Origin of the sequence: Streptococcus oralis (assembly GCF_021497945.1) — a bacterium.
In the GTDB taxonomy this organism is placed as follows: Bacteria; Bacillota; Bacilli; order Lactobacillales; family Streptococcaceae; genus Streptococcus; species Streptococcus oralis_BR.
The window spans coordinates 1,387,918-1,503,260 of the sequence record NZ_CP046524.1; the positions used below are offsets into that span (position 1 = coordinate 1,387,918).

Below are 115,343 nucleotides of genomic sequence, written 5' to 3' on the forward strand. Positions count from 1 at the left end.
ATGCTCTAGCCTTCATTCTGACATCGAAAAAGAGAGCCATAGCTCTCTTTCTATTTATCTTCTTTTGCTCTTTTTTACTGGCATGAGCGTAATGTCTCTCAAGCTAAAGTAGGCTAGAGCCAGCATGGCGATTGTGACAAAGAATTCTGTCGGTAATTGGAAGATTTGCAAGATGGACAACATCAGCAAAATCAAGAGTGCAACAACTACAAAGACCAAGATAACGATGTTGACTGTTCCTTTGATACTTTGGGGTGTCGCAAATACATAGAGTAGTAATAAGAGTATCCCTATGATTAAATAGACCATCTTTATCTCTTTCTAGCTCTTATTCAGCTGATTTTTTCTTCTTGTTAGCTTTCTCACGCTCTGCCTTGTTGAGGATTTGCTTACGCAAACGGATTGACTCAGGCGTTACTTCCATGTACTCATCGTCGTTCAAGAACTCAAGAGACTCTTCAAGGGTCAAGATACGAGGTGTCTTGATAACCGCTGTTTGGTCCTTGGTTGCAGAACGAACGTTGGTCATTTGTTTGGCCTTAGTGATGTTAACTGTCAAATCGTTTTCACGAGAGTTTTCACCGATAATCATTCCTTCGTAAACCTCAGTACCTGGGTTGACAAAGATTGTACCACGTTCTTCGATAGACATGATTGAGTATGTTGTTGCCTTACCAGCATCGATGGAAACAAGGGCACCACGGTGACGTCCACCAATTTCACCTGGAATCAATGGCAAGTATTGGTCGAAGGTATGGTTCATGATACCGTAACCACGAGTCATTGACAAGAACTCAGTTGAGTAACCGATCAAACCACGCGCTGGAACAAGGAAGACCAAACGAGTTTGACCATTACCAGTTGAAATCATATCCAACATTTCACCCTTACGTTCAGAAAGGCTTTGGATAACAGATCCTTGGTATTCTTCTGGAGTATCGATTTGAACACGTTCAAATGGTTCACATTTAACACCATCAATCTCTTTTACGATAACCTCTGGACGAGATACTTGAAGTTCATAACCCTCACGGCGCATGGTTTCGATCAGGATTGACAAGTGCAATTCTCCACGTCCTGAAACTGTCCATTTATCTGGTGAATCCGTTGGGTCAACACGAAGGGAAACGTCTGTTTGCAATTCTGCCTGCAAGCGTTCTTCCACCTTACGAGAAGTCACCCATTTACCTTCTTTACCAGCAAATGGTGAATTGTTGACCAAGAAAGTCATTTGAAGAGTTGGCTCATCGATGTGTAGGATTGGAAGTGCTTCAACTGCGTCTGTCGGAGTGATGGTTTCACCGACAAAGATGTCTTCCATACCGGAAACGGCAATCAAGTCACCAGCTTTGGCTTCTTGGATTTCACGACGTTCCAAACCAAAGAAACCGAAGAGTTTTGTAACACGGAAGTTCTTCGTTGTACCATCTAGTTTAGAAAGGGTAACTTGGTCCCCAACCTTAACAGTACCACGGAAGACACGACCGATACCGATACGTCCAACGAAGTCATTGTAGTCCAAAAGTGACACTTGGAATTGCAAAGGCTCATCTGAGTTGTCTACTGGAGCTGGGATGTGGTCGATAATGGTGTCAAAGATTGGTGCCATCGTAGCTTCTTGGTCAGCTGGATCATCTGACAATGAAGATGTTCCGTTGATAGCTGAAGCATACACCACTGGGAAATCAAGCTGGTCATCATCTGCACCAAGCTCGATGAAAAGTTCCAAGACTTCGTCCACTACTTCTGCTGGACGAGCTGATGGTTTATCGATTTTGTTGACAACCACGATTGGAACAAGGTTTTGTTCCAAGGCTTTTTTCAATACGAAACGAGTTTGTGGCATGGTTCCTTCGTAGGCATCCACGACCAAGACAACACCGTCAACCATTTTCATGATACGCTCAACTTCTCCACCGAAGTCCGCGTGTCCTGGTGTATCCATGATATTGATACGAGTTCCGTTGTAGGCAACGGCAGTGTTTTTCGCAAGGATGGTTATTCCACGCTCTTTCTCGATATCGTTTGAGTCCATAGCGCGCTCTGCCAATTCAGTACGTGCATCAAGCGTTTCTGATTGTTTCAATAATTCGTCAACGAGGGTTGTTTTACCGTGGTCAACGTGGGCGATAATCGCAATGTTACGGATATCTTCTCTTAATTTTGTCATGATTTCCTCTAATATTTTAAATTTTTATTTCTAACTGAACAATTATACCACAGTCTCATTCAAAAATCACAGTTCAGCTAAGTGTAAATGTTTTCACTCTGCTTGTCTAGTCAAGGCAACTCTTTTCAAAGTCAGAGACTTATGATAAGATAAGCTGGTATGCGTTTAGATAGATTATTAGCCCAAGAAATGATCAGTCGCAAGGCTATGAAACAGGCACTCCTGAAAAAAGAAATCCTAGTAGATGATTGTCCAGCCAACTCCCTCGCTCAAAATGTCGATACTGGATTGCAGAAACTAGTTTTTCAAGGACGGCAGATTCAAGGATACAAGCACACCTACCTCATGCTTCATAAACCAGGTGGAGTGGTGACAGCCAGTCAGGATAAGGACCTACCAACCGTCATGGACCTCCTTCCACCTGACATCCAGTCTGACCAGCTCTATGCTGTCGGCAGATTAGACCGTGACACGACGGGACTGCTCCTTCTGACAGACAATGGACCTCTTGGTTTTCAGCTCCTTCATCCCCAGTACCATGTCGATAAATCCTATCAAGTGGTGGTCAACGGACTGCTCACACCAGAACATATCCAAAAATTCAAAGATGGGATTGTCTTTTTAGATGGGACTACTTGTAAACCTGCAAAACTAGACATTCTGTCCGTAAGCCCTGCAGAGAGCCATGCCTCCATCACCATTTCAGAAGGGAAATTTCATCAGGTTAAAAAAATGTTCCTATCAGTCGGTGTTAAGGTGACCTCTCTCAAACGAGTTCAGTTCGGTGATTTCACTTTAGACCCAGAACTAGCAGAAGGGCAATACCGTCCCTTGAATCCAGAGGAATTAAAAATCATTAAAAACTATTTAGAGAAAAGTCGATAAAACAAAAAAAGCTTTATGTTTAAAGCTTTTTTGTTTTTTGCTTATCTAAAAAAGATTGCAATGGCTAGAATCCAGATAAGTACAGAAACTACAATTCCAATGATATTCAGAATTTTTTCTGTTTTATAGGGTAATTGTGACTCTTTTTGATATGAAATAGCCAAGACCAATCCTATGATACCCAAAACCATACCTACTATTGGAGATAGCAAACCAAGAACGATAGATAAGATACCTAAAACAAGTGAGGATTTTTTCTTTTGTTGTGAATTTATATTATAAAATCTCCTTAAATTTAATATAAATGATGATACCTTAAAATGCTAGCTTCATCTATCATTCGACAGTTTTTAAAAGAATGTTAGCTAGTCTTCACTTTCCCGTTCCAAGAATCCAATCCATAAGAAAGGATATAAATCTCAGAGAAACTTTGTTTTTTCAGATAAAGTGCTGCATTGGTCACTCGTTGTCCGCGTTGGTTTTCGTAGAGAAGGACAGGTTTATCCTTACGAAGAGCTGCAAGGCTTGACTTCAACTGATTTGAAGGAATATTGCGAGCTCCGAGGATATGTTTTCTGTGAAATTCTGCTGGTTCACGGACATCAATCAATTGCCCTTTCCGAATCAAGGCCTCGAATTCTGCATTGTCCACAATCTTAGCCGCACGACGAATACGAAGGTAGTTATAACCCATCCATGCCGCCATCGCCAATACGATTCCCCAAATAATCCAAATTGTCATAAGTTCTTCTCTCCATTTTTCTCTATGTAGTCTAATTCTATCTTGTGCTCTCTACGAAGAACAGCTTCCGCCTCTAGATAGTCTAGCTTGTCCATCAGACCTACATCATAGATCCGAGAGAGTTCGAGCTTCATCAGTTCAATATCATACAAGCGCTTCCCCATGTAAACAATAATGCCAAACTGTTTGAGAAATTGCTGCACATCATAGAATGTTTTCATAGCTTCCATTTTAGCAGATTCTAGACTTTTTTTCAATACTGGACTGGCCCTTTCCCCCTATTTTCTTCGTCTTCATTGCCCATTCTTCCGCAAGTGTGGTACAATAAAAACATGAGAATTCAACAACTACACTATATTATCAAAATCGTCGAAACTGGCTCCATGAATGAAGCAGCCAAGCAACTCTTTATCACCCAACCCAGTCTCTCTAATGCTGTTCGAGACTTGGAAAATGAAATGGGCATTGAAATCTTTATCCGCAATCCCAAGGGCATTACCTTGACCCGTGATGGGATGGAGTTTCTCTCCTACGCTCGTCAAGTTGTCGAGCAAACCCAACTTCTGGAGGAACGCTATAAAAATCCTGTCGCCCACCGCGAACTTTTCAGCGTTTCCTCTCAGCACTATGCCTTTGTAGTCAATGCCTTTGTCTCCCTGCTCAAGAAAAGTGATATGGAAAAATACGAGCTCTTCCTTCGTGAAACTCGGACTTGGGAGATTATCGATGACGTCAAGAACTTCCGTAGCGAGGTCGGTGTCCTCTTTTTAAACAGCTACAACCGTGACGTTTTAACGAAAATGCTGGATGACAACCACCTCTTGGCCCACCATCTCTTTACAGCTCAGCCCCATATCTTTATCAGCAAGACCAACCCTCTGGCAAAGAAAGAAAAGGTTAAACTAGAAGATTTGGAAAACTTCCCTTACCTCAGCTATGACCAGGGGACGCACAACTCTTTCTACTTTTCAGAGGAGATTCTTTCACAAGAGCACCACAAGAAATCCATTGTAGTCAGTGACCGTGCCACCCTCTTTAACCTTTTGATTGGTTTGGATGGTTACACCATTGCAACAGGGATTTTGAACAGTAACCTCAACGGAGACAATATCGTTTCCATTCCACTGGACATTGACGACCCGATTGAACTAGTCTATATCCAGCATGAAAAAACCAGCCTATCTAAGATGGGCGAACGCTTTATCGAATACTTACTAGAGGAAGTTCAATTCGATAATTAATAGGAAAAATGAAAAAGAGAAAAAGAAAAAGTTAGGAAATAGAAAGTGAAAAAGATACTACTGACCAGTGCTTTAATCCTTTCAATCGCAGGATTAGCACCCGTATCTGTCTTAGGAGAAGAAAACACAACTCAATCCACATCTGCTGTCAAGGAATCAATTGCCAAAGAAGAAAAGAAAGAATCAAGTGTTGAGGAAAACTCTAAATCAGAAGTTCTTCCGAAAGTAGATGTGCAAGAAGACAAGCCCAAAAAAGAAGGATGGCACCAAGAAAATCACCACTGGCGTTTTTACCAAGATGATAAACCTGCTTTGAACTGGAAACAAATCCAAGGCAAATGGTACTACTTCGATCAAGATGGTAATCGTCTTCATTCTACTATCTACAAAGGCTATGCCTTTGACCAAGATGGTGTCATGATAGAAAATAGCTGGACCAAACTGGACAATCAATGGTACTATGCTGATCCTTCTGGACGACTAGCTCAGAACAGTTGGAAAAAAATTAACGGCTCTTGGTACTATTTTGACCAAACTGGAAGCATGCTCAGCAACACCTCCGTTGACGGCTATCTTCTCACAAAAAGCGGAGCTATGGCGGAAAAGGGTTGGATTAAATTAGACCAAAATTGGTATTATGTCACACCATCTAGCAGAATCTCGCAAGACAAGTGGGAGAAAATCAACGGTTCTTGGTATTATTTTGATAAAAACGGCGTGATGCTCAGCCAGACAACCCTTGGTGCCTACCTGCTAGGCGATAGCGGTGCCATGGCTGAAAACTCTTGGGTGAAAATCAATGAAAATTGGTATTACGCTAATGCATATGGGAAATATAGCCAAGACAAATGGGAGAAAATAAATGGTTCTTGGTATGCTTTTGAACAAAATGGAGTCATGCTTTCCAATAAATGGAAAGAAAGCTACTACCTCAAAGCCAGCGGGGCCATGGCGGAAAAAGAGTGGATCTTTGATAAAGCCTACAAGAGCTGGTTCTATCTAAAAGCGGATGGCCGTTATGCAAATCAGGAGTGGATTGGGGCATACTACCTCAAGTCTGGCGGTTATATGGCCAAGAATGAGTGGATTTACGACGACTATTACAAGGCTCGTTACTATCTGGACGATAGTGGACATTATGTTTCAGGAACTTACAAGATAGACGGCAAGGAACACTTGTTCCAAAAATACGGCCAATGGATTTCTGAAGTTTCAACTGAAGGTGGATTTACAAAAGGCCTATACAGCAATACCATCTTCCTAGATCCTGGACATGGTGGTCAAGATTCTGGTGCCTTTTACTACAATGTCGCTGAAAAAGATCTCAACATGCAGATTTACCGCAAACTTCGCGCTAAGTTAGAAGAACTGGGCTACAAGGTCCTCACCTCTCGTGATAGTGATATTGACGTTGACTTTGTTACCGAACGTTCTCGTATGGTTAATAAGACCAACTCGGATATTTTTATCAGTATTCACTTCAACGCTACTGGTAATACCTACTCAAAAGCAAGCGGTATTCAAACCTACTCCTATAGAGATGAACCTGACTATCCAAGTAAGATTAATAAATACTGGCACAACCATCCTGATCGTATGAGCGAAAGCAAGCGCCTCGCTGCTGCTATCCACTCCTCTCTCCTAGCAGAAACAGGAGCCAAGGATGCTGGCTTATTGGAAAGTAGCTTTGCCGTACTACGCGAAACAGCCAAACCAGCCGTACTCCTAGAGCTTGGTTATATGGATAATTTCACTGAGAATCAACGTATTCGTGATGATCGATACCAAGATAGACTAGTCGCAGGTATCGTGAAAGGCATCCAAAAATATTACGCTGGTAAATAATAACAAAGTCTCGAGAAATCTCGAGACTTTTTATTTGCCTTCTTTTTTATCTTTATCAGGAAAGAGGTAGCCAAGTCCTACACAAGCTAGCACACCGGCTCCAATCACCAAACCACTTGAAATTGGCAAGAGATCCAAAATGGCATTTGCAATGATAAAGGCAATAATCAAGCACATCAGACTAGCCTTGTAGTCTTTTTTCAAAAAGTTTTCTAGAGTGAAATAGAGGAACAAACCTACTGGAATCAATGACCAGAGGTTGACATCCAAACTTGGCCATCCAACAGAACCAAAATACAATACTAGCGCCGCAGCTACTAAGAATACAAGTCCCAATAATTTTTTCATTTTTTATCTCCATTTTCTTTTTTAGGTTCTTGAGTTGTCTGACATTGACGCTCACGTCCCTTACAAAAAACATTATAGCAGAGGATTTTTTCAAGAACAAGCCCTTTTGCCTATCTGGTCTGTATCTTGGTCTAAGTGGTTGAAAATTCGTAATAAAAGAAAAAGAAGCCCTAATGAGCTTCTTGATTCTGCCGATTGCAGGGCTTGAACCTGTGACCTACGCGTTACGAGTGCGTTGCTCTACCAACTGAGCTAAATCGGCGATTACCCTTTTAGTATAGCACTCTGAGAATAGATGTCAAGAAATTTTCATCTTAATTAGAAAAAGCCTGTCCTGAGACGAGGCTTTGAGATTCTTCCTTTTACGAACCCGCACTTTCGTAGGCATCTAAGCCCTTGTCCCATAGCTTCAAAGAAATGACAAAGAAGACAAGGGAAATCAACATCAAACCACCGATATTAAAGAAGACATCCTTGTCCTGCAAGAAATAGCTGGCAGGATAGTAGGCCGTAAAGGCGAAAGGGATGATAAAGCTAATCAGCCAACGAAGAAGCGAATTGTAGATGGAAATCGGGTACTTGGCAAAGTCATTAAACATATAGAAAATGTAAATCATAGCGCCTGACTGCTTGGTCCAAAAAGCGATACTGGCTGTCGCGATTTTCAAAGAAGTATAAATCAAGGTCGCAAAGGGTATACAGACTAGGAAAATCAGGAATTTTGGAAGAGTCCAAGCAATGCTAGTCATCGTAGTCCCTAGTAAAATGCCACCGACCAAGAGCTCGCCCAAGGCATCAATCTGAAAGGTCTCAACGAGGATATGGAAGAGAGGATTGATAGGACGAGTCAGATACTTATCAAACTCTCCTTTTCGCACCAAGCGTTGCCCCAGTGCCCAGAGATTGTCAAAAAAGAGATGGTCCAATCCCTTGGGAATTAAGGAAAAACCATAGATAAAGGCAATCTCTTGAAAGGTCCAACCCTCTAGCGAGGGGATATGTTGAAAGAGTACATTGAGAAACAAGAGGTTCAAGCCTTGAGTCAGGAATACACCTAAAACACCAACCACAAAATCGACCTTGTATTCCATGATTTGCTTGATGTATTGTCTGATAAAAATCAGATGCATGCGTTGATATTTTTTCATACTAACCTCCCTGAATGGTGATAAATGACTGGACCCGTTTCCAAATCAACTGAGACAAGCCCACCATCACTAAGAGCCAGAAAAACTGTAGCAAAAGCGCCTGAAGAATCTGACTGGCATCGTATTTCCCAACGATAATCATAACTGGAGTATAAATCAAAGATGAAAAAGGCAAGAAGGACAGAATATCTGAAACAACCTTAGGAAAGAAAGCCAAGGGAATCAAACTTCCAGACATAAAAGCCACTATGGAAGTCTTGAGTAGATTGGAACCCCATAAATTTTTAAACACAAAGGCTGAAAATCCAAAGCAGATATTAAAGAAAAAATTAATCAGGTAGGCTAGCGTTAAGCTAAAGAGGTAAAGGATTGTTAATCCCAGCACTTCTACAATGCCTTGCCCAGAAATGATTTTCGTCAAGACAATCACACTTAAAAATGGCACTCCAACAGAGATAAAAATCAACCACTTGGAGCCAAGCTCGGTGAAGAGATAAGAGGCCGCAAAATGCACTGGTCGCAGCAAGCGCATGATAATGGAGCCATCCTTGACCTCCTCCCCAATCATAAAAGAAGAATCCGACCTAGTCAGAAGATTAGTCACAAAACTCATGATGATATAAAGGGTGATATCTGCCATACTGAATCCCTGAATCAAGGACTCCTGCGAGGAATCAAAGACAGCCTTCCAGAGATAAAACGCAACAAAGGCCCCCATGACATCGCCAATCCGATAGAGAATAAAATTGACTCGATAAGTAATCAACTCCTGAATTCCTGCATTGATAAAGGGTTTATAACGTCTCCACAATTTGACCATCTTAGAGCTCCTTTCGATAGAAGCGACGGATAATATCCTCAATATCCGTATCCAGCATCTTCAAATCGCGAATTTCAAAATCAGACAGGGTTTGCTTGATAATCTCAGCCGACTGGTAGCGGGAACTATCGAATTCAATATTGAGACTGTTTCCTTGTCTATCAATGGTCATATCAGGCAATCCTGCATAGTGAGAGACAAGATGACTTTGCCCTGATAGCAGTTCAAAGGAAAGAGTCTTCATCTTGCCAAAGGTTTCCTTGAGTTGGTTCACCGTTCCATCAAAAATCTCCTGCCCCTTGTCAATCATAAAAATCCGATCACAGAGTTGCTCAATATCACTCAAGTCATGAGTGGTCAAGAGGATGGTTGTTTCTTCTTCCTGATTGATCTGAGTAATGGCGCGACGAATGTTATCCTTGACGGAAACATCCAACCCAATGGTCGGTTCATCTAAAAAGAGAACTTTAGGATTGTGGAGCAAGGAAGCCGCAATATCCGCCCGCATCCGTTGACCCAGTGAAAGAGTCCGCACGGGATCCTTGATAAATTCCTTCAAATCCAAGACTTCATTTAAAAAGTCCATGCGCTTATGAAAGAGCGAGTCCGGCACATCGTAAATCTCTTTCAAGACCGTGTAGGTCTCTTGCAGAGCCAAATCCCACCATAGCTGGGTTCGTTGTCCAAAGACTACCCCAATATCCTTGACATAATCCTGACGATTATCCTGGGGAATCTTGCCATTGATTCGACAATAGCCCGATGTCGGCTTTAAAATCCCTGTCAGCATTTTGATGGTTGTCGACTTCCCAGCACCATTGGCCCCGATAAAGCCTAGAATCTGCCCCTTGGGCACCTCAAAGGTCAAATCCTTGACCGCTTCAAAGGCCTGCCTTTCAGGATGAATAAAGGAGCGTAAAGCCCCCTTCAACCCCGGTTCCTTTACTGTCTTCACAAAATTTTTCTGAAGATGTTCCACTTCTATCATTGCCATATCTATCTCCCCTTAGTAAAAAATCAACAAACCGTGTCCTCTAAATACAAAAAGCCAATTTCTCATCTCCTAAAATCTGCCTTCTTTATCACATTAGAAGGCCTCAGTAACACTCTATTATAAAGTAATTAAGAAGGGAAAACAAGTGTTTTTTGTGGGATAGGAAAGAAAGCATAGAATATCCCAGTGATCGAATATCTTGAAAACGACTAGATTCACTCTCCGCTGCTTCATCGGAACTTTTTTACATTTCCAAAATGTGATACAACAATGGTATCCAATTGATCCCCTATTTCTTTAAAGGGAAGATTTAAGTCCAAAGTCCGAACACTGATTTGGTTGCCGTGCATTTGATAAACATTGTCTGGTTGAAGCACTTCATCTGTCTTTGCGTACAGCAACATGCCCGATACTTTGCTACCATTTTTTTGACTTTGATATTCTCTATTTTTGACATAGGTAAAAATCTGATACAGATTATTTGAGTGAAGAGAATACTTTCTAAAATTCATCTGTGTTGTACTTTTATAATATTTCGCATCAATAATCAAGATAGCACTCTCTTTTTGAAGCTGAATATCACTTTGCATGACCGGAAGCATCTCACCGCTACCATCGTCTAGCGCCCACGGTATCTGTGCTGCATTCGCATTCAATTCTGGGTAATGTTTTTTATAATACTCAAGGATAAATTTTTCGTACAATCGGTTCATTCGTCGCTCATCTAAGAAACTCATCATCTTCATGTTACCATCTGATGTTGTTTGCAATAAACCTTTTACCACTAAATAGCAAATGGCAATCATCATTCTATAAGATTGATTATTTTTGTTGTATTGCAGATTCCAGTTAACAGTTTCCAAATCAATCGGTTCAACATCACGGAAATAAACCATCAATTTCCGCAATTCTTTCTTCCTATCCTTGGAAATATCTGCTTTCAACAGAAGATTGACCGTTGATTTTATAATACGGTTCATCCTATTATTTACTGAAAACTCTTCATAAGTACAAAATATTTTCTTCCCAAGGGTACTTTGACTTTTGATTGACTCTGTAAGCTCAATTTTCCCCCTTAGTGTAGAGAGTTCTTCCATTTTGGAAAGGTATTCCTTTCCCAAGCCCCTCTTAAGCTGTATAGCAATTCCTTTAGCCAAGATAGCACTCATCAAATCAGCCGTATGACAGAATTCCTCTGTGGCAAGTTTCTGATACCCCTGTCCCCTAAGAACCTTAAAAGCATAAGTCAGCATGTAATAAACATTCTTTATCGGTATCACTTAATCGCACTCCTTAGATTGCTACTCCATTCTCTAACTAAGCTGGGCTCATCAAACCAATACTCCTTTAAAAGAGGTATCAGCTCATACTCTACAATACTCGAAAGAACTTGTTGGTCGATACTATTCGGTGTTAGATTACAAAAATAACTATGGCCTATGCAAAAACCCTCTCCTAAACTTTCATCAGAAGCGATGATTTCATTTAGATTCTTCACAGTATTTAGTAATGTATCAAATTGATCATTCTGCAAGTTTGATTGATAGTCTTTAAAACCATCCGAATCAAATCCTGGTTTCAGCTCAAGAAATGCAAATCTTCGTCTCAAGGCAAAATCTAGCATGGCTAAGCTACGATCGGCAGTATTCATCATACCAATAATGTATAAGTTCTCCGGAATTGAAAACTGTTCATCCGAATAAAGAAGCTGTAGATCTCTTCCTCGCTTATCCATTTCGATAAGCATGAACAATTCACCAAATATTTTGCTCAAATTTCCTCGATTAATTTCGTCAATGATAAAGAAATAATCATTGCTTTCATCGCCCTCGGCTTGTTTACAAAATTGATAGAAGGGACCTTTTCTTAGTTCAAAACCACTGGCAGAAGGTCTAAATCCCATAATAAAGTCTTCGTAAGAGTAACTTTGGTGAAACTGAACCATCTTTACCCTATCGATCGCTTTTTCACCCATCAGTGAGTAGGCTAATCGATCAGCAGTAAATGTTTTTCCAACACCCGGAGCCCCCTCCAATATGATGTTCTTCTTAAGACGAAGAATCGTTGCCAATCTATCATAATCATCTGCTGACACAAAAACTTCTTTTAGAAAATCTTCCCTAGTATAGCTAGTATCCACTTTTTCTGATTCTTTAGTGTCTTCCGATGCTAGATTGTATGTAGGTGCTGAACTCTCACTAACTTCCTTTTTTGCTTGTTTTTCTTTTTTCACTTGTTTAGACTTCCACGCTGCAAAAGACAATTCATTGAAGTTTTTCAATTCAGACTGTGGACTATCTAAATAGTTTTTAAGTGATTCAACAATAGAAAAATAGTCTGATGCAGAAATTTTCGAATGGATTCTTGGGAGTTTATGGACTAATTCCAGAGGTAATTTCCCGGATTCGTAAATATACTCCTTGTTTGGTCTATCTATATTTAAAAACGAATTGGAGGCAATCCAATATAAGCCCATCGTAACTTTAGCATTGCCATTGTTTTTTCTATTGATGACTTTATCAAAATAACGTGAGAAATAATCCTTATTTTCAGATGTTGAATTTTCAGAATAGGCCAATGTAGCTACAAAAAGCTCCCACAAATCATCAATATCACTATCCCCTCTATCTGTATAAAAAAGGTAGTAGATCGCATTCTGTTTATTGAGAACGGGAATACTGTCGAATGAAGTCGGAATGTCATGGGATAATTCGAATAATTCTGCAATAGCAGTCAAAATTTTAATCCGATTTTCATTTTTCAGCCCTTTATTGAATAGACCAAAAATTGTAAAAGGGTCAATATCCATGATATTATTGTCCTTGTCCAAGGTTGGCATTGAAATACCCGTCATTTGATAAATTGCCTTAACCTTTTGGATAAGCTCTGCCCTTTTCTCTTTATAGCTCACAAGTTTAAACGCAAATTCCTTATAAAAATCTACCCAATCAAATTGTCCTGCTTGTTCCATTTTAAACCTCATATTCTACCTCCCTTGTTATGTTTGATGCACTAACTTATATTATTAACTAATATTATAGCACGAAAGCCTTCCCAATGCGATGCAACCTTGCTACAAATGTACGAATAAAGATTTCACTATCTTGAATAAACTTTTACAGCACACAAAAAGGCGACCTTTGTCGCCTCAAATGATTCCTTCTGATACTTTGAAATTCAATAATGAATCTATTCGATTCACTTTTTTTCTTCATTATGAAGTTTCATTTCAATCTCCTTTGTAGATATGTCGTGAGGAAGAGGAAATATATTCGTGTAGCCCTCATCACAAAAGAGAACCTTCTGATCTGATGGAAACCATTCCCGAAGCCAGAGGATATAGGCGGCATAATCTTGTAACCGATTTTTTGAATCAAAGTAGTTTATAACGAAGACATCATTTTTTCGATTCAAAGCACCCTCAACTGAGACCTCGGGACTTTGGTAATCCCATAAAAGACGATAGGCTTTTTCATGATCGTTTTCTTCCCTTATAATCACACCTGAATACCTATCTCTCAGCGAAGCACAAAATGCTTGGATATCAAATTCTGCATTTTCATAACCATCTAAAAAGATAAAATCTGCTGAACTCATGACTCTCCTCCTCTCTTTGAAAGCCTGATATTATTTTATCATAAATTAAAAAATTTCTTAGAATCAAATTAAATTCCACCTCCTAAACTTGAAAAATAATTTATTTCCACCACACAAAAAACCCACCCTCATGGGCAGGTTTCTGATTTATATTGTTCAGCTAGATTAAGCTTTACCTTCTGAACCGAATACGTCGATACGTTCTTCAACTGATGCTTGGATAGCTTTTACACCGTCAGCCAAGAATTTACGTGGGTCGAAGAGTTTTTTCTTGTCGTATTCTGCTTCGTTAGCTTCGTAGTCACGAGCAAATTTACGAGTTGCGTTAGCGAATGCGATTTGGCATTCAGTGTTAACGTTAACTTTTGCAACACCAAGTTTGATAGCTGCTTGGATTTGGTCATCAGGGATACCTGAACCACCGTGCAATACGATTGGGAATCCTGGTACAGCTTCAGTCAATTTTTGCAAGTGGTCAAGGTGAAGACCTTTCCAGTTTGCAGGGTATGGACCGTGGATGTTACCGATACCAGCTGCCAAGAAGTCGATACCAGTTGCAACCATTGCTTTAGCATCTTCGATTGGAGCCAATTCACCATCACCGATGATTCCGTCTTCTTCACCACCGATAGTTCCAACTTCAGCTTCTACTGATACACCATTTGCGTGAGCAAATTCTACAACTTTACGAGCTTTTTCAAGGTTTTCTTCAACTGGAAGGTGTGAACCGTCAAACATAACTGAAGTATAACCAACTTGAATACACTCAAGTGCATCTTCGTAGTGACCGTGGTCAAGGTGGATAGCTACTGGTACAGTGATACCCATTGATTCAACGAGGTTAGCGATCAAGTTGCGAGCAACTTTGTAACCACCCATGTATTTAGCAGCACCCATTGAAGTTTGGATCAAAACTGGAGCTTTTTTAGCTTCTGCTGCACGCAAGATAGCTTGAGTCCACTCAAGGTTGTTTGTGTTAAATCCACCAACTGCATAACCGTTGTCACGAGCTGCTTGGACAAATTTTTCTGCTGAAACGATTGCCATTTGTCAGGCCTCCTATATATTTTTTGGGACATCCCATTTACATTGTTCATTTTATCACTTTTTGACAAAAAAAGCTAGTTTTTCCCATACTTTAGATTGAATTTCTTCCAATCTAATCAATGTAAACCCTTTCTTCTCCTTAGCTCTGAGTGACTTTGGGATAACGTATAAAGAAGGTCAAGCGATCGCCCTGCATCTCAAAATGATAAGGTAATTTCTCATGTTCTAATAAACTTTTGACCACAAAGAGTCCCATCCCTGAACCCTTGGCCTTGCGACTAGCATTTTCAGAAAAAGACTGGACCAGCTTTTCTTGTTCTTCAGGACTACAGCTATTCTCAATAAAGAGTTCCCCTTCTCTCTCCCCTATGCGAACCAAGCCACCTGGAGTGGAGTGCTTGATAGCATTGCTGATGAGATTCGATAGGATTAGTTTCATGACAGATGGGTTTATGTAAGACTGCTGATGGGTTAGGCTAATGTCTACATGAAGTTCTCTCTCCTTGGCTAGCAAGGCATAATCCTTAACCAGGCTTTGCGTCATCTGAAGGAGATCAACCTCTTCTTTCTCCTCTCGAATTTCCTGCACAGAAGAGAGAGAAAGTATCTGGAGAACGTGGTGACTGAGGTCGTCCACAATCCCCAAGGCTACTCCCAGATAGTGGTCTCTATCCTTGTAACGACCGATATTTTCTTTCATATTTTCGATTAGGATCTTCAAACTAGCCAGAGGTGTTTTCAATTCATGAGAGGCCCCTCGTAGGAATTCGACCTTCATCTTTTCAAGCTGGAGAATAGCTTCATTCTTGTCATGCAAGTCCGCAATAACTGTCAAAAGGTGCTGGTAGAGGCTATTGATTTGTTCCTTGAGATCACCAATTTCATCCTTAGAATCCACGCGCAATCGCACTTGGGCATCCAAATCCATCATCCGACGGGTCACCCGCTTGATTTCCAAAATCGGGGCAACAATGGTCCGAGCATAGATGTAAGCAACCAAGAGGGAAATCAGAAAGGATGCCAGTAAGGTATAGGGGAGAAACTGAAGACTAATCTGCTCTGCTTCCTTTTGCAAATCCATAGAAGCTAGAAACTGGAGAGTCATAGTGCTACCGTCTTGCGTTTTCACCTCGCGTTCTTCAATGAAGAGTGAAGTTGTCTGGCGAGCTGTATCTAGTGGAAAATTATCCTTAACCTCTAACTTGTCCTCAGTCATCTCACCCTTAACAGACCCTTTGATATCACTGGTCTGGGAATACAAGTCTAACACTTGCTCGATACTTTGCTTATCCTTTCCTTCTAGGGACTGGGAAATGGCTGTCGCTTTCTGACCAATGGTTTCCTGACGATGACTCAGATAAGTTGAGGGAAAGAGAAAATAAATGGCTAAATGAAGACAGACGACCAGAACACTAAAAATCGAGAAAGTATAGATAAATATCTTTGTAAATAAACCTGTTCGTTTCATTTTCTCTCCAATTTATAACCAACATTGCGCACAGTGAGGATACAATCCAAGTCTAACTTTTTCCGCAGTTCCTTGATATAAACATCAATGACACGGTCAAAGGGAACCTCATCTGTCACCTTCCAGACGGCATCGATTATCTGAGAACGAGTCAAGGCCCGTCCTTCATTTTTTACAAGATAGTCCAAAATTTCCAACTCTTTAGCATTGATAGCCACTTCTTCTCCTGATAGGGTTGCACTATAGCTCTCAAAGTCCACCTTGGCATCCTTATAGGAGAAGACTCGTCCCGTATCGTAGTAGCGCTTGAAAATCGCGTCCACCCTTACCTTTAAGAGAGACAGGGAGAAGGGTTTTTCCAGATAGCCGTCTGCCAGAGAGGCAAAAGCACTCATTTTGTATTCTTCATCCTGAAAGGCGGTTAACATCAGGACAGGAACCTGACTAGTCTTACGAATCTCAGCTAGGACTTCTAGGCCATTAAGCTTTGGCATCTGGATATCTAGCAACACTAGAGCAACTTCATAGCTGGAAAATTGCTCCAATGCTTCCTGACCGTCTGCAGCCTCAATGGTTTCATAACCACAATCCGTCAAATAGTCACTGATCCCCTCACGGATCATCTCCTCATCTTCTACAATTAAAATTTTCATAGAAAAACGTTTCACATTCCTTTAAGTTTCTTGTAAATCTCTCTATTTCATCTTGATAGTATAAAGCCTTATCAAGATGAAATAGATAAAAATGCTACCTATATTATACCCCATTTAGGGGAGAATAGGTAGCAAGTTTTTTATTCGCTATCGAGCAAGAGCTCTTTTGGTTGTTTTCTGAGGAGATTGCTTGAGGCAAGCGCCATAACGAGAACCACTAGAACCAAAGCAAGGACAAAGACAATGATAAAGTCTGATGTCTGAATGGAAATGTCTAGGCTCGACAAGGTCTTGCTAAAGCCATCTACTTCTGCACCACCACCAAGGTTAGAAGCTTGAGCAGCCTTGCTGGCTTGCTTGGCAACACCTGAAGTGACATTGGCAAGAACAGTATTTCCGATGGCACGAGCTGTGTAGTTGGCTAGGAAGTAAGCAGAAACGAGAGCAGGAATGGCAATCAAGATCGATTCGGTGATGAATTGCCCCAAGATACTTGCCTGCTTGAGACCGATAGAGAGGAGGATTCCCACTTCCTTGCGACGAGCGTTGATCCAAAGACTAAGCAAGAGTGCAAGGAGAAGGACTGAGAAGCTCAAGCTACCCCAGAAGAGGAGGTTGGCCATCTTGTACATTCCAGAGATGGATTGCTCAAGAGCTGGGTAGTTAGAGGAGCTCTTCACAAGTGTGTAGCTCTTCCAGTTGATACCGCTGATACCATTCAACTCTTTCATAACATCATCCAAGTTCTTGTCCGCTGTTACAAAGAAGGTTGCGTCCCCATAAATAGCTGTGTCTTCTGTGTATCCATAAAGTTTTGCAGCAGTGTGAATGTCTGTGATAGCTGTATTTTCATAGAGTTCTTGTGAGTAGGTTACTGCTGACTTATTGTGACCATCAAAGAGCCCCTTGATTGTCACTTCGACTGTTTCCTTGGCTCCTTTTTCATTGTCTGCATCATAGACATTAGAGTCCAATTTGACCTTATCTCCAACTTTCCAGCCGTGTTTGGCTGCCAAGTCCTTGTGCATGAGAATCTTGTCTTTGTCGTCGTTGGTTAGGTGCTCACCTTCAACCAGCTTATATGAGCCAGAGACAAACTTATCTTCTTTAGAGGAGTCATTGACACCTGTAATCATCAAGCTGCTTCCAAACCGTTTGGCACGGTCAGCAGTGAGATTTTTCTTGGTTTCTGGCGTTTCGATGAGTTCATATCCAGTCAAATCTCCGATGGCGTTGATGCGTTTAACATAAGATTCGATGGCCTTATTTTCGGTGATTTTTTTGATATCCTCACCCTTGATATTCCCAGAACCACGTGGCGTTCCTTGATTGACGCGACGATTGATTTGCATGGAGAAGCTATTGGTGATATTTTTAAATGTCTCCTGAGAAGCCTTGGCAGTAGCTCCCTTGATCGACAAGCCGACCAAACTCAAGCTCGCCATGAGGAGAATAATCAGGAAGATAACAATCGATTTGAAAAACTTCCTTGTAACATAGGCAAATGCGTTGTGTAACATAGGTTCCCTTTCTAGATTTGATTCGTTTTTATCATTCTATCAAAACAAGCTCATCTTATTTTGTAGTATTGCGAGTTTCAGTCAGTTTCTTGTCCTTCAATTCAAGTGTAATATCTGACGCTTGTGCCACTTCTTTACTGTGCGTAACAACGATGACACATTTACCTGTTTTCTCGGCAAGTGATTTGAGCAGTTCGATAATATCTCCAGCAGTTTTAGGGTCCAGATTTCCTGTTGGCTCATCAGCTAGAATAACTGGAGCTTCTGATACCAAACTGCGAGCGATGGCAACACGTTGTTGTTGACCACCTGATAACTGGAGAACATTCCGCTTGATCTGACTTTCATCCAAACCAAGCTCAAGAAGTGTATCCTTGCTTGCCTTTTTGTTGACCAAGCGGATATTTTCCAGTGGAGAAAGGTAATCAATCAAATTATAATTTTGAAAGACCAGAGAAATATGGTGCATGCGATGGTAAGAATAGCCTTTTTCGCGAATATCATTTCCTTCAAAGAGGATTGATCCTTCGACAGGACTATCTAGACCAGCAAGCAGGGACAAGAGAGTGGATTTTCCTGCTCCTGACTCACCAATGATACTATAAAATTTCCCGGGTTCAAAATTATAATTGATCTGATATAAAACTGCTTCGGCAGTGTTCTTATAACGGTAGGTAACATCTTGCAATTGTAATAAAGTCATGATTTCTCCTTCTTAACTAATAGATGATAAAATTTCTTTCGGTGATTTTCTAAATAAGAATAGGAAACAAAGGGCTACAGACAAGCAACTAATCAGTAGCAGAAAAACATAGGATTCTGCAAAGGATAGGAGACTAGTTGATAGACCGCTTGCTTTGGCCAGCGTGTCCTGTAAGGTTGCCTGATCTCCACTGGCTAGTACAGTTTGGAGTAGATAGGATGTGATGGCATTTCCCGCAACAAATGATGGAAGCAAAGCTCCAAAAGATACCAACACCACCTCTAAACAGAACTGTAGGAAGATTGAGCTCTTGCCTTTTCCAAGTGCCAGTAAAATCCCTACTTCGTAGACCCTTTCTCTCAACCAGAGAGACAAGACCAAAATTAAGGCTCCAGCTCCAGCTATCAACATCCCATAAAGGAAGATGGTTAGGAAGGTTTGGAAGGTTGCAACTGAGTCTTTGATCTGTTCAAAGGCCTTGTTTTCCTTTTCGACTTGATAGCCTTGATTTTCCAAGGCCAAGTTTTCCACCTGCTTCATGAGACCGTCCATTTCCTTAGGATTTTCTACATAGAAGCGCGCTGCACTGACTTGAGGTTCACTATTTCCCAAAAGGGTTTGGCTACTTTCATAGTCTGTAAAGACTTGGTTTTCACTGAAGTCAGAAGACAAGCCTGTAAATTTCTCTTGTTTTTTACCAGAAAAGATGCCGACAATTTCAAACTCAACTGTCTGTCCTTTTCCAGATTCTGACTGTCCAGCATCCAAGCGAATCTTGTCATGAAGTGAAAGACCGTTCTTCTTGGCCAACTCTTCGTGGATCAGGATTTTCTTAGAGTCCCCTTTTTGAAGGTGACGCCCTTCTTTTAGATTGAAAGCTGAACTGGTAAAGGTAACATCCTTGGATGAATCCTCAAGAGCCGTTAAGCTAACCAAGTTCTTGTCCGCAGCTGACAAATCATCACGTTCTACGCTCTGCTCACCACTCACTGCTTCCTTGTCTTTCAGTTTTGCGACCGTCTCAAGTTCAGGAGAGACATTTTCCAGTCCCTTAATCTTGCTCACGGATGATAGGTCTGACAACTTGAAAGTCTGACCATTCTCTATCTTTTTGATAGAAAAAGATGTATTGAGTGATTTGTAAAGATTCGTTTCTACGGTTTTGTTGGACTTCATCAGAGTCAAACAGGCTGAAATTCCGGCCAAAAGGACCAATAAAATCAGAAATAAAATAAAACTTCTCAGTCGTTTTCTGCTGACATAAGCCCAAGCTCTTTGGATTGGATTCATTTGTCACCTCCATATTTGTAAGACTATTATAAAATCCAAATATGAAATGTTTATGAAATCAAAAAATTTTTTTGATTTATTTTTTGAAAAAAACAAAAAAGCTAGCAAGCGCTAACTTTCTTCATATAGAACGCGTTTTACCAATCAAAAACCGACTCCATTCTATAAATGATAGTTCTTGATGCCCAATACCTTCCGATATCCAAAATGCCTCCTCTAGCCTTCTTTGGAAAACAAAAAGAGCTAGCCAAAGCTAACTCTTATCCTATGCGGAGAGAGGGACTTGAACCCTCACGACCTAAAGCGGTCACAGGATCCTTAGTCCTGCGCGTCTGCCAATTCCGCCATCCCCGCGTCGATTACTTTACTAGTATATCAACTTTCAAAATCTTTGTCAACACTTTTTTCAGATTTTTTTTCATTTTTCCAAGGGAATCATTCTTTAATTTCATCAAGATTTTCATCCAACAATTTGGCTCCCAAAGTGTTCTTAAAATGTCCAAGAGCAAACTGATGATTTTCTGGCCAGATAGAGGCAACCGCAGGCTTGACAATCTCGATTTGATAACCTAGATTATAAGCATCAATAGCCGTATGAAGAACACAAATATCAGTCAGGACTCCAGTTAGGATGACTGTATCAACCCGACGTTCTCGCAAACGGATATCTAGGTCCGTTCCTGAAAATGCTGAATAGTGACGCTTGTCCATCCAAAAGACACGGCTATCCCCCTCATGTTCAGCATAAAAGTCAGCTAGGGGACCATAGAGATTACGACCACTAGTTCCGATGATGTTATGCGGTGGAAAGAGCTTGCTTTCTGGGTGGAATGTATCCTTCTCTTCATGAGCATCAATGGTGAAAAAGATATAGTCCCCACGTTCAAAAGCCAATCTGGTCACTCGATTGATTACCTCTGATATGGCTTGAGCAGGTGCCCCTGCAGTCAATTTCCCCTGATCTGCTACGAAATCCTCTGTATAGTCAATTGAGATTAAAGCCTTTGCCATTAGTAGTCCCTCTTTTTCACTTCCTCAAAGATATCTGAAATCAATACTTTTAGATAGGTTCCCTTCATTCCTAGTGAACGGCTTTCAATAATTCCTGCCGACTCTAGCTTACGGAGAGCATTGACAATCACTGAGCGCGTGATTCCAATACGATCTGCTATAACAGACGCAGTCAGCTGCCCTTCATTTCCATCCAGCTCAGCTAAAATAGCTGAAACAGCACGAAGTTCTGAGTAAGAAAGGGTATTGACCGCCATAGTAACAGCAGTACGGCGGCGGATATTTTTCTCATCTTCTTCACGTTGGAAGTTCAAGAGTTGAATCCCTACCACTGTGCTCGCAATCTCAACAAGAATCAAATCCTCATCTTCAAATTTCTTATCATTGCGCCAAATAATCAACGAACCTAGACGAATCCCTGATACATGAATCGGAGCGATGGTTGTCAAACCATCTGGAAAGTCCGCACGACTCTCTACAGGGAAAATGGTCAAATCATGTTCAATAGGAAGATTGGCCTCCGTATCGTAGATCATGTTTGCCCCTTGTACATAGTCATCTGGGAACGTCTTGGTTTGGAAAAACTGCTCTACACGGTCTGTATTGGTTTTATAGCGCATAAAGTAGCCCAAAAGACGGCCCTTGCTATTGACAATGCAGGCATTGCAATCAATAATGTCTGCTAGTTGACGTGTAATGGCATTGTATGGAAGTTCATCCTGCATTTGCTCTTCTGAGCGTTTTAAAATTGATGTAATTTTTCTTGTTTTTTCTAATAAATGTGCCATTTTTTACCTCGCATATAATCGCTTCTATTATAACATAGAAAAGTCTTTATTTCAATAATTATCTGAAAATTGCTTATTGAATTGCAATTTTTAAAAGCAAAAATATTTTATAAAAATAGCAATTTTTTATTGACATTCTGTTTGGGTTTTTATATAATATTATTATAAGAAGATGGATTAAAGTTCCCCTTCCCATCTCACCTTTCCTTTACTTTTATACATCTTCTTTTACTATCGGTCTCCTTATATAAAAAAGCGATTCATTTTGAATCGCTTTTTCTTATTTATCGCCCTTGTTACGAATAACAAATCCTGTTTTCTTTTCACTTGAAGTGTTGCGAGGTTTTTTATTGTCTTTATTACGATAGCGTCTGTCTTTATCAAAACGATCGTTTCCGCGGTTGCCTTTCTTGAAGTCATCACGGCGACCATTGCCACGGCGATCACGATCTCGACGGTCGTCTCCACGACGGCCTCCACGACCTCCCTTACCTTTGCCACCAAAGCCATTACCTGATGGTTTAAATGGCAGTGGTTTTTCACGCGCAATCTCCACTTCAGGAAGACTATCTGGATCTTGGACTGTCAGACTCAAGATATACATAGCCAATTCTTCTGGACTAAATTCGGCAGCTAACTTACGAGCATCTTTAGCAAATTTCTCAAAGTTCCCACGAATGGCTTCGTCTGCGAAATCTCGTTCGATTTTCTTGAGAGCCACTTGTTTCTTAGCTTGGAAGGCTTCGTCTGCACTAGCAGGTTTGAGACCTTTCATGCGTTTTTTAGTCAAGTTTTCGATGATTTGGAGATAGCCCATTTCGTTTGGTGATACAAAAGTAATAGACTGACCTGACTTACCAGCACGACCTGTACGACCGATACGGTGAACGTAACTTTCAGGATCTTGTGGAATATCGTAGTTGTAGACATGGGTCACACCTGAGATATCCAAACCACGTGCTGCCACGTCTGTCGCAACCAAAACATCAAGGTTCCCATTTTTAAAATCACGAAGGACACGAAGACGTTTGTTTTGGTCTAGGTCACCATGAATTCCTTCAGCACGGAAGCCACGGATTTTCAGTCCACGAGTTAATTCATCTACACGACGTTTGGTACGACCAAATACGATAGCAAGTTCTGGTTGTTCCACATCCATAAGACGTGTCATGGTATCAAATTTCTCTTGTTCCTTGACACGGATATAGTACTGATCAACCAGCTCTGTTGTCAATTCCTTGGCAGCAATCTTGACATGCTCAGGGTCCTTCATAAACTGAACACCGATACGTTTGATAGCATCTGGCATGGTTGCTGAAAAGAGCAAGGTTTGACGATTTTCAGGGACACGGGAAATGATGGCTTCGATGTCTTCAAGGAAGCCCATGTTGAGCATTTCATCCGCTTCGTCAAGGATAAGCGTTTCAATGTCTTGTAATTTCAAGGCCTTGCGTTTAATCAAGTCCAAGAGACGACCTGGTGTTCCTACCACGATGTGAGCACCAGATTTAAGAGCCTTGATTTGTTTTTCAATGCTGGAACCACCGTAAACTGAGCGAACTTTCACTCCTTTGCTACGGCCAAAGCGGAAGAGTTCCTCTTGGCTTTGGACAGCGAGCTCACGAGTTGGAGCGATGACCAAGGCTTGGATGGTCGCTTCTTCTGTACGGATTTTTTCAAGGGTTGGCAAGCCAAAGGCTGCCGTTTTTCCTGTACCAGTCTGAGCTTGACCGATAACGTCTTTTCCTTCGAGAGCCAAGGGAATAGTCTGTTCTTGGATGGGACTTGCTTCTACAAATCCAGCTTTTTCAATCTCTGCTAGCAAATCAGCAGACAAGTTAAATTCATTAAATTTCACGTTTTTCTTCTTTCTAAAGATGGTGCGAAGCCATCCTATAGCGCGTAGTGTATACTTTTCTTTTCATGACGTATCTTCTACAAAAACGAGATACCGTGTTGCTTCTTTTCCACGAAAGAAAAGTACGAGTTTCTTTGCAACTTATCTAGTATAACACAAGAGCGGGGCAAAAGATAGCAGAATTCGTTTCTAAACTTATGTAAACGATTTCCCATAAATATGAATACACCCTTACATAGCTCATTTCTCCCGTAGCAGATTTGTGCAAAAAGTGTTTTCTTGTGCTAGAATGAAAATCAAATAGGAGGACTATGAATGTTAACATATGATTTAATCGTTATTGGATTTGGTAAAGCTGGTAAAACACTAGCTGGTAAATTAGCTTCAGCTGGAAAAAAAGTAGCTCTTATCGAACGTAGCAAAACTATGTACGGTGGAACTTGTATCAACATCGGTTGTATCCCAACCAAAACCTTGCTAGTCGCTGCTGAGAAAGACTTGTCTTTTGAAGAAGTCATTGCTACCAAAAATACTATCACTAGTCGCCTCAACGGTAAAAACTATGCTACTGTTGCGGGTACAGGTGTGGATATCTTTGATGCGGAAGCTCACTTCCTTTCAAACAAAGTCATCGAAATCCAAGCTGGTGATGAAAAACAAGAATTGACTGCTGAAACTATCGTTATCAACACTGGTGCTGTTTCAAACGTCTTGCCAATCCCTGGACTTGCTACAAGTAAGAACGTCTTTGACTCGACAGGTATCCAAAATTTGGATAAATTGCCTGAAAAGCTTGGAGTCCTTGGTGGCGGAAATATCGGTCTTGAATTTGCTGGTCTTTACAACAAACTCGGCAGCAAGGTAACAGTTCTAGATGCCTTAGATACTTTCCTACCTCGAGCAGAACCTTCCATCGCAGCTCTTGCAAAACAATACATGGAAGAAGACGGTATTGAATTGCTTCAAAACATCCGTACTACTGAAATCAAAAACGACGGTGACCAAGTTCTCGTCGTAACTGAAAACGAAACGTACCGTTTCGACGCCCTTCTCTATGCAACTGGACGTAAACCAAACGTAGAACCACTTCAACTTGAGAATACAGATATTGAACTAACGGAGCGTGGTGCTATCAAAGTAGACAAACATTGTCAAACAAACGTTCCTGGTGTCTTTGCAGTCGGAGACGTCAACGGTGGACCTCAATTCACCTACATTTCACTTGATGACTTCCGTGTTGTCTACAGCTACCTTGCTGGAGATGGCAGCTACACACTTGAAGACCGTCTCAATGTGCCAAATACTATGTTCATCACACCTGCACTTTCACAAGTTGGCTTGACTGAAAGCCAAGCAGCTGAGTTGAAACTTCCATACGCAGTGAAGGAAATTCCTGTTGCTGCCATGCCTCGTGGTCATGTAAATGGAGACCTTCGTGGAGCCTTCAAAGCTGTTGTCAATACTGAAACAAAAGAAATTCTTGGAGCAAGCATCTTCTCGGAAGGTTCTCAAGAAATCATCAACATCATCACTGTTGCGATGGACAACAAGATCCCTTACACTTACTTCACAAAACAAATCTTCACTCACCCAACCTTGGCTGAGAACTTGAATGACTTGTTTGCGATTTAAGATTTCAAATATTCTACACAAGACAAGTATCCATTTTGGTGCTTGTCTTTTTCTATCCAGTCCATAGTTTCCTTACAAGATTATTTGTGCTTTTAGCTGTAAAAGCTTATAATATAGGTGTAGGATGTTGTCTTCATTTTCTGTTCAAAGAGGAGGCTAATCAAATGGGAAAGCAAGTTAAATCACAAAAACACACTCCTTTTTCCTTCCTATCCAAAGAAAAAAGTACGGCTGTGAAAACACTGGTTTTCTGTGTTAGTACAGTCTTCATTTTTCTCCTACTTTGTTGGATGCTTTTTCGCTTGATTTCACCTCAAAAACAGCGATTTACAGTCAATCAGACTGTTGATTTTTACCTTGTTAATTCGAAATCAATCCAAAGTTATCAGTTGCAAAACGATCAGTTTCAGCTCACGAAGACTGAGGACATCTCCATTGCAGAAGATGTCAATTTCTGGTTTCCTCAGGGACGGTTTGACAATCGCTATCTCGTCTTCTCATCTGGAAATACTAGAGGGAAAGCATCCACTCAGAACATTGTATCCCTTGACTTTCAGACAGGGGACATCCGAAAAACTTCAACTCCCTTCTATGCTTATTCGGGAGCTGGAGTATCAGACAAGTTCTTCTACACAGGCCAAACTACAACTGAGGATGGGGTTCTCAGCATGTTTGATATCTCAGGAAAGTTGATTACTCAAAAAACATTCTCCGAATCCACTTCCTTTCCGATCCAGTTTCATGGAAGAGGGAATCGCCTCTACCTCGGCCTGGGATTTCACGATGAGTCTCGCCAACGACCCGCTTTAGTCTTCGATGGTTATTTAGTTGAATTAGACGAAAATAATCAACTAAAAGAATTGTCTCGCACACCTCTGACAAGCGAAGGCAAGATCGTTGAAATGTTAACTTCTTCTGAATTAATCGGTGACAATTATTACAGTAGTGTTGCTTATACCCGAAATACAGAAACCTTTTCTAAGGATCCAGACAATCGCATACTTGTCATGAACTTGTCTAGTAAGGAAAAGCACTTCATCACGCTACCAGAGAACAATCCAAATCTTCTTTATAAAACACCGAAAGAAGACCAATTGATTGTAAAACATGAGGCGGATGGAAATGATCGCTGTGCCTTATCTATTGTCAATCTCTCTGATGAATCCAGCTATCTGATTAATGTCAGAAAAGATTTGCCTGACTCTACAGAAGAGATAATACACATCGATGCAAGTTTGACAAACAAGGTATTGATTGTAACCAATCAACATTTGTTATTGTATTCTCTAGAAAATGGCCAACTTCTAACCAAAACAAAACTGGAACTGAAACAAAACGACTTCCCAATCGCAACTTGGTTTCAGAACTAATCACTCACAGCCCTCTTCGGGCTGTTTTTGTTTCTGCGAAATCTCAAATCTGTCTTTTCCCTCTTTTATGATATAATAGAAACATGGAATTAAAAACTACTTTGGGCCTCCTAGCTGGGCGTTCATCTCACTTCATCTTGAGCCGTCTTGGTCGTGGAAGTACGCTCCCAGGAAAGCTTGCCCTCCAATTTGATAAAGATATTTTACAAAATCTAGCTAAGAACTACGAGATTGTCGTGGTCACTGGTACCAATGGAAAAACCTTAACAACTGCCCTCACTGTCGGCATTCTAAAAGAGGTCTATGGTCAGGTTCTAACCAATCCTAGTGGTGCCAACATGATCACAGGGATTACGACAACCTTCTTGACTGCCAAATCCTCTAAAACTGGAAAAAATATTGCCGTCCTTGAAATTGACGAAGCCAGTCTATCTCGTATCTGTGACTACATCCATCCTAGTCTTTTTGTCATCACTAATATTTTCCGTGACCAGATGGACCGCTATGGTGAGATTTACACGACTTATAACATGATTTTGGATGCCATCCGTAAGGTGCCCACGGCTACAGTTCTCCTCAATGGTGACAGTCCGCTTTTCTACAAGCCATCTATTCCAAATCCAGTTCAGTATTTTGGTTTTGACTTGGAAAAAGGACCAGCCCAACTGGCTCACTACAATACCGAAGGAATCCTCTGCCCTGACTGTCAAGGCATCCTCAAATATGAGCACAATACCTATGCCAACTTGGGAGCCTATATCTGTGAAAATTGTGGTTGCAAACGACCTGACTTGGACTACCGTCTGACAGACTTGGTTGAGTTGACCAACAATCGCTCTCGCTTTGTCATTGACGGCCAAGAATACGGCATCCAAATCGGTGGACTTTACAACATCTACAATGCCCTTGCTGCAGTTGCCATCGCCCGTTTCCTCGGGGCTGATTCACAGCGAATCAAGCAAGGATTTGATAAGAGTCGCGCTGTCTTCGGTCGTCAGGAAACCTTCCATATCGGTGATAAAGAATGTACTCTCGTCTTGATTAAGAATCCAGTCGGTGCAACTCAGGCTATCGAGATGATTAAACTAGCTCCTTATCCATTCAGCCTATCTGTTCTTCTTAATGCCAACTATGCTGATGGGATTGATACTAGTTGGATTTGGGATGCTGACTTTGAACAGATCACTGACATGGACATTCCTGAAATCAACGCTGGCGGTGTTCGTCATTCTGAAATCGCTCGCCGTCTTCGTGTGACAGGCTATCCAGCTGATAAAATCACTGAGACAAGCAATCTGGAGCAAGTTCTCAAAACCATTGAGAAGCAAGACTGCAAGCATGCTTATATCCTTGCAACCTATACTGCCATGCTGGAATTCCGTGAACTGCTGGCTAGTCGTCAGATTGTTAGAAAGGAGATGAACTAATGGTTTATACTTCACTTTCCTCAAAAGCTGGCAACTACCCTTATCAGCTCAACATCGCCCACCTTTACGGAAATCTCATGAATACCTACGGGGACAACGGCAATATCCTCATGCTCAAGTATGTGGCTGAAAAACTGGGGGCTCATGTGACGGTTGACATCGTTTCTCTCCATGATGACTTTGACGAAAATCATTACGACTTTGCCTTTTTTGGTGGCGGTCAAGACTTTGAACAAAGTATCATCGCAGGAGACCTATCTGCTAAAAAAGAGAGCATTGACAACTACATTCAAAACGACGGTGTTGTTCTAGCCATCTGCGGTGGTTTTCAACTATTGGGGCAATATTATGTTGAAGCTTCAGGTAAACGCATCGAAGGGCTCGGTGTCATGGGCCACTATACGCTCAACCAGACCAATAACCGCTTTATCGGTGACATCAAGATTCATAATGACGAATTCGATGAAACCTACTATGGCTTTGAAAATCACCAGGGACGTACCTTCCTCTCAGATGACCAAAAACCGCTGGGACAGGTTGTCTATGGAAATGGAAACAATGAAGAAAAGGTCGGCGAAGGAGTTCATTATAAGAATGTCTTTGGTTCCTACTTCCACGGACCTATCCTCTCACGCAATGCCAATCTGGCTTATCGCCTAGTCACTACTGCCCTCCGAAAAAAATACGGTCAGGACATCCAACTTCCTGCCTATGAGGATATTCTCAGTCAAGAAATCGCTGAAGAATACAGCGACGTGAAAAGCAAGGCTGACTTTTCTTAAACTAAGGAAAATTAGATAAAAGAACTCCACTATCCTGTCGGAGTTCTTTTTGCCTGTTCTTTTACCCTTCTCTCTTGCATTTTCTCTCTTTTTTTGCCAAAATAGAGGGGTAGAAAGAAGGTAGCATATGTCTAAATTACAACAAATCGTAACATATCTTGAATCAGAAAAACTAGACGTCGCTGTCGTATCTGACCCCGTCACTATTAATTACCTCACTGGTTTTTACAGTGACCCTCATGAACGCCAAATGTTCCTTTTTGTCCTAGCGGACCGGGAACCTCTCCTTTTTGTCCCAGCCCTTGAAGTGGAGCGTGCAACCAGCACTGTTTCCTTCCCAGTAGTGGGCTATGTGGATTCTGAAAATCCATGGCAAAAAATCAAAAATGCCTTGCCACAGCACGACTTCAAACGTGTTGCTGTTGAGTTTGACAATCTCATCTTAACCAAATACCATGGTTTGAAAGCAGTCTTTGAAACTGCTGAGTTTGAAAACCTCACTCCTCGCATCCAACGCATGCGCCTCATCAAATCAGCTGATGAAGTGCAAAAAATGATGGTTGCAGGTCTCTATGCTGATAAAGCTGTAAAAGTTGGTTTTGACAATATCTCTCTTGATAAAACAGAGACAGATATCATCGCCCAAATCGACTTCGCCTTAAAACGTGAAGGCTATGAAATGAGTTTTGATACCATGGTCTTGACTGGTGACAATGCTGCAAATCCACACGGAATTCCTGGTGCAAACAAGGTCGAAAAAGACGCCCTTCTCCTCTTTGACCTCGGTGTTATGGTCAATGGCTACGCATCAGATATGACTCGTACAGTCGCTGTTGGCAAACCAGACCAATTCAAGAAAGATATTTACAACTTGACCCTTGAAGCCCAACAAGCTGCTCTTGACTTTATCAAACCTGGTGTGACTGCTCATGAAGTAGACCGCACTGCCCGTGAAGTCATCGAAAAAGCTGGTTACGGTGAGTACTTCAACCACCGTCTCGGTCACGGTATCGGTATGGATGTCCACGAATTCCCATCTATCATGGAAGGAAACGACATGGTCATCGAAGAAGGCATGTGCTTCTCTGTTGAACCAGGTATCTATATCCCTGGTAAAGTCGGCGTTCGTATCGAAGACTGCGGTGTTGTTACCAAGGATGGCTTTGACCTCTTTACAAGCACTAGCAAAGACTTGCTTTATTTTGATTAATATTCATCTAATACTCAATGAAAATCAAAGAGCAAACTAGGAAACTAGCCGCAGGCTGTACTTGAGTACGGCAAGGCGACGTTGACGCGGTTTGAATTTGATTTTCGAAGAGTATAAAATTTTCCCACAATAAAACGCATAGTATCAAGCTTTCAACACTTGATATTATGCGTTTTTCTGATTTTTAGAACTTTTCTCCAGCCGCTTTACTTAATTTTCTTAATACTTTGACTAAGCACAAACCCTACAACCATTCCCACGATATTTTGCAGGAAGTTTGGTAGGATTTCTGGTAGGGCTGCTGCCCATCCATTCATCAAAGTTGAACCCAAGGCGTAGCCCCCTACCATCGCAATAGTAGCTAAGATAAGGCCTAGCCATTGCCATTTTCCTTTAAATCCTGCGAAAAATCCCTGCAAGCCATGGTTGATCAAGCTAAAGAACATCCACTGGGGGTAGCCTGATAAGAGGTCAATCAAGAAACCTGCTAGACCTCCGACTACAGCCCCTTCACGACTACCAAAGTAGAAGGCCGCAAAGAAGATACCTGCATCTAAAAGAGTTAGAATACCTGTTGGCGTTGGAATTTTTAAGAAATAACCTAGAACTACAGAAAGGGCGGTTAATAGAGATACAAGGGCGATTTTAGTTGTTTTGGTTTGCTTCATATTGTCTTACTCCATATTGATCTGCTTGTGCAATAGCACGATAAACGAAAACTTTAGAACTCTCTACTGCTGGTAAAAGTTCAACCCCTTTAACCAAGTGACTGGCAATGCTTGAGGCAAAGGTACAACCTGCACCAGCATTTTGGCCTTGGATAACGGGATTTTCTAGGACAGTAAAGGTTTGTCCATCATAAAAGACATCTACAGCCTTGTCCTGACTAAGGCGATTACCTCCCTTGATAATGACTGCTGGTGCTCCTAAATCATGCAATTTCTGTGCTGCAGCTTTCATATCTTCCAAGGTTTTGATCTCTTGACCCGCCAACAATTCTGCTTCTGGGAGATTAGGCGTAATCACACTGACATGAGGGAAAAAGCGAATCAACTCTTGACAGAGTTGGCTGACTGCCACATCATGCGTTTCCTTGCAGACCAAGACGGGGTCCAATACCACCGGCACTCCAGGACGTTGCTTGATAAAGTCCAGTGCCTTCTCAGCCACACTGACAGTAGGGAGAAGACCAATCTTAATCCCTGCAAACTCGACATCACGCAAGCTATTCAACTCATGTTGAAAAATAACGTCATCTGTTGGGAAGACCTCAAAACCCTTTTCTGTCAAGGCTGTCAAACAAGTCACTGCTACAAAGCCATGTAAACCGTTCAAGGTATAGGTAGCAAGATCGGCTGATAAACCACCGCCACTAAAAATATCATTCCCAGAAAGTGCTAAAATACGATTATTCTTCATATCGAATCTCCTTTAAATACAAGCCATTTGGTGCAGCCGTTGGACCTGCAAGCTGTCTGTCTTTTTTTTCCAAGATCAAGTCAATCTGCTCAACTGGCATTCGATTATTTCCGATTTTGAGCAGCGTCCCCACCATATTGCGAATCTGCTTATACAAGAAACCATTTCCTGAAAAGGTAAAGGTCAAAAATTGTCCTGTCTCATCGACTGTTAAACTCGCTTCTGTAATGGTCCGAATCTTGTCCTCTACACTGGTTCCAGATGCTGTAAAACCTGTGAAATCGTGGGTTCCTTCTAATTTTTTGATTGCCATCTGCATGCGTTCCACATCGAGGGGATAGGGAAAATGAGTGGCATAATGACGACGCATAGGATTCTTGGGGCGCCCTCTATCCACAATAAACTCATAGGTCTTGCTATGTTTTGCATAACGGCAATGAAAATCATCGGCCACAAGCCCAGTTGAAATCACATTGATATCTTCAGGAGACTGGGTATCCAGAGCAAAACGGAGTTTTTCCTCATCCATCTGATAGGGCAAGTCAAAATGAATAACCTGTCCCAAAGCATGAACCCCACTATCCGTCCGACCAGCACCGTGAACAGTGATGGCATGCCCCTTATTGAGTCTCGTTAAGGTTTTTTCGATTTCCTCTTGAACGCTCCGCGCATGAGGCTGGCGCTGAAAACCAGCAAATGCATACCCGTCATAGGAAATGATTGCTTTATATCTTGTCATAACTTCTATTTTATCAGGAAATAAAAGTGTAAACAAGTTTAAAAAACAATAATTGTCTGGGTACAAAATTCCCAAAAAGAAAAACTTAGGAAACCAATCCTAAGCTCTTTTTTGAAGTGCGTACATAACAAAAATAGAAGTGACAATCAACCAACATCCTAAAATGGTGAAGACCAACATACCGTTTTGAGTCACCAAGCCAATCGCCCCAAGAATGAAAGGTGTCGTAAAGGCTCCAAAGCTACATCCTAGCACTGCAAAAGATGTTGCCTGATTAAGGAGCTTGGCTGGGATTCTTTCAGAAAGAAGCTGAAAGACAGTGGTCAAGGCCACACTGTAAGAAAAACCTGCCACGATACTTCCAACTACCATCACACCCAATGACGGAGACAAGGCAATCACAATCTGCCCCAATCCAAAGGTGATACCTGACCAAAGGAGCAACCTTTCTTTAAACAGAGAGATAAAGAAAGAAAAACTCACACCTGCCAAGATACCAATCAACTGCATGATACTTAAAACCAAACTCGATAACTGGGCATCCCCTAGACCTCTTTCCACCATCAGACTAGGAATACGAATGGTGATAGCTGTATTGGTGCAGACAACAACTGCTGCTTCGACAGCCAATAGAAAAATCAAGCCTTTCATCTTTCCTGTCAGACGAGTTGTTTCGGCCTCTTTTTTCTTTGTTTCTTTCTTTTCTTTCCCATAAGGGACAAAGAGCAGATAAAGGATCAATACTAAAAATCCCGCACTGTAGGCCAAGAAGGTCACTGTCCATCCCAAGGATAAGAGTTGACCTACCACTAGAGTCAAAATCGACGCCCCGACAACTTCTGCTGATCCGCGGAGACCCAGCATCTGAATCCGTGTCTTTCCATGATAGCGTTCGCTGATGATGGAAATAGCCTTGGCATTGATCATCCCCACACCCAAGCCAAATAAAATCCGCATCGCAAAGACAAAGTTGTACTCCTGATACCAGAAAGGGGCTGTTCCACCGATAGAAAGGATGATAAGTCCTAGACTAATCTGAAGTCGCTCAGGAAACAATCGCTCCAAAAAACCATTTAAAACCAGCATAATCATGATCCCAAAAGAAGGGAGACTGACCAGGAGCTCGATTTGTTCTTTGGGGTAGCCTTGATAATAGTCAAACATGGCTGGCAGAGCACTTGATATGGAAAAGGAGGTAATCAAAACGAGGGAGAGGGCCAAAATACTAGCCCGTTCTAAAAATTGTTTCATGAATTTTCTTTCTGTATATTTCTCACTGTTGATCCTTTTAAAAGGAAGATGGCAAGAAAAGAAGGAGCCCGATTGAACTAAAGACTCCGTCCTAACTTTCCTAATAGGAAGACTATTTTCGCTTGATTTGCTTGATCAGATAGAAGATAAAGCCTGCAACCATATACGCCGCAAAAATGATCAAACACCATTTGATAACCACGTCCCAACCCTTGTTCACATTTAAAAAGAAATAAGGGAAGGGATTGTCCTTGGAATTCGGAATATTGAGTTTTAAGACCAGGCCGTTAAACAAGGCAAAAATCATATAAACCAAGGGCAAGATGGTCCACAAGACTGGATCCCAGATCTTGTATTGACCCTGTTTATCAAAGAAGAGGGTATCGGCTAAAAACCAGAGTGGAACGATATAGTGACAAAGGAAATTCTCCACACGGTAAAAGTCTGTCGCAATCGGAGCAAGCATAAAATGATAAATCACACAAGTAATCATAATACTCATGGTAACGCCACCCTTGAGACGAAGCAGGGTCGGGCTTTGCCAATCTTCACCTGAACGACTCATCACACGGAGTAGATAGCCAGTGAAAATCGTTACCAAAAGATTGGACAATACTGTGTAGTAAAGGAGCATTCCAAAGCCACCGTGCTTGGTAATCTCTAAATAAACTCCTGTAAATGCCGCTAAGAACAAGAGCACACGACTATAAAAGATAAATTTGTAATTCAGTTTCATGGCTAGATTTTCTTAACAAACTCTGACTTCAATTTCATAGCTCCAAAACCATCAATCTTACAGTCGATGTTGTGGTCACCTTCTACGATACGGATATTTTTAACACGAGTTCCTTGTTTCAAATCCTTTGGCGCACCTTTTACTTTCAAGTCCTTGATTAGGGTTACAGTATCGCCGTCGGCTAATTTATTTCCGTTGGCATCGATAGCAACAACACCTTCTTCTACTTCTGCAACTTCTGCAGGGTTCCATTCATAGGCGCACTCTGGGCAGACCAAGAGACTTCCGTCCTCGTAGACATATTCTGAATTACATTTTGGGCAATTTGGTAAATTGTTCATGGGTTCTCCTTATAACATTTCACTATTTTTTGAAAATCAAAATTTCTCGAACAGCAACTATTATACCGTAAAATCCTACTTTTGACAATGTGTCCTAAGTCTAGCAGACAAAAAAGTCATGCAACTTTTTACAGTTACATGACTTTTAAAAGATGATTGGTCATGGGCACTTATCAAGCACCTCATGATAAAAGGGGTAGCAACTATATCTTACAGACCAGGAGCTTGTCCTAGTTCTGCCGCAATCATCCAAACTGTTTTCTCAAGTTCAGCCTTAGCACCAACAAAGATATCGTTTGTAACATCATCGCTTTCTTCGTCAGTCACATCCAAAGCTTTTTGGAAAAGAGTGATGAGGTAGCGATAAATAGCTAGAACACGTTCCAAGCTTTCTTCAACGTTACGGAATTCTCCTTCTTCTTCTTCGATTTCACTGTGTTGAAGGAATTCTGTCAAAGTTGAGTAAGGTTTGCCACCAAGGGTAATTAAACGTTCGCTGATTTCGTCAAGATAGCCATCAAGGCTGTCCATGTATTCATCCATTTTTGGATGCCACACGAGGAAACCACGACCACGCATATACCAGTGAACTTGGTGAAGGGCAATGTGAGCCACATACAAGTCTGCTACTGCTTGGTTCAATACTTCTTTTGTTTTTGCCAATGCTACTGGCGCTGTTTTAGATAATGTTGTTACGTCTTTTACTGCTTCTTTTTTCAATTCAACCATATTTCTTACCTCTTTTCATTTTTTTATAACTACTTCACAGTAGCTATAATACAAGTATACTACTATCAGAAAACGATAGCAAGGAAAGTGTACTATCTGAGAAAAGTTGTAATAGACTGATAATTTAAGAATAGTCTAGACCGTTTTGATTAGCTGGATTGCCCAGACTTACTTGAAAATTGGCTTTGGTACAAATCATAATAAAAGCCTTTTGCTTGGAGCAAACTTTCATGATTTCCCTGCTCAATAATCTGTCCTTCCTTAAGAACGAGAATCTTGTCTGCTTCTTGAATGGTAGAGAGACGGTGGGCGATGACAAAGCTGGTTCTTCCCTTCATCAAGCGTTTCATAGCTTTTTGAATCAAGAGTTCCAAACGGGTGTCAACAGAGGAAGTCGCTTCATCCAGAATAAGAATTTTAGGATTGGCTAGGAGAGCACGCGCGATGGTCAAGAGTTGTTTTTGTCCGAGGGAAATATTACTTGACTCTTGGTTCATCTCCATGTTGTAACCACCAGGAAGAGTTCGGATAAAGTGGTCTACATTTGCCGCTTTGGCAGCTTCTATTATTTCCTCGTCACTGGCGTTAAGATTTCCAAAACGTAGGTTTTCTTTGATCGTACCTTCATAAAGCCAAGCATCCTGCAAGACCATCCCAAACTGACGGCGATAGTCTTGACGTGACAACTGGCGAATATCCTGCCCGTCAACCAAGATTGCGCCTGCTGTGACATCGTAAAAGCGCATAAGCAGATTGATTAAGGTCGTTTTACCAGCTCCAGTAGGACCAACAATCGCCACCATCTCTCCCGGTTGAACTTCTAGATTAAAGTCTCGAATCAATGGCTTGTTTTCAACATACTGGAAGTCAACATGTTGGAAGGTCACCTGACCTGTTAAGGGTTCAAGGATTTCGAGTTCTTCTCCCTCTACTTCCTCAGTCTCATCCAAGATGTCGAAGATACGGTCTAACGAAGACTTGGCACTTTGCATTTGACCCGCAAGTTGTGTAATGTTTTGGATAGGCTGGCTAACCTGCCAGACATACTGAACAAAGGCCTGCATATTCCCCACTGTCAAACGACCCGCAATCACTTGCAAACCACCAAGAACTGCAACAATCAGATAGGTCAAGTCCGATACAGCATGGAGGGCTGGCATCATGAGTCCAGAGATAAAGCTGGCTTTAAAACCAACACGTTGGAGATCGTCTGTAATCTTAGAAAATTCTTTATGAGAAGTTTCCTCACGACTATAGAGTTTCAAGACATTAAAACCTGTAAGATTTTCCTGCACATAGCCATTCATCCGTCCTAAAATAGCCGCCTGTTCTTTAAAATAAGGCTGAGAACGTTTCAGGATACTTCTAGCACCAAAATAGGTCACTGGAATGGATAGAATCACCACTATAGCCAGTTGGAAGTTCAAGTATAAAACCATTCCCATGACAAGGACAATCGTCAGAACAGCATTGACAATTTGGAGGAAAGACTGTTGAAGAGCGTTGGACACTGTCTCAACGTCACTGGTAAAGCGTCCCAATAAATCACCAAATTGGTGTTTGTCAAAGAAAAATACAGGGATACGATTGATTTTTTCAGTCATTTCATTTCGCAGATCTTGGGTCATGGACTGGACCGCATTAGTCATGAAATAGTTGGAATAATAAGAACCAAGTTCATACAAGAGACCTCTAAAGAGGTAAATGATTAAAACCGTTCCGATGTAGCCAGTATTGATACTAGCACCTGAAAGGCCCTTAGCCATATCTAAGAGGTTTTTTGTCAACTCCGTAATGGCTAGCCCCAAAACAAAAGGTTCTAAGACACTCATGACCACACTCAAAACTTTTAGAAAGACGGCAAAGAAGACAGAAAAACGGTAGGCTTTTAAATAGCTCCACAAACGAGCCAAACTAGATTGTGTTTTCATATTTCCTCCTATTCTTCTGTTAGCGATGCATTTTTCAACTGCGACTCAGCAATTTCACGATAGATATCATTGATTTCCATCAATTCCTCATGGCGACCGCGACCCACGATTTCACCCTTATCCAGAACGATGATCTGGTCCGCATCCATGATGGTTCCGACACGTTGAGCAACAATTAAAACCGTTGCATTCTGTGTTACTTCCTTGAGACGACGGCGCAAAATGGCATCCGTACGATAATCCAAGGCTGAGAAAGAATCGTCAAAAATATAGATATCAGGATTCTTTATAACAGCTCGGGCAATTGAGAGACGTTGTTTCTGTCCTCCAGAAAGGTTGCTTCCACCTTCGGCTAGATGGGTCGCAAAGCCTTCTTCTCGGCTTTCGATAAAATCTTTGGCTTGCGCCACATCCGCTGCCTGATGTAGGTCTTTGTGACTAGCATCTTCCTTCCCATAGCGGATATTTTCAGCGATAGTTCCTGTAAAGAGTAAGGCCTTCTGCGGGATAAAACCAATCTTTTGACGAAGAGACTTGAGACGGTAATCCCTCACATCAACACCATCAACCTTTATTTTACCAAGCGTGACATCGTAAAAACGAGGAATCAATTGCACAAGAGAGGATTTTCCAGATCCGGTCGATCCGATAAAAGCAATGGTTTCACCTGGTTTAGCACTGAAAGAAATATTGTGCAAAACAGGATTTTCCGTCTCGCCAGGATAGGCAAAGGTGACATTTTCAAATTCCAAATATCCGTGGGTTGCTGTCTCTCTGACCCCTCCTTCATTGGGATCAATAGAAATCGGCATATCCATGACTTCTTTCAAGCGTTCACTCGAAACCGCTGTACGAGGATACATGGTGAAGAGATTGGATAGGAAAAGGAAGGACAAGAGGGCGTGGAAACTATATTCGATAAAGGCCACTAGGTCCCCAATTTGCAAGCTTCCTTGTTTGATAGGGTCCAGAGCAAACCAGACAATAGCTACAATCATGGCAATGATAATCTGAACAAACAAGGGTTCCGTCAAACCGGTTAGTTTAAACAGACGATTGGAATTAGCTGCATAGACTGCATTTTGTCCTGCAAAGCGTTCCTCTTGAAACTCCTCACGGGCAAAGGCACGAATGACACGGAGTCCCATTAGATTTTCCCTGGCATATTGGTTTATCTTATCTAAGGTAGCCTGCTGTTTCTCTGATAATGGTCGAGTCTTGACCGCTACATAAATGACCACCACAGCTAAGAAAGGTACTGCAAAGGCCACTATCCAGGCTAATGACGGACTGGTCAGGAAGATCATTAAGATACTAGACAGCATCATCATGGGGGTGATGACACCCAGTTTTAAGGTCTGTTCTGCAAACTGCATGAGAACAAAGGCATCACTGGTAATGCGAGTAACCAGTGAAGACACTCCAATCTTTTCATATTCATGATGAGAATACTCTTGTAATTTGGCATAGAGATCATCCCTCATATCCTTGACCATATTGGTCGTCAGCTTACTAGCAGCGTAGGCTAAGACTATACGCCCCAAGGTTCCACATAGGATAATCACCAGCATAATTGTAGCCCAAACATACAATTGCTGTTCATTCCCTTTATTCACACCTTCATCAATCATCCGAGCCAGAACAGTTGGCAGTCCAAGATTGACAATAACAAAGAAAACCGCTCCAAAGAAATCCAAGAATAACCACTTGGGATATTTTTTCAAATAAGACCAAATATAGAGCATAACTCCCCCTTTCATAACTTTTTGATATAGAAAAGAGCGCGCATCTGCACGCCTTTCTTTCCCTAAGGAACTTTCCTAGTCTAGAAAAATCCCTCTTTCACAAGAATGCTCCAAGTAAAAATAAGACAGGCAGTCAAAGTCACTTAGTACTTTTAACTGTCTGTCTGGAATAAGCTAGATTATTTTACAAAATCAAGCAATGCCAAGAAGCTTTCAGCTTCAAGTGACGCACCACCAACAAGGGCACCGTCAACGTCTGGGCAAGCCATGTATGAAGCAACGTTTTCAGGTTTAACAGAACCACCGTATTGAACACGAACTTTGTCCGCAACTTCTTGACCAAAGTCAGCTGCTACAACGTCACGAACAACTTTACACATTTTTTGTGCATCGTCTTGTGAAGCTGATTTACCAGTACCGATAGCCCAGATTGGCTCGTAAGCGATAACTGTTGAAGCAACTTGTTCAGCTGTCAAGCCAGCCAATGCAGCAGATACTTGAGCACCTACGAATTCAGCCGCTTTACCAGCTTCGTAAGTTTCAAGTGACTCACCACAACAAATGATTGGAAGCATACCGTTTGCAAAGATCGCTTTTGCTTTTTTGTTGATATCTTCGTCAGTTTCATGGAAGTAGTCACGACGTTCTGAGTGACCGATAACTACATAGTCTGTACCGATTTCTTTCAAAACTTGTGGGCTAGTTTCACCAGTGAACGCACCTGCATTTTCAAAGTAGCAGTTTTGAGCAGCAACTTTAAGGTTTGATCCTTTAGCAGCAGCAAGAACAGCTGTCAAATCAAGAGCTGGAGCTGCGATACCTGCTTCAACAAGGTCTGATGAAGGAAGTTTTGATGCAACGGCTTCAACGAATGCTTTTGCTTCTTCTGGATTTTTGTTCATTTTCCAGTTACCAGCGATAAATGGTTTACGTGACATTTCACATACCTCTTTTTTCATTTTATTTTCTATTATTCTATCATATTTATAAGGAGCTTGCAAATCTTACTCTAATTTACAAGATTTTCCGAGCGGCTACTCTTGCCACAAATTCATAGCATCGAGGAAATCAGCCGAAGCTTGCACTTGTTTGGGATTGTTAGCTTCTCGCTCTGCTCGTTTGGCCTCTACCTGAGCCACAGACTGGATACCCTCATGGCGCCAATTACGGAGGATTGCTTGAATATATTTCCAGTTTGGTTTGCCATTTAGAACAGCCTCTCGGAGAGCTTCCTTGATCAAATCCGCCTTAATTCCATCGTCTTTGACTGTCTTAGAAAGATCTTCGATTTCAAACGGCGTCAGCAAGCGTCCTAATTCCTGCTGAAAAGTCTCAACCAGATCCTTCAGTTGATTTTGCGGGTTTGGGGCAATTGCAGCTGGAGTCTGACTGTCCAACAAGTTATCCAAGCGTTCAAAAGCCAAACTAGCATCAAAAATAAGCTCAATTTCCCCATTTAGTTCAATCGTTCGATATTGTAGTAGCCCATTTTCAGTCAAGTTTGAAATGGATTGGTTGACATCTGCAAGTTCTTTTCCAATAGTTTCTGCAATTTGGCTTGGCGACAGCTCATCCAAAGCAGATGTATTTTGTAGATAAAAAAATTGCCAGACGAGAAAATCATCACTAGAAGGAAAGAGTTCCTTAAAATGCAAGAGCAGGGCACTTGGCAAAACCAAGTTCCCTGATTTGAAAGCGTCAAAATATGTCATAATTCCTCTTATAAATATCCAAATGCAGCCGCATCATCCTCTACCTTTCTCCAGTCAAAAGGGGTTTCTTGATAAACTGCATAGTTAACCCAGTTACTGAAAAAGAGAGCAGCTGAAGAAGACCAACAGAGACACGGTGTCTCATTCACATCATCATTTTTGAAGTAATTTTCTGGAATGTGAGGATTAAGTCCTGCCTCACAATCACGAAAATACTCTTTTGCTAGAGTATCACGGTCATATTCTAAATGACCAAAACTATAAATTTCACGAAGATCCCGACTGGCTAAAATAGAAACGCCGACTTGTTCTCCCTCAGAGAGGATTTCCAGATTGGTTTTTCCTAAAATTTCCTCCTTATAGATTTCTGTATGACGAGAATGGGGAGCTACATAGCTATCATCAAAACCACGAAAGAGAAGATGGCCCTCTTTCAAGGCATCCTGCGGGTAAATACCTGACAATTTCTGAGCCATCTGATGCTTTTCAACTCCATAGCGAGCATAAAGACCTGCTTGGGCACCCCAACAGATATGCAGGGTAGAAAAAACATGTGTCTTGGACCATTCGATGACCTGCTTAAACTCCTCCCAGTAGTCCACCTCCTCAAAAGGCAAGTGCTCCACCGGAGCTCCTGTGATGATCATCCCATCAAAAAAGTCATCCTTAACCTCTGGGAAGGTCTTATAGAAGGTCTCCATATGTTCGGCACGAGTCGTCTTTGAACGATGCGTCTCCATATACAAGAAATCAATATCTAACTGTAGGGGCGTATTAGCCAAATGCCGCAAGAGTTGCGTTTCTGTTACCATCTTTTGAGGCATAAGATTTAAAATCAAAATCTTCAAGGGGCGAATATCCTGATGAGCGGCCCGTTGGTCATCCATAACAAAGATATTTTCTGTCCTTAAAATCTCCACAGCTGGTAATTTTTTATCAATTCGAATCGGCATAATACCCTCCTAACAGTTCTCTATTTCGGGAATGATGTTGTCTGTTTGAAAGTAAAAACCTCCAAATACTTCTTCCCTTTATTATACTGTATGAAGATATAGTTTTCAATTATAGTTTTTCTCTAACTAGCTATAGTTAATTTATATAGCAGATGAAGAGAAAACAGCCCCAAGGACTGTTTTTCATTAATAATGCATAAGTACCTTGTAATCGTAATCTCCGATTCTTTCACGGCCTTTAAGCTCATCCAACTCAATTAAGAAAGCACAACCAGCTACAACTCCACCAAGTCTTTCAATCATCTCAATCGTTGCCTTGACAGTTCCACCTGTTGCCAAGAGATCATCTACGATGAGAACGCGTTGACCCGGTTTGATCGCATCAGCGTGCATGGTCAAGGTATCAATACCATATTCTTTCTCATAGTCAGCAGAAATCACTTCACGTGGCAACTTCCCTGGTTTACGAACAGGAGCAAATCCAATCCCCAACTCAAAAGCAACGGGACAGCCGACAATAAATCCACGAGCTTCTGGTCCCACAATCATGTCGATCTTCTTGTCCGTTGCATACTGAACGATTTCACGAACAGCATAGCTATAAGCATTGCCATCTGCCATCAATGGGCTGATATCACGGAAGGTGATGCCTTCCTTGGGATAATTTTCAATCGTTGCAATATAATCTTTTAAATTCATCTTTTTCTTTCTTTCAAAGTTTTTTACTCTCTATTATACCATATTTTCTGTGAAAGAAGAAATAGAAGATTTTTATTTGCTAATCCAAGATTTCGTCTTGCTGATTTAAGATTCAAGCTTTAATCCAACCATTGAATATAGGCTGTTTTATCTTCACTATTATAACCAGCTCTCTTATAAAAATCCTGAGTGCTTGCATTTTTAGAACCTGTCAGGAGCATCATCTTATAACAATTTCCCTCTTTAGCTATTTGTTTAGCATATTCAAGACAAGCGCTTGCATACCCTTTCCCTCTATCTTCTTCACGAGTCACCACATTTTCAATCAAAGCATAGGGTCTCACACCTCTTGTCAAATTGGGAATAATGACACAAATACAGGAGGAGGCTATTCTTCCTTCCACCTCCTTCACGATAACATGATGGCGCTGGTCAGAAATCATCTCACTCCATACTTGCTGCAAATGAAGACTATCTTCTGGAATCTCTTTCTCATGTAAGGACAGGTAGAGATTTAATAACTCAAATAAATCCTCCTGTACAGCTTCTCTCAACAATTTTATTTCCTCCATTCCTTAATTGATAAATTTGAATAAAAAAACTCTGACCGAAGCCAGAGATTCTAGTTGATTAAAGTGAGTTCACGTCAACCTTGATACCAACACCTTGAGTAGTTGTGATAGTCAAGTTTGTTACGTAAGTTCCTTTAGCTGTAGCTGGTTTTGCTTTTTGGATTGTTTCGTTGAAAGCTTTAAAGTTTTCAACCAATTTTTCAGCTTCAAATGATACTTTACCGATGATTGCTTGAACGTTACCTGCACGGTCAGCACGGTAAGTGATCTTACCACCTTTAGACTCTTCAACTGCTTTAGCAACATCCATTGTTACTGTACCAGTTTTAGGGTTTGGCATCAAGTTACGTGGTCCAAGGACACGTCCAAGACGTCCAACAAGAGCCATCATGTCAGGTGTAGCGATAACTACGTCGAAGTCCAACCAACCGTCGTTGATTTTCGCAACTAGGTCATCTTCACCAACAAAATCTGCACCAGCAGCTTTTGCTTCTTCAGCTTTTGCACCACGTGCGAAAACAAGAACGCGTGAAGTTTTACCAGTACCGTTTGGCAATACCATTGCACCACGGATTTGTTGGTCAGCTTTTTTAACGTCGATGTTCAAGTTGTAAGCAACTTCTACAGTTGCGTCAAATTTTGCAAAGTTAGTTTCTTTTGCAAGTGCTACAGCTTCTTCTACACTGTATGCTTTTGTGCTGTCGATTTTCTCAAGAGCAGCACGAAGTTGTTTGCTTTTTTTAGCCATTTTCTATTCTCCTTGTAAGTGGTTCAATCGATTTTCATCTCCCACGTCACTTCTCGAAATGATGAAGTCTTGCGGGTTATATTGGGGGTGTTATTGATTAGTCAACAACAGTGAATCCCATAGAACGAGCAGTACCTTCGATCATACGCATTGCAGACTCAATGTTTGCTGCGTTCAAATCTGGCATCTTAGTTTCTGCAATTTCTTGTACTTGTGCACGAGTAACTGTAGCAACTTTAGTTTTGTTAGGTGTACCTGATCCTTTTTCAACACCTGCAGCTTTTTTCAAAAGAACAGCAGCTGGTGGTGTTTTTGTAACGAAAGTAAATGATTTGTCTTCGTATACTGAGATAACAACTGGAATGATCATACCAGCTTGGTCAGCTGTACGAGCGTTGAACTCTTTTGTGAATCCCATGATGTTGATACCAGCTTGACCAAGAGCAGGTCCAACCGGTGGAGCTGGTGTAGCTTTACCAGCAGGGATTTGCAATTTTACAAGTTTTTCGACTTTTTTAGCCATTTTTAAATCCTCCTTTGTGGTTTTGGCGGTAATTAAAGATTTTTACCTCCCACAAGTATGCTTTACACATACCCATCTATTATACACTATTTATCTAAAAATGCAAGAGAAAAATTTCTTTTTTAATCGACGTAATCTCCGCCTTCAAAGCCATAGTATTCTTCCAAACTAAGGCCACTTGCAGCAATTTCTTTGGCTTCTTTTCCGACATAGCGAAGATGCCATTCTTCCGCCATGTAGCCAGTCTCTTTTTCCTTGCCTTTGAGATAGCGAACGACAAAGCCATAGTCAGCCGCATGATCCAAGAGCCACTGGGCCGCCTTTTCTTCAGTAACTAAATCTCCATCTGTCCCAATAAGGTCAAATGCAAGACCTGTTTGGTGTTCACTGTATCCAGGACGAGCTGAGTAGCGATCTGCCGCTTCCTTCCCGTCTTGATTCACATAGTCTTGATAAAGTTTGGTTTGAGTTTCATAACTTCTAAAACCACTGTAATGATCGCTGATTGGGTAGCCAGCTGCTTGCATTGCTGTAATAAGTTTGACCAACTCTGCCTTGGCTGTTGGATTTTCTCCTGGATTGTAGTCTTTTGACAAAGGATAGTGCTTATTAGCTACGACGATTTCATCGTATTTTCCTTGTATACTATAGTGGTCTCCCTTATTCACAACTTCTGCCTTCTTCTGACTAGGAGCTTGAGATTTGCTTCCTACAGTCCCTTCAGATTGGCTAGTTTGTTCCGTTTTTTGAGTATTTTCTTCATTTTTAAGTTTTTCTTGAGAACATGCTGCTAGAGTTACTGCTAGCAAACCGGATAAAACGATATATCTTTTTTTCATTTTTTGCTTCCTCTCTTAGACCATGTGCTTCTCTAATTCATCGGATAAGGCTTTAATCATTTGTTCCAACTCAGGGGATTTCACTTGGCAATCTTCTGCCGCCATTTCTTCCCAGGGTACCCACCAGACTGGACCACGGCCATTCAATCCATGCCCCCTCATATCACCTGATCGTCTTGGAAAGAGGTGCCAGTGGGCGTGGGCATCTCCATTTCCTAAAAGTTCGATGTTCATCTTTTCAGCTTTAAACGCTTTGGCAACAGCTTCTTGGACCAAACTCATTTCCTCTAGAAAACGAAGTTTTTTAGAAGTCTCCATCTGATGGAGTTCTGTGACATGCTCCTTTGCTAGAAATAAGGTATAGCCCTTAAAGTATTGATGGTCTCCAATGACAACATAGCCTGTTTCTAGTTCTTTTACAAAGTAGGGATTTTTCCCTGCCTTTATCCATTCAATTCTTTGACAAATCAAGCACATATTAGTCTACCAATGCACTCTTGAGATAGGCATCGACCATACGCTCAGTCGCCACGACCGAATCAATGTGTGTTCGTTCGTAAGAGTGACTGGATTCAATACCAGCTCCAAGGAGGGCATGCTTTACCTCTGCACCTGCTGACATAGCTGCGGAAGCATCCGAACCGTAAAATGGATAAATGTCAAGCTTAAATGGAATATCTTGCTCCTTTGCCAAAGCCACTAAATGTTGACGGAAGTCATAGTGATAGGGACCTGAAGCGTCCTTGACACAGATAGATACTGTATATTCGTCTGTCTGCTGGTCATCGCCCATAGCCCCCATATCCACAGCTAGATATTCCACTACCTGAGCTGGAATATTGGAGTTGGCACCGTGGCCCACCTCTTCAAAGACTGAAAAAGCAAAATGAGTTGTTACTGGCAACTCAATTCCCTCTTCCTTATAAACACGAAGAAGATTGAGCAAAATCGCTGCGCTGACTTTGTCGTCCAAATGGCGAGACTTGATGAAACCAGTCTCTGTCACAACAGTTCGTGGGTCAAAGCTGATGAAGTCACCAACCTCGATGCCTAAGGCACGGGTTTCTTTTTCATTGGTCACTTTTTCATCCAAACGCACTTCCATATTGTCCTGAGTGCGTTCAGCAGTTCCTGCATCTTTGTAGACATGGCAAGAAGTCTGGTGGATGAGGATGGTTCCAGATACCTTTTTACCTGTGCTAGAAACATGGACTGTACAGTTTTCTCCCTCAATCATGTTCCAAGGAAAACCACCGATACGGTCCAATTTGAGACGACCGTCAGGTTTGATAGCACGTACAATGGCACCAAGCGTATCCACATGGGCAGTCACATAACGTTGTTGCTCATCATTTTGACCTTTAATAGTAACATTGATACCACCCTTGGCTGTGCGAACAGGCTGGTAACCAAGTTTCTCTAAAGTATGGACTAGATAGTCTGAAATCTCACGAGTAAAACCTGTCGGAGATGCAATAGCGGTTAATTCTTTGATATAGTTTATAGTTTGATTCATTTCTTCACCTCTTTTGCTACCTATTATAGCATATTTCAGTAGAGAGGAAAAAAGAAAAATCACTCCTGTAAAGTTGACTTACAAAAGTGATTTCTATTTTTTTATTCCATCTCAAAAACATCACTCTCTTGCTTGTTTGGTAGAACCAGTGAAAGCAAGATTCCGATAATAGCTGGCACTAGCCATGGTAGAGAGGCAGCTGCAAATGGAAGAGCATTGACGAGATTTGCTAGAAACTCAATCTTAAAAGAACTTCCAAGGACGCTTGCAAGAGCAATTGCTGTGACAACTCCCATTGTTAGTTGCATACCCGGTTTTGATAGGGGTACAAACTTATTAACAATTACAATCATCACAATGGCAATAGTGATTGGATACAAGATTACCAATACTGGAATTGAGTACTTGATAATCGCATCCAAACCGAGGTTTGCAATGGCAAATCCAATCAAGGTAAAGGCAGTTGTATAAACCTTGTAGCTGATTTGTGGGAAACGTCCGTTAAAGAACTCAGCTGTAGATACGATCAAGCCAACTGTCGTTGTGAAGCAGGTTACAGTTACCATGGCAGCAAGGAAGAGTTGAGCCGTTGAACCAAAGATTTCCTGAGTAGCTTGCGACAAGATATAAACACCTGGTGTTCCACCCTTCATTGCTTCTGCTGGTACCGGGAAGTGATTTCCAAGGAATCCTAAACCGATGTAAAGAGCACTAAAAGCAAGAGCTACAACGATACCAACAACCCAAATAGTTGAAATGTACTCTTTCTTACTTGAGAATCCAAGTTGTTTCAAGGTTTGAACAGCAATCACACTAAAAGCCACTGAGGCAAGGGCATCCAAGGTGTTATAACCTTCTAGGAAACCTGTACCAAAGGCAGAAGATTGATAGGCTGCTGAAGCTGCTTGAGGACTGGTTCCACCATATTTGAAGGCACCTAGTACAACTAGGATAACGATCAACAAAGCAAAGACTGGCGTTAAAATACGTCCGATTCGATCCAAAATCTTTGAAGGATTGAGTGAAATCAGATAGGCTGCTGCAAAGTAAAGCACAGTAAAGACAATCAATCCTAGACCTTTATTTGCTTCAGACAAGAGGGGGCTAATCCCAACTTCGTAAGCTGTTGTTGCTGTACGCGGAATGGCAAAGAAGGGGCCAATCGATAGATAGAGGACTGCAAGATAAAGCGTCGCAAACCAAGGTGAGATTTTCTTAGAAATCTCATAAATGTATCCTTTAGGATTGAGCGTTCCGATGATAAGCGTTAGGACAGCAATCCCGACACCCGAAAATACAAAACCTGCAATGGCAGGAAGAAACTGTTCTCCAGATAGGGCACCTAGAGAAGGCGGAAAGATCAAGTTCCCCGCACCAAAAAATATTCCAAACAGGAGCAAACCTGTTAGGGCACCTTTTTTAGCCATAAAGAATCTCCTTCATATTTCTAAAATACTGACCTAGTATATCACGAATAAGAGTATGAAAAAAGCATCACGAAGTAAATATTGAATGTTTTCAATATTTTTAAAAATAAGAATTATCTAAAAACAAAATCCCTCACTCAGTTGGAGCCGAGCAAGGGAAGATTAGGCTTTATCGCCATATAGGTTTAAAGATTTTCAAAGGCCGTCATTCCACCTTGGACATTGATAACCTTGCATCCATGCTCCTCTAAGAACTGGCAAGCACGAGCTGATTTCATTCCAGATTTGCAAATGACATAATGCAAGAGGTCCTTATCCAATCGATCATAGATATCAGCTAATTGACTAAGTGGTAGGTTCTGAGCACCTTCTAAATGAAGAGCTTCAAATTCTTCTACTTCTCTCACATCTAATACAGAAAGGGGCTCTTTCTGGTAAAGTTGGTAAAATTTGTCAAAAACAATTTCTTTCATCATTTCTTCTTTTTGATGCCATTAAGGCAAGATTAAAACCCCATAGGTAAATCCAATCGACTCTAAAAATCGGAACAAGTCTTGGGTTTTAATAAAGATGGTCTTTTCATTAGTATTGGGATGAAAAGTCATGATATCCTCCGATACAATGTCCTTATCAAAATAAACTAGAATGTCTTTTTCATCATTATTTAACAAACCAAAAGGTGATACCGTTCCTGCTGGTAAGGTCATTTTCTCAGCCAAGGAGTCCAATGAGGCCATGCGAATCCGATCGGCTCCCACTTGAACTTTAAAGTCATCCATATCCAATCGTTTCTTGTCATCCATTATGAGCAGATAGTACTGAGTTTTCTTCCTATTGGTCAAAAACATGGACTTAGTCCGGACTCCTTCCATTCCTTCAATATAGCTATCTGCCTGCTCTGTCGTAAATACAGGTGGGTGCTCCACCACATCAAAGGTGATTCCCAACTCTTGCAACTTATTAGCTACTTGTTGATAAGCATCCATAGTTTTTCTCCTTTATTGATGAATAATCTTTTGTACCAATGTTTGCAATTCTAGCACCACTTCTGACTCAAACCAAGGATTCTTAGCCATCCAGATTTGATTTCGTGGTGAGGGGTGCACCAGAGGGAAAAATTCTGGTAGATAGTCTTTGTAATGTTTTACCCTTTCTGTTACCTTGCCACTAACTTTCTCATGTAAATAGTAGGCTTGGGCATACTGGCCAATCAAAAGGGTTAATTCAATATTGGGACATCCCTTGAGGAGTTGCGGATGCCATTTTTCTGCAAATCCTGAGCGCGGCGGTAAATCACCTGACTTGCCATGCCCTGGAAAGTAGAAATCCATGGGCAGAACTGCAAAATAACCTGAATTGTAAAAGGTTTCTTCGTCTACACCTAACCAATCTCGCAAGCGATCGCCACTCTTATCCTTCCAATAAATCCCAGCTTCTTGTGTTTTAAGTCCAGGGGCCTGACCGACAATATTGATACGAGCAGTTTTTGGCGCCGCAAAGAGAGGTTCGATTCCACGTTCTGTATAGCTGGTATTCTGTGGATCCGCCATAATGGCCTGCTTGATTCTTTCGATTTGAGACATCTGTTTTCCCTCCAAAAAGAAGTCCAAGCATACAATCTCAGACTTCTATCGTTTTATTTGATTAATTCATAGATAGCTTCTGCATAGATTGCTGCTGCTCGGAAGAGATCGTCTAAGGCGATGAATTCATTGGCTTGGTGCATGGTGTCAATTGAGTCTGGGAACATAGCTCCGTAAGCAACACCACGTTCTAGCAAGCGGCCAAAGGTACCACCACCGATGACTTGTTCGTGACCTTGAAGCCCAGTTTGTTTTTCATAAACATTCAACAAGGTTTGCACAAGTGGATCTTCCATCGGTACATAGTGAGGTGTATGACCATGTTCAGAAAGGCTAACAGAAGCAACTGGCAAGTTTTCTAGGATTGACTTGATTTGCTCTGGGCTTGTTCCTTTTGGATAACGGAAGTTAAGAGCAATCGTATTGTCAGCACTTGCTTCGTCAAAGCGGAAGACACCCGCATTCATAGAAAGGGCACCCATCTTTTCATCCACATGAGCCACCTTGAGATTTTCACCCTCATGGTCATTCAAGAGAATCTTACCCGCGATGTCGAGGTAGTCTTTGGCTGGTCCAGCAAAGTTAAATTGGCTGAGGAAGAGTGCTAGGTAAGTAGCTCCATTGACACCTGAAGCAGGCATAGCACCATGAGCTGATTTACCAATGATGGTAACCTTGTATTGACCGTTTTCTTCTTGGAGTTCTCCTCTAAGTTTGTGCTCTGCAACAAAGGCATCTAGTTTAGCTTGCAAGTCAGCCAAGTCACCTGAAACGACTGCTGTCGCTGATTCAGGTACCATATTTTCACGTAAACCACCTGTGAAGCTGTGAAGACGGGCTGCACCTGCATTTTCACCTGCAAAGTGGAGGTATTCTGTGATATTCCCTTTTTCACCATTGATGATTGGGAATTCAGCATCTGGAGAGAAGCCAAAGTCTGGTTTTGCAAGTCCTACATGTTCAAAGTAATAGTCCATGTCTGCCCAGCCTGACTCTTCGTCTGTTCCGACAATGAAACGAACTTTCTTAGAAGTTGGAAGGCCCAATTCTTTGATGATTTTCAAACCATAATAACAAGCTGTTGTAGGACCCTTGTCGTCTGAAGCTCCACGCGCATAAAGGCGACCGTCTTTGATGGTTGGTGTGTAAGGGTCTGTATCCCAACCGCTACCAGCAGGCACCACGTCCATGTGGGCAAAAATTCCAAGAACTTCTTCTCCATGACCAAACTCAAAATGTCCAGCATAGTTATCGACATTCTTAGTTGGGTAGCCATCACGGTCTGCGATTTCAAGGAATTTTTCCAATGCTTTTACTGGACCAGGTCCAAAGGGATGCTGCGCATCTGCCTTGCTATCATCACGTTCTGAGTTGATTTCCAAAAGGCTAAACAAGTCAGCCAAGAGGTCTTCTTTGCGTTTTTCTACTTCTGCTGTAAAATCAATTGCTGTCATTTTTTCTTCCTTCTATCTTTTCTCGATAATTTCATCTACTGGCAAGCGGTAGCTTGGTTCCAATTTTTCATCTGTGTAACCCACTGTGATCAAAAGTTCTGGACGGAATCGGTCTTCGATTTCTAAAACTTCGTTGGCTTTTGATTTGTCAAATCCAAGGATAATATTAGAACCGATTCCTTGGTCTGTCAAAGCGAGAACCAAGTTCATGGCAACCAAACCTGCATTGAGGGCTAGGTAGTCACTGACTTGTTGCTCACTGTAACGCGCAAACTCGGCAGGCAAATTCTTCATAAAATATTGAAGTTGCTCTTCAGAGAAGTTCTTTGCACCACCAACGCGGGCAATCTTGCGGGCACGTTTGGCAAAGTCTGTATCTGTAAATAGGGCAATGGTTACAGGCGCTGATGATACCTGCTCAAAGTTCGAACCATAAGCCAATTTTGCCAGTTCGGCATTTTTCTCACGAACAACCACAAACTTCCATGGTTGGCTGTTGTGGGCACTTGGGGCTAAAGTTGCGATTTCGATAGCCGTACGCACATCTTTGGGATCTACCGGTTTATCAGTAAAATGCTTGGTCGCATGACGTTTTTTATTTAATTCAAGAAATTTCATAATCGATTTCCTTTTCTAATTCTACTGCTTCCATTCTACCATAATTTGAAAGAGCTTGCAGAGATTTTTCATAGAGTTAGTACTTCTTTCAAACTCTCTACTACTAATTTGGAGCTATTTAAGTAGGTATCACTTTAGATTTGAAGCAATCAAAAAGCAGGTGATAATTCACCTACTTTCTCATATTATTGACCAGATGTGTATGGAGCAACTGCTTTATACGCTGACTCCAGCGCTTTCTTCATTGTGTCACGTCCAGTTTTCAACTGTTGAACAAATAGAGTACGCGTTTGTTCTGGCACTACTGTATCATCAGAACCAATACTTGAAAGGCTTTCGTTAAATGACTCTCTTACAGTCTCCATAGACTTAAGCGCTGGTTCAACTTGGGCGTTATATGCTTCTTTTCCACTCTCTGGAATTTTTTCCCCAATTTCAACTGCATGCTTTTTATAATTGTCGACTAGTTTACCAAAAACTTTCTTCACATCTCCAACAGTTTTAGCATTGTCAATTTCTTCATCGGTGATCAAAACAACCTCATTATTTTCTGTCTTTGAACTAGACGTTGTTGATGAGGTCTCTGAAGAAGTTTGCTCTACAGAACTTGAATTTTTAGTCGAAGAATCAGACGTTGTTTTCCCTGAACATGCTGCTAAAACAATAACAGATAAAAGAGCCATACTGGCTGTAATAATTTTCTTCATAATGTTCTCCTTTATATTAAGAATTAAGTCCATTCTATAACAAAATAATTTCAATGTCAAACTTTAGCTAAACCATTTTTTCTAAATAATTCGACTACAAGCCTCACTTCCAAATAAGAGCGTCCATTTTATTTCTAACTTTGCAGGAAATCAAAATAATCCTTCACATCTTCTACATACCCATGCTTTTCAATTAAACTAGCTAAGAGTTCTAGATTGTGCCCCCGATAGTTGCCTTCTCGGCGTAGTTCTTCATACATTTCGATAAAGGGGAGCCCCTTGGATTTGGCCAATTCCCACTCCGCTTCATAGTCATAAGCGACTTTACGAAAATGGATATTGACCAATTCCCCATCCTCAACTTCTATCACGGCATACTGGGCACGGTGATTTTTTAACTTTTCCCAATCAAAATAGGGCATGCCAATCGTACCTGGATTGATGATTTGTTGTCCTCGGCTTCCATAACGAAGCAACTGCTTGTGGACATGACCATAGACTGCCACGTCCGTTTCCTCATCTAGGAGTTGGTCAAATTTATCTGTATCATTGTCAACCAGCAAGTCTCCTCCATAGTTCTTATCAGGCAAATTATGAGAAAGAGAAAAGCGTAGTCCGTCAACTTCTTTCTTTTCTAGCAAAGGTAAGCTTCGTAGCCAGACAATCGTTGCAGGATCCATTCGCTCCATCAAATACTGGGTCATACGCAAGAGCTGAACTTCCTGTGGGTCTTCTAAGCCATATTGCCCATCTAAAGCCTCTAAGACACAATCATCCCAATTGCCTCGAACACTTGCAGTGATAGGAAGATCCTTTAGTAGAACAACCAGATCATTTGCACCTGGACCAGGGAGGAAAATGTCTCCCATGAGCCAATATTCACTGACTCCCTGAACTTTAGCATCTGCAATCACTGCTTCTAAGGCAGTCACATTTCCATGAATATCTGATAAAATTGCAATTTTATGGTTCATGATGGTTTCCTTCCGTTTGGTAATCTACTCTCTCTTCCGCCACTTGAGCCAACTCCACTTCTCCCTGAGGGTTCAACTTTCTTTTCACATCTTCTGCGACTGCTCTTGGCACACCCACTTCGACAATTTCATCCACACTGGCTTCCTTGATTTTAGTGAGAGATTTAAAATGCTTCATGAGATTCTGCTTGCGTTTAGGTCCCAGACCGTCAATCCCATCCAATTGAGATGAAAAAGAATTTTTGGAGCGCAGTTGGCGGTGGAAAGTGATAGCAAAGCGGTGTACCTCATCTTGGATGCGTTGGAGGAGGAAAAATTCCTGAGAATTACGAGACAACTCCACCACTTCCAGTGGATCTCCGAAGAGCAGTTCATGGGTTTGGTGCTTATCATTCTTTTGCAGACCTGCAATTGGGATATCCAAACCTAGCTCTTCTTGGATGACTTGCTTAGCTATATTGACTTGACCTTGCCCCCCATCGATGACGATCAAATCTGGCGGGGTTAAACCCTCACGCTGAACTCGTCCATAACGTCTGCGGATAACCTCACGCATACTAGCATAATCGTCTGGACCCACAACCGTTTTTATCTTGTACTTTCGGTAGTCCTTCTTACTCGGTTTGCCATTGACAAAGACTACCATAGCTGAAACAGGGCTAGTTCCCATTATATTAGAGTTATCAAAGGACTCGATACGTACTGGGGTCGGGATTTGGAGCAAGCGTCCCAGATTTTCAATAGCTCCTTGGGTCTTTTCAACAGATTTTTCTAGCAGATTGAACTTCTGCTCCAGACTAACACGAGCATTTTTTATGGCTAGATTGACCAGTTGTTTTTTCTCTCCACGCTGGGGTTTGAGAATCTTGGTATCCACCAAGGCCTTGACTGCTTCTTCATCGATATCCTGCGGAATCAGCACTTCATTGGGAACCAGGTGGGATTTTTCTTGATAAAATTGCCCCACATAGGTCAAGAAGTCCTCATCCGGATCATTGTAGTAAGGGAAGAGATTGACATCCCGCTCGATGAGTTTTCCCTGACGAACAAAGAAAACCTGGACACACATCCAACCCTTGTCCACATAGTAGCCAAAGACATCGCGATTTTGAAGATCCTTAGCCATAACCCGTTGCTTGGTCCGAAGCGTTCCAATGGCCTGAATCAGGTCACGGTATTCCGCCGCACGTTCAAACTCCATACTTTGAGCTGCCTTTGCCATCTTCCCCTTGAGGTCATCGATGATTTTGTCATCCTGTCCTTTTAGGAAATCAGAAACCTCCTGAGCCATAGACTTGAAATAAGCCTCATCCTTCTTACAGATAGTATGGGCCATACACTGGCCGATATGGTAGTAAAAACAGACTTTAGAGGGCGGGTTGGTACACTTACGAAAAGGGAAAATCCGATCTAGAAGCCGCTTGATTTCATTAGCTGCTCCCACATCTGGGTAGGGGCCAAAGTAGAGACCACCGTCCTTTTTTACCTGACGGGTGATGATCAAGCGAGGATAACGCTCATTGGTGATTTTGATAAAAGGATAGGACTTATCATCCTTGAGCATGATATTGTACTTGGGCTTGTTTTCCTTGATAAGGTTAATTTCCAGCAGAAGGGCTTCAATATTAGACTCAGTGACGATAAATTCAAAATCCACAATCTCAGATACCAGAGCTTCCGTCTTGGTATCGTGACTCCCACGAAAATAGGATCGTACGCGGTTGCGCAGATTTTTGGCCTTTCCGACATAAATAATGGTGCCATTTTTATCCTTGTGAATGTAACAACCGGGGCTGGTCGGCAAGAGCTCCAGTTTTGATTTGATCAAGTTATTCATAGTTCCATTATAGCAAAAAGGCCGTAACAGGACGAACAAAAAGCCCCACCAATCACTTGTTGGAGAAGCTTTGATTTCTTTTAAGATTGCACCGACTTCATCTAGTCGCTACTGGTATAAAGTTCTTGAACAGCTGTCACATCCTGAGGCTGAATTCCATAGTAGGAACCTGCTGGCTGCATGACAGAAGTTTCGTTGGTATGATCCAATCCGATGGCATGCCCCAACTCGTGCTCCGCCGTATGCACGATCCGTTCATAAGAATAACCATAACTTGGATTGGATAGATAATAATGATTCAGGCGAACCGTTACAGATATAAATTGATTGGTCAAGAGATTGGTTTGACTCTCGGCTTGACCAGCTACAGCTGTTGATCCATCATTCATTTCACTTGCCACAATATCTGCTTGGCTAGAATCCGCTACCACCTCAAAGGTAAAGGCTCCCGTTTGATTCCAGTTCTTTATCGCTTCTGCATAAGCAACTTGGAAAGTCTCATCCATCTGAGGGTCAATATAGATACGGGCTGAAGCTTGAGCCCACTTGCCTTGCGCGTGTTGGTGACTGTCTGTCTGAGACAAGACTTCCAGCCTTCCCGTCTCCTGCCATTGATTCCAGCCACCTTGACCAATCTGGCTCATTTTTTCAACCTGATTGACCGCAGAATGAAAATCACCTGTCAGATACCAAACCACTCCAAAGGCAATGAGCAATAGAATGACCACGGTCCAAACCAGACGCCAGAAGAAACGCCAAATTCCCAAAAGAAATCGGAAAAATAATCGAATAATCCAGAACATGACGCTCCACCTTTCATAAAAATAAGAATCTATCTTAAAATCGATGGTATCCCATAATCAAGATAGATTCTCTATTTTACTGAATAAAGCTGAAAGAAACCTAAAACTAAGATAAGCGTTCTTCCAAGGCAAAGTCAATTGGTAGAGTAGCCAAAAAACGCTCCAATTGTTTTTCCCAGTAGTACCACTCGTGCTTACCTGGACTATGACTATAGGTCACCTCAAAACCAAGGCTTTTGAGGTTTTTCACTGCGAGATTATTAGCAGAGTAGAGATAGTCTTGCTCTCCACACCAAGCCCATAGTTTGGTCTTTTTATCGGATTTTGCAGCCATGCTTTCAAGCGAATGAGGACTAGCTGTCCAGTCTTTAATCTCTCCAAAAACTCCTCTCCAGTAGGCAAGCGAGCCCAGATCCTGACTTTCAGGAGAAAATTCCTGAAAACTAAGCGCACCAGAAAAACTAGCCGCATGAGAAAAACGATTTGTCGCTAGAGCGAGTTTGAAGGAACCATAGCCACCCATGGACAGACCTGCTATGAAGGTCTTTTCTCGCTTGCTGGTCATATTGGGGAAGAAACGTTTCATAACCTGAGGCAACTCTTCTGCTAGAGCAGTAAAGTAGTTAAAACCATACTGAGTATCTGTGTACCAGCCATTGTTTGTATTGGGCATGATAACAATGAGATTGGTCCCGCGCAACAAGCGTTCGACATTGGTACGTTTGAACCAGCTATTTTGGTTTCCTGACATTCCGTGCAAAAGATAAAGGACAGGAATATCTGTGCAATCTGATTCAGTCACCCGACTAGCATCCGGATAGAGTACGGTAACGCCCCACTCCATATCCAAAACTTCTGAGTAATACTCAATATTCATAACTGCCATGGTTTTCTCCTTTTACTATTCTATAAGAAAAAGCCGAATTTCGACTTTTTCTGTAGGTATTCTGCTTATTATTTTGCTTCCATCACGACTGGCAAGATTGCTGGGCGACGCTTGGTTTGATCAAAGAGGTACTTGGTCAGATTGTCACGAACCTTGCCTTTGAGATCTGCCCAGTCAAAGTCATCACCTTGAAGATACTCTTCAACCGTTTGGTTAATCAATTCTGAACTTTCACGGAGAATGTCGCGACTCTTCTTAAGGTAGATAAATCCACGCGTATGAACACGAGCCTTAGCCACAATCTTCTTCTCACGACGGTTGACAGTGATAGCCACGATAAAGATTCCATCCTCTGACAAGACCTTACGGTCACGAAGGACGACATTCCCAACATCACCGATGGCATTTCCATCAATCAAGACATCACCAGCAGAAACTGATCCAGCTGGGACAAAGTCTCCATGTTCATAGGACATGGTCGTTCCCTTTTTAGGGATGAAAATGCGTTCTGGCAACATTCCAACTGCCATGGCAGCCTTGGCATGCGCATCCAACTCACGATATTCCCCTTGAATAGGGAAGAGGTAGTTTGGTTGCAAAAGATTGATCATCAACTGCAAATCACGCGCATTCCCGTGTCCAGACACTCGCAAGCTTTGGGTAATGAGTTTCACCACACCACCAGCTTGGTAGATCATATTTTCCACACGCGCCATAACAGCTTCTTTGGCGATAGATGGAGTCGTTACGATATAGACCAAATCCCCATCTTTGATTTCCACATAACGGTGGCGTCCAATGGACATCTTACGAAGTCCATTGATAGGCTCCCCCATACGACCAGTCTCAAGGATAATCAACTCATGGTCTTCAAATCGAGACATTTCTTTGGGTTTGATCAAGAGACTTTCGTTGGCTAGAGACAATTTCTTGAGGCGAATCGCTGTTCGGACAATATTTTCAACATCAAAACCAGTCAGAACAACTCGGCGACCTGTATCTGCAGCTGCATCAAAAACCTGCTGGATACGAGAGAGGTTGCTGGCAACTGCCGCAACGATGATACGACCTTCCCAGTCCGCAATGGTCTGCGTAATCTCGTCTCCAACTTCACTCTCGCTCGCCACCTGTATATTGCTATCCGCATTCGCAGAATCACTGAGAAGCGCCAAGACACCCTCACGACCGATTTCTGCCAAACGGGCAAAATCCGTCGCATAGGATTTACTAGCCGTCTGGTCAAACTTGAAGTCACCTGTATAAACAATGCTGCCTTTGGGAGTTTTCAAGACGACTCCCAAACTTTCTGGGATGGAGTGAGTTGTACGGAAGAAGGAAACTACAGTTCCTCCAAAGTCAATCTCCGTATTTTCATCAATGACATGGAAGTCATTGAATTTCTTAACCGTATCATTTCCTTTGACAAAGAGTTTTGCCAACTCGATGGTCAACTCAGAGCCAAATACAGGCACCTTAGCCTCTGCCAAAAGATAAGGCAGGGCACCAATGGCATCCGCATGCCCGTGGGTCAAGAAGACCCCAGCGATACGGTCGCTATTTTCAAAAAGGTAATCCATGTTTGGAATGACGACATCAACCCCCAGTTGTTCATTTTCAGGGTATTTAAGCCCCGCATCTAAAACAAAAATTGAATCGCCAATCTCAGCAATGTACATATTTTTCCCGTTTTCACGCACACCACCTAGTGTTGTTAAACTGATATTACTCATTTTCCCTCCGAAACTTAATTCATCTTGATTATAGGGTAGATTTGCCCTCTTATTCTAAAAGTTCTAAAACTTTCAGCCGAATCTTTTCCTACCATTATACCATTTTTTTGATGATTTTCAAAATGAAGATTTGTTTTCAAAAAAGAGCTGGTTGCCCAACTCCTTCCTATTCTTTAGTTTTCTTCCATTAAAAAATTATACATTTCTTGCACGGTCCCCAGTGCCATCATTTCTTGATTTTTTACAGTTTGTTTGAGATTTTGGTAAATATGACTTTCAGCAATCTCCCTTTTCGGCGCTTCTTTATTGACTGTCATGACACCATCTTTGATAGTTACAAAGCCCAGTTCTTCAAATACTTGAATCATCTTGACCAGCAAGATTTGTTGGATATTGAGATAAGCCGCCAAATCCTTCAGCTTATAGCGAATATCAAACTCTGGAAACTGGTAAATGGTCTTGTACAATTTAGTAAACTGCTCTCTGGTCCCATAACCTGTAAGATAGTAGGCCTTGTCAATGTCATTTTTGAAATAGACAGCTGAGAAATTCTGTTCCTGAAAAATAGTCTTCAGTAAGGTAATATCCTCAGGAATGGTTTTTACGACAACCGCCTCACTATTCACCAATTTTGGCACCTCTCCAGAGAAATCCAAGACTGGAACCCCTTCTGGCAATACTGCATTCTTCCCACGAATGTTAAAGAGTTGAACGCCTTCCACACGCGCATCTACCATCATCAACTGGAGGGCAGTTTGGCCATTCCATTGATTGACAGACAAGGTGACTGCCAATTCTAAGTTTTTTGTTTGAGCAAATTCTGTTGCCCATCTACCTTGACCAAAAGCCACCACTTCAAAACTCGCCTCACCCTTAGAAATTTTCAGTTTGAGGTGGGCATTACCTGCCCCCATGGTTCTAGCGCTTTCGACATGAAAATCCTTGATATAAAAGATAGGTTTCTGATTGTCCATTCCAAAAGGCGCCAAGCGTTCAAAGCTTTTGACCGTTTCTAAACTAAGAGTCTCCAAATCCAACTCCTCATCTAGATTTAACTTATTCTTGCCACTAGTATCTGCGCCTTTTTCACGGACATAGTCTTCCAAGACCTGAGATAAATCTGAAAGATTCTCAACTTCCAGCGTCATTCCTGCTGCACCAGCATGGCCTCCAAAGGCTATAAAGAGATCTCGATGGGGATCTAGAGCTTCAAAAATATCGACCGCTTCCACACTGCGAGCGCTACCCTTGGCACGACCGTCTTCTATATTCAGAACGATGACTGTCTGACCCAGTTCTTCCAGCAAGCGCCCAGCAACGATACCCAGAACGCCAGGATTCCAGCCTTCCTTGGCCAAAACCTGGACCTTCTTCTCAGGATCCACCATGGGCTTGGCTTCTTCATAGATAGACTGGACGATTTCCTTACGTTCTTCATTTTTCTGATGAATCATGAGGGCAATCTCATGCGCTTCCTCGTCGTCAAACCCAGTCAGCAAATCAATAGCTGGATTGGGGTCGTCCAAGCGGCCTAAGGCATTTAAACGCGGCGCAAGCTGAAAACCAACCGTTTCTTCTGTCACTTCATTAGCAGTAATCCCAGCCATGTCCAGCATTTCTTGTAGTCCAATGCGCTGAGTATGCCCCAACATTTCCAGACCATATTGAACCAAAATACGGTTTTCATCCGTCAAACTTACCATATCCGCAATGGTACCGATAGCGACCAAATCGAGCAACTCCACTTGCACTTCCTCTAAAAGGGCGCAAGCCAGCTTGAAAGCCACTCCGCAACCAGCCAACTGTTTGAAGGGATAGTCCGCATCTGGATGCTCGGGGTGAACAATCGCATAGGCATCTGGCAAGGTTTCAGGCATGGAATGGTGGTCGGTCACAATGACATCTACTCCCATGGACTGGGCCAGTTCAATGGCCTCGTGACCAGCAACTCCATTGTCCACTGTCACAATCAAGGAAATTCCCTCTTGCTCGATAAAGTATTTATAGACACTGGCATTGGGACCATAGCCATCAGTAAAACGATTGGGCAAATAAACACGGCACTCGGCGCCAAGCTGCTCCAAACTTTCCTTAATAATCGAAGCTGAAGTCATACCATCCGCATCGTAGTCTCCATAGATAAGAATGTTTTCCCCTTCTTCAATAGCCTGACGAATCCGTTCCACTGCCTTATCCATATCATGGAGCAGATAGGGATCATGTAAGTCCTCTAAAGAAGGTTCTAAAAACTTCTTTAGACTTTCTTCATCCTGAATCCCTCTTTCAAATAATAACCGAGCCACCTCAGGACCCAGCCCAGCCTTCTTGGCTATCTTTGTAAAATCCGCATCTTCAACCTGCGGGGCAAACTGCCATTCATAAGTAGGAGTTATCAAAAAAACATCCACTCTTTCTAAGAATTCTATCGTTTCATTATAACACGATTTAGGCATTTTCTCTATCCAGATTGCTTTTTTATAAAATTTTTGTGAATTTTTTTCAGATATGATTTGACAAGAACACTCTTTTGTTGTAAAATCATGTTATAAAATCTAACACAAAGGAGATCTCTCATGGCTTTAGTAGAATTTAAACACGTCGAAAAATATTATGGAGACTACCACGCGCTCCGCGACATCAATCTCCGTTTTGAAAAAGGACAAGTTGTTGTCCTGCTTGGACCTTCTGGTTCTGGGAAGTCCACTCTTATCCGTACCATCAATGGTTTGGAGGCTGTTGACAAAGGAAGTCTCCTAGTAAATGGACACCAAGTAGCAGGTGCTAGCCAGAAAGATTTGGTGCCTCTTCGTAAGGAAGTCGGCATGGTTTTCCAACATTTTAACCTTTATCCACACAAAAATGTGTTAGAAAACGTAACACTAGCACCCATAAAAGTTCTAGGAATTGATAAAAAAGAAGCTGAAAAAATAGCCCAAAAATATCTGGAATTTGTAAATATGTGGGACAAGAAAGATTCCTATCCAGCCATGCTATCTGGTGGACAAAAACAGCGGATCGCCATCGCTCGTGGTCTTGCCATGCATCCGGAGCTACTTCTCTTTGATGAGCCAACATCTGCCCTTGACCCTGAGACTATCGGTGATGTACTAGCAGTTATGCAAAAACTGGCTCATGACGGGATGAACATGATCATCGTTACCCACGAAATGGGCTTTGCTCGAGAGGTTGCGGATCGCATCATCTTTATGGCCGACGGAGAAGTTTTAGTGGATACGACAGATGTCGATGACTTTTTCGACAATCCAAGCGAACCTCGTGCCAAACAATTCCTCAGCAAAATTATCAACCACGAAAGTGACAAAGTCAAATAAGGAGGCGCCTATGAAAAAGAAATTCTTTTTATCAGCATTATTGATTAGCCTTTTCGGCCTTGCTGCTGCAAAACCAGTTCAGGCCGACACCAGCATCGCAGATATTCAAAAGAGAGGCGAGCTAGTTGTCGGTGTGAAACAAGACGTTCCTAATTTTGGTTACAAGGACCCCAAGACAGGGACTTATTCTGGTATCGAAACGGACTTGGCCAAGATGGTAGCCGATGAGCTTAAAGTCAAGGTTCGCTATGTGCCTGTTACAGCGCAAACTCGTGGACCACTTCTAGACAATGAACAGGTCGACATGGATATCGCAACCTTCACCATCACAGACGAGCGTAAAAAACTATACAACTTCACCAGTCCCTACTATACGGACGCTTCTGGATTTTTGGTCAATAAATCCGCCAACATCAAAAGTATTGAGGACTTAAACGGTAAAACTATTGGAGTTGCCCAAGGTTCCATCACCCAACGCTTGATTACCGAACTGGGTAAAAAGAAAGGTCTAACCTTTAAATTTGTAGAACTTGGTTCCTACCCAGAATTAATTACTTCCCTTCACGCTCACCGTATTGATGCCTTTTCTGTAGACCGTTCTATCCTATCTGGCTACATCAGCAAACGCACAGAACTACTAGATGATAGTTTCAAGCCATCTGACTACGGTATTGTTACCAAGAAATCAAATACCGAGCTAAACGACTATCTTGATACCTTGGTCACTAAATGGAGCAAGGATGGTAGTTTGCAGAAACTCTATGACCGTTACAAACTTAAACCATCTAGCCATACTGCAGATTAAGGAGGACACCCCATGACAGATTTATCATCTTGGACAGCCTATTTTCAGGATTTTGGACAATTTTTCAATGGTTTCCTCTTCACCCTTGCCCTAGCGATTGGTTCCTTTATCCTCGCCATGGTTTTGGGCATCTTCTTCGGGGCCATGTCAACTAGCAAACGCCCATTCTTGCGTGTTTTGGCTCGTATCTTTGTCGAATTTTACCAAAATACTCCCCTCTTGGTGCAGTTTGTCATCGTCTTTTATGGTTTACCTCTTATCAGTGACCATACCATCATGATTCCGATTTATTGGACAGCTGTTCTCTGCGTGGGACTCTATCACGGCGCTTATATCGCTGAGGTTATTCGTTCAGGGATTCAGTCTATTCCTAGTGGTCAGATGGAGGCCGCCTTATCGCAAGGTTTTACCTATATCAGTGCCATGCGCTTGATTATCTTGCCTCAGGCCTTCCGTATCATTCTCCCTCCTTTGACCAACCAAATCGTTAACCTTATCAAGAATACTTCAACTGTTGCTATCATCTCTGGAGTAGACTTGATGTTTGTGACCAAATCTTGGTCGGCTCTCAACGGAAACTATATCCCAGCATTTCTAGGTGCTGCTCTACTCTACTTTGCCCTATGCTTCCCTGTTGCCCAGTTTGGTCGCAAGATGGAGCAAGCCAACAAAAAAGCCTATTCACTTTAGGAGATTACTATGGAATCTATTTTAGAAGTTTTGACCCCAGATAACCTAATCTTTATCTTTAAAGGATTTGGCTTGACCCTCTACATTTCTCTGATTGCTATCGTCCTCTCGACCCTTATCGGAACAGTACTAGCCGTCATGAGAAATGGGAAAAATCCTATCTTACGGATCATCTCCAGCATTTATATCGAGTTTGTACGTAACGTTCCCAACCTCCTCTGGATTTTCACCATTTTTTTGGTGTTTAAGATGAAGTCCACACCAGCAGGTATTACTGCCTTTACCCTTTTTACCTCAGCAGCCTTGGCTGAGATTATCCGAGGTGGTCTCAATGCCGTGGACAAGGGTCAGTACGAAGCGGGAATGTCGCAAGGATTCACTTCAGCCCAAATCCTCTACTACATCATTCTCCCACAAGCTATCCGTAAAATGTTGCCAGCCATCATTTCTCAGTTTGTAACTGTGATTAAGGATACCAGTCTGCTCTACTCTGTTATCGCTCTACAAGAACTCTTTGGCGCCAGTCAAATTCTCATGGGACGTTATTTCGAACCAGAGCAGGTCTTCAGTCTTTATATCCTGATTGCCTTGATTTACTTTATCTTTAACTTTGCCATTTCTAGCCTGTCTCATATGCTAGCAAAACGTTGGCAACAAGCCGCAGAATAAAAAAAGAAATGTGAACTCAAAACAAGGGTTCACATTTTTTGCTATAAATGAAAAAGGGCAACTCAATGCTATGCAAACGTTTTACTTTTTGGTAAAATGACTTTAAAAGCATAAAGCAAGGAGAAAAACAATGATTCAAGACCTTTACAAAGAATTCTCTCAACTGGAACAAGTAGAAGCTATCGCTCTTGGTGGTTCACGTGCAGGACAAGACTACGATCAAAATTCTGACTATGATGTCTATGTCTATCTCAACTCTTCTATTGATGAGGCGACTCGCCTAAAAATTTTGAGCAAATACTGCTCCTATATGGAAATTGGAAACCAGTTTTGGGAGTTAGAGGATGACTGCGTACTAAACAACGGTATCGAAATCGAGTTGATTTATCGTTCTCTGGAGTCGTTTGAACAAGAACTAAACTCAACTGTTTTTCAGCATCAAGCTCAAAATGCTTATACAACTTGCATGTGGCACAATCTACTCCACAGCAAGATTCTATACGATCCGCATGGACGCTATGCTTCGCTCCAAAGAGCCTATCAGATTCCCTATCCACAGGAACTCAAAAAGCATATCATTGAAAGGCAACTCCTTTTGCTAGAACAATCCATGCCTGCCTTCTCTCACCAAATTGAAAAAGCTATCAAACGCCATGATCTTCTCAGTGTGAATCATCGTACGAGTGAATTTTTTGCTTCCTACTTTGACTTGCTGTTTGCGCTCAATGAGCAAACCCATCCTGGTGAAAAACGAATGTTGGAGTACGCAAAGACCAATTGTACTCTCCTCCCTAAACAATTTGAAGAAACTATTCGCAAGTATTTCCAACTACTCTATCAACCACAACAAGGAGAGCAAGCGATCGTAACCTTGCAAACTATCCTGAAGGAACTAAAAGCCATTTTGCCATAGACCAAAAAGAAAATGTGAACCTCTGTTGTTGTTCACATTTTTATTTGTCGTTGACTGTAAAATTCTAGTCTACTCATATTCAGTTGCCTATTTTTGGCTCTCTCTGAAAATCTGTAACTAGGTTAGAAATTGTTCAATTGATTGACGAGCAATCATGAAGCCGTTCCAAAAACCGCACTCACAATCACTTACCCTGCTCTTTCATTACTAGTGACACTTTTTCCCTTAGGGTTACTACAGGATTTTTTAGAGATTCTAACAAGAATTACAATATGAATTTTACATATTACCATAGAATACCTCTATAAGAGAAAATCAGAGCTAAAATCAACAAAACATAGAAAGCGATAAAAAGCCATCTCATCTTCACACATAGAGCAATATATTCTCTAATAAAGGCCGATGGAATATAGTAGGCAGCTGTACGGCAACCAAGGCCATCTCCCTTCATCCCAATACGGCGAGCATAGGTACTGGTACGAAAAACATGGTAATCATTGGTCACAAAAAGAAAACGTGGACTAGCCACCAGCTTCTCACCCATTTCTTTTGAGAAGAGAAGATTCTCATAGGTCGTCGTTGAGTCTTCCTCTAGGAGAATGGCTTCTCTCGGAACATCCGTTTCTTTCAGCAAATAATTACAAATTGCCCGAGCTTCGGAAATCTTCTCATCCCCACCTCGACCACCACTAGCGATGATTTTAACATTGGGATTGAGAGACTGGTGATAAGCCTCAACTGCCTTATCAATGCGACTCTTTAGTAAGGGAGTCACTTTTTCTCCATTCAACAAGCCTGCTCCGTGAATGATGATAAAATCATAATGTTTTTTCTTAGGAATGAAGAGATACAAGATTGAGTATAACAGAAATCCTGCAAAGGCAAAACCAAAAATCAAATACGAATAAATCAAAAAGAAAAAGATAATATTCACTAGATGATTGGTGTAGAACAAACCATTGGTATCGCTCATTCGGATTGCCATGATCACAAAAAAGAACAGAATCACACACCCTAGTCCAAGAGACAAATAATTTGCCTTGGATTTCCCTTCTTTCTTCAATAACACAAATCCGTTATAAATAAGGAAAAAGCCGCTTAGAAAAACTAAAAATGGAAGCAAGAAAAAAATCACTGCAAATAAAATCATGTGCACTTCTTCTTGCCCAGCTTCATAAAAAAGATTGGCAATAGACAGGTAAGAAAAGAGCAGAGATAAAAGCAAGAGAGCCGGATTCCAGAGACTGCGATTGTCCCTAAAAAAAGTACATAGTTTTCTCCTTTGATGACTACATTGTACCATAATTATAGCAATAGAAAAAGAGGACTCTAGCCCTCTTACTTTGTCATTTTATCCTGAGCATCTGCCACAACCTGAGCCAGACTCGTCTGACGAAGCTGGTTTTCCATCGCTAGTTGGATATCCAGCAATTTTTGATCCAAGACTTGATGGATATTGGCCCCTACTGGACAGTTGGGGTTGGGATTGTCATGGAAACTAAAGAGTTTACCAGATTTCCCTAAACATTCGACTGCCTGATACACATCAAAAAGACTGATATCTTGTAAGTCTTTGAGAATCTCGGTACCGCCGGTACCGCGCGCAACTGATATCAGTTCAGCTTTTTTGAGTTGGGACAAGGTTTTGCGAATAATAACCGGATTGACCCCAACACTGGCCGCGAGAAAATCACTGGTTACCTTGCTTTCCTGGCCCTTGATAGCAATGATAATTAGCATATGGGTCGCAATGGTAAATCGACTTGAAATTTGCATTTTATTCCCCTTTCACCTGAGATTCTCATCATCTCTCTTCTCATACTCATTATACCCCTTTTTGATGTCATGTCAATCATTACTACTATCTAACCATGCATCCAACTCAATATCATGCCCCTGTTCTTGGGCAATCTCATACAGAAGTTCCTGATTATGAGTGTGGTGAATCCCATTTACCAAACTTTCATAGTAGATCTGGAAATAGGGAAGCTTTAAATCTTTGGCCAACTGCAATTCGGCTTCTACATCATAATCCACTCGACGAAAATCAACATCAGCCAAACCTGCTTCATCAAACTCTAAGATCATATACTGGGCCCGCAGGTCCTTACGTAATCCCGCATCTAAAAAGAAGGGTTGCCCAATCGAACCTGGATTAAGAATCAACTGTCCATCACTTCCATAACGAAGCAACTGTTGATGAATATGGCCATATACTGCGATAGAGGCGTGTGGATTCGTCACCAATCTATCAAAATCTTCTTGCTTTCCCGTATGAATCAACTCTCTACCCCAGTTTTTATCAGGGAGATGGTGAGTGATTCCTACCATCAAATCACCAAACTGACGATGAACTTGCATGGGTTGATTGTGGAGGTCTTCTATTTCTTTAGGGCTAATCTCTTCTAAAATGTACTGACTTTGGCGCAGGAGATAGCGATGACTAGCTTTTGTTGGATCTAACTTGCGATGCAAACCACGCCAGAGACTATTCTCCCAATTACCCAGAACTCTTACTGTGATGGGCAAATCAGCCAAGAGGTTCAAAATCCTTCTACGTCCTGTTCCAGGCATAAGAATATCCCCCAAAAGCCAGTACTCATCCACCTTTTCCGCTTTTGCATCAGCCAGTACAGCTTCCAAGGCGCTTGTATTCCCATGTATGTCTGAAAGAACTGCTATTTTGGTCATTCTTTCTCCTTACTCTCTTACTTCTTTTGTTAGTATTATAACAAAAAAATTCAGAAAGCTTATTATTTCTGCCTATCATAACATCTTGTAAGAGCTTCCAAATCGTGCTATAATATAGGTAGAGAGTTCCCCTTCATTTAGGATCATGTGGTCTTCAACATCTCTCTATTTTTGCAGATTGGAGGACTATTGCCATGCGGAAATATCTTAAGTATATTCCATACTGCCTTGTCATTTTCTTCTTTTACTGGCCCCTCTATGAGCTATTCTCACTACTCATCACTGACCCATATACACTGAAGGGACTGTACATTTACAACATTCTCCTCTTTTCACCTTTGGCAACCTTCATCGTGTCCCTTCTTTATAGCTACCGTTTCCAATTCTCACTGTGGTGGCTGCTTGGTGTCGGATTGCTCTATTGCTTTACCATCATCACTTTTAATGAATTCATTCTCGTTTATTTCCTAGCTTATGAACTCTTTGCCCTACTTGGTATGGCTTCAGGTTCGGGTATTAAATACATGCTACAGCGAGGAAAAAATAAAAAACTTTCACAAAATCCTTGAAAAATCTCGCAATCATGCTATAATAATGCATAGAGACAAGTCACTTAGTCCCTTTCTACTAGAGAGTGCGTGGTTGCTGGAAACGCATAGAGAGCCTAAACTGATACTACTCTACTGACTTTTATGCAAACATAAAACGGTGGCTACGTTAAAGCCAATCTGAGGTGTCCCTCTTTTTTGAGGAACATAAATGAAGGTGGAACCACGTTGCGACGTCCTTTCGAGGATGTCGCTTTTTGTTTTGTCAGAAGGAGGAAGAACGATGCTTTATATGATTGGCGGATCACCTTGCAGTGGAAAGTCAACAATTGCCTCACTTCTTGCTAGACAATATCAACTACTTCATATCAAACTGGATGATTTGATAGAAGAGATGATGAGTCAAGAAAGTGCAGACTCACAGCCAGTTTGCCTTCTTAGGCAGGATAGAAATCCAGAACAAATCTGGATGAGAAATCCAGAAGAGATGGCAGATGAAGAATGGCACTTTTATGAAGAGATTTTTCCTTATGTAAAATCTTACTTGATAAAAAATCAAAACAGACCTCTCTTGGTGGAGGGAGCAGGACTTTTGCCTCACTTGGTAAAGGAGCTTGAATGTCAAGCATCATCCTATCTATGCTTGACTCCGACAGCTGATTTTCAAAAAAAGCACTATAGACAGAGAGAATGGGTTCCTTATGTCTTAGAGGGTACAACCAACCCTGAGCAAGCTTTTGAAAACTGGATGCAACGAGATATTCTTTTTGCTCAAATGGTTCGTAAGGAAGCGATGAAATTAGGCTATCCTAGTCTCGTAACAGATGGTAGTCAACCAGAAAATCAGACTGCAGAAGAAGTTGCTCGGCTCTTAAAATTGTCCAACAAAAATAGAATAAATATTTAAGGAGAAAACCATGATTAAGATTACTTTCCCAGATGGCGCTGTTCGTGAATTCGAATCTGGCGTTACAACTTTTGAAATTGCTCAATCCATCAGCAATTCCCTAGCAAAAAAAGCTCTTGCCGGTAAATTCAACGGCAAACTCATCGACACTACTCGTGCAATCACTGAAGATGGTGCCATTGAAATCGTGACGCAAGATCACGAAGATGCTCTTCCGATCTTGCGTCACTCAGCTGCTCACTTATTTGCCCAAGCAGCTCGTCGCCTTTTCCCAGATATTCACTTGGGAGTTGGTCCAGCTATCGAAGATGGTTTCTACTATGATACAGACAACCAAGCTGGGCAAATCTCTAACGAAGACCTTCCTCGTATCGAAGAAGAAATGCAAAAAATCGTTAAAGAAAACTTCCCATCTATTCGTGAAGAAGTATCGAAAGATGAGGCCCGTGAAATCTTCAAGAACGACCCTTACAAGTTGGAATTGATTGAAGAACACTCTGAAGACGAGGGTGGTTTGACTATCTACCGTCAGGGTGAATACGTGGACCTCTGTCGTGGCCCGCACGTCCCATCAACAGGCCGTATCCAAATCTTCCACCTACTCAACGTAGCTGGTGCTTACTGGCGTGGAAATAGCGACAACGCTATGATGCAACGGATCTATGGTACAGCTTGGTTTGACAAGAAAGACTTGAAGAACTACCTCCAAATGCGTGAAGAAGCTAAAGAGCGTGACCACCGTAAACTGGGTAAAGAACTAGACCTCTTCATGATTTCTCAAGAAGTTGGTCAAGGTTTGCCATTCTGGTTGCCAAACGGTGCGACTATCCGTCGTGAATTGGAGCGTTACATTGTCGACAAGGAAATCGCTGCAGGCTACCAACATGTTTACACTCCACCAATTGCCTCAGTGGAACTCTATAAAACTTCTGGTCACTGGGATCACTACCGTGAAGATATGTTCCCAACTATGGACATGGGGGACGGTGAAGAGTTTGTCCTCCGCCCAATGAACTGTCCTCACCATATCGAAGTTTATAAACACCATGTACACTCATACCGTGAATTACCAATCCGTATCGCTGAGATTGGCATGATGCACCGATATGAAAAATCTGGCGCCCTTACTGGCCTTCAACGTGTACGTGAAATGTCCCTAAATGATGGTCATACTTTTGTAGCTCCAGAACAAATTGAGGAAGAATTCAAGAAAATTCTTCAATTGATTATCGACGTGTATGAAGATTTTAATTTGACAGATTACCGTTTCCGCTTGTCTTACCGTGATCCTGAAGATAAACACAAGTACTTTGACAACGATGAGATGTGGGAAAATGCACAACGCATGTTGAAAGCAGCTATGGATGATATGGAACTGAACTACTTTGAAGCTGAAGGTGAAGCAGCCTTCTACGGACCAAAATTGGATATCCAGGTTAAAACTGCCCTCGGTAAAGAAGAAACCCTTTCTACTATCCAGCTTGACTTCTTGCTTCCAGAACGTTTCGACCTTAAATACATCGGAGCTGATGGTGAAGAGCACCGTCCAGTTATGATCCACCGTGGGGTTATCTCAACTATGGAACGCTTTACAGCTATCTTGATTGAAAACTACAAAGGTGCCTTCCCAACATGGCTTGCACCACATCAAGTGACCCTCATCCCCGTTTCTAACGAAAAACACGTGGACTACGCATGGGAAGTGGCTAAGAAACTCCGTGACCGTGGTGTCCGTGCAGACGTAGATGAGCGCAATGAAAAAATGCAGTTCAAGATCCGTGCTTCACAAACCAGCAAGATTCCTTACCAATTGATCGTTGGTGACAAGGAAATGGAAGACGGAACTGTCAACGTTCGTCGCTATGGACAAAAAGAAACACAAACTGTCTCAGTTGATGACTTTGTTCAAACTATCCTTGCTGACATCGCTAACAAATCACGCGTTGAGAAATAAGAATCTAGCACAAAAGCCTCCAATCGGAGGCTTTTTCTCATCTCTTTTTACTCAATAACGAGCTTCACTTCAGCGAATTTGATACGTACTGTTGTTCCTGCCCCAACCTCAGACTCAATACGAATCTGGTGGCCCAGTTCTTCAGAAATTTTCTTAGATAGGTAAAGACCAAGTCCAGATGACTGCTGGGTCAAGCGTCCATTGTAGCCTGAAAAGCCACGTTCAAAGACTCGGAGCACATCGCTGTTTTTAATCCCGATTCCCGTATCCTTTATACAGAGCTCCTGGCCTTCCATATAAATCTCTAGCCCACCTTCCTTGGTGTATTTGAGACTGTTTGAGAGGATTTGTTCAATGACGACCAACAGCCACTTCTTATCGGTCACGATGATTTTGTCAAGGTCATGGAGATTGAGCGCCAGTCCTTTTTGGATAAAGAAAAGAGCATACTTACGAACCACTTCCTTCACCAGATCCTCCACTTGAACCTTTTCAAATACCAAGTCATCGTGGAAGCTTTCCAAACGAAGATACTGCAACACCAGATTGGTATAGGAGTCAATCTTAAAGATTTCCTGTTCCAGTTGCTGCTTGACCTCCCGATCAGAAACTTCTGCCACTAAAAGTCGACTAGCCGCAATGGGGGTCTTGATCTGATGAACCCACAAGGTGTAGTAATCAAGCAAATCCGTCAGCTTGCTCTGAGCCTCAGACTTCTTTTGATACAATTCAGATTCACGCTCTTCGAGCTTTTCTGCTAGCGCACATTCCAGAGGAGACTTGGGGTCTCGCTCAGCATAGAGTACTTCCTGCCGGTAAACCTGAGCTTCTGCAAATATATCCCAAGCCAAAAATAAGAAGGTCAAAAAACTACTGAGCAGAAAGAAATAAAGAAAATAAGTTCCTAGACTAGCAAATAAAAACTGAAAGAGAAGGACAAGAAAGCCTAATGAAAAAATATAGGTAAAAACGCGACTGCGAGAACGCAGATAGGCTAGAAAAAATGATTTCCAATCAAGCATGTTTCAGTCCGTATCCTATCCCTTTCTTGGTTTCGATAAAGCCTGCCAAGCCTTGTTCCTCTAGCTTTTTGCGCAAACGAGCAACATTGACAGACAGGGTATTGTCATCGATGAAAAAGTCACTGTTCCAGAGTTCCCGCATCAGATCATCACGCGCCACGATATTGCCCGCATGTTCAAACAGCACTCGCAAAATTTGAAATTCATTCTTGGTCAAACTCAGAACTTCCCCCTGATAGTGCAGGTCCATAGACTTGGTATTGAGGATCACACCCGCATACTCCAGTAGACTTTCATCCCGCCCAAATTCATAGGAACGGCGCAACAAGCCTTGTACCTTGGCAAGGAGCACCTGCTGGTCAAAAGGCTTGGTCACAAAGTCATCTGCTCCCATATTGATCGCCATGACGATATCCATCGCTTGATCTCTCGAAGAAAGAAACATGATGGGCACTTTGGAAATCTTACGAATCTCCTGACACCAGTGGTAACCATTAAAAAGAGGCAGTCCAATATCCATGAGGACCAAATGAGGTTCTGACTGAACAAAAAGGCTCAATACTTCCATAAAATCTTCTACCAAAACGACCTCAAAGCCCCACTCAGAGAGTAGTTTTCCCACTTGTTGCCGAATAACCTGGTCATCTTCTACTAGTAAAATCTTGTGCATGCGCTCCTCCTTTGTTCTTATTATAACAGATTTTCCCTATGGATAAAACGCAAACCTGTATTTAAATCACCTCGCTAGTAGTATAGCAAAATCTAACAAGCCCACTAGCTAATTCTAGGTAAATGTGATAGGATAAACATAGAGAAAGGAGCTTTTATGGCCAATATTTTTGACTACCTCAATGATGTAGCATACGATTCCTTTTATGACCTCCCCGTGAATGAGTTAGATGTTCTTGCCTTGACTGAGTTGACCTATCTTGCTTTCGATGATGTAGTCACTCAAGAACCAAAGCGTCTCATAGATCTAGCACCTCAAATTCCTAGAGACACGACGATGTTGACCAATAAAAACCGTCTCCAGTTGTTGGATCAACTCTCTCAACACAAACGCTTTAAAAATTGCAAGCTCTCAGACTTTATCAACGATATCGATCCTGAATTGCAAAAACAGTTTGCGGCTATGACTTATCGTATCAGTCTCGATACCTATTTGCTTGTTTTTCGCGGGACGGATGACAGCATCATCGGTTGGAAAGAAGATTTCCATATGACCTATATGAAGGAAATCCCAGCTCAAAAACATGCTCTTCAGTATTTAGAGGACTTTTTTGCCCAACATCCTAACCAAAAGGTTATCCTAGCAGGACACTCAAAAGGGGGCAATCTAGCTGTCTATGCTGCCAGTCAACTTGATCCAAACTTGCAGAAAAACATTATCGCTATCTATACTTTTGATGCCCCTGGACTTCACAAGGAACTAACCGAAACACCTGGCTATCAAAACATGATGGAAAGAACGAAAGTATTTATCCCACAAGGGTCTATCATCGGGATGATGCTGGAAATTCCGGATAAAAAAATCGTCGTTCGAAGCACCGCCTTAGGTGGCCTTGCCCAGCACGACACCTTTAGTTGGCAGATTGAAGACAAACACTTTGTCCAACTAGACGAGACCAATAGTGATAGTCAGCAAGTCGATACAACCTTCAAGGAATGGGTTGAAACAGTTCCTGACGAAGAACTGCAGCTCTACTTTGACCTCTTTTTTGGAATCATTCTCGATGCGGGCATCTCCTCTATCAACGATCTTTCTTCCTTCAATGCCATTGAACACATTCATCAACTCTTTGTACAAGCTCAATCCCTCACTCCCGAAGAAAGAGAAACCATGGGGCGCTTAACCCAACTCTTGATTGACACCCGATACCAGGCTTGGAAAAATCGTCAAGGCACGAAAAAGACTTTCTGATACCCTAAGCATTCTCTTCTGTGTTATACTGATATCAGTACATTCTTTGAGAGAGGAAATCCTATGAAAATCCATAAAACCGTGAATCCTGTTGCCTATGAAAACACCTACTATATAGAGGGAGACCAACACCTGATTGTGGTTGACCCAGGTAGCCATTGGGAAGCCATTCGCAAGACTATCGAGAAAATCAACAAACCCGTCTGTGCGATTCTGCTGACCCACACCCATTACGACCATATTATGAGTCTGGACTTGGTGCGTGAGACTTTTGGAAATCCTCCAGTTTATGTAGCGGAAAGTGAAGCCAGCTGGCTCTATACTCCAGTTGATAATCTTTCTGGCCTCCCTCGTCACGATGATATGGCAGATGTGGTCGCAAAACCTGCAGAACACACCTTTGTCTTTCATGAGGAATACCAGCTTGAGGAATTCCGTTTTACTGCCCTACCAACCCCAGGCCACTCTATCGGTGGTGTTTCCCTCGTTTTTCCTGATGCCCATCTAGTCTTGACTGGAGATGCTCTTTTCCGCGAAACCATCGGACGGACCGACCTTCCTACAGGTAGTATGGAACAACTTCTCCATAGCATTCAAACTCAACTATTCACCCTCCCTAACTACGACGTCTATCCTGGACACGGGCCAGCTACGACCATCGCTCACGAAAAGACCTTCAATCCCTTTTTCTAGCAAGCAAAAAACCAAGGATAATTTCCTTGGTTTTTGTCTTACCAAATAATCACACGGTCCTCTGGTGAACGCCACATACCATCGCCTTCTTTGACATCATAGGTTGTAAAGAAGTCATCGAAGTTTGGCACTTGCACATTGACACGGAGTTTGGCAGGCGCGTGCACGTCGACACTGGCCATGAGTTTCATCAACTCAGGACGGCCTTTCATACGCCAGATACGAGCAAAGTTGTGGAAGAATTCTTCAGCTGAGAAGTCTGGTTCTCTCTTAGCAGCTTCAAGGGCTGCAGCAATCCCGCCCAAGTCAGCAACATTTTCTGATACAGTTAGTTTCCCGTTAATCGTTGCGCCGTAAGATTCTTGTCCATCAAACTGGTCAATGACTTTCTGCGTTTTTTCTTTAAAGGCTGCATAGTCGCTCTCCGTCCACCAATCCTTGAGGCTACCATTTTCATCAAAAGAAGCACCATTTGTGTCGAAAGCATGAGAGATTTCGTGGGCAATAACAGCACCAATCCCTCCGTAGTTGGCAGAAGACGACTGATGCAAGTCATAGAATGGAGCCTGTAAAATAGCAGCTGGGAAAACAATTAAGTTCTTCTGAGGATTGTAGTAGGCATTGACCATGTGAGCAGGCATGCCCCACTCCTTGTAATCAACCGGTTGGTTCCACTTGCTCCAGCTGTGCTTGATTTCCACACGCGCAAAGGATAGGGCATTCTCAAAGAGACTGGCAGTTTCGTCCACGACTTTGTCCTTGTAGCGTTCTGGCAATTCCTCTGGATAACCGATATAAGGCTTGATGACATTGAGTTTGACAATGGCCTTGTCACGTGTTTCAGGCGTGAGCCAGTCGTTCTTGGCCAAGCGTTCCTTATAAACGTCAATCATAGTCGCTACTTTTTTCTCTACGTCTGCCTTAGCTTCTGGGGAGAATTTTTCATGCGCATACCAGAGACCAAGAGCTTGCTTGAAAGGACCTTGGGCCAAGTGATAAGCTGCCTTGACCTTGTCCTGAGCTTCTGGAACACCTGAAAGGGCACGACCATAGGCACCTGACAGGACACGAATCTCGTCTGTGAGATAGCTTGTTGAGAGATTCACCACACCCAAAATCAAGGTTGCTTTGAGTAGAGGCCACGCTTCTTCACTATAGAATTGGTCTGCTGCTTGCCAGAAACGTTCTTCATCTACGATGACCTTGTCTGGAGTTTGTCCAAGAACTGCTTGGAAGAAATCATCCAAAGGTAGGGCAGGGGCAAATTTCTTGAAATCTTCATAAGCATATGGATGGTAGAGTTTGGCATATTCTGAACTTTCTTCGTTAGAAAGCACCACAGCTGCAATGCGACGGTCCAATTCTAATCGTTTCTCTAGTAAGTCTGCGATTTCCTCATCTGAAAAATCATAGGCTTTGAGAAGATTCGTAGTACTTTCCTTCCAAAGAGTCAAGAGCTCCTCACGCTGAGGATGGTCTTCAGCGTAGTAAGTTGTATCTGGCAAGATAGTTCCTGGTGCACTGGCCCAAAGAACATTGATTCTGGCATCCATAAAGTCTGGTGATACACCAAATGGAAGGAAGTTCGGCTTCCCTGCTAGTTCAAACTCTGCCAGTTTACTGGTAAAATCTGCAAAACTCTCCAAGTCTTGGTATTCCTTGAGCATTGGCAAAACAGGCTTGATCCCATCTGCTTCTCTCTTGTCAAAATCACGCACCATACGATGGTACTTAACAAAGTTGGCGAGGATAGCATCCTCTGGAACCTCTTCACCCGCCAACCACTTGTCCGTAGTCGCCAGCATCAACTCTTCAATTTCCTCGTCAAGGTCAATAAAACCACCTGTTCGTGATTTATCAGCTGGAATCACAGCTGTTTTTTCCCATTCGCCATTAATAGCGTCATAAAAATCATCTTGATAACGTGTCATCTTGTTCTCGCTTTCATATTTTCACTTATTCCTAGCTTAGCAAAAAAATCTAGGGAATGCAATCAAAAATAAATTTCTTATATCTTTCATTTTATTGTTATTTTATTAAATTTTTTAAAAATTAACTTGACTTAATTTTTTTTTTAATGTATATTAAATACGGGAGGGAGGAATTTGTTATGATACGTATTGAACACCTCAGCGTCTCCTACAAAGAAACGCTGGCACTAAAGGATATTTCACTAGTGCTCCACGGACCAACTATTACCGGAATTATTGGTCCAAATGGTGCTGGAAAATCAACTTTATTAAAAGGTATGTTGGGAATTATCCCACATGAAGGTCAGGCCTTTCTCGACGACAAAGAAGTCAAGAAATCTTTAAATCGAGTTGCCTATGTCGAGCAAAAAATCCATATCGACTACAATTTCCCTATCAAGGTCAAGGAATGTGTCTCTCTAGGACTCTATCCATCCATACCGCTCTTTCACACCTTAAAAGCTAGCCACTGGAAAAAAGTGGCAGATGCACTTGAAATCGTTGGACTCTCAGACTATGCTGATCGCCAAATCAGCCAGCTCTCAGGAGGACAATTCCAACGTGTTTTGATTGCCCGTTGCTTAGTGCAGGAAGCTGACTACATCTTTTTAGATGAGCCTTTTGCCGGGATTGACTCGATCAGTGAAGAGATTATCATGAATACGCTGAGAGACCTTAAAAAAGCTGGTAAAACAGTTCTCATCGTCCATCATGACCTCAGTAAAGTCCCCCATTATTTCGACCAAGTTTTGCTTCTCAATCGAGAATTAATAGACCTTGGTCCGACCGAAGAAACCTTTACCGAGGCCAATCTCAAAAAGGCCTACGGTAGCAAACTCTTTTTCAATGGAGGTGACCTATGATAGCAGAATTTATCGATGGATTGCAAAATTTCCATTTCCTACAAAACGCCTTGATCACAGCTATTGTCATCGGAGTCGTTGCTGGAGCCGTGGGATGTTTTATCATCCTACGCGGAATGTCTCTCATGGGGGATGCCATCTCTCACGCAGTTTTGCCTGGCGTAGCCCTTTCCTTTATCCTGGGAATTGATTTCTTTATTGGAGCGATCATCTTTGGTTTGATGGCTTCCATCATCATTACCTACATCAAGGGAAACTCTATCATCAAGAGTGACACTGCCATTGGTATTACCTTTTCATCTTTCTTAGCCTTAGGTGTCATCTTGATTAGTGTTGCCAAGAGTTCGACAGACCTCTTCCATATCCTTTTTGGGAATATCCTCGCTGTCCAAGATACAGACATGTGGATTACCATTGGTATGGGGGCATTGATTCTCTTGATTATCGGGATTTTCTTTAAACAACTATTGATTACATCCTTTGACGAGCTTCTGGCTAAAGCCATGGGAATGCCCGTTAATTTCTACCACTATCTGCTCATGGTGCTCTTGACCCTTGTGTCAGTCACTGCCATGCAAAGTGTTGGAACCATTCTTATCGTGGCCATGTTGATCACCCCAGCTGCGACGGCTTACCTTTATGCTAATAGCCTAAAGAGCATGATTTTTCTTTCATCAGGCCTAGGAGCTCTGGCTTCTGTTGTAGGGCTCTTTATCGGCTATAGTTTCAATCTCGCAGCAGGATCCAGCATCGTGCTCACATCCGCCAGCTTCTTTCTAATCAGTTTCTTTATCTCTCCTAAGCAACGATACTTGAAACTGAAAAACAAAAAAATCATTAAATAACGGGGAAACCCTTCTGGAGGAATCTAATGAAAAAATTAGGTACTTTGCTTGTTCTTTTTCTTTCTATCATTGGATTAGCTGCCTGTGCTAGCGGGAAAAAAGATACAGCATCTACAAACCAAAAACTAAAGGTTGTAGCGACTAACTCAATCATCGCTGATATTACCAAAAATATCGCTGGTGACAAGATTGATCTTCACAGTATCGTTCCTGTTGGTCAAGACCCACACGAATACGAACCACTTCCTGAAGACGTTAAGAAAACTTCTCAAGCTGATTTGATTTTCTATAACGGAATCAATCTTGAAACTGGTGGCAATGCTTGGTTTACCAAATTGGTCGAAAATGCCAAGAAAACTGAAAACAAAGACTACTTTGCAGTTAGCGACGGTGTAGACATCATCTACCTTGAAGGCCAAAACGAGAAAGGCAAAGAAGACCCACACGCTTGGCTCAACCTTGAAAATGGGATGATTTATGCTAAAAATATCGCTAAACAGCTAATCGCTAAGGATCCTAGCAACAAGGAATTCTACGAAAAAAATCTCAAAGACTATACTGAAAAACTAGACAAACTGGACAAGGAAGCCAAAGAGAAATTTAACAATATCCCTGCTGAGAAGAAACTTATCGTAACCAGCGAAGGATGCTTCAAATACTTCTCTAAAGCCTACGGTGTCCCAAGTGCCTACATCTGGGAAATCAACACGGAAGAAGAAGGTACGCCTGAACAAATCAAGACCTTGGTTGAAAAACTTCGCCAAACAAAAGTTCCATCTCTCTTTGTTGAGTCAAGTGTCGATGACCGTCCAATGAAGACTGTTTCACAAGACACAAATATCCCAATCTACGCACAAATCTTTACTGACTCAATCGCTGAAGAAGGTAAAGAAGGCGACAGCTACTACAACATGATGAAATACAACCTTGACAAGATTGCTGAAGGTTTGTCAAAATAATCCATTAAAAAACGTCGTTCTCACATGAACAGGCGTTTTTTTGTTTTCACTTTCCGGTCAAATCATTGGAAAAATCTGACAATTCTCGGTAAAATGAAAGAAAAAAGAATGGAGTAGTTCATGACCACTTTTCTCGGAAATCCTGTAACTTTTACAGGTAAACAACTGCAAGTCGGAGACAAGGCACTTGACTTTTCTCTTACGACAACCGATCTCTCTAAAAAAACGCTAGCTGACTTTGATGGAAAGAAAAAAGTCTTGAGTGTTGTCCCTTCTATCGATACTGGTATCTGCTCAACGCAAACACGTCGATTCAACCAAGAACTAGCTAACCTCGACAATACCGTCGTTCTTACTGTTTCTATGGACCTACCATTTGCCCAAGGACGCTGGTGCGGGGCTGAAGGCCTTGACAATGCCATCATGCTTTCAGACTACTTTGACCATTCTTTCGGGCGCGATTATGCCCTCTTGATCAACGAATGGCATCTCCTTGCACGCGCCGTCTTTGTTCTCGATGCTAACAATGTCATCCGTTATGTAGAATACGTTGACAACATCAACACGGAACCAGACTTTGAAGCTGCCATTGCTGCAGTTAAAGAACTGGACTAAAATCAAAGCCATTATGGCAGAAGGCTAGAGAAATCTAGCTTTTTTTGATATACTAGATGGAGAGAAAAGACAAGAGGAAACGAATGACGCCAAATAAAGAAGACTACCTAAAATGTATTTATGAAATCGGTACGGAAATGCAAAAAATCACCAATAAAGAAATTGCTGCCCGTATGCAGGTCTCTCCACCTGCCGTAACAGAGATGATCAAACGCATGAAAAGTGAAAATCTCATCCTCAAGGATAAGGAGAACGGCTATCTATTGACAGATATTGGCCTCAAACTGGTCTCTGAGCTCTATCGTAAACACCGTTTGATTGAAGTCTTTCTAGTTCACCATCTAGACTATACCAGCGATCAAATCCACGAAGAAGCTGAGGTCCTAGAGCACACTGTCTCTGACCTCTTTGTGGAGAGATTGGATAAACTGCTTGGCTTCCCTCAAACCTGTCCCCACGGTGGAACTATTCCTGCTAAAGGAGAACTCTTGGTTGAGATCAACAACCTACCTCTAGCAGATACTAAAGAGGCTGGAACCTATCTCCTGACTCGGGTTCATGATAGCTTTGATCTACTCAAATACTTAGAAAAGCATGACATTCATATCGGTGACCAACTCCAAGTCAAACAGTTTGATAATTTTTCCAATACTTTTACACTGGTCAACAAAGGTGAAGACCTCCAAGTTAGCATCGATATCGCCAAACAACTCTATGTCGAAAAAATCAACTAACCCCTTATTCCTGAAAGAAACTTCTTTCAGGGATTTTTTATTATTTTAGTTGTAAGTCCCATTCTTTTGGTGTAGAATAAAGTTAGAGAAAAGAGGGAGGTCATCTTATGAAAAAGCTCTTTAGAATCCATTTTGCAACCATTGCACTCAGTGATTTGCTACTATTAGCAATTTTTATCTCCAAAACCGATCCCTCTGTAGAGTGGATGCTACTCTCTGGCTTTATTTTCATCCTTGCTCAGGGACTACTGCTATTTCGCTTAGTCAACCGACTCAAACATCATTTCGTTGAGATTTATCCTCAGATTAACAAAAAAATTCGCCTCTATTATTTAGGGGTGCTCATCAGCGATTTTCTATTATTTGTCCTTTTAACCTTCGCTAGTTCTCAGCGATTTTCCTCTCTTATGCCAATCGTCACTGCTTGTCATTCTACTTTTTATTATCTGACGGCTAACTACCTAAGAGAAAACTATCCAGACTTTTACGACAAACACATTTCTTTATGCGATTGTTTCTAAACAAAAACCAAGCCAGCTGGGCTTGGTTTTCTTATCTATTTTTTGTATCAAGGATAATGGTGACTGGTCCGTCATTGACCAGCTCAACCTGCATATCCGCTCCAAAGATGCCTGTCTGAACGGGCACTTCTTGTGCTAGCTTTTGATTGAAATGCTCATAAAAGGCGACTGCCATATCTGGCTTGGCTGCACCTGTAAAGGCGGGACGATTGCCCTTCTTAGTGTCCGCAAAGAGGGTAAACTGAGAAATAGAAAGAATTGCGCCCTCAATATCCTTAACAGACAGGTTCATCTTGCCTTCCGCGTCTGAAAAAATCCGCATGTTGACGAGCTTTCTCACAGCATAGTCCAAATCTTCCTCTTGGTCCTCTGGGCCAACACCAACCAGTAATAAGAGTCCCTGATTGATTTTTCCCTGAACCTGACCTTCAATACTCACTTGAGCTTTCTTAACTCGTTGAATGATGATTTTCATAAAAATCCTTTCTAGATCTTAGCCATTGGTTCGTTTGACAGAGTAGACTTCTGGCACACTTTTAATCTTATCAACTACTGTCGTTAGAGTTGAGAGGTTTGAGATGCCAAAGGAGACATGGATATTGGCAAATTTCATATCCTTAGTTGGTTGGGCATTAACGGTTGAGATATTCTTGGTCGTGTTGGAAAGAACTTGTAGAACATCATTTAAGAGACCTGTACGGTTGAGGCCGTAGATATCGATGTGGGCAATATATTCCTTGCTTGAGTATTGATCTTCCCATTCCACATCAAGGAGACGTTGTTCGTAGTTTTCTTGGGCGCGAAGGTTCATACAGTCCACACGGTGAATGGCCACACCACGACCCTTGGTAATATAGCCAACAATGTCATCACCAGGAACGGGATTGCAACACTTAGCAATCCGTACTAGGAGACCTGAAGCACCTTCAATCACCACACCGCCCTCATGCTTGACCTTGAGCTTCTCCTTATTCTCAACCTTAACCTCACCACCCTTAACTAACTCATCAGCCTCTGCCCTAGCTTTGGCACGTTCCTCCTCACGGCGTTCCTTTTCAGTCAGACGGTTAAAGACGGTAATAGCACTGATTTCTCCAAAACCAATAGCAGCAAAGAGGGAGTCTTCTGTCTTGTAGCTGGTCTTTTGAAGGACTTGGTCCATGTGCCGCTTGTCCATATACTTATTAGCCACATAGCCATTCTCTTGGAGCTGATTAATCAGCAGTTCGCGTCCCTTATTAACAGACAATTCCTTGTCTTGGTTTTTAAAGAACTGACGAATCTTGTTGCGTGCCTTGCTGGTCTTAACCATGTTGAGCCAGTCACGACTCGGGCCAAAAGAGTTGGGGTTGGTGATAATTTCAACCTGATCCCCTGTCTTGAGCTTGGTTGTCAGAGGAACCATACGGCCATTGACCTTAGCACCAGTTGCTTTTTCACCGACTTTGGTATGGATTTCATAGGCAAAATCAATCGGGCCTGAATCTTTTGGAAGGGAGCGAACTGCACCATCTGGAGTAAAGACGTAAATCTCCTCCGCCAGATACTCTTCCTTAACAGAGTCCACAAATTCCTTGGCATCATCAGCCTGATCCTGGAGCTCCATCATCTCCTTGATCCAGTTCATCCCAATAGCAGATTCCTTGCTGTTGACCTGCCCTTTAATGCCTTTCTTATAAGCCCAGTGAGCCGCAACCCCGTACTCAGCCACTTCGTGCATTTCCTTGGTACGAATCTGGAATTCAATCGGTCCTTTTGGTCCATAGACAGTCGTATGGATAGACTGGTAACCATTGGCCTTACGGTTTGCGATATAGTCTTTGAAACGGCCTGGCATAGGTTTCCAAAGTTCATGCACATAACCCAGCATGGCGTAAACATCACTCTGGGTATCCAAGATACAGCGAATGGCAATCAGGTCATAAATCTCCTCAAAGCGTTTCTTCTTATCCTGCATCTTGCGATAGATAGAGTAGATATGCTTGGGACGGCCATAGATTTTCCCTTTTAGATTGCGTTCGGAAGTGTAGTCCTCTAACTTTGTCACGACTTCATCGACCAAAGCCTCACGCTCTCTGCGTTTTTCCTTCATCATATGAGTGATCTTGTAAAACTCAGTTGGATTGAGGTAACGGAAAGATAGATCTTCCAACTCCCACTTGACACTGGAAATCCCTAGACGATGAGCAAGTGGTGCATAAATTTCCATGGTTTCTCTGGAGATACGCTCTTGCTTGTCCTTTCGAAGGTGTTTGAGAGTCCGCATATTGTGCAAACGGTCCGATAATTTAACCAAGATAACACGGATATCCTCTGACATGGCCATAAGCATCTTGCGGTGATTTTCAGCCAATTGTTCCTCAAATGATTTGTACTCAACCTTACCAAGCTTGGTCACCCCATCAACGATAATCCGAACATCATGACCGAACTCTCTCTCTAGATCATCCAGTGTCGCATCTGTGTCTTCAACCACGTCATGCAAAAAACCACAAGCAACGGTTACGGCATCCAGCTTGAGCTTAGCCAGAATGCCTGCTACCTGAATGGGATGGATAATATAGGGCTCACCTGATTTCCGAAACTGCCCACTATGACAATCAACTGCGTAAATCAATGCTTTTTGTACAAAAGCAACGTCTTCCTTTGTTAAATATTCTTTCGTTAAAGCGACTACCTGATCGCCCGTCAAATTCACTTCTTTCGGCATCTATACTCTCCAATTCTTCCTACCATTTTATCACTTTTTTAAGGATATGAAAACTAGAAAAGCCTGTTTTTATGCCAATACCAATCATTAAAAAAACACTGCAAGATTTCTCTAGCAGTGTTTTGACATTTCATTTGCTTAGTAGACTGTTTTTTCAGTTTCTACATCGAAGAAGTGTGCTTTGTTCAAGTCAAATCCGAGTTCAACTGTTGCACCTGTTTGCAAGTAGTCACGAGCATCCACTTTGGCAACAAATTCATCTTTACCAACTTGGCAGTAAAGGTGAGATTCTGAACCAAGCAATTCTGATACTGAGATAGTTGCTTTAACAACAGATTCTGGGAATGTTTCAAGGAAAGCAGGTTCTGCATTCACATCTTCTGGACGGATACCGAAGATCAATTCTTTTCCTTCGTAGCCTTTGTCACGAAGAACTTTCAAAGCTCCTTCTGGTACTTTCAAGCGGAAACCGTCAGAAACAATTTCGCTACCAACTAGTTTCACATTGATGAAGTTCATAGCTGGGCTTCCGATGAATCCTGCTACAAATTTGTTAACTGGGTTTTTATAAACCTCTTGAGGGGTACCGATTTGTTCAACACGTCCGATAGTACCTGTACCAGCTGGGTTTTTAGTTGCTGACATGATAACGATACGGTCTGCAAGAGTCATCGCTTCTGTTTGGTCGTGGGTTACGTAGATAGTTGTAGCTCCGATACGACGGTGGATTTTCGCGATTTCAGCACGCATAGATACACGAAGTTTGGCATCCAAGTTTGACAAAGGTTCGTCCATCAAGAATACTTTTGCATCACGGACGATCGCACGACCCATGGCAACACGTTGACGTTGACCACCTGAAAGGTCAGCAGGTTTACGATCCAAGAATTCTTTCAAACCAAGAATTGCTGCCGCTTCTTGCACACGTTTGTCAATGTCTTCCTTGCTGTATTTACGCAATTTCAAACCGAAAGCCATGTTGTCATATACAGTCATGTGTGGGTAAAGAGCGTAGTTTTGGAATACCATGGCGATGTCACGGTCTTTTGGAGCTACGTCGTTGACAACCACGCCATCGATAGATGCAGTACCTTCTGTAATGTCTTCAAGACCAGCGATCATACGAAGAGTTGTTGATTTACCACATCCTGAAGGACCTACGAAAACGATAAATTCTTTGTCTTTGATGTCCAAGTTGAAGTCTTCAACTGAATAGTGTTCGCTGTTTGGATATTTTTTGTAAATATTTTTAAGATTTAATTCTACCATTGAGGTGAACTCCTTTTGTATTTTGATAGTTTCATTATATATGAAAACGCTTTACTTTTCTATGGCAAGATGACCAAAAAAATAAAAAAGTTCTGTGCAACTTGCACAAAACTTTAGAGAATATCTGGTAAAATCAACTGATAACACAAGGTAAGGTCCGTCAACTCCTTCAACTGAAGCCCTGTCAATTCTTCCCATTTATCAATCTTGTATTGGAGAGAATTGCGATGCAGATAGAGTTGCTGGGCTGTTTTAGTCAGAACAGCACTGTTTTCCCAAAGGGAGAGAATGATTTCCTGAATCTGGTCCTGATCCAAGATCATCTGGTGCAGGCATTCCTTGATTACCTTCAGGTCCACAAGTCTTTCCCCCATACTCCAAAGATAGAGCTGTGAAAAAGTGTGAACTCCTTGATGGCCCTGACGCCACCAAGTCTTAAACAAATCCCGCTCCGCTTTGATCAAGTCGGACAGAGCCTGATACCCAGCCTGTGACCAGACCTGCCCCAACATGATAGACAGACGAAGACCAAAGTCATACTCAACTGCCTCAATCGTATCGGATAAGATTGAGCGGACAGAGCTGTACTTATCTTGTTGAAGCACAAATACATAATCCTGAGCACCGACCTGTAGCACCGTCTGGCAGTTGGGAAAAAGAGTCCGCATCATGTCTAGCCAAGAAGCTAGATTTTCCTGTTGGAAATAGGAAAGATGGCAATAAACCAACTGAATTTTTTTAAATGTTTGCGGTGCCTGCCCCTTCCCCTCAATCAGATAGGAATACCAAGGATTGAGCGAACGAGCCTGCTCTTGCTGGGTCAAAAGGGCAACCAGCTGCTTTTCACGCTCGCTGAGCCCAGCTTCCTCCAGTAAAATCCACTTCTGAGAAGCTAAAGGGAGAGTGAGATAGCCTGGTTTCTCTACTGGCTGATCTGAAATCTGAGCTTCAGGAAACCAGTCTTGTAATTCCTTTGCAATCATATCCTAGTCCTCCACTTTTTGGATGCACCAAGAAATTATGGTCTCTAGACGCTCCACATTTTCAGTCAGATGGAGATAGCCCATCACTGCTTCAAAGCCAGTAGACATACGGTAAGTCACCACATCAGCATTTTTAGCCTTTGTGTGGCTATTGGTATTGCGACCACGTTTGTAGATTTCTTCTTCCTTTTCCGTCAGGACTTGCTCTTCTAACATAAGGGCAATCAAGCGAGCCTGAGCCTTGGCTGACACATACTTGGTCGCCTCTTGGTGGAGTTTATTGGGTTTGGTCATGCCTTTAAGGATGAGATGGCGACGAATATACATGGAGTAAACTGCATCTCCCTCAAAAGCCAGCGCAATCCCGTTAATGAGATTGACATCAATCACGAGTCCACCTCACTCCATCCTTGGTGTCAAGTAGCTTAATCCCTTGAGCAGCCAATTGATCACGGATTTGGTCCGCTGTCGCAAAGTCACGATTAGCACGCGCTTCTTGACGTTTTTGGATTAAGGCTTCAATGTCTGCATCCAAAACTTCCTCTACAAAGACAATCCCAAAGACTTCCAACATATCTGCAAGAGCTTCCTTAACACTTGCATCATAGTTTCCTGAGTTGATCCACTTGGCCATTTCAAAGACAACTGTGATGCCGTTGGCAGAGTTGAAATCCTCATCCATAGCGGCTACAAACTTATCTTTAAAGGCTTGTAACTCTTGGACATCAACACTCCCAGTAAATGGCTGCTCATAAGTGTTCTTCAGATACTTGAGATTAGTCTCCGCATCACGCACTGCTTTTTCCGTAAAGTTGATTGGCTTGCGATAATGTTGGGTCGCAAAGAAGAAACGAAGCACTTGTCCATCAATAGTTTTAAGGGCATCGTGTACGGTGATAAAGTTGCCCAAGGACTTGGACATCTTGACATTATCGATGTTGACAAAGCCATTGTGCATCCAGTAGTTGGCGAAAGTCTTGCCTGTTTTTGCTTCTGACTGGGCAATTTCATTAGTGTGGTGAGGAAACTCAAGGTCTGCTCCACCACCGTGGATATCAATGGTATCACCTAGAATCTCTGTCGACATAACCGAACACTCGATATGCCAGCCCGGACGACCAGGTCCCCAAGGACTATCCCAAGAAATCTCGCCTGGTTTGGCAGCTTTCCAAAGGGCAAAGTCTACAGGATTTTCCTTGCGAGCCGTTTCTTCATCGGTACGACCTGAAGCACCTAGCTCCAAATCTTCCAAGGTTTTATTGGCCAATCTAGCATAGTTGTGGGATTTTTCCACACGGAAGTAAACATCCCCTTGACTCTCATAGGCAAAGCCTTTCTCAATCAAGTCTTCCACAAAACGGATAATGTCCGCCATAAACTCCACTACACGCGGATGGCGGGTAGCAGGTTTGACACCCAAGGCTGTCACGTCCTCACGAAAGGCAGCGATGTACTTGTCCGCCACTTCCTGAGGCGTGATGCCTTCTTCCTTGGCACGGTTGATAATCTTATCATCCACATCCGTAAAATTGGAAATATAGGTAACCTCATACCCACGGTACTCAAAATAACGACGAATGGTATCAAAAGCCACCGTCGAACGGGCATTCCCCACGTGGATATAGTTGTAGACGGTTGGCCCACAGACATACATCTTAACCTTGCCGTCCTCGATAGGGACAAATTCTCGCAAATCACGAGACATGGTGTCATAGATTTTAATCATAAATCATAATCAGGAAAGCTAAAATCCAAGAACTGTTAGTTTCATCACTAAAAGTTCAATTGAATTTCAGTCCGAATATCTCTACACTTCGGAATCCCTTGCTCCTTTCTCATTCAGATAAACCACCTGAGTCTGTTTGACAAAGCCGATTTTTTCATACAAGCACTTGGCACCTACGTTGCTATCCTCTACTGCAATCTGAAATTCCTTATCATTTTGCTCAATCAGTTGGTTGACTAGAGATTTTGCTAAGTAGCTTCCATAGCCTTTTCCACGTTCAGGTTCCGATATTACCAAACCATAGAGGTAATTCGTATTAGTCGATAAATCTACCGTGCAAGTTCCAATAATCTGACCGTTTTTTAATAAAATATATAGGCGACTTTCTGGATCTTTCAGAGCTTCGGCGACATATCTATCCGCAACTTCTCTCGATTCATGTTCCTCTGAAAATGCCTGAAATTTTAACTGGCTAATTTGCTCCTGATACGAACTATCTGCTAACAAAACTTCAATATTGGAAAGTTTTGCTAACTGATAAGGTCTTCTATCCTTACCTAACCAGGTTTCTGTCTCTTCATCCTCGACCAATCCCCAGTTGCTGACAAAATCAGGATGACGCTCTAGAAAAATACGTTCTGTCTGAAAAGTAACTGAACGAATAGGGAAAGAAGCCGTTTCTTTCTCAAAACTCGTAAACAAAGCACGCGCAATTCCCTGACGGCGATGATTTGGATGAACCAGTATCGTCACTTCCACATCTTGGTCATCAGCATAGACGGTTAATAGACCAACAAGTTCGCCTTTTTCATAATAAAGGAAAAAGGCGGGTATGTTTGGGTCAAAATTAAGCATGTTAGAGAGATAGGGATCACGATAAGTTCCATCATGGGATTGGCAACAATTAATTAGTTTTTTCGCCTCAGATAACTCCTCTTGGCTTAACTTGTTTCTTGCTTGAATCATATAGATACCCTCTACAAACCAGACGATCTGTGACTGGCTTCTTTAGCCTGCTCGAGTTTATTGACGTAGTACTCTCGTTTTTCTTCGACTTCGTGAATGACAGGCTCATCCTTCTTACCATGAAGGCGGACAATCTTGGCTGGAATACCGACAACTGTCACATCACTAGGCACGTCTGCCACGACAACTGCTGCTGCACCGACCTTGGCATTTTCACCGATTTCTACAGGCCCGATAACTTGGGCATGGGCTGATATGAGTGCTCCCTTTCGTACAGTCGGATGGCGTTTGCCACAGTCTTTCCCTGTTCCACCAAGAGTCACTCCGTGATAGAGAAGAACGCCTTTTTCAACAATCGCTGTCTCTCCAATCACCAAGCCTGAACCGTGGTCGATAAAGACACCTGAATCAATCTGAGCACCCGGATGTATCTCGATCTGGGTCCAGAAGCGCCAAAACTGACTGTGCATACGAGCCAGGAGTTTGAAGCCATGCTTCCAGAGAAAATGGGAAAGACGGTGGGCCGCCAAGGCCTTGACACCTGGATAAGTCAGCAAAACCTCCAAAGTGGTGCGGGCCGCTGGATCATTTTCTTTTACGATATCAATGGTTTCGCGCCACCATCCCATACATTTCTCCTTTTCTTATTCTGAATCTTTTGGTGTTTCTGTAAATTCTTTCTTAGGTTTGTGGTCCTTGTGATGACGTGGACGGTGAGGACGTTCAGACTTTTCGCCTTTTTCATCATGCTCAGGTTTTGGTGGACGAGGAAGAAGAGCTTTCATAGAGGCATCAATACGGCCTTTTTCATCAATCTTGATAACCTTAACGTCGACTTCATCACCGATAGCTACCAAGTCCTCGACACGGTTGGTACGAGTCCAAGCCATTTCTGAGATGTGAACGAGGGCATCTGTCTTGTCAAAGAGATTGACAAAGGCACCGAATTTCTCGATACGAACAACTTTAGCATGGTAAACTTCATCCACTTTGGCTTCACGAACCAAGCCAGCGATGATTTCTTTGGTTCGGTTAATGGCATCTTGGTCGCTAGAGTAGATGGACACATTTCCTTCTTCGTCGATATCAATCTTAACGCCTGTTTCAGCGATAATCTTGTCGATGGTTTCTCCACCCTTACCGATGACAATCTTGATCTTGTCGACATCAATCTTGATGGTATCAATTTTCGGAGCAGTTGGAGCCAATTCTGGACGAACTTCTGGAATAGTTGCTTCAATCACATCAAGGATTTCAAAACGCGCTTTTTTGGCTTGAGCAAGAGCCTCAGTCAAGATTTCTGCAGTAATTCCTTGAATTTTGATATCCATTTGAAGGGCTGTAATCCCGTCGCGAGTACCTGCAACCTTAAAGTCCATGTCTCCAAAGTGGTCTTCCAAACCTTGGATATCTGTCAATACTGTGTAGTTATTTCCATCTGAGATGAGACCCATGGCAATACCAGCTACTGGCGCCTTGATTGGCACACCACCAGCCATAAGGGCAAGAGTTCCCGCACAGATTGAAGCTTGAGAAGAAGAACCGTTTGATTCTAATACTTCAGCTACCAAGCGGATCGCATATGGGAATTCTTCCAAGCTTGGCAAAACTTGCGCAAGAGCACGCTCACCGAGAGCACCGTGACCAATTTCACGACGACCTGGCGCACCATAACGACCAGTTTCCCCTACAGAGTATTGCGGGAAGTTATAGTGGTGCATAAAGCGTTTCTTGTACTCTGGGTCCAAACCATCGATGATTTGAGTTTCTCCCATCGGAGCCAAAGTCAAGACTGAAAGGGCTTGAGTTTGTCCACGAGTGAAAAGACCGGAACCGTGTACACGAGGAAGATAGTCAACCTGCGCATCTAAAGGACGGATTTCATCGACCTTACGACCGTCAGGACGCACCTTATCTTCTGTAATCAAACGGCGCACTTCAGCGTGTTCCATTTGTTCCAAGATTTCAGCCACATCTCGCATGATACGGTCACATTCTTCATGGTCTGCATATTTTTCTTCGTAAACCGCTGTTACTTGGTCTTTAACTGCTTGAGTTGCAGCTTCACGAGCCAATTTTTCTTCTACTTGGACCGCTGTTTGGAGGTCGCTGTTGTAAGCTGCAATGATTTCAGCTTGCAAGTCAGCGTCTACATGAAGCAATTCCACTTCTGCTTTTTCTTTACCGACTGCCGCAACGATTTCTTCTTGGAAGGCAATCAATTCTTTGACTGCTTCGTGCCCTTTCAGAAGGGCTTCCAACATGATATCTTCAGACAGTTCCTTGGCACCAGACTCAACCATGTTGATAGCATGCTTGGTCCCAGCTACTGTCAATTCAAGAAGCGATTGCTCTGCCTGTTCTTGAGTAGGGTTGATGATGATTTGGCCATCAACATAACCCACTTGTACCCCAGCGATTGGTCCGTCAAAAGGAATGTCTGAGATAGAAAGCGCCAAGGATGAACCAAACATAGCCGCCATTGGTGCAGATGCATTTTCATCATAAGAAAGAACCGTATTGATGACTTGCACTTCATTACGGAAACCTTCCGCAAACATAGGGCGGATTGGACGGTCAATCAAACGCGCTGTCAAGGTCGCATCTGTTGAAGGACGTCCTTCACGTTTCATAAAGCCTCCAGGAAACTTCCCAGCCGCATACATTTTTTCTTCATAGTTGACTTGGAGTGGGAAGAAATCCCCAGTTGCCATTTTCTTAGACATGACGGCTGCAGTCAAGACAGTTGACTCACCGTAACGCACGACAACAGCTCCGTTTGCTTGCTTGGCAACCTGACCAGTCTCTACGATTAACTCACGACCCGCAAAAGTCGTTTGAAACACTTGTTTTGTCATTTTAATCCCCTTTGGATTGATGAAATTATACGCCTTGCCTACAAAAATCAGGATACAAAGGGCGTAAAGAATCCCGTATGAAAATAGGAGATTGGCGCAGTGTGCGATGCACACCAGGAAATCTATCTTTTTCACTAGGGATTTAGCCCGTGTTCAACTATCTAAATACCTTGAAAAGTTTAAAAATATTATTCTTTAGCATTTGTATCTTTTATAGCATAGCAGATTTGAATAGCTAAGAATCTGTTTATACCCTCATCTTTGTATCAAGTACGTACAGAGTCTATTTTATCATATTTTTCTTAAAAAGTGCGGGCTTTTCTATTAAAAAGGAACCATTCCCCCATGAAAAGAGGAATGGTTTGTTGTTTATTTTATTTAGCGAATTCTTTGGCTCTCGCAACTGTCATTTTTTATTTAAAAGCAAGTGAATGACAAGCTGTCGTCTCAGTGCTAAAAGAATCAATTACCCTAAAGACTGATGATTAAACAAGGCATGGGTTGCTTGGTGGATGTATTTGGCTGTTTCAGCATTATTCATGGTGTAGAGATGCACACCTGCGACATCCTGGGTCACCAAGTCCACGATCTGATCCACAGCATAGGCAAGTCCTGCTGCTCTGAGCGACTCAGGGTCATGCTCATACTTGTCTAAGATGGCCTTGAATTTTCGTGGAAGATGGATATTCTCACACGTTTTCAAGAGACGAAGGGCTTGATTACGGTTCAGAATGGGCATGATACCCGCATGAATAGGAACATCAATCCCTGCCAAGGTACACTTATCTTGAAAATCGTAGAAACGCTCATTGTCAAAGAAAAGCTGCGTTACAAGGCTTGAACAGCCTGCATCCACTTTCTTCTTGAGATTTTGAATATCCGAGATCTGGTTTGGCGAGTCAGGGTGCCCTTCTGGATAGCAAGCGCCAACAATATCAAAGTGAGGGGCTTGTTCCTTGATGAACTCGATCAAGTCCGTTGCATAGCGGAAATCCTTTTGTGGTTCCACATCTGGGATGATATCTCCACGCAGGGCCAAGATTTTCTGTACCCCAACCTTATCCAAGTCTGCAATGGTTTCAGCAACCTTTTCCTTGGTCAGATAGATAGCTGGCAAGTGGGCAATAGTTGGAATCGCCAAATCATTCTGGATAAAGTCAGCCAAACGAACCGTTGTTTCCTTGATATTAAACTTATTATTGCTGGCGGTCACACTGATAAAGTGCGGTGTCAGCTCCCGCATATCCTGCAAGGCTGAAATAATTTTATCGTTACCCACAGCTGGGTTTGGAGGGAACACTTCAAATGAAAGTGACGGCGTTTGGCGTGACATAGTCATTATCCTTTTCTTTTTGATTTCATGATTGCTGAGCAGCTAGGCCAACAGTTCCTTGATCAGTCAGGGTCAAGAGAGAAATCTTATCTTACAATTTCTCACGCGCAGCTTTTGCTGCTTCGACAAGGCGGATCAAGCTTTCTTTTGTTTCTGGAATACCACGTGTTTTCAAACCACAGTCAGGGTTGATCCAAACTTTCTTGCTTGGAACTTTGGCAAGAATAGCATCGATTGTGTGGTCAATTTCGCCTTCATTTGGCACACGAGGAGAGTGGATATCGTAAACCCCAGGTCCCACTTCTGTTTGGAAGTTTTTCGCTTTGAGTTCGTCCAAGATTTCAAGGTTTGAACGGCTTGCTTCAAAGGAAATAACGTCCGCATCCATGTTGTCGATAGCTGGGATGATATCTGTAAATTCTGAGTAACACATGTGAGTGTGGATTTGAGTATCTGGCGCTACTGTTGAGTGTACCAAGCGGAAGGCTGGAATAGCCCAGTCAAGGTAGTCTTCGTACCAGTCGCTACGACGGAGTGGCAATTTCTCACGAAGAGCAGCCTCGTCGATTTGGATGATTTTCACACCTGCAGCTTCAAGGTCAAGCACTTCATCCTTGATAGCAAGAGCGATTTGAAGAGTAGAATCCTTGATAGAGATGTCTTCACGTGGGAATGACCAGTTAAGGATGGTAACCGGTCCAGTCAACATACCTTTAACAGGTTTGTCAGTACGGCTTTGAGCATAGCTAGACCATTTGACAGTGATTGGGTTAAGACGAGTTACATCACCCCAAATGATTGGTGGTTTCACCCCACGCATACCGTATGATTGTACCCAACCATTCTTAGAGAAGAGGTAACCTGACAAGTTTTGACCGAAGTACTCAACCATGTCGTTACGCTCGAACTCACCGTGTACAAGCACGTCAAATCCAACTTCTTCTTGCCATTTGATCCATTCGTCGATGGTTTCAGCAAGGAAAGCGTCGTACTCTTCTTGTGACAATTCACCCTTACGGTAAGCCAAACGTTTGGCACGGACTTCCTTAGTTTGAGGGAATGAACCGATGGTTGTTGTTGGAAGGGCTGGAAGTTTAAAGGCTTCTTCTTGGATGGCTTCACGTTCAGCAAAGGCTGGCAAACGAGTGTAGTCAGCGTCTGTCAATCCAGCGATGCGTGCACGAAGTTCTGCATTTTCACCCACACGCTCAGTCGCAAAGAGTTCCTTATTAGCAGCAAGAGCTTCTGCACCTTGACCATTGCGGATAGCATCCAAATCACGAAGTTCTTCCAATTTTTCAACTGCAAAGGCAAAGTGGTTCAAGATAGCTGGTTCAAATTCTTCGTTAGCAGTTGTAAATGGCACATGAAGAAGTGAGCATGAGCTTGTCAATACGATGTTTTCAGCTGGGATTTGCTCAAGAACAGCCAAACTCTTTTCGTAGTTGTTGCGCCAGATGTTTTTACCATTGACGATCCCTGCATAGAGAGTCTTGTCAGCTGGGAAGCCACCTTTAACGAGTTCAAGAGTTTTCTTACCTTCAACGAAGTCAAGACCGATGGCATCTACTGGCAAGTTCACAAGGTCAGAGTAGACGTCACGAACGTCTCCGAAGTAAGTTTGAAGCAAGACTTCAAGACCTTTTTTATCAGCCAAGAGTTTGTTGTAGAGGTTCAAGAAGAGAACTTTTTCTTCAGCTGTCAAATCTTTGACAAGAGCCGCTTCGTCCAGTTGAATACGAGTCGCACCAAGTTCAGCCAATTTAGCAAAAACTTCTTGGTAAGCAGCCACTAAGCTGTCTACGAAGTCTTCAGCTTTCACGTCTTCTTCAAAGTCTGACAATTGAAGGAAAGTGAATGGACCTACAAGAACAGGACGAGTGTTAAGACCAAGTTCTTTTGCTTCTTGGAACTCATCGAAAATCTTGTGACCAGCCAATTTTACTTGAGTATCTTTTTCAAACTTAGGAACGATGTAGTGGTAGTTAGTGTTGAACCATTTCTTCATCGGAAGGGCACGAACATCCCCTTTTTCACCTTGGTAACCACGCGCCAAAGCAAAGTAGCGCTCAAGGTCAGACAAGTCCAAGTTTTGAACAGATGCAGGCACCACGTTGAAGAGGAAAGCTGCATCTAGGAAGTTGTCATAGTGAGAAAAGTCATTTGATGGAATTTCAGTGATACCTTTTTCTTTGACAATGTTCCAGTGTTTCGCGCGCAATTCTTTAGCCGCAGCCAAGAGTTCTTCTTCTGAGATTTCTTTTCTAAAGTATTTTTCAGTTGTAAATTTTAATTCGCGGAATTCGCCCAAACGAGGGAAACCGATGATCGTAGTTGACATGATGTGTCCTCCAAAATTTGTTGTTGAAACTATCTTAACAGAAAAGAAACTGTCTGTATAATTGTAAATAATTAGGCTTTGATATAGTTTGAAACTATATCACTCTTTTAGACAACTGAAAAAGACTTGAGACCAGTGTCTCAAATCCTTTGTATAGCTTGTTTTGTGGCTGTATTTTAGTTGGAATGCTCAAACGAGCTATTTATGTTTCTTATAAGTGACTATGGCTTGTTATTAGAAAAGACTATAGGTTGATCCCCTTCTCTCGGAGATTAGCCAGACAGTCCTCATAGTAGGTGTCGTCATGTTCGCTATAGATGGGGCTATTCAGCTTTTCCTCAAACAAGTCTTGATAAGGAGGGCAGATCTTGCCACGGTAGTTCTTGTCCAACCATTCTAGACTGACATTATAGCCACGTCCAGCCATCTCCTCCATGATCAAGCGATGATAAGCATAGAGACGATAAGGCGAGTGGGTAAAGACATAGTCCACCGTCGCATGCTTTCTGCCCCAGCCATTGCCACGCAGGGCGCAACACTCTCGATGTTGCCCCAAGAGTTGAGGACGGGGAAGTTGTGAAATCAAAGCCTCATGCCAAAGTCTCATGGGCGTCTCCTTTCAGTAAAGTCGAATGTTGCAAGTAGGTGTTTGGATAGCGTTCAAGCAACTCCCTCGTCTTAGCAATCAAATCTTGCTTAGAAGCTTGACCAAAGCGGTAGCGATCCAGCAAGAGCATGCAGTCTTTGCGCTCAGCATCTGTCGCTTTCTTTTTGAAATAGCCCCAAATATGCTGAAAGGCATTGCAAACCTGACCCCTGTGTTCTGGGATTTGACAGGCACGGTCGATCAGTTCTTGAACCAGATTCAGCTCCACCTCTTCATTCTTCAAGTATTGGCGAATGTCATTGTAAATATTACTGGAATGACTCAAAACAAGGTATTTGTTTCTAGCCCAGAGTTTCTGGCACTGGGATTTTTGGTTAGTTTGTTCCATCTTTCTCCTTGCTTTTTATCAGTTTCCAGGAAATATGGAAACAAAGTTGTATCCTAAAAATGAGCGAATTATCAGCGGAATATGAGCGAATCAATTGGCTCCATCACCCTTTAAAGTGTTTCAAAAACTCTTTGAGCTCGGCATCGGCTTCTGGTGTGGTTCCGTGGAGTTGACCGAGCATTTCAAGTAATGCAGCTGTTTGTCTTTCGATTGCTTTATTTGTCTCGTTAATCTTGCTGACGATGTCTGTCAGCGGCTCGACTTCTTCTTCCTCACCAGTACTTAATCTCACCGTCTCTAAAACCATTCAACCGAATTCCTAGAGGTTGAATGGACGAACTGCTAATCAAGCCCTTAGATAAAAGATAACTTCTCATCTTTTCGTTGAAATTGTTTTTCTTAACCGTGACAACATTGTTTCCTTTTTCGTTCCTATTTAATTTTTCAAAAGCTTTTTCCCATTCGTTATATACATCAGAATCTCCCAAAAAATCCATTATCTCCCACAGTTCAAATAGATCTAGATATTCCCCTAACAAAGCTAACCTATGTGTTGAGATTTCAGGATTAGATAGTAAATTATCCTTGAGCAGACTTGTACGATCTGAAGATTCAATATCGTCCATAGCCAATAACTCTCGGCATAACTGAATACTAATTTCTTCACTATCTAATCTAATCAAGTCATCCCAGTTTTCTTTAGCTAACTGTCTTATCTTAATTTTGATAGATTCATCTGCATTGTCATAATAATTGGAACTAATTATATAACTTAAATCATCTATATCAAATTTAGAATCAAGGATATGAGCAACAAGTTCAAGAGAAAATTGCTTATTTTTTATGCTTACATAATCCAGAGAATCTATTATTTGTAGCTTGTAGGAATCATCTATTTCCTCATATTGCAACAAATCATTGAGTTCCGTTTCATCATGAACGTCTTCTTCAATCTCAAGATACTTTTCAATATTCCTTGAAATGAAATAATTTTTCATTGATGGATATTTTTCTCTGATGAACTTAAGATTATTAGCATTAAATTTTATAACATTCAAATCTATCAAAACTTCCAATCTATCATCTGAAAGCCCCGTTACATCAAAGTTTTCGTAATGCCATTGCATTGATGTAAGCATTGTTCTATATATAGTTAAGTTCAGATTATCTTCAGATACAATTTGAACAAAAAAATCTTCCTGTACTTCCTCATCAAGTTGTACAAAAATTTCTCGGTTCAATACAAAATTAGGATCTTGATTAATAAAAGGAACCAGATATTCAGCAATATTCCTAAATAAAGAAAAGTAGGAGCAAACAATCTCAGAATTAACTTGCCCTTTTTTAAGCAGTACAAGATATTTTATCAGTGTTATATCATTAGATAATCCTTCAAACTTCTCTATAGTATATTTAATGGACAATTCTGGAATACTATTGAATATACTTACGGCAGGTGTTGATTCCTCATCTTCGTAATCCTCAACTCTAAATAAAATATCATGTTTAAGCAAGTGTTCAATATAAGAAGAATCATCATCCATTTTCCCATTTGATATTTTTATATAAACATTGGCATATTGTAACAAATTATCTTCCGAAACTAAACAGTAATCCAAAAGTGATTTCAATTCAATATTTTTATTAATAAGTTCAAAATTCTTGTGAGTATATTCATAATCAGTATATCTTTTTCCCAAGTTCCATTTTATAAAAAATTTCAAATTATTCTCAGAAATCGAATATAAATCATTCCGATAGATATAATTCATTATTTCTTTATAATCTGTAAGTTTTTTTTCATCTAATAAGGATTCATAAATACGCTGTGCATATTCTCTAACTTTTATCTCAATATTTGATAAATTTTTAGTAAACTGCTGAATTTCATAACTCATATTTGGAGAAAGAAGCTCTTGATTATCATTTATATATCCTGAAATCAATACTTTTGTTTTTTCAGGAATGTCACTCAAATCAACTAAATTCATCAATGATAGTATTAGACTATTTTTATTTGGAGCAGCATATCCTCCATTTTTAATTTCTAAATACTCGTTAAAAAGACTAACATTGTGCTCCAACCATTTCTTAAAAAATAATTTAATAGTCTCTTTTTTATAAATTACACCTTGACCTGATGTAGCTCTATCTAATGTATTATAAAAGTTAATCAAGAAATCCAAAACATTCTCTTGTTTAAATATTTGAGCTAAACACTCATTATCATTTTCTTTTTTGGAATTTAGTAAATAGTCAAATAAATTATAATTTAGCACATAACTATATCTATAATCTTTAATCGCCAAGCGATTAACTATTTCATTTGTATTGGTTAAAGAGATATCATAATTACCATCACGTCCAGAAACAACATTTCTTAAATATTCTTTTTCTTCTACCGTTATCGTATTCTCATAGAAATGATTCAAATAATCTTGATAGCTCTCATCAATATAAGCATTTCTAATTAGGAAAGAAATTATTGAGGATTGAGGGTTATTTCTTATTTCTTTGGTAAAATTACTTTTAAAATCATCAATATCTGTAGCATATTGGTAAACATCTGATAATCTATAACTATCTAGTTTCTCAAGCTCATCGTTCATTTTCTTAATTTCTTTTTCCAATTTTTCTATGAGCTTCTTATTCCTAATATTCTCTAAACGCTCTTGAAATTCTGGAGTATTTATATCTGGGAATACAGAATCAATATCCTCATTACGTTCATTTTGATTATAATGTGCATTGTAATAACTGTCAAAGGAGCATATTTCACTTTCATCTGCAAGTAACTCTTTTATATAATCTGAGCGCGTTGAAAAATCTGATTCAAATTTTCTATTTACTTTAATTACTTTTCTCCCATATGGTACTTTCAAAATAGTTCCATATAATTCAAGCTCATCGTTTAATTGTTCTTCATCTGCCTTCTCTATCTTTTTCTCCAATTCTTTTATCTTACTATTTAATTCCTCCCTACGATTTTTTAATGCTATTTCTTTTGAGTTCAATAGTTCAAATAAATATCCTTGATTTTTTTGTAAAAGCGAAAAGTCTTTAGGGAAAATATTTTTATACACTATCATCGAAAATACTTTCTCAGGATTTAATTTCAAAGTACTCAATACTTCTTTATAGGTCAAATACTCATTACAAATATTATTTATCAGACGCATATCATCAAGGTATAGTGAGATATTAAATAAAAACTTTTCATCTAATTCCTCACAAATTTTCATATCATTTAATATTTCTGATAGCTTATCATAGGAATTTGAAGCCGTTACAACAGGCACTATTGGAATAATAAAATCAAAAAATTTCGTTCGTTCTTGTGACTCAAATAAATCATCTTTAACAAGATAGAAGAAAACCAGTTTAGGTTCTTTACATACTTCTCTTTTTCTATTAATAACAATATTTAATTCCTTAATTTTTTCAAAGATTCTTGAATCATTGAAACGCTCAATATCTTCAAAAACTATGACATCTGCCTTAGATTGTTTAAACAGATATATTACGTCATCCAAATACCTATCAAAATAAGATACTTTGCTATTCTCATTTGAAAAAACTTCTATATCCGTCTCTATTTTATCTGATTTTAGCGATAGGTGTTTAATGAATCCAATATCTCTTTGTAGCTTTAATAAATAAAAAATTCCATATAACAATAACGCAAATATGATAGCGAGCGCTAATAATCTAGAAGTTACATCAGTCGTCCAAGAAAGCCAAGAGACTTCCTTGATCAAATTAACCCATGTGTTAAAATTGAAAGAATACAGAAACAGCAGCAATAAAGAAAATAAATAAGCCGTATTCCTCCAAGGATGAATTTGTGACTCTGCATCAAGAGTTTTAAAAATTGATTTTCTAATCGAGTTAGGTTCAATCTGATGGAGTAATTGATTGATAATCTTTCCCTCAATTGTATTTATTTGACGGTTATTAAGTCCTTTTTCTTCATTTTTTATAGTCTCATCATACTGAGCAAGAGAAATATGGATAAACTTTTTATTTTTAGTTTTTTTTAGAAGCTCAATCAATCTTCTTATTCCTATTTTTTCTGATTGACAATCATGTAAAAATTTCTTAAAAAACTCAATTACTTCTTTAATTCCTATTTTGGGAGAGCTGTTATTTTGCAAACGCTTCTCAAAACTCTCAATGACACTGCTTTTACCAGCTCCATAGTTCCCTGTAATTGCGACATTTGTTGGTTCTGATTCATCACTTATAACATACTCCAAAGCTTGTAATGTGACTAGTTGAATTTCTACATTTTTATTCGATGTAAGTGAACGGAACCTATACTCTTTTTCCATCAACAATCTCCCTTTTTCTATCTCATTATTACTGTTTATTATTTGAATTTTTCTTCTAACACCTACCATTATATCAATTCTAACTCAGTATATAAAGCTTTTATATACAAAACACCCCTTAGAAACCTGCTTCTAAGGGGTTGTCTTTATCCTGCTACTTGTTCTGCTTCTTCTACTTTTACTTTTTTCTCCTTCTTGTTCGAACCAGTCAATCGTCGCTTGCTATCTCGGATTGTATTTAGGTCCTTGAGGAGTTTGGTTAGGTGTTCTTTTTCTGGATAGGCTTCTGCACTGGCTGCGGTATAGCGCATAAAGAGGTCGTAGATGCTGGTTAGTTCGGTACGGATTTGTCTGGTCTTACCAACTTCCTTAGCAGACTTATGCGCACGCGCCTGACTTTCCACCTTATCATAGTCTTCCTGCGCACTGATCACCGCCTGTAGCATAGGTGTCAAACCTAGACTGGTAACGGCCGTATGGTAGGGTTCTTCACTGAGGGTTTTGAGCAGACTCTTGATTTCTGCCGTTTCCACATCATTGCTATGCTTGGTGATATCCTTGTACTTGGCAAAGACTGGTTTCAAGGTCTCATGGGCTTCTTTGAGTTTGCTTTCCTTGATCTTAGCAAAGCCTCTATGAAGAGTAAAGAGACCGACTAGGGCACTGTCACGATTGCGATCGACTTCGGTCAGGTTCGTCGCCTCTTTCTTTTCTACGATAGCGAGTTGGCTTTGGAAGTCTGCTAGCTTGCTCTTGAAGGAATCGAGGTGCTTGACATACATAGGCTCGTCCTTATGTGCCTTGGCAAAAACTTCTAGTAGTTGACCCGTGTCTACCATGAGACTTTCAAACTCGCGGTTGGTAAAGTTGGTGTAGCTTAGCGGACGGATGGTAAATGTTTTTGTCATGATGATAACCTTTCTATTTAACGAATCATTTAGTTTTTTCTTTATCAAATAAAGACTGGATTAGTTCTGGAAGATAGACCTGTTTTTGATCTGTTTTTACAATACTTCTTTGTCTAACAGGTTGAATCAAAGGTCTCTCCTTTCCTACATAGACTTGAAGCAATACAAAGACCAAAAATAGGAGCCCCCATAGAGGAAGTACCGATAGGATACTCTCCTCATTTTCTTTATCTTCCTTCATCAGATTTCTCCTTTAAGTTGATAAGACAATTCTAACAAATAGCACTGAACTTCGGACACTCATCCGCTCAACTGTCTACTTTATCATCCCAACAGCACTTTTTCAGTCTATTTCTTGCTTTTACTGGATAAATCAGCCATTTCAGAAACAAAAAATCCCTATCTGACTGGAAATACACTCCGTCTGTCAGATAGAGACTCTTACTATTTTCAACTTTTAACTTTTCTAGCTTTAGAATACATCTAAACTTTAGGAAAGACGACTATTCGAAAGTTCGAAGACCTCAAAACTTTCTCAGCTAGACTATTCGAAGCTTAGAATACTCATAAATTTATGTATTTCTTATCATTCTCAGCTTAGAATACATCTAAACTTTAGAAAATTCATATCTTCGAAACTTCGAATAGCTACCTACCCTACTCGAATCGGCTTTTAACCTTCTTCTTAGTCAAGATACGGTCGTTTTTGTTAGAGAGAGCTTGGATACGAGCTTCAAGAAGGATTTTCCGTCCGGCCTCTGTTCGTGTGTAGATCAGGTGATAACGTCCAATAGTTGGCGTCAGAAAGTCGAGGAATTTCTGTGCATCTTCCTTGCGCTTGTCAAAAAGACTAGGAACGACATAGTAAGGTGACTGACCTTGTCGGACTTTCTCTGCCTTCAAGAGATAGCGCTGATTGTCCACTGGAGCAAAGAACTCTCCCACAGTCTGCGCAAACAGCTCCTTGTCCCTCATGCTTCCTCCCTTGAGATAGGCGAAAACCATATAATTTTCCTTGTCCTCCTCTACATGAACACGGGATTGATCGTCCGTTAGATACCCCGAATCTAGCAGAGCCTTTCGGATCTGCTCACCAAGGAATTGCATACGCCTATAGGGGCTTTTATAGAGGAGATAGCGTGATGTAGCAAAAGCTAGAAAGAGGAGACAGGCTGCCGTAAGCCACCAAACTCTAATCAGTCTCAATCTAAACAACAAGAGCAATAAATCCACTGCTAGGAGCAACAAAGACATGCGAACCCATTTTAATGCATCAAACTGGAGCATGATTGGAATCTTCTGTTGTTGAGTAGCGACTTCAGTGACAATCTCAAATCGATCTGCCACTACGAGAGCATCTTGCCATTTTTTGCGCAAGCCTGCTCGATCCTTGGAGAGACTCTTAACTCGCTCATTATACTCGCTGATTTGCTTTTTCCTAAAGGGGGGCTTGGGAAAATCCAAACGATCCAAACCGGTCTCAATACTCTCCTGATTATAGGCCAAGCCAAGAAAATGCTCCATCCGTCGCGACAAGGTCTGCAGATCCTGATTGCTCTCTGGTCTAGGCCCCTCACCAGGAAGAGTGATAAGTGCTTGCGCTTGAACGGCTACCAGATGCCAGATGTTACTGGTCTTTTCTGGGTGTCCCGGCCAGATACGAATGGCACGGCCACGCATCTGGTTACTTAGCATAAAGCTCCCCACAAAGCTTCCGAGTATTAGGGAATTAACACAAGGAGCATCCCAACCCTCTCCGAGGAGAGATTTGGTTCCGACCAGGACTTGAATCTGCCCTCGTTGAAAAAGCTCCGTCACTGCCGCTACGATTCCCTTAGCTGAGCTAGGAAAACCAACCTGCACATAATCTTTTGGATCCAAGTGACCAATAGATGAGAAACTAAGAGGAACCTGAGGCAAGAGCTCCTTCAACTCTGCTACCACATCGGTAGGCAAAATAACGACACTCCCTGACAAGACAGCCAAAGATACAGATATCTCATGCTCCTGAGCTTTGCGACGAATGCTTTCAAAATAAGGAAGAACTCCCAACTGAGAAATGGTTGCCTGATTATCTCCCAGATAGGTGGCAAAATCCTTGCGAATATAATCCGCCAAGACGAGTTGTCGCAAATCTTGTCCCATACTCTTATACTCAGTCAGAAAAATATCTGCAATACCAGACAATTTCCCCAAAGACTGATTTAAAAGCTTGTCTCTAGACTTGGACTTGACTAAAGAAACCTGTCGCTGTTCGATCAACCCCCGTGCTTTCAAATCGGATTCTAACTTTTCCCTAAATCCATCTGGATCCTCATACCAATCTGGAGTTTGATAGAGAACACTCTGCAACAACAGCTCGAGCCAGTAGGAGTTCACCTGAGGCAGACGTTTCGCCCCCAAAAGATTCTCTAAAGAGTCAGGAATGGTCAAGCCTTGAGAATACATATAGATCAAAATAGCCGACAAGTACTTAGGGTCTTCTAGTAGAACATCGGATGAAATGTCTCCTTTGAGTACCTTTGAACCTGACACTAGAGCTTGAAAGTCAGGATTGACCAAAAGCTGATGGATATACTCCCACTTTCTATCTTCAAACTGCCTGAGGTGTTCCGACTCTTCAGCTGTTGGTGAACAGATATAAACAAAATCCTGATGAGGACAGAGGGTGTCTTCCTTGACTAGTTCAGGTACCGTAATTTCTTGGTCAATTTCCCCACACATACGGATATAGCGTTCCCATAGTTCAGGCTCGCTGTCATAAGGTGGTGTCGCTGTCAGGGAGATGACTTGCAGCTGTTCATACTGCTTGCGAAAGGCTTCCAGACTTTTCCACCATTCATTGCGCAGGTGGTGGCATTCATCCAAGCAAAGAGTAGCAACTTTCTGAGCTCTTAGACTTGCAAGCAAATCAAACCCCACAAAATCCTCTGCTTCTCCATCTTCTTGTGATTGCAATTGGTTCATGGCGCTATGAAAAGCCTGATAGGTCACAATCGTTAATGCTTTCATCTCCTTTAAGTTTTGGGAAACGAGATCTGAAATCTTCTGTTCGTTCTCTAAAAAGGCTTTTTGGATCCTTTCGACCCATTGTTCCCGAATCGTGACCGTAGGAACCAAGACCAAAGCTGGTTTCCCAAAGCGAGCGATTAGCTCGATACCAATGGTGGTCTTACCTGATCCCGGCGCAGCTACTAGATGAACATGTTTATCAGCTTGATAGTCTTGAAAACGATCCAAGACCTGTTTTTGGTATTTTCTCCATCTTCCTTTAAAATTTAAATCTAACATTTCTTTCACCATTATATCTCTTGACTTACTCCTTTAATTGTACCACACTTATATAAAAAGCAAGATAAGGAATCAAATTAGTCTTTATAAGAAAAATATGGTATAGTAGAACCATACTATCTATAAGGAGTTTCTATGTCACAGCATAAGCAAATGAAAGCTGTTTCTCCCCTTCTACAGCAAGTCATCAATATCTCATCTATCGTCGGGGGAGTCGGCACCTTGATTTTCTGTATTTGGGCCTATCAGGCGGGTGTTTTACAGTCAAAGGAAACCCTATCAGACTTTATTCAGCAAGCTGGGCTTTGGGGGCCACCACTCTTTATCTTTTTACAAATCCTACAAACTGTTGTTCCGATTATTCCGGGAGCTTTGACCTCAGTGGCTGGGGTCTTTATTTACGGCCACATCATCGGAACTATCTATAACTATATCGGCATCGTGATTGGCTGTGCCATTATCTTTTACCTCGTCCGTCTCTATGGGGCTGCCTTTGTCCAGTCCGTCGTCAGCAAGCGCACCTATGACAAATACATCGGTTGGCTAGATAAAGGCAATCGTTTCGAGCGTTTCTTTATCTTTATGATGATCTGGCCAGTTAGCCCAGCTGACTTTCTCTGTATGCTGGCTGCCCTTACCAAGATGACCTTCAAACGCTATATGATTATCATCGTGTTGACCAAACCCCTTACCCTAGTAGTTTATACTTATGGTTTGACTTATATTATTGATTTCTTTTGGCAGATGTTTTGAGAATAGAAAAATCCGTTTGGTTTCCCAAGCGGATTTTCTGTTTGTTTTATTTTGCGACACTTTTAGCGAGAACAAAGTTTCCAAGTGTTGCGGAGCCATTTCCTGCGACTGCTGGAGTCACGATATAGTCACGCACATCTGGTACTGGTAGGTAGCCGTTGAGAAGAGCTGTGAATTTCTCACGCACACGGTCAAGCATATGTTGTTGGGCCATGACCCCACCACCAAAGACGATCACATCTGGACGGAAAGTCACAGTAGCATTGACCGCAGCTTGAGCGATATAGTAGGCTTGAACATCCCAAACAGAGCTATTAAGTTCGATGTTTTCACCACGAATACCTGTACGAGCTTCAAGACTTGGTCCAGCCGCAAAGCCTTCCAAACAGCCTTTGTGGAATGGACAAACACCGTTGAATTCTTTTTCAATATCCATTGGGTGTTTGGCCACATAGTAGTGACCCATCTCAGGGTGACCTACACCTCCGATAAACTCACCGCGTTGGATAACACCTGCACCAATCCCTGTACCAATCGTGTAGTAGACCAAGTTTTCGATACGACCGCCAGCATTGTTACGAGCAACCACTTCACCATAGGCAGAGCTGTTTACGTCTGTGGTGAAATACATGGGCACATTTAGGGCACGACGAAGGGCACCAAGTAGGTCTACATTTGCCCAGTGAGGTTTTGGAGTCGTTGTGATAAAGCCATAGTTTTTTGAATTTTTGTCGATATCGATAGGGCCAAACGATCCGACAGCAAGACCTGCAAGATTATCGAATTTTGAAAAGAACTCAATGGTTTTATCGAGGGTCTCGATAGGAGTTGTTGTAGGAAATTGTGTTTTTTCTACAATGTTAAAATTTTCATCTCCGACAGCACAGACAAACTTTGTACCGCCTGCTTCTAAGCTTCCGTATAGTTTTGTCATGATAAACCTCTTGTTTTTATTTTCTTTATTATAGCATACTTCAAAAAGTTACTTTTCTCTATATTTTAGTTTTTCCTCTGTAAATCTTACTATCTAATAAAAACGAACAAACATATCATTTGTTCGTTTTCACTTTAGAGAGGATTGATTAGATTTTCACTTCAATAACGGCATCACCCTTAACAACTGAACCGCTTGCGACTGGTGTCACAGAAGCGTAGTCTGCTGTGTTGGTTACGATAACCATTGTTGTGTCGTCAAGACCTGCGGCAGCGATTTTGTTTGAGTCGAAGGTTCCAAGAACGTCACCTGCTTTGACCTTATCTCCTTGAGCAACTTTTGCTTCAAAACCTTCACCATTCATAGATACAGTATCGATACCAACGTGGATCAAGATTTCAGCTCCATTAGCTGTCTTCAAACCGTAAGCATGTCCTGTAGCAAAGGCAATCGATACTTCTGCATCAGCTGGTGCGTAAACCACACCTTGGCTTGGTTTTACAGCGATCCCTTGCCCCATTGCACCACTTGAAAAGACTGGGTCGTTAACATTCTCAAGAGCAACCACGTCACCAACGATAGGAGTTTGGATTGTTTCGTTTTGAGGAGCTACTGGGATGTTACCAGTTGTTTCTTCTTGGGCCAAGCGCTCTGTCGCAACTTCAGTAGCAACTTCTTCTTCGTCCTCGTAACCAAACATGTAAGTAAGGGCAAAACCAAGAACGAATGATACAGCTACCATAAGAAGGTATTGAAGCAATTGGCCGTTACCAACGTAAAGCATTGTACCAGGGATGATGGTGATACCATTACCAGTACCAGCAAGTCCAAGGATAGAAGCCAATCCACCACCGATAGCACCAGCGATCAATGAAAGGAAGAATGGTTTACGGAAGCGCAAGTTTACCCCGAAGATAGCAGGCTCTGTAATACCGAGGAAGGCAGAAAGAGCAGCTGGGAAAGCAAGTGTTTTCAGTTTAGGATTTTTAGTTTTGACACCAACGGCAACAGTTGCAGCCCCTTGAGCTGTCATCGCTGCAGTGATAATAGCGTTAAATGGGTTCACATGGTCAGCAGCAAGCAATTGCACTTCAAGCAAGTTGAAGATGTGGTGCACACCTGAAACGACGATCAATTGGTGAACCCCACCGATGACCAAACCACCAAGGCCAAATGGCAAGCCAAGAATCGCTTTTGTTCCGAAAAGGATATAGTTTTCAACCACGTGGAAGACTGGTCCGATGACAAAGAGTCCAAGGATAGACATGACCAAAAGTGTCACGAACGGTGTCACCAAGAGATCCAAGACATCTGGAACCACTTTGCGAAGTGCTTTTTCAAACTTGGCTCCGACCACCCCGATAATGAAGGCCGGAAGAACAGAACCTTGCAAACCAACAACAGGAATGAAGCCAAAGAAGTTCATAGCTGTTACTTCACCACCTGATGCTACTGCCCAAGCGTTTGGAAGTGAACCAGAAACCAGCATCATACCAAGGACGATACCAACGGCTGGATTTCCACCAAATACGCGGAAGGTTGACCATACAACCAAACCTGGCAAGATGATGAAGGCTGTATCTGTGAGGATTTGGCTGTAAATGGTAACATCTTCTGGAAGTGTCATTCCAAGAGCATTCAAGAGACCACGAACACCCATGAAGAGACCAGTTGCTACGATAACTGGGATGATTGGCACGAAAACGTCACCGAAAGTACGGATAGCACGTTGGAACCAATTTCCTTGTTTAGCAGCTTCTGCTTTCATGTCTTCTTTAGAAGATGTTGGTAAACCGAGTGCAACCACTTCGTCGTACATCTTGTTTACTGTACCAGTACCAAAGATGATTTGGTATTGACCTGAGTTAAAGAAAGCTCCTTGAACTTTATCCAAGTTCTCAATCACTTCCTTATTGATTTTCCCTTCATCTTTGACCATGACACGTAGACGAGTCGCACAGTGGGCAACACTGTTGACATTTTCACGTCCGCCAAGGGCTTCGATGACTTTTTTTGCAATATCCTGATTGTTCATTTGCAAAAATCTCCTTATAAAAATTTTGTTCTTGTTTGAAAGCGATTTTATTCGCCCTACGACTATTATTTTATCATGTTTCTAAAATATGTCAAGCGTTTTGCAGAATTTTTTATTTTCTTTCTTTTACTCCTGATTATTCTTGCTCGTTTTTGAGGGATATTTTCTTTTTCCTCAAAAAAATATCCTTATGTTAGAGGGTTCAAAGCTTTTTATTTACATTTTCTTTCATTTTTTCGTGAAAATTTGTCAAATTTCCTTTGCTTGATTTCTGGTAATCGTTTGACATATTTTTCTCTTTTTTAACATAAAAGACTTGCTTTTTTTGTCGAAAACGTTTACTATTAATAATAGAATAGAACTTATGGAGGAAAGATAAAATGGAATGGACAACTGAGCGCCGTTATAGACGCTATGAAGATTGGTCTAATGATGAAATCAAGCAAATCAAGGAAAAGATGGCACAATCTCCTTGGCATACTCGTTACCATGTCGAGCCTAAAACAGGGCTTCTCAATGATCCAAATGGCTTTTCTTATTTTGATGGCAAATGGATTCTCTTTTACCAGAACTTCCCCTTTGGTGCAGCCCATGGGTTGAAGTCTTGGGTGCAGCTTGAAAGTGATGATCTAGTACACTTCACAGAAACTGGAGTCAAAGTTTTGCCAGATACTCCATTGGATAGCCACGGTGCCTACTCTGGTTCTGCCATGCAGTTTGGCGATAACTTGTTCCTATTTTATACAGGAAATGTCCGTGATGAAAACTGGATTCGTCACCCTTACCAGGTTGGTGCTTTGATGGATAAGGATGGCAAGATTACAAAGATTGACAAGATCTTGATTGACCAGCCAGCAGACTCTACTGACCACTTCCGCGATCCACAAATTTTTAACTTCAAGGGCCAATATTATGCTATCGTCGGTGGACAGGACTTGGAGAAAAAAGGCTTCGTCCGTCTCTACAAGGCTGTGGACAACGACTACACAAACTGGCAAGCGGTTGACGACCTTGAATTTGCTAACGACCGCACTGCCTACATGATGGAATGTCCAAACTTGGTCTTTGTAGGGGAGCAACCTGTCCTTCTCTACTGCCCACAAGGATTGGATAAGAGTGTTCTAGACTATGACAATATCTATCCAAACATGTACAAAATCGGGGCTTCCTTTGATCCTGAAAATGCCAAAATGGTAGATGTATCTCCATTGCAAAATCTAGACTATGGTTTTGAAGCCTATGCAACTCAAGCATTTAACACTCCAGATGGACGTGCATTGGCAGTAAGTTGGCTTGGGTTACCAGATGTTTCTTACCCATCTGACCGTTTTGACCACCAAGGAACCTTCTCATTGGTCAAAGAACTCACTATCAAAGATGGCAAACTCTACCAATATCCTGTCTCAGCCGTCAAAGAACTTCGTTCTTCTGAAGAGATCTTCTCAAATCGTACTCAAACCAATAACACCTACGAAATCGAACTAAACTTAGAAGCCAATAGTCAGAGCGAGATTGTCTTACTTGCTGATAAAGAAGGCAAGGGACTTTCAATCAACTTTGACCTTGTCAATGGAGAGGTGACAGTGGATCGTAGTCAGGCTGGTGAACAGTATGCCCAAGAATTTGGTACGGCTCGTTCTTGCCCTATCAATAACCAAGCTACTACTGCCACTATATTCATCGACAAGTCAGTCTTTGAAATTTTCATCAATAAAGGAGAAAAAGTATTTTCTGGTCGTGTCTTTCCTCATGCCGATCAAAATGGTATCCTGATCAAATCTGGAAATCCAACCGGAACTTACTATGAATTAGATTATGGTCGCAAAACTAACTGATGTCGCAAAACTTGCAGGCGTCAGCCCTACTACTGTTTCTCGAGTTATCAATAAAAAGGGTTACCTATCTGAGAAAACCATTCAAAAAGTCAATGAGGCCATGCGAGAATTGGGCTATAAACCCAACAACCTGGCTCGTAGTCTTCAAGGGAAATCGGCTAAGTTAATCGGCTTGATTTTCCCCAATATTTCCAATGTTTTCTACGCAGAATTGATTGATAAGTTGGAACACCAACTCTTCAAAAATGGCTACAAGACCATCATCTGTAACAGCGAGCATGACTCTGAGAAGGAACGGGAATACATCGAAATGCTAGAGGCCAATCAGGTCGACGGTATCATTTCTGGAAGTCATAATCTAGGAATCGAGGACTACAATCGTGTGACAGCACCGATTATTTCCTTTGACCGAAATCTATCACCAGACATCCCTGTCGTCTCCTCTGATAACTACGGTGGCGGGGTCCTCGCAGCTCAAACTCTGGTCAAGACAGGCGCCCAGTCTATCATCATGATTACAGGAAATGACAATTCCAACTCGCCTACTGGACTTCGCCATGCTGGCTTTGCCTCTGTTCTCCCTAAAGCACCTATTATCAATGTTTCGAGTGACTTTTCGCCCGTCAGGAAAGAAATGGAAATCAAGAATATCTTGACCCATCAGAAACCAGATGCCATCTTTGCTTCGGATGATTTGACAGCTATTCTGGTCATTAAAATCGCTCAAGAGCTAGGCATCTCTGTTCCTGAGGAGCTCAAGGTCATCGGCTATGATGGGACCTACTTTATCGAGAACTACTACCCTTACTTGACAACGATTAAGCAGCCTATGAAAGAGATTGCCCAACTCACTGTCGATCTCCTCTTACAGAAGATTGAAGGTAAAGAGGTCGCGACAACCGGTTACTTCTTACCAGTCACCCTATTACCCGGAAAAAGTATTTAAACACAAGAAAACTCAGACCAATTCGTCTGAGTTTTTTATGATCTTAAATTTTCTAGATAGCGCTGAGCTGTCTCTAAGTTAAAGGTTTTATCTGCGATGAGTCGCTCAACTAGGGGAGCAACTTCAGACTCACTAGCACCTGCTAGAAGAGCTAGGGATTTGGCCTGCAATTTCATGTGGCCTTGCTGGATGCCCGTACTTACTAAGGCTTTGAGGGCCGCAAAGTTTTGGGCAAGACCGATGGACACGATAATCTGAGCTAATTCCTTAGCTGAAGGATTTCCCAGTAGTTCATGACTGAGGGCTACACGTGGGTTGAGTCCGATTGAGCCACCCTTGGTCGCTACCGGCATGGGTAGTGTCATCTCACCGACCAATTCTTCTGTGTCCTTATCTATACTCCAACGGCTGAGGCCTTGATAGCGACCGTCTCGACTGGCAAAGGCATGGGCCCCGGCTTCGATGGCACGCCAGTCATTACCAGTGGCAATCAAAATCGCATCAATACCGTTAAAAATCCCTTTATTATGAGTAGCCGCTCGGTAGGGATCAACCTGCGCAAACTGGCTAGCCAAGACTATTTTCTCCGCAATTTCTCGTCCTTGATCCTTTTGAGGGTTCAAGTAGCGAAAGGCAATACGACAGCTTGCTGTCACTAGAGAATCTGTCGCGTAGTTGGACAAAATTCCCATAAGGCTCTGCCCTTGACTGAGTTCTTCTAAGACTGGTTTCAAGGCTTCCAGCATGGTGTTGAGCATATTGGCTCCCATAGCTTCCTGAGTATCGACATGGAGATAAACAACGAGAAAGTCTGTTTCACCTTTGATCTGCTCTACATGCAAATCACGCGCCCCGCCACCACGTTTGACGATAGAAGGATAGGCTTGATTGGCAAGTTCCAAGAGCTCTGCTTTCTTGCTGGCAATCTTCTCTTGCGCTAGATCTGGATTAGCAACTTGATAAAGGGCCACCTGACCGATCATCTGGCGCCCATGTACTTGAGCAGTAAAGCCACCTGCTCGCTTGATGATTTTACTTGCATAGCTCGCCGCAGCAACCACGGACGGTTCTTCTGTCACATAGGGAACTGTGTAGTCCTGACCGTTCACCAAAAGCTCTGGAATGATGGAATAAGGCAGAGAAAAAGTACCCACTACATTCTCACTCAGCTGGTCTGCAACTGCCAAGCTGACTTGTTCATCCTGCTCGAGACTCGTTTGCTTTTCAGGACTAAGGAGCGCCTGAGCTCGCAACAACTCCAGGCGCTCATAGTATGATTTTTTAGAAAATCCATTCCAACTTATCTTCATTATTTTTCAACCTTGCTATAACGGCGTTGGTGGTTGACAATTTCAACCAAGGCATAGTCTTGATTTTCAAAACCTGCAAACTGGGCTGAACCAGATTCATCCAACTGCACCTCTTCAAAGAAGACTTTTTCATAGTCTGCAACAGACAATGCTGTACGTTGCTTGAGTTTGCTCAAGCGATCCTTATCAAGGTAAGCTTCATAACCTTCAACCAGTTCTCCACTAAAGAACTCTGAAACCGCTCCACTTCCATAGCTATAGAGGACAATTTTATCTCCAGCCTTCAAAGTCTCTGCATTTTCCAAAAGGGAGAGGAGGCCGAGGAAGAGGGAACCTGTATAGATATTCCCAATCATCTGACTGTAGAGGATGGACTTATCAAAGTTTTCTTGCAAACTATCCTGTTTTTCTTTAGACAAAGTTTTGTCCATCATCTTGCGCAAGCCTTTTAGGGCTAATTTGGGATAAGGCAAGTGGAAACAAATGGCCGCAAAGTCACCCATAGTCCAATCGTAGCGCTTCTTGTATTCATCCCAAGTCGTTGTCAGGCAATCAAGATACTGTTGGGTCGAGTACATGCCGTTTACATAAGGAGTGCTTGAGTAGTTCGGACGCCAGAAATCCATGATGTCGCGCGTTTGGGCAACGTTATCATTGTTAAAGGCCATAATGCGCGGATTTTGAGTGATCAACATCGCCACACTTCCAGCACCCTGAGTTGGTTCACCTGGAGTTCCGACACCATACTTGGCAATATCACTAGCAATGACCAAAACCTTGGACTCTGGAGAATTTTCCACATGCAACTTGGCATAATGGAGGGCAGCTGTTGCTCCATAGCAAGCTTCTTTGATTTCAAAGCTACGGGCGAAAGGCTGAATGCCTAATAGACCATGAACAAAGACTGCCGCCGCCTTACTCTGGTCAATCCCTGACTCGGTCGCCACGATGACCATGTCGATTTCTTCTTTTTCTTTGTCTGTTAAAATAGAGTTGCTTGCACTAGCTGCCAAGGTAACAATGTCCTCAGTCAGTGGCGCAATACTAATTTCATTTAACAAGAGTCCCTTGCTAAATTTTTCGGGGTCAACTCCCCTCGCTTCTGCTATGTCTTGTAATTTCAAGACATATTGACTGGTCGCAAAACCAATCTTATCAATACCGATTGTCATATTTACCTCTGTTTTTTCATTCATTGTAAAAAATCGTTTCATTCTATTTTATCACAAATAGGAGCAAAAGGGAGAAAAAAGACTTGATTCACCAAATCAAGTCTTTGCTTTGACAGCATCAGGAGGATATTCCTCGCTGTTTTCGGATGTAGTAATAGAGCTTTAAAATCACCGTTCCACTTGCCATTCCAATAGAAATAACGAGAGCCAACATAACCACCAAAGTCGCACTGGCAAGGGCATGACTGTAATCGCCTGTCACAAAGAAAGCTGTCGTCCGATAGGATAGATAACCTGGCACCAAGGGGGCAAGAATGGCCAAGACAAAGACCACTGCTGGTGTCTTATAGAGAATACTTAAAATCTGGCTGATACAAGAACCAATCACCGCCACAATAAAGGTCGCAACAATAACATTGGTTGGTTCTTTGAGTACGAGATAGAGGAGCCAAACACCCATTCCCAAAATACCACCAGGTAGGAGCATGGAGCGTTGAACATTCAGTACGATTAGAAAGTTTATAATGGCGAGCAAACTCGCCACTGCTTGGAGCAAAATACTTGTTAGAGTCATCTTAAGTCATCAAAACCAGGGCGACAGAGGTGCCAGCCCCTAAAGCGAGGGTAATGAGCAAAGATTCAAACATCTTGCTCATACCAGAGTTGATATGGTTGGTCATGATATCCCGTACCGCATTTGTCAGAGCAATCCCTGGAACAAAGGGCATGACGGCTCCTGCTATGATCAGGTCTGCTGTCGAAGGAAATCCTGTATAGCGGGCCCAGAACTGGGCGATCAATCCGAAAACAAAGGCACCCGCAAAGGCCGTTACAAAAGGAATGCGGACAAACTTCTCTACGTAGAGAGAGAAGGCAAATCCAAATAAGGTCGCAATAGCTGCGCCAAAAGCGTCATAAACATTGCCCCCAAACATAATCGAGAAGAAAGGGGCACTGAGGGTCGCTGCTACGGT

Annotated in this window: 109 protein-coding genes, 2 tRNA genes and 1 pseudogene (1 of these 112 running past the window's edge); 27 read left to right on the forward strand and 85 right to left on the reverse strand. The window is 41.9% G+C overall.

The features are described 5' to 3' along the window. Positions 1 to 54: 54 nt before the first annotated feature. Both GOM47_RS07055 and typA read right to left on the reverse strand, forming a co-directional pair. On the reverse strand, positions 55 to 309 hold the full coding sequence (locus tag GOM47_RS07055; protein WP_000262660.1) for a DUF3165 family protein: 255 nt from the start codon (positions 307 to 309) through the stop codon (positions 55 to 57). Positions 310 to 328: 19 nt separating this feature from the next. Next, the gene (gene typA, locus GOM47_RS07060; protein ID WP_000164125.1) at positions 329 to 2,170 is read right to left on the reverse strand and encodes a translational GTPase TypA; all 1,842 of its coding nucleotides are present in this window, start codon (positions 2,168 to 2,170) and stop codon (positions 329 to 331) included. 159 nt (positions 2,171 to 2,329) lie between these two features. Here typA and GOM47_RS07065 point away from each other — a divergent pair, with 159 nt between their 5' ends. Beyond that, a complete protein-coding gene (locus GOM47_RS07065; protein ID WP_235080327.1) occupies positions 2,330 to 3,055 on the forward strand; it encodes a 16S rRNA pseudouridine(516) synthase in 726 nt (241 codons plus the stop codon). 41 nt (positions 3,056 to 3,096) lie between these two features. On the opposite strand, the gene GOM47_RS07070 is transcribed toward GOM47_RS07065, so the two are convergent. The 3 genes from GOM47_RS07070 to GOM47_RS07080 all read right to left on the reverse strand — a co-directional run bounded on the left by GOM47_RS07070 (position 3,097) and on the right by GOM47_RS07080 (position 4,027). After that, positions 3,097 to 3,330 carry a DUF4190 domain-containing protein gene (locus GOM47_RS07070; RefSeq protein ID WP_235081282.1) on the reverse strand — a complete coding sequence of 78 codons (234 nt, stop codon included), beginning with the start codon at positions 3,328 to 3,330 and terminating at the stop codon, positions 3,097 to 3,099. Positions 3,331 to 3,416: 86 nt separating this feature from the next. Further along, complete coding sequence (locus tag GOM47_RS07075) at positions 3,417 to 3,797, reverse strand: rhodanese-like domain-containing protein (protein WP_235080328.1); 381 nt, start codon at positions 3,795 to 3,797, stop codon at positions 3,417 to 3,419. After that, on the reverse strand, positions 3,794 to 4,027 hold the full coding sequence (locus tag GOM47_RS07080; protein WP_235080329.1) for a YqgQ family protein: 234 nt from the start codon (positions 4,025 to 4,027) through the stop codon (positions 3,794 to 3,796). The genes GOM47_RS07075 and GOM47_RS07080 overlap by 4 nt, the downstream gene beginning before the upstream one ends. A 102-nt stretch (positions 4,028 to 4,129) precedes the next feature. Here GOM47_RS07080 and GOM47_RS07085 point away from each other — a divergent pair, with 102 nt between their 5' ends. Together GOM47_RS07085 and GOM47_RS07090 are read left to right on the forward strand one after the other, a co-directional pair. Then, the gene (locus tag GOM47_RS07085) at positions 4,130 to 5,038 is read left to right on the forward strand and encodes a LysR family transcriptional regulator (RefSeq protein WP_235080330.1); all 909 of its coding nucleotides are present in this window, start codon (positions 4,130 to 4,132) and stop codon (positions 5,036 to 5,038) included. A 45-nt stretch (positions 5,039 to 5,083) separates the two neighbouring features. Beyond that, the gene (locus GOM47_RS07090; RefSeq protein ID WP_235080331.1) at positions 5,084 to 6,883 is read left to right on the forward strand and encodes an N-acetylmuramoyl-L-alanine amidase; all 1,800 of its coding nucleotides are present in this window, start codon (positions 5,084 to 5,086) and stop codon (positions 6,881 to 6,883) included. Between the two features lie 30 nt (positions 6,884 to 6,913). On the opposite strand, the gene GOM47_RS07095 is transcribed toward GOM47_RS07090, so the two are convergent. The 18 genes from GOM47_RS07095 to GOM47_RS07180 form a co-directional block, all read right to left on the reverse strand. Next, the gene (locus GOM47_RS07095) at positions 6,914 to 7,231 is read right to left on the reverse strand and encodes a hypothetical protein (RefSeq protein WP_235080332.1); all 318 of its coding nucleotides are present in this window, start codon (positions 7,229 to 7,231) and stop codon (positions 6,914 to 6,916) included. A 189-nt stretch (positions 7,232 to 7,420) separates the two neighbouring features. Continuing rightward, a tRNA-Thr gene (locus GOM47_RS07100) sits at positions 7,421 to 7,493 on the reverse strand. A 100-nt stretch (positions 7,494 to 7,593) separates the two neighbouring features. Then, a complete protein-coding gene (locus GOM47_RS07105) occupies positions 7,594 to 8,379 on the reverse strand; it encodes an ABC transporter permease (protein WP_235080333.1) in 786 nt (261 codons plus the stop codon). 1 nt (position 8,380) lies between these two features. Beyond that, positions 8,381 to 9,199, reverse strand: coding sequence for an ABC transporter permease (locus tag GOM47_RS07110; protein ID WP_235080334.1), 819 nt, complete (start codon positions 9,197 to 9,199; stop codon positions 8,381 to 8,383). 1 nt (position 9,200) lies between these two features. After that, the gene (locus GOM47_RS07115) at positions 9,201 to 10,193 is read right to left on the reverse strand and encodes an ATP-binding cassette domain-containing protein (protein ID WP_235080335.1); all 993 of its coding nucleotides are present in this window, start codon (positions 10,191 to 10,193) and stop codon (positions 9,201 to 9,203) included. 230 nt (positions 10,194 to 10,423) lie between these two features. Beyond that, positions 10,424 to 11,473: a 5-methylcytosine-specific restriction endonuclease system specificity protein McrC gene (mcrC, locus tag GOM47_RS07120; protein WP_235080336.1), complete on the reverse strand. Its 1,050-nt coding sequence runs from the start codon at positions 11,471 to 11,473 to the stop codon at positions 10,424 to 10,426. Beyond that, entirely contained in the window at positions 11,470 to 13,164 is a 1,695-nt protein-coding gene (locus GOM47_RS07125) for an AAA family ATPase (protein ID WP_235080337.1), read from the reverse strand. Before GOM47_RS07125 ends, mcrC begins: the two co-directional genes overlap by 4 nt. A 227-nt stretch (positions 13,165 to 13,391) precedes the next feature. Next, the gene (locus GOM47_RS07130) at positions 13,392 to 13,790 is read right to left on the reverse strand and encodes a hypothetical protein (RefSeq protein WP_235080338.1); all 399 of its coding nucleotides are present in this window, start codon (positions 13,788 to 13,790) and stop codon (positions 13,392 to 13,394) included. A 165-nt stretch (positions 13,791 to 13,955) separates the two neighbouring features. Further along, positions 13,956 to 14,837, reverse strand: a complete 882-nt coding sequence (locus GOM47_RS07135) for a class II fructose-bisphosphate aldolase (protein WP_001019005.1) — start codon at positions 14,835 to 14,837, stop codon at positions 13,956 to 13,958. Positions 14,838 to 14,976: 139 nt separating this feature from the next. Next, the gene (gene vncS, locus GOM47_RS07140) at positions 14,977 to 16,305 is read right to left on the reverse strand and encodes a sensor histidine kinase VncS (RefSeq protein ID WP_235080339.1); all 1,329 of its coding nucleotides are present in this window, start codon (positions 16,303 to 16,305) and stop codon (positions 14,977 to 14,979) included. Then, positions 16,302 to 16,958 carry a response regulator transcription factor VncR gene (gene vncR, locus GOM47_RS07145; RefSeq protein ID WP_235080340.1) on the reverse strand — a complete coding sequence of 219 codons (657 nt, stop codon included), beginning with the start codon at positions 16,956 to 16,958 and terminating at the stop codon, positions 16,302 to 16,304. Before vncR ends, vncS begins: the two co-directional genes overlap by 4 nt. A gap of 140 nt (positions 16,959 to 17,098) precedes the next feature. Beyond that, positions 17,099 to 18,478: an ABC transporter permease subunit Vex3 gene (gene vex3, locus GOM47_RS07150; RefSeq protein ID WP_061426954.1), complete on the reverse strand. Its 1,380-nt coding sequence runs from the start codon at positions 18,476 to 18,478 to the stop codon at positions 17,099 to 17,101. A gap of 55 nt (positions 18,479 to 18,533) precedes the next feature. Next, positions 18,534 to 19,181, reverse strand: coding sequence for an ABC transporter ATP-binding subunit Vex2 (gene vex2, locus GOM47_RS07155; RefSeq protein WP_235080341.1), 648 nt, complete (start codon positions 19,179 to 19,181; stop codon positions 18,534 to 18,536). Between the two features lie 12 nt (positions 19,182 to 19,193). Beyond that, on the reverse strand, positions 19,194 to 20,471 hold the full coding sequence (locus GOM47_RS07160; protein WP_235080342.1) for an ABC transporter permease: 1,278 nt from the start codon (positions 20,469 to 20,471) through the stop codon (positions 19,194 to 19,196). Between the two features lie 268 nt (positions 20,472 to 20,739). Continuing rightward, positions 20,740 to 20,825: transfer RNA gene (locus tag GOM47_RS07165), tRNA-Leu, on the reverse strand. An 81-nt stretch (positions 20,826 to 20,906) separates the two neighbouring features. Beyond that, positions 20,907 to 21,482 (reverse strand): cysteine hydrolase family protein, encoded by a 576-nt coding sequence (locus tag GOM47_RS07170; protein ID WP_235080343.1) that lies wholly within the window; start codon positions 21,480 to 21,482, stop codon positions 20,907 to 20,909. Next, positions 21,482 to 22,270, reverse strand: coding sequence for a GTP-sensing pleiotropic transcriptional regulator CodY (gene codY / locus GOM47_RS07175; RefSeq protein ID WP_235080344.1), 789 nt, complete (start codon positions 22,268 to 22,270; stop codon positions 21,482 to 21,484). The genes GOM47_RS07170 and codY overlap by 1 nt, the downstream gene beginning before the upstream one ends. A gap of 280 nt (positions 22,271 to 22,550) precedes the next feature. Then, on the reverse strand, positions 22,551 to 24,128 hold the full coding sequence (locus GOM47_RS07180; RefSeq protein ID WP_235080345.1) for a DEAD/DEAH box helicase: 1,578 nt from the start codon (positions 24,126 to 24,128) through the stop codon (positions 22,551 to 22,553). Between the two features lie 315 nt (positions 24,129 to 24,443). Between GOM47_RS07180 and GOM47_RS07185 the strand changes: the two genes are divergently transcribed. The 5 genes from GOM47_RS07185 (at position 24,444) to GOM47_RS07205 (ending at position 30,549) form a co-directional block, all read left to right on the forward strand. Then, positions 24,444 to 25,760, forward strand: a complete 1,317-nt coding sequence (locus GOM47_RS07185) for an FAD-containing oxidoreductase (protein WP_235080346.1) — start codon at positions 24,444 to 24,446, stop codon at positions 25,758 to 25,760. A 164-nt stretch (positions 25,761 to 25,924) separates the two neighbouring features. Next, positions 25,925 to 27,130, forward strand: a complete 1,206-nt coding sequence (locus GOM47_RS07190) for a hypothetical protein (RefSeq protein ID WP_235080347.1) — start codon at positions 25,925 to 25,927, stop codon at positions 27,128 to 27,130. A gap of 83 nt (positions 27,131 to 27,213) precedes the next feature. Next, complete coding sequence (murT, locus tag GOM47_RS07195; protein ID WP_235080348.1) at positions 27,214 to 28,557, forward strand: lipid II isoglutaminyl synthase subunit MurT; 1,344 nt, start codon at positions 27,214 to 27,216, stop codon at positions 28,555 to 28,557. After that, positions 28,557 to 29,339 carry a lipid II isoglutaminyl synthase subunit GatD gene (gene gatD / locus GOM47_RS07200; protein ID WP_235080349.1) on the forward strand — a complete coding sequence of 261 codons (783 nt, stop codon included), beginning with the start codon at positions 28,557 to 28,559 and terminating at the stop codon, positions 29,337 to 29,339. The genes murT and gatD overlap by 1 nt, the downstream gene beginning before the upstream one ends. Before the next feature lie 127 nt (positions 29,340 to 29,466). Continuing rightward, positions 29,467 to 30,549: a M24 family metallopeptidase gene (locus GOM47_RS07205; protein WP_061597888.1), complete on the forward strand. Its 1,083-nt coding sequence runs from the start codon at positions 29,467 to 29,469 to the stop codon at positions 30,547 to 30,549. Between the two features lie 206 nt (positions 30,550 to 30,755). Here the strand turns inward: GOM47_RS07205 and GOM47_RS07210 are convergent, their stop codons facing one another. The 32 genes from GOM47_RS07210 to recJ form a co-directional block, all read right to left on the reverse strand. Further along, positions 30,756 to 31,217: an ECF transporter S component gene (locus GOM47_RS07210; RefSeq protein ID WP_235080350.1), complete on the reverse strand. Its 462-nt coding sequence runs from the start codon at positions 31,215 to 31,217 to the stop codon at positions 30,756 to 30,758. Further along, positions 31,195 to 31,968: a bifunctional hydroxymethylpyrimidine kinase/phosphomethylpyrimidine kinase gene (locus tag GOM47_RS07215; protein ID WP_235080351.1), complete on the reverse strand. Its 774-nt coding sequence runs from the start codon at positions 31,966 to 31,968 to the stop codon at positions 31,195 to 31,197. The genes GOM47_RS07210 and GOM47_RS07215 overlap by 23 nt, the downstream gene beginning before the upstream one ends. Beyond that, positions 31,958 to 32,707 carry a tRNA pseudouridine(38-40) synthase TruA gene (gene truA / locus GOM47_RS07220; RefSeq protein WP_235080352.1) on the reverse strand — a complete coding sequence of 250 codons (750 nt, stop codon included), beginning with the start codon at positions 32,705 to 32,707 and terminating at the stop codon, positions 31,958 to 31,960. Before truA ends, GOM47_RS07215 begins: the two co-directional genes overlap by 11 nt. Positions 32,708 to 32,806: 99 nt before the next feature. Then, entirely contained in the window at positions 32,807 to 33,958 is a 1,152-nt protein-coding gene (locus GOM47_RS07225) for an MFS transporter (protein ID WP_235080353.1), read from the reverse strand. Between the two features lie 112 nt (positions 33,959 to 34,070). Beyond that, positions 34,071 to 34,694, reverse strand: coding sequence for a Pr6Pr family membrane protein (locus tag GOM47_RS07230; protein WP_093586483.1), 624 nt, complete (start codon positions 34,692 to 34,694; stop codon positions 34,071 to 34,073). Positions 34,695 to 34,696: 2 nt separating this feature from the next. Next, complete coding sequence (locus GOM47_RS07235; protein ID WP_001061600.1) at positions 34,697 to 35,035, reverse strand: zinc ribbon domain-containing protein YjdM; 339 nt, start codon at positions 35,033 to 35,035, stop codon at positions 34,697 to 34,699. 210 nt (positions 35,036 to 35,245) lie between these two features. Then, complete coding sequence (locus GOM47_RS07240) at positions 35,246 to 35,764, reverse strand: Dps family protein (RefSeq protein WP_093586481.1); 519 nt, start codon at positions 35,762 to 35,764, stop codon at positions 35,246 to 35,248. A gap of 149 nt (positions 35,765 to 35,913) precedes the next feature. Further along, a complete protein-coding gene (locus GOM47_RS07245) occupies positions 35,914 to 37,695 on the reverse strand; it encodes an ABC transporter ATP-binding protein (protein WP_235080354.1) in 1,782 nt (593 codons plus the stop codon). Between the two features lie 8 nt (positions 37,696 to 37,703). Further along, positions 37,704 to 39,440, reverse strand: a complete 1,737-nt coding sequence (locus GOM47_RS07250) for an ABC transporter ATP-binding protein (RefSeq protein WP_235080355.1) — start codon at positions 39,438 to 39,440, stop codon at positions 37,704 to 37,706. 179 nt (positions 39,441 to 39,619) lie between these two features. Further along, positions 39,620 to 40,378, reverse strand: coding sequence for a triose-phosphate isomerase (gene tpiA, locus GOM47_RS07255; protein WP_061597896.1), 759 nt, complete (start codon positions 40,376 to 40,378; stop codon positions 39,620 to 39,622). Positions 40,379 to 40,474: 96 nt separating this feature from the next. After that, entirely contained in the window at positions 40,475 to 41,152 is a 678-nt protein-coding gene (locus GOM47_RS07260) for a DnaD domain-containing protein (RefSeq protein WP_235080356.1), read from the reverse strand. A gap of 8 nt (positions 41,153 to 41,160) precedes the next feature. Next, on the reverse strand, positions 41,161 to 42,105 hold the full coding sequence (metA, locus tag GOM47_RS07265; RefSeq protein ID WP_235080357.1) for a homoserine O-acetyltransferase MetA: 945 nt from the start codon (positions 42,103 to 42,105) through the stop codon (positions 41,161 to 41,163). Between the two features lie 186 nt (positions 42,106 to 42,291). Continuing rightward, positions 42,292 to 42,804 carry an adenine phosphoribosyltransferase gene (locus GOM47_RS07270; protein WP_061417353.1) on the reverse strand — a complete coding sequence of 171 codons (513 nt, stop codon included), beginning with the start codon at positions 42,802 to 42,804 and terminating at the stop codon, positions 42,292 to 42,294. Positions 42,805 to 42,923: 119 nt separating this feature from the next. Next, entirely contained in the window at positions 42,924 to 43,361 is a 438-nt protein-coding gene (locus GOM47_RS07275) for a GNAT family N-acetyltransferase (protein WP_235080358.1), read from the reverse strand. 73 nt (positions 43,362 to 43,434) lie between these two features. After that, positions 43,435 to 44,124 (reverse strand): 50S ribosomal protein L1, encoded by a 690-nt coding sequence (gene rplA, locus GOM47_RS07280; protein WP_001085675.1) that lies wholly within the window; start codon positions 44,122 to 44,124, stop codon positions 43,435 to 43,437. A 97-nt stretch (positions 44,125 to 44,221) separates the two neighbouring features. Beyond that, complete coding sequence (gene rplK / locus GOM47_RS07285) at positions 44,222 to 44,647, reverse strand: 50S ribosomal protein L11 (RefSeq protein ID WP_001085808.1); 426 nt, start codon at positions 44,645 to 44,647, stop codon at positions 44,222 to 44,224. 122 nt (positions 44,648 to 44,769) lie between these two features. Beyond that, complete coding sequence (ldcB, locus tag GOM47_RS07290) at positions 44,770 to 45,486, reverse strand: LD-carboxypeptidase LdcB/DacB (RefSeq protein ID WP_235080359.1); 717 nt, start codon at positions 45,484 to 45,486, stop codon at positions 44,770 to 44,772. Between the two features lie 15 nt (positions 45,487 to 45,501). After that, on the reverse strand, positions 45,502 to 45,963 hold the full coding sequence (locus tag GOM47_RS07295) for an HIT family protein (protein ID WP_173257646.1): 462 nt from the start codon (positions 45,961 to 45,963) through the stop codon (positions 45,502 to 45,504). Position 45,964: 1 nt separating this feature from the next. Further along, positions 45,965 to 47,002 (reverse strand): M42 family metallopeptidase, encoded by a 1,038-nt coding sequence (locus GOM47_RS07300; RefSeq protein WP_173257644.1) that lies wholly within the window; start codon positions 47,000 to 47,002, stop codon positions 45,965 to 45,967. Positions 47,003 to 47,103: 101 nt separating this feature from the next. After that, positions 47,104 to 48,429 carry a branched-chain amino acid transport system II carrier protein gene (gene brnQ, locus GOM47_RS07305; RefSeq protein WP_235080360.1) on the reverse strand — a complete coding sequence of 442 codons (1,326 nt, stop codon included), beginning with the start codon at positions 48,427 to 48,429 and terminating at the stop codon, positions 47,104 to 47,106. 185 nt (positions 48,430 to 48,614) lie between these two features. Further along, positions 48,615 to 48,902, reverse strand: coding sequence for a rhodanese-like domain-containing protein (locus tag GOM47_RS07310; protein ID WP_235081283.1), 288 nt, complete (start codon positions 48,900 to 48,902; stop codon positions 48,615 to 48,617). 21 nt (positions 48,903 to 48,923) lie between these two features. Next, a complete protein-coding gene (locus GOM47_RS07315; protein WP_235080361.1) occupies positions 48,924 to 49,415 on the reverse strand; it encodes a prolyl-tRNA synthetase associated domain-containing protein in 492 nt (163 codons plus the stop codon). Positions 49,416 to 49,427: 12 nt separating this feature from the next. After that, positions 49,428 to 50,012, reverse strand: coding sequence for a uracil-DNA glycosylase family protein (locus GOM47_RS07320; protein ID WP_235080362.1), 585 nt, complete (start codon positions 50,010 to 50,012; stop codon positions 49,428 to 49,430). Positions 50,013 to 50,065: 53 nt separating this feature from the next. Continuing rightward, positions 50,066 to 51,466, reverse strand: a complete 1,401-nt coding sequence (gene pepV, locus GOM47_RS07325) for a dipeptidase PepV (RefSeq protein ID WP_235080363.1) — start codon at positions 51,464 to 51,466, stop codon at positions 50,066 to 50,068. A gap of 12 nt (positions 51,467 to 51,478) precedes the next feature. Next, positions 51,479 to 52,084, reverse strand: a complete 606-nt coding sequence (locus GOM47_RS07330; protein ID WP_235080364.1) for a nitroreductase family protein — start codon at positions 52,082 to 52,084, stop codon at positions 51,479 to 51,481. Positions 52,085 to 52,269: 185 nt separating this feature from the next. Next, entirely contained in the window at positions 52,270 to 52,791 is a 522-nt protein-coding gene (locus tag GOM47_RS07335) for a hypothetical protein (RefSeq protein ID WP_235080365.1), read from the reverse strand. Positions 52,792 to 52,925: 134 nt separating this feature from the next. Next, complete coding sequence (locus GOM47_RS07340) at positions 52,926 to 53,765, reverse strand: metallophosphoesterase family protein (protein ID WP_235080366.1); 840 nt, start codon at positions 53,763 to 53,765, stop codon at positions 52,926 to 52,928. Further along, positions 53,755 to 55,602, reverse strand: a complete 1,848-nt coding sequence (gene uvrC, locus GOM47_RS07345; protein ID WP_235080367.1) for an excinuclease ABC subunit UvrC — start codon at positions 55,600 to 55,602, stop codon at positions 53,755 to 53,757. Before uvrC ends, GOM47_RS07340 begins: the two co-directional genes overlap by 11 nt. A gap of 101 nt (positions 55,603 to 55,703) precedes the next feature. Further along, entirely contained in the window at positions 55,704 to 56,405 is a 702-nt protein-coding gene (locus GOM47_RS07350) for a M57 family metalloprotease (protein WP_235080368.1), read from the reverse strand. Positions 56,406 to 56,511: 106 nt separating this feature from the next. Continuing rightward, on the reverse strand, positions 56,512 to 57,291 hold the full coding sequence (locus GOM47_RS07355) for an alpha/beta hydrolase (protein ID WP_235080369.1): 780 nt from the start codon (positions 57,289 to 57,291) through the stop codon (positions 56,512 to 56,514). A gap of 68 nt (positions 57,292 to 57,359) precedes the next feature. Continuing rightward, positions 57,360 to 59,021, reverse strand: coding sequence for a ribonuclease J (locus tag GOM47_RS07360; protein ID WP_235080370.1), 1,662 nt, complete (start codon positions 59,019 to 59,021; stop codon positions 57,360 to 57,362). Between the two features lie 173 nt (positions 59,022 to 59,194). Then, entirely contained in the window at positions 59,195 to 61,417 is a 2,223-nt protein-coding gene (gene recJ, locus GOM47_RS07365) for a single-stranded-DNA-specific exonuclease RecJ (RefSeq protein ID WP_235081284.1), read from the reverse strand. A 177-nt stretch (positions 61,418 to 61,594) separates the two neighbouring features. On the opposite strand from recJ, the gene GOM47_RS07370 reads away from it, so the two are divergent. The 5 genes from GOM47_RS07370 to GOM47_RS07390 all read left to right on the forward strand — a co-directional run bounded on the left by GOM47_RS07370 (position 61,595) and on the right by GOM47_RS07390 (position 65,430). Next, positions 61,595 to 62,353, forward strand: a complete 759-nt coding sequence (locus tag GOM47_RS07370; protein WP_084921371.1) for an amino acid ABC transporter ATP-binding protein — start codon at positions 61,595 to 61,597, stop codon at positions 62,351 to 62,353. A 10-nt stretch (positions 62,354 to 62,363) separates the two neighbouring features. Next, the gene (locus GOM47_RS07375) at positions 62,364 to 63,158 is read left to right on the forward strand and encodes a transporter substrate-binding domain-containing protein (RefSeq protein WP_235080371.1); all 795 of its coding nucleotides are present in this window, start codon (positions 62,364 to 62,366) and stop codon (positions 63,156 to 63,158) included. Between the two features lie 12 nt (positions 63,159 to 63,170). Further along, on the forward strand, positions 63,171 to 63,848 hold the full coding sequence (locus tag GOM47_RS07380; protein WP_049501479.1) for an amino acid ABC transporter permease: 678 nt from the start codon (positions 63,171 to 63,173) through the stop codon (positions 63,846 to 63,848). A gap of 9 nt (positions 63,849 to 63,857) precedes the next feature. Then, complete coding sequence (locus tag GOM47_RS07385; RefSeq protein ID WP_235080372.1) at positions 63,858 to 64,517, forward strand: amino acid ABC transporter permease; 660 nt, start codon at positions 63,858 to 63,860, stop codon at positions 64,515 to 64,517. A gap of 130 nt (positions 64,518 to 64,647) precedes the next feature. Then, entirely contained in the window at positions 64,648 to 65,430 is a 783-nt protein-coding gene (locus tag GOM47_RS07390) for a DUF4037 domain-containing protein (RefSeq protein WP_235080373.1), read from the forward strand. A gap of 286 nt (positions 65,431 to 65,716) precedes the next feature. On the opposite strand, the gene GOM47_RS07395 is transcribed toward GOM47_RS07390, so the two are convergent. The 3 genes from GOM47_RS07395 to GOM47_RS07405 all read right to left on the reverse strand — a co-directional run bounded on the left by GOM47_RS07395 (position 65,717) and on the right by GOM47_RS07405 (position 68,121). Then, positions 65,717 to 66,733, reverse strand: a complete 1,017-nt coding sequence (locus GOM47_RS07395) for a YdcF family protein (RefSeq protein WP_235080374.1) — start codon at positions 66,731 to 66,733, stop codon at positions 65,717 to 65,719. 35 nt (positions 66,734 to 66,768) lie between these two features. Beyond that, complete coding sequence (locus GOM47_RS07400) at positions 66,769 to 67,206, reverse strand: Rrf2 family transcriptional regulator (protein ID WP_001167377.1); 438 nt, start codon at positions 67,204 to 67,206, stop codon at positions 66,769 to 66,771. A 72-nt stretch (positions 67,207 to 67,278) separates the two neighbouring features. After that, on the reverse strand, positions 67,279 to 68,121 hold the full coding sequence (locus GOM47_RS07405; protein WP_235080375.1) for a metallophosphoesterase family protein: 843 nt from the start codon (positions 68,119 to 68,121) through the stop codon (positions 67,279 to 67,281). 194 nt (positions 68,122 to 68,315) lie between these two features. On the opposite strand from GOM47_RS07405, the gene GOM47_RS07410 reads away from it, so the two are divergent. The 3 genes from GOM47_RS07410 to thrS all read left to right on the forward strand — a co-directional run bounded on the left by GOM47_RS07410 (position 68,316) and on the right by thrS (position 71,530). Then, positions 68,316 to 68,690, forward strand: a complete 375-nt coding sequence (locus tag GOM47_RS07410; protein WP_235080376.1) for a hypothetical protein — start codon at positions 68,316 to 68,318, stop codon at positions 68,688 to 68,690. 262 nt (positions 68,691 to 68,952) lie between these two features. After that, positions 68,953 to 69,576 carry an AAA family ATPase gene (locus GOM47_RS07415; protein ID WP_235080377.1) on the forward strand — a complete coding sequence of 208 codons (624 nt, stop codon included), beginning with the start codon at positions 68,953 to 68,955 and terminating at the stop codon, positions 69,574 to 69,576. A gap of 10 nt (positions 69,577 to 69,586) precedes the next feature. Continuing rightward, on the forward strand, positions 69,587 to 71,530 hold the full coding sequence (gene thrS / locus GOM47_RS07420; RefSeq protein ID WP_235080378.1) for a threonine--tRNA ligase: 1,944 nt from the start codon (positions 69,587 to 69,589) through the stop codon (positions 71,528 to 71,530). A 47-nt stretch (positions 71,531 to 71,577) separates the two neighbouring features. On the opposite strand, the gene GOM47_RS07425 is transcribed toward thrS, so the two are convergent. Then, positions 71,578 to 72,552: a sensor histidine kinase gene (locus tag GOM47_RS07425; protein ID WP_235080379.1), complete on the reverse strand. Its 975-nt coding sequence runs from the start codon at positions 72,550 to 72,552 to the stop codon at positions 71,578 to 71,580. Next, positions 72,545 to 73,222, reverse strand: a complete 678-nt coding sequence (locus GOM47_RS07430; RefSeq protein WP_000548981.1) for a response regulator transcription factor — start codon at positions 73,220 to 73,222, stop codon at positions 72,545 to 72,547. The genes GOM47_RS07425 and GOM47_RS07430 overlap by 8 nt, the downstream gene beginning before the upstream one ends. A gap of 156 nt (positions 73,223 to 73,378) precedes the next feature. Between GOM47_RS07430 and GOM47_RS07435 the strand changes: the two genes are divergently transcribed. Both GOM47_RS07435 and GOM47_RS07440 read left to right on the forward strand, forming a co-directional pair. Next, complete coding sequence (locus tag GOM47_RS07435) at positions 73,379 to 74,473, forward strand: DUF2974 domain-containing protein (RefSeq protein WP_235080380.1); 1,095 nt, start codon at positions 73,379 to 73,381, stop codon at positions 74,471 to 74,473. Positions 74,474 to 74,536: 63 nt separating this feature from the next. Then, the gene (locus tag GOM47_RS07440; protein WP_235080381.1) at positions 74,537 to 75,166 is read left to right on the forward strand and encodes an MBL fold metallo-hydrolase; all 630 of its coding nucleotides are present in this window, start codon (positions 74,537 to 74,539) and stop codon (positions 75,164 to 75,166) included. Between the two features lie 38 nt (positions 75,167 to 75,204). Here GOM47_RS07440 and GOM47_RS07445 read toward each other — a convergent pair whose 3' ends face one another. Next, a complete protein-coding gene (locus GOM47_RS07445) occupies positions 75,205 to 77,097 on the reverse strand; it encodes a M13 family metallopeptidase (protein ID WP_235080382.1) in 1,893 nt (630 codons plus the stop codon). Positions 77,098 to 77,276: 179 nt separating this feature from the next. On the opposite strand from GOM47_RS07445, the gene GOM47_RS07450 reads away from it, so the two are divergent. The 6 genes from GOM47_RS07450 (at position 77,277) to GOM47_RS07475 (ending at position 81,673) form a co-directional block, all read left to right on the forward strand. Continuing rightward, the gene (locus tag GOM47_RS07450; protein WP_235080383.1) at positions 77,277 to 77,999 is read left to right on the forward strand and encodes a metal ABC transporter ATP-binding protein; all 723 of its coding nucleotides are present in this window, start codon (positions 77,277 to 77,279) and stop codon (positions 77,997 to 77,999) included. Next, positions 77,996 to 78,844 (forward strand): metal ABC transporter permease, encoded by an 849-nt coding sequence (locus GOM47_RS07455; RefSeq protein ID WP_000559793.1) that lies wholly within the window; start codon positions 77,996 to 77,998, stop codon positions 78,842 to 78,844. Before GOM47_RS07450 ends, GOM47_RS07455 begins: the two co-directional genes overlap by 4 nt. A 26-nt stretch (positions 78,845 to 78,870) precedes the next feature. Then, positions 78,871 to 79,803 carry a metal ABC transporter substrate-binding protein gene (locus tag GOM47_RS07460; RefSeq protein WP_084973118.1) on the forward strand — a complete coding sequence of 311 codons (933 nt, stop codon included), beginning with the start codon at positions 78,871 to 78,873 and terminating at the stop codon, positions 79,801 to 79,803. 120 nt (positions 79,804 to 79,923) lie between these two features. Next, the gene (gene tpx / locus GOM47_RS07465; RefSeq protein WP_235080384.1) at positions 79,924 to 80,418 is read left to right on the forward strand and encodes a thiol peroxidase; all 495 of its coding nucleotides are present in this window, start codon (positions 79,924 to 79,926) and stop codon (positions 80,416 to 80,418) included. Between the two features lie 83 nt (positions 80,419 to 80,501). Further along, the gene (locus GOM47_RS07470) at positions 80,502 to 81,152 is read left to right on the forward strand and encodes a metal-dependent transcriptional regulator (protein ID WP_235080385.1); all 651 of its coding nucleotides are present in this window, start codon (positions 80,502 to 80,504) and stop codon (positions 81,150 to 81,152) included. 107 nt (positions 81,153 to 81,259) lie between these two features. Beyond that, positions 81,260 to 81,673, forward strand: a complete 414-nt coding sequence (locus GOM47_RS07475) for a hypothetical protein (protein ID WP_235080386.1) — start codon at positions 81,260 to 81,262, stop codon at positions 81,671 to 81,673. A gap of 31 nt (positions 81,674 to 81,704) precedes the next feature. On the opposite strand, the gene dtd is transcribed toward GOM47_RS07475, so the two are convergent. The 18 genes and pseudogenes from dtd to GOM47_RS07565 form a co-directional block, all read right to left on the reverse strand. Beyond that, positions 81,705 to 82,148: a D-aminoacyl-tRNA deacylase gene (gene dtd, locus GOM47_RS07480; protein WP_235080387.1), complete on the reverse strand. Its 444-nt coding sequence runs from the start codon at positions 82,146 to 82,148 to the stop codon at positions 81,705 to 81,707. Between the two features lie 18 nt (positions 82,149 to 82,166). Then, a complete protein-coding gene (locus tag GOM47_RS07485) occupies positions 82,167 to 84,383 on the reverse strand; it encodes a RelA/SpoT family protein (protein ID WP_235080388.1) in 2,217 nt (738 codons plus the stop codon). Positions 84,384 to 84,521: 138 nt separating this feature from the next. Then, positions 84,522 to 85,652 (reverse strand): ABC transporter ATP-binding protein, encoded by a 1,131-nt coding sequence (locus GOM47_RS07490; protein ID WP_000229944.1) that lies wholly within the window; start codon positions 85,650 to 85,652, stop codon positions 84,522 to 84,524. Positions 85,653 to 85,765: 113 nt separating this feature from the next. After that, a complete protein-coding gene (locus GOM47_RS07495; protein ID WP_235080389.1) occupies positions 85,766 to 86,635 on the reverse strand; it encodes a helix-turn-helix domain-containing protein in 870 nt (289 codons plus the stop codon). 3 nt (positions 86,636 to 86,638) lie between these two features. Then, the gene (locus GOM47_RS07500) at positions 86,639 to 87,025 is read right to left on the reverse strand and encodes a Mini-ribonuclease 3 (protein ID WP_235080390.1); all 387 of its coding nucleotides are present in this window, start codon (positions 87,023 to 87,025) and stop codon (positions 86,639 to 86,641) included. After that, on the reverse strand, positions 87,018 to 88,361 hold the full coding sequence (gene cysS, locus GOM47_RS07505; protein WP_235080391.1) for a cysteine--tRNA ligase: 1,344 nt from the start codon (positions 88,359 to 88,361) through the stop codon (positions 87,018 to 87,020). Before cysS ends, GOM47_RS07500 begins: the two co-directional genes overlap by 8 nt. A gap of 81 nt (positions 88,362 to 88,442) precedes the next feature. Further along, positions 88,443 to 89,327, reverse strand: coding sequence for a GNAT family N-acetyltransferase (locus GOM47_RS07510; protein WP_235080392.1), 885 nt, complete (start codon positions 89,325 to 89,327; stop codon positions 88,443 to 88,445). A gap of 11 nt (positions 89,328 to 89,338) precedes the next feature. After that, positions 89,339 to 89,956, reverse strand: coding sequence for a serine O-acetyltransferase (cysE, locus tag GOM47_RS07515; RefSeq protein ID WP_172931214.1), 618 nt, complete (start codon positions 89,954 to 89,956; stop codon positions 89,339 to 89,341). 15 nt (positions 89,957 to 89,971) lie between these two features. After that, complete coding sequence (gene pnp / locus GOM47_RS07520; protein ID WP_235080393.1) at positions 89,972 to 92,185, reverse strand: polyribonucleotide nucleotidyltransferase; 2,214 nt, start codon at positions 92,183 to 92,185, stop codon at positions 89,972 to 89,974. Positions 92,186 to 92,651: 466 nt separating this feature from the next. Further along, the gene (gene metF / locus GOM47_RS07525; protein ID WP_025168823.1) at positions 92,652 to 93,518 is read right to left on the reverse strand and encodes a methylenetetrahydrofolate reductase [NAD(P)H]; all 867 of its coding nucleotides are present in this window, start codon (positions 93,516 to 93,518) and stop codon (positions 92,652 to 92,654) included. Positions 93,519 to 93,609: 91 nt separating this feature from the next. Beyond that, positions 93,610 to 95,859, reverse strand: coding sequence for a 5-methyltetrahydropteroyltriglutamate--homocysteine S-methyltransferase (gene metE / locus GOM47_RS07530; protein WP_235080394.1), 2,250 nt, complete (start codon positions 95,857 to 95,859; stop codon positions 93,610 to 93,612). Positions 95,860 to 96,103: 244 nt separating this feature from the next. Further along, positions 96,104 to 96,466 carry a TIGR02328 family protein gene (locus GOM47_RS07535; RefSeq protein WP_235080395.1) on the reverse strand — a complete coding sequence of 121 codons (363 nt, stop codon included), beginning with the start codon at positions 96,464 to 96,466 and terminating at the stop codon, positions 96,104 to 96,106. After that, positions 96,450 to 96,854, reverse strand: coding sequence for a YbgA family protein (locus GOM47_RS07540; RefSeq protein ID WP_235080396.1), 405 nt, complete (start codon positions 96,852 to 96,854; stop codon positions 96,450 to 96,452). Before GOM47_RS07540 ends, GOM47_RS07535 begins: the two co-directional genes overlap by 17 nt. 103 nt (positions 96,855 to 96,957) lie before the next feature. Beyond that, a pseudogene (locus tag GOM47_RS07545) lies at positions 96,958 to 97,140 on the reverse strand (type I restriction-modification system subunit M); the annotation flags it as partial. Next, positions 97,127 to 101,185: a hypothetical protein gene (locus tag GOM47_RS07550; protein ID WP_235080397.1), complete on the reverse strand. Its 4,059-nt coding sequence runs from the start codon at positions 101,183 to 101,185 to the stop codon at positions 97,127 to 97,129. The pseudogene GOM47_RS07545 and the gene GOM47_RS07550, both read right to left, overlap by 14 nt. A gap of 146 nt (positions 101,186 to 101,331) precedes the next feature. Continuing rightward, positions 101,332 to 102,093 carry a DUF6261 family protein gene (locus GOM47_RS07555; RefSeq protein WP_235080398.1) on the reverse strand — a complete coding sequence of 254 codons (762 nt, stop codon included), beginning with the start codon at positions 102,091 to 102,093 and terminating at the stop codon, positions 101,332 to 101,334. Between the two features lie 25 nt (positions 102,094 to 102,118). Further along, the gene (locus tag GOM47_RS07560) at positions 102,119 to 102,334 is read right to left on the reverse strand and encodes a hypothetical protein (protein WP_235080399.1); all 216 of its coding nucleotides are present in this window, start codon (positions 102,332 to 102,334) and stop codon (positions 102,119 to 102,121) included. Between the two features lie 416 nt (positions 102,335 to 102,750). Then, positions 102,751 to 105,384 carry a DEAD/DEAH box helicase family protein gene (locus tag GOM47_RS07565; RefSeq protein ID WP_235080400.1) on the reverse strand — a complete coding sequence of 878 codons (2,634 nt, stop codon included), beginning with the start codon at positions 105,382 to 105,384 and terminating at the stop codon, positions 102,751 to 102,753. 135 nt (positions 105,385 to 105,519) lie between these two features. Between GOM47_RS07565 and GOM47_RS07570 the strand changes: the two genes are divergently transcribed. Then, entirely contained in the window at positions 105,520 to 106,137 is a 618-nt protein-coding gene (locus GOM47_RS07570; RefSeq protein ID WP_235080401.1) for a TVP38/TMEM64 family protein, read from the forward strand. Between the two features lie 46 nt (positions 106,138 to 106,183). Here GOM47_RS07570 and scrK read toward each other — a convergent pair whose 3' ends face one another. Together scrK and GOM47_RS07580 are read right to left on the reverse strand one after the other, a co-directional pair. Continuing rightward, the gene (gene scrK, locus GOM47_RS07575) at positions 106,184 to 107,071 is read right to left on the reverse strand and encodes a fructokinase ScrK (protein ID WP_235080402.1); all 888 of its coding nucleotides are present in this window, start codon (positions 107,069 to 107,071) and stop codon (positions 106,184 to 106,186) included. A gap of 148 nt (positions 107,072 to 107,219) precedes the next feature. Then, a complete protein-coding gene (locus GOM47_RS07580; RefSeq protein WP_235080403.1) occupies positions 107,220 to 109,106 on the reverse strand; it encodes a sucrose-specific PTS transporter subunit IIBC in 1,887 nt (628 codons plus the stop codon). Between the two features lie 380 nt (positions 109,107 to 109,486). Here GOM47_RS07580 and GOM47_RS07585 point away from each other — a divergent pair, with 380 nt between their 5' ends. Continuing rightward, positions 109,487 to 110,941, forward strand: a complete 1,455-nt coding sequence (locus tag GOM47_RS07585; RefSeq protein ID WP_235080404.1) for a sucrose-6-phosphate hydrolase — start codon at positions 109,487 to 109,489, stop codon at positions 110,939 to 110,941. After that, complete coding sequence (locus GOM47_RS07590; protein ID WP_235080405.1) at positions 110,922 to 111,887, forward strand: LacI family DNA-binding transcriptional regulator; 966 nt, start codon at positions 110,922 to 110,924, stop codon at positions 111,885 to 111,887. The genes GOM47_RS07585 and GOM47_RS07590 overlap by 20 nt, the downstream gene beginning before the upstream one ends. A 35-nt stretch (positions 111,888 to 111,922) precedes the next feature. Here GOM47_RS07590 and GOM47_RS07595 read toward each other — a convergent pair whose 3' ends face one another. The 4 genes from GOM47_RS07595 to GOM47_RS07610 all read right to left on the reverse strand — a co-directional run. Further along, positions 111,923 to 113,197, reverse strand: coding sequence for a hydroxymethylglutaryl-CoA reductase, degradative (locus GOM47_RS07595; RefSeq protein ID WP_235080406.1), 1,275 nt, complete (start codon positions 113,195 to 113,197; stop codon positions 111,923 to 111,925). After that, on the reverse strand, positions 113,197 to 114,369 hold the full coding sequence (locus GOM47_RS07600; protein ID WP_235080407.1) for a hydroxymethylglutaryl-CoA synthase: 1,173 nt from the start codon (positions 114,367 to 114,369) through the stop codon (positions 113,197 to 113,199). Before GOM47_RS07600 ends, GOM47_RS07595 begins: the two co-directional genes overlap by 1 nt. A 118-nt stretch (positions 114,370 to 114,487) precedes the next feature. Beyond that, the gene (locus tag GOM47_RS07605; protein ID WP_235080408.1) at positions 114,488 to 114,943 is read right to left on the reverse strand and encodes a threonine/serine exporter family protein; all 456 of its coding nucleotides are present in this window, start codon (positions 114,941 to 114,943) and stop codon (positions 114,488 to 114,490) included. Between the two features lies 1 nt (position 114,944). Further along, positions 114,945 to 115,343 carry the 3' portion of a threonine/serine exporter family protein gene (locus GOM47_RS07610; protein ID WP_000344542.1) on the reverse strand. 360 nt of this gene lie beyond the right edge of the window, so the window shows 399 of its 759 coding nt (coding positions 361-759); the start codon falls outside the window, past its right edge; its stop codon occupies positions 114,945 to 114,947.

What these genes read in the sequence shown, in the direction of transcription:
- GOM47_RS07055 (WP_000262660.1), bottom strand. Translation starts at nt 309, where the DNA reads ATGGTCTATTTAATCATAGGGATACTCTTATTACTACTCTATGTATTT.
- typA (WP_000164125.1), bottom strand. Translation starts at nt 2,170, where the DNA reads ATGACAAAATTAAGAGAAGATATCCGTAACATTGCGATTATCGCCCAC.
- GOM47_RS07065 (WP_235080327.1), top strand. Translation starts at nt 2,330, where the DNA reads ATGCGTTTAGATAGATTATTAGCCCAAGAAATGATCAGTCGCAAGGCT.
- GOM47_RS07075 (WP_235080328.1), bottom strand. Translation starts at nt 3,797, where the DNA reads ATGACAATTTGGATTATTTGGGGAATCGTATTGGCGATGGCGGCATGG.
- GOM47_RS07080 (WP_235080329.1), bottom strand. Translation starts at nt 4,027, where the DNA reads ATGGAAGCTATGAAAACATTCTATGATGTGCAGCAATTTCTCAAACAG.
- GOM47_RS07085 (WP_235080330.1), top strand. Translation starts at nt 4,130, where the DNA reads ATGAGAATTCAACAACTACACTATATTATCAAAATCGTCGAAACTGGC.
- GOM47_RS07095 (WP_235080332.1), bottom strand. Translation starts at nt 7,231, where the DNA reads ATGAAAAAATTATTGGGACTTGTATTCTTAGTAGCTGCGGCGCTAGTA.
- GOM47_RS07105 (WP_235080333.1), bottom strand. Translation starts at nt 8,379, where the DNA reads ATGAAAAAATATCAACGCATGCATCTGATTTTTATCAGACAATACATC.
- GOM47_RS07110 (WP_235080334.1), bottom strand. Translation starts at nt 9,199, where the DNA reads ATGGTCAAATTGTGGAGACGTTATAAACCCTTTATCAATGCAGGAATT.
- GOM47_RS07115 (WP_235080335.1), bottom strand. Translation starts at nt 10,193, where the DNA reads ATGGCAATGATAGAAGTGGAACATCTTCAGAAAAATTTTGTGAAGACA.
- GOM47_RS07125 (WP_235080337.1), bottom strand. Translation starts at nt 13,164, where the DNA reads ATGGAACAAGCAGGACAATTTGATTGGGTAGATTTTTATAAGGAATTT.
- GOM47_RS07130 (WP_235080338.1), bottom strand. Translation starts at nt 13,790, where the DNA reads ATGAGTTCAGCAGATTTTATCTTTTTAGATGGTTATGAAAATGCAGAA.
- GOM47_RS07135 (WP_001019005.1), bottom strand. Translation starts at nt 14,837, where the DNA reads ATGGCAATCGTTTCAGCAGAAAAATTTGTCCAAGCAGCTCGTGACAAC.
- vncS (WP_235080339.1), bottom strand. Translation starts at nt 16,305, where the DNA reads ATGAAACGAACAGGTTTATTTACAAAGATATTTATCTATACTTTCTCG.
- vncR (WP_235080340.1), bottom strand. Translation starts at nt 16,958, where the DNA reads ATGAAAATTTTAATTGTAGAAGATGAGGAGATGATCCGTGAGGGGATC.
- vex3 (WP_061426954.1), bottom strand. Translation starts at nt 18,478, where the DNA reads ATGTTACACAACGCATTTGCCTATGTTACAAGGAAGTTTTTCAAATCG.
- vex2 (WP_235080341.1), bottom strand. Translation starts at nt 19,181, where the DNA reads ATGACTTTATTACAATTGCAAGATGTTACCTACCGTTATAAGAACACT.
- GOM47_RS07160 (WP_235080342.1), bottom strand. Translation starts at nt 20,471, where the DNA reads ATGAATCCAATCCAAAGAGCTTGGGCTTATGTCAGCAGAAAACGACTG.
- GOM47_RS07170 (WP_235080343.1), bottom strand. Translation starts at nt 21,482, where the DNA reads ATGGCAAAGGCTTTAATCTCAATTGACTATACAGAGGATTTCGTAGCA.
- codY (WP_235080344.1), bottom strand. Translation starts at nt 22,270, where the DNA reads ATGGCACATTTATTAGAAAAAACAAGAAAAATTACATCAATTTTAAAA.
- GOM47_RS07185 (WP_235080346.1), top strand. Translation starts at nt 24,444, where the DNA reads ATGTTAACATATGATTTAATCGTTATTGGATTTGGTAAAGCTGGTAAA.
- GOM47_RS07190 (WP_235080347.1), top strand. Translation starts at nt 25,925, where the DNA reads ATGGGAAAGCAAGTTAAATCACAAAAACACACTCCTTTTTCCTTCCTA.
- murT (WP_235080348.1), top strand. Translation starts at nt 27,214, where the DNA reads ATGGAATTAAAAACTACTTTGGGCCTCCTAGCTGGGCGTTCATCTCAC.
- gatD (WP_235080349.1), top strand. Translation starts at nt 28,557, where the DNA reads ATGGTTTATACTTCACTTTCCTCAAAAGCTGGCAACTACCCTTATCAG.
- GOM47_RS07205 (WP_061597888.1), top strand. Translation starts at nt 29,467, where the DNA reads ATGTCTAAATTACAACAAATCGTAACATATCTTGAATCAGAAAAACTA.
- GOM47_RS07210 (WP_235080350.1), bottom strand. Translation starts at nt 31,217, where the DNA reads ATGAAGCAAACCAAAACAACTAAAATCGCCCTTGTATCTCTATTAACC.
- GOM47_RS07215 (WP_235080351.1), bottom strand. Translation starts at nt 31,968, where the DNA reads ATGAAGAATAATCGTATTTTAGCACTTTCTGGGAATGATATTTTTAGT.
- truA (WP_235080352.1), bottom strand. Translation starts at nt 32,707, where the DNA reads ATGACAAGATATAAAGCAATCATTTCCTATGACGGGTATGCATTTGCT.
- GOM47_RS07225 (WP_235080353.1), bottom strand. Translation starts at nt 33,958, where the DNA reads ATGAAACAATTTTTAGAACGGGCTAGTATTTTGGCCCTCTCCCTCGTT.
- GOM47_RS07230 (WP_093586483.1), bottom strand. Translation starts at nt 34,694, where the DNA reads ATGAAACTGAATTACAAATTTATCTTTTATAGTCGTGTGCTCTTGTTC.
- GOM47_RS07235 (WP_001061600.1), bottom strand. Translation starts at nt 35,035, where the DNA reads ATGAACAATTTACCAAATTGCCCAAAATGTAATTCAGAATATGTCTAC.
- GOM47_RS07240 (WP_093586481.1), bottom strand. Translation starts at nt 35,764, where the DNA reads ATGGTTGAATTGAAAAAAGAAGCAGTAAAAGACGTAACAACATTATCT.
- GOM47_RS07245 (WP_235080354.1), bottom strand. Translation starts at nt 37,695, where the DNA reads ATGAAAACACAATCTAGTTTGGCTCGTTTGTGGAGCTATTTAAAAGCC.
- GOM47_RS07250 (WP_235080355.1), bottom strand. Translation starts at nt 39,440, where the DNA reads ATGCTCTATATTTGGTCTTATTTGAAAAAATATCCCAAGTGGTTATTC.
- tpiA (WP_061597896.1), bottom strand. Translation starts at nt 40,378, where the DNA reads ATGTCACGTAAACCATTTATCGCTGGTAACTGGAAAATGAACAAAAAT.
- GOM47_RS07260 (WP_235080356.1), bottom strand. Translation starts at nt 41,152, where the DNA reads ATGACATATTTTGACGCTTTCAAATCAGGGAACTTGGTTTTGCCAAGT.
- metA (WP_235080357.1), bottom strand. Translation starts at nt 42,105, where the DNA reads ATGCCGATTCGAATTGATAAAAAATTACCAGCTGTGGAGATTTTAAGG.
- GOM47_RS07270 (WP_061417353.1), bottom strand. Translation starts at nt 42,804, where the DNA reads ATGAATTTAAAAGATTATATTGCAACGATTGAAAATTATCCCAAGGAA.
- rplA (WP_001085675.1), bottom strand. Translation starts at nt 44,124, where the DNA reads ATGGCTAAAAAAAGCAAACAACTTCGTGCTGCTCTTGAGAAAATCGAC.
- rplK (WP_001085808.1), bottom strand. Translation starts at nt 44,647, where the DNA reads ATGGCTAAAAAAGTCGAAAAACTTGTAAAATTGCAAATCCCTGCTGGT.
- ldcB (WP_235080359.1), bottom strand. Translation starts at nt 45,486, where the DNA reads ATGAAAAAAAGATATATCGTTTTATCCGGTTTGCTAGCAGTAACTCTA.
- GOM47_RS07295 (WP_173257646.1), bottom strand. Translation starts at nt 45,963, where the DNA reads ATGTGCTTGATTTGTCAAAGAATTGAATGGATAAAGGCAGGGAAAAAT.
- GOM47_RS07300 (WP_173257644.1), bottom strand. Translation starts at nt 47,002, where the DNA reads ATGAATCAAACTATAAACTATATCAAAGAATTAACCGCTATTGCATCT.
- brnQ (WP_235080360.1), bottom strand. Translation starts at nt 48,429, where the DNA reads ATGGCTAAAAAAGGTGCCCTAACAGGTTTGCTCCTGTTTGGAATATTT.
- GOM47_RS07310 (WP_235081283.1), bottom strand. Translation starts at nt 48,902, where the DNA reads ATGAAAGAAATTGTTTTTGACAAATTTTACCAACTTTACCAGAAAGAG.
- GOM47_RS07315 (WP_235080361.1), bottom strand. Translation starts at nt 49,415, where the DNA reads ATGGATGCTTATCAACAAGTAGCTAATAAGTTGCAAGAGTTGGGAATC.
- GOM47_RS07320 (WP_235080362.1), bottom strand. Translation starts at nt 50,012, where the DNA reads ATGTCTCAAATCGAAAGAATCAAGCAGGCCATTATGGCGGATCCACAG.
- pepV (WP_235080363.1), bottom strand. Translation starts at nt 51,466, where the DNA reads ATGACAGCAATTGATTTTACAGCAGAAGTAGAAAAACGCAAAGAAGAC.
- GOM47_RS07330 (WP_235080364.1), bottom strand. Translation starts at nt 52,084, where the DNA reads ATGAAATTTCTTGAATTAAATAAAAAACGTCATGCGACCAAGCATTTT.
- GOM47_RS07335 (WP_235080365.1), bottom strand. Translation starts at nt 52,791, where the DNA reads ATGAAGAAAATTATTACAGCCAGTATGGCTCTTTTATCTGTTATTGTT.
- GOM47_RS07340 (WP_235080366.1), bottom strand. Translation starts at nt 53,765, where the DNA reads ATGAACCATAAAATTGCAATTTTATCAGATATTCATGGAAATGTGACT.
- uvrC (WP_235080367.1), bottom strand. Translation starts at nt 55,602, where the DNA reads ATGAATAACTTGATCAAATCAAAACTGGAGCTCTTGCCGACCAGCCCC.
- GOM47_RS07350 (WP_235080368.1), bottom strand. Translation starts at nt 56,405, where the DNA reads ATGTTCTGGATTATTCGATTATTTTTCCGATTTCTTTTGGGAATTTGG.
- GOM47_RS07355 (WP_235080369.1), bottom strand. Translation starts at nt 57,291, where the DNA reads ATGGCAGTTATGAATATTGAGTATTACTCAGAAGTTTTGGATATGGAG.
- GOM47_RS07360 (WP_235080370.1), bottom strand. Translation starts at nt 59,021, where the DNA reads ATGAGTAATATCAGTTTAACAACACTAGGTGGTGTGCGTGAAAACGGG.
- GOM47_RS07370 (WP_084921371.1), top strand. Translation starts at nt 61,595, where the DNA reads ATGGCTTTAGTAGAATTTAAACACGTCGAAAAATATTATGGAGACTAC.
- GOM47_RS07375 (WP_235080371.1), top strand. Translation starts at nt 62,364, where the DNA reads ATGAAAAAGAAATTCTTTTTATCAGCATTATTGATTAGCCTTTTCGGC.
- GOM47_RS07380 (WP_049501479.1), top strand. Translation starts at nt 63,171, where the DNA reads ATGACAGATTTATCATCTTGGACAGCCTATTTTCAGGATTTTGGACAA.
- GOM47_RS07385 (WP_235080372.1), top strand. Translation starts at nt 63,858, where the DNA reads ATGGAATCTATTTTAGAAGTTTTGACCCCAGATAACCTAATCTTTATC.
- GOM47_RS07390 (WP_235080373.1), top strand. Translation starts at nt 64,648, where the DNA reads ATGATTCAAGACCTTTACAAAGAATTCTCTCAACTGGAACAAGTAGAA.
- GOM47_RS07395 (WP_235080374.1), bottom strand. Translation starts at nt 66,733, where the DNA reads ATGGTACAATGTAGTCATCAAAGGAGAAAACTATGTACTTTTTTTAGG.
- GOM47_RS07400 (WP_001167377.1), bottom strand. Translation starts at nt 67,206, where the DNA reads ATGCAAATTTCAAGTCGATTTACCATTGCGACCCATATGCTAATTATC.
- GOM47_RS07405 (WP_235080375.1), bottom strand. Translation starts at nt 68,121, where the DNA reads ATGACCAAAATAGCAGTTCTTTCAGACATACATGGGAATACAAGCGCC.
- GOM47_RS07410 (WP_235080376.1), top strand. Translation starts at nt 68,316, where the DNA reads ATGCGGAAATATCTTAAGTATATTCCATACTGCCTTGTCATTTTCTTC.
- GOM47_RS07415 (WP_235080377.1), top strand. Translation starts at nt 68,953, where the DNA reads ATGCTTTATATGATTGGCGGATCACCTTGCAGTGGAAAGTCAACAATT.
- thrS (WP_235080378.1), top strand. Translation starts at nt 69,587, where the DNA reads ATGATTAAGATTACTTTCCCAGATGGCGCTGTTCGTGAATTCGAATCT.
- GOM47_RS07425 (WP_235080379.1), bottom strand. Translation starts at nt 72,552, where the DNA reads ATGCTTGATTGGAAATCATTTTTTCTAGCCTATCTGCGTTCTCGCAGT.
- GOM47_RS07430 (WP_000548981.1), bottom strand. Translation starts at nt 73,222, where the DNA reads ATGCACAAGATTTTACTAGTAGAAGATGACCAGGTTATTCGGCAACAA.
- GOM47_RS07435 (WP_235080380.1), top strand. Translation starts at nt 73,379, where the DNA reads ATGGCCAATATTTTTGACTACCTCAATGATGTAGCATACGATTCCTTT.
- GOM47_RS07440 (WP_235080381.1), top strand. Translation starts at nt 74,537, where the DNA reads ATGAAAATCCATAAAACCGTGAATCCTGTTGCCTATGAAAACACCTAC.
- GOM47_RS07445 (WP_235080382.1), bottom strand. Translation starts at nt 77,097, where the DNA reads ATGACACGTTATCAAGATGATTTTTATGACGCTATTAATGGCGAATGG.
- GOM47_RS07450 (WP_235080383.1), top strand. Translation starts at nt 77,277, where the DNA reads ATGATACGTATTGAACACCTCAGCGTCTCCTACAAAGAAACGCTGGCA.
- GOM47_RS07455 (WP_000559793.1), top strand. Translation starts at nt 77,996, where the DNA reads ATGATAGCAGAATTTATCGATGGATTGCAAAATTTCCATTTCCTACAA.
- GOM47_RS07460 (WP_084973118.1), top strand. Translation starts at nt 78,871, where the DNA reads ATGAAAAAATTAGGTACTTTGCTTGTTCTTTTTCTTTCTATCATTGGA.
- tpx (WP_235080384.1), top strand. Translation starts at nt 79,924, where the DNA reads ATGACCACTTTTCTCGGAAATCCTGTAACTTTTACAGGTAAACAACTG.
- GOM47_RS07470 (WP_235080385.1), top strand. Translation starts at nt 80,502, where the DNA reads ATGACGCCAAATAAAGAAGACTACCTAAAATGTATTTATGAAATCGGT.
- GOM47_RS07475 (WP_235080386.1), top strand. Translation starts at nt 81,260, where the DNA reads ATGAAAAAGCTCTTTAGAATCCATTTTGCAACCATTGCACTCAGTGAT.
- dtd (WP_235080387.1), bottom strand. Translation starts at nt 82,148, where the DNA reads ATGAAAATCATCATTCAACGAGTTAAGAAAGCTCAAGTGAGTATTGAA.
- GOM47_RS07485 (WP_235080388.1), bottom strand. Translation starts at nt 84,383, where the DNA reads ATGCCGAAAGAAGTGAATTTGACGGGCGATCAGGTAGTCGCTTTAACG.
- GOM47_RS07490 (WP_000229944.1), bottom strand. Translation starts at nt 85,652, where the DNA reads ATGGTAGAATTAAATCTTAAAAATATTTACAAAAAATATCCAAACAGC.
- GOM47_RS07495 (WP_235080389.1), bottom strand. Translation starts at nt 86,635, where the DNA reads ATGATTGCAAAGGAATTACAAGACTGGTTTCCTGAAGCTCAGATTTCA.
- cysS (WP_235080391.1), bottom strand. Translation starts at nt 88,361, where the DNA reads ATGATTAAAATCTATGACACCATGTCTCGTGATTTGCGAGAATTTGTC.
- GOM47_RS07510 (WP_235080392.1), bottom strand. Translation starts at nt 89,327, where the DNA reads ATGATTCAAGCAAGAAACAAGTTAAGCCAAGAGGAGTTATCTGAGGCG.
- cysE (WP_172931214.1), bottom strand. Translation starts at nt 89,956, where the DNA reads ATGGGATGGTGGCGCGAAACCATTGATATCGTAAAAGAAAATGATCCA.
- pnp (WP_235080393.1), bottom strand. Translation starts at nt 92,185, where the DNA reads ATGACAAAACAAGTGTTTCAAACGACTTTTGCGGGTCGTGAGTTAATC.
- metF (WP_025168823.1), bottom strand. Translation starts at nt 93,518, where the DNA reads ATGTCACGCCAAACGCCGTCACTTTCATTTGAAGTGTTCCCTCCAAAC.
- metE (WP_235080394.1), bottom strand. Translation starts at nt 95,859, where the DNA reads ATGTCAACTACGATCATCGGTTTCCCTCGTTTGGGCGAATTCCGCGAA.
- GOM47_RS07535 (WP_235080395.1), bottom strand. Translation starts at nt 96,466, where the DNA reads ATGAGACTTTGGCATGAGGCTTTGATTTCACAACTTCCCCGTCCTCAA.
- GOM47_RS07540 (WP_235080396.1), bottom strand. Translation starts at nt 96,854, where the DNA reads ATGGAACAAACTAACCAAAAATCCCAGTGCCAGAAACTCTGGGCTAGA.
- GOM47_RS07550 (WP_235080397.1), bottom strand. Translation starts at nt 101,185, where the DNA reads ATGGAAAAAGAGTATAGGTTCCGTTCACTTACATCGAATAAAAATGTA.
- GOM47_RS07555 (WP_235080398.1), bottom strand. Translation starts at nt 102,093, where the DNA reads ATGACAAAAACATTTACCATCCGTCCGCTAAGCTACACCAACTTTACC.
- GOM47_RS07560 (WP_235080399.1), bottom strand. Translation starts at nt 102,334, where the DNA reads ATGAAGGAAGATAAAGAAAATGAGGAGAGTATCCTATCGGTACTTCCT.
- GOM47_RS07565 (WP_235080400.1), bottom strand. Translation starts at nt 105,384, where the DNA reads ATGTTAGATTTAAATTTTAAAGGAAGATGGAGAAAATACCAAAAACAG.
- GOM47_RS07570 (WP_235080401.1), top strand. Translation starts at nt 105,520, where the DNA reads ATGTCACAGCATAAGCAAATGAAAGCTGTTTCTCCCCTTCTACAGCAA.
- scrK (WP_235080402.1), bottom strand. Translation starts at nt 107,071, where the DNA reads ATGACAAAACTATACGGAAGCTTAGAAGCAGGCGGTACAAAGTTTGTC.
- GOM47_RS07580 (WP_235080403.1), bottom strand. Translation starts at nt 109,106, where the DNA reads ATGAACAATCAGGATATTGCAAAAAAAGTCATCGAAGCCCTTGGCGGA.
- GOM47_RS07585 (WP_235080404.1), top strand. Translation starts at nt 109,487, where the DNA reads ATGGAATGGACAACTGAGCGCCGTTATAGACGCTATGAAGATTGGTCT.
- GOM47_RS07590 (WP_235080405.1), top strand. Translation starts at nt 110,922, where the DNA reads ATGGTCGCAAAACTAACTGATGTCGCAAAACTTGCAGGCGTCAGCCCT.
- GOM47_RS07595 (WP_235080406.1), bottom strand. Translation starts at nt 113,197, where the DNA reads ATGAAGATAAGTTGGAATGGATTTTCTAAAAAATCATACTATGAGCGC.
- GOM47_RS07600 (WP_235080407.1), bottom strand. Translation starts at nt 114,369, where the DNA reads ATGACAATCGGTATTGATAAGATTGGTTTTGCGACCAGTCAATATGTC.
- GOM47_RS07605 (WP_235080408.1), bottom strand. Translation starts at nt 114,943, where the DNA reads ATGACTCTAACAAGTATTTTGCTCCAAGCAGTGGCGAGTTTGCTCGCC.